Here is a 113158-nt window from a genome sequence, read left to right as displayed (position 1 = left end):
GCATCCATCATCGGTTCGAGTGCACCATGCAGCATCGCTTGGCGGGCGTCGGCCACAGCCTTCGACAAGGCAGCCTCTTCGTCGGAGACGGACAGTGCGCGGTACTCTTTCCAGGCCATCTCAGAGACCGCGAGATAGTTGCGCGCCTTATCGATGAGTGCGGCTCTATCCGATGCTTCCGGGTGCAACAGCACGCGGTCGAGCGTGGTGCGCACTATGGTCAGGTTCAGATTGGACCTGCCGAGCGCGGTCGCGGCAGCCACGTCGTTGGTGTACGCCTGCGCAACTGCCTGGTTGGAACCACGCATGCCGGCGATACCCAGCGCGCCGATCACCGTCAGCAGGAACCCGAGCAATGTGAGTGTGGCGAGAAGACGGAACTTGATGGTGAGTTTCATGCTGAATCCGGTGGAGTGAGATACCGTTGCATTAACGGCATCCAGCCCGAAAAGTGCAGCTCTATCGATGATGATTCGGCTAATGCGCGCTGGAACGCACGGCCGATTCGGTCGCCGTTGCCGACGTGACTGCCGGTTGCGCGGCTGCACCGGGGGTATGCAAGTAAGCCGGGCTCTCGCGATTCAGCACCGCGCGCGCCATGTCCCTGTCGAGTTGCCCCTCCCAGCGAGCGACGACGACGGTCGCAACGCCATTGCCGATCAGGTTCGTCACTGCGCGCGCCTCGTTGAGAAAGCGGTCGACGCCGAGCAGCAGCACGAGGCCTTCCACGGGAATCTTGTGCATCGAGGCTAGCGTCGCGGCCAGTGCAACGAATCCCGCCCCGGCCACGCCGGCAGAGCCCTTCGATGTGAGCAGAAGCACGCCGAGCACGAGAAACTGGTCCCACAGGCTCAGGTGGACGTTCATCGCCTGAGCGATGAACAAGGCCGCCATCGTCAGATAAATCGCCGTTCCATCGGCATTGAACGTGTAGCCGGTGGGCAACACCATGCCGACGACGGGGCGAGGGCAGCCCATCGCCTCCATCTTGATCAGCATCTGCGGCAACACCGCTTCGGTCGACGCAGTGCCGAGCGTAATGAGAATCTCGTCCCTGATGTAGCGGAGAAACTTCCACAGCGATAGCCCGCACAATTTCATCACGAGGCCAAGCACGACGAACACGAAGAAGAACGAAGTCAGATACAGACAAAGCATCAACTCGCCGAACGATGCCAACGTACCAATGCCGTATTTGCCAATGGTGAAGGCCATGCCCCCGAACGCGCCGATCGGAGCAACGTACATCACGATCCGCACGATGCCGAACATGCCTTGAAGGAACATGTCGAGCATGTCGACGAATGGGGCGGCACGGGGTCCGAGCTTTGCCAGCGAGATCGCAAGCAGCACGGAAAAGAAAATGATGGGAAGCATCTCGCCATTGGCGAATGCGCCGACGATGCTATTCGGAACGATGCTCATGAAGAAGTCGAGCATTCCGTGTTGCTGCGCCGCGTGCGTATAGGCCGAAATCGCAGCGGCATCGATTTGCGAGGGATCGATGTTCATTCCGCTGCCAGGTTTGATGACATTCACGACTACCATGCCCGCTATCAGCGCGACCGTCGATGCCAGTTCGAAATACAACAGGGCTTTCACGCCCACCCGCCCGGCCAGGTGGAGGTCGTTCATGCGCGCAATCCCGACCACGACCGACGCGAAAATGATCGGTGCAAGCAGCATCCGGATCAGCTTGATGAACAGGTCGCCCAGCGGCTTCATCTGTGAGGCGATATCGGGGTAGAAGTGGCCCAGCAGGACACCGGCCACGATCCCGATAAGGACCTGAACGTACAGCTTGGAAAGTGCTCTTCCTGCTTTCGATACTGGCATGTCTGTCTCCTGTGCGTGGCGTCTTCAAAGGGAAAAATGCGGCCTTCCCGCGCACGAGCGTGGGAAGGCCGCATTGCGCCGGCTTTGTTCCGTCCTGTTATGAACCATTCGACCGAAAACGTTTGTCGGTGCGGTTGAGGGGCGGGCGTTATTCGGCCAACTTGCGCATCTCGGCAATCAGGTCGGATTTGCCTTCGAAGCCGATGCCGGGCAGCTCCGGCATCGTGATATATCCGTTATCGACGCGAACGCCGTCCGGGAAGCCGCCATATGGCTGGAACAGGTCCGGGTACGATTCGTTGCCACCCAGTCCGAGGCCCGCCGCGATGTTGAGCGACATCTGGTGCCCGCCGTGGGGAATGCAACGGCTCCTCGACCAGCCATGCTGATGCAGCATGTCGAGCGTTCGCAGATATTCGACGAGGCCGTAGCTCAACGCGCAATCGAATTGCAGCCAGTCACGATCGGCGCGCATACCGCCGTAGCGGATCAGGTTGCGGGCATCCTGCATCGAGAACAGGTTTTCGCCGGTTGCCATCGGCTTGTCATAGTAGTTGCGCAGCGTTGCCTGTAACTCGAAATCGAGCGGGTCGCCCGCCTCTTCGTACCAGAACAGGTCGTACTGCGACAGGGCCTTTGCGTACCTGATCGCCGTATCGAGATCGAAGCGGCCATTGGCATCGACCGCGAGCTTCTGGCCGTCCTGCAGCACGCTCAGGATGGAGTCGATGCGCCGTAGGTCTTCGTCGAGCGAGGCGCCGCCGATTTTCTTCTTCACGACCGTGTAGCCCCGGTCGATGTAACTGCGCATTTCATCCTTGAGCTTTTCGTGGTCCTGGCCCGGATAGTAGTAACCACCCGCCGCGTAGACGAAGATCTTGCGGTTGGCCTGACCATTGCCGTACCGGTCCGCGAGGAGCTGGAACAGCGGTTTGCCGGCGATTTTCGCCACCGCGTCCCAGACGGCCATGTCGATCGTGCCGATGGCGACGGACCGCTCACCATGGCCACCGGGCTTCTCGTTGATGAACATCGTCGCCCAGATCTTGTGGGGATCCAGGTTGCCGCCGGCGTCATCGACGAGCGAGGCAGGGTCGGCCTCGAGCAGGCGCGGGACGAAACGCTCGCGCATCAGCTTGCTCTGGCCGTAACGGCCGTTCGAGTTGAAGCCGTAGCCGATCACCGGCTTGCCGTCGCGGATCACGTCCGTCACGACGGCGACAAGACTCAGGGTCATTTTGCTGAAGTCGATATAGGCGTTCCGGATCGGGGAACTGATCGGAACGGTTTTTTCGCGGATTTCAACGATTCTCACGCCACTGTCTCCAGAGATTTGAACAGTTATTGAGCCACCCCGGCTTCAATGTGGTGCCTAGCTTAGTCGCGATAGAGCTTGTTAGAATTCACCTACGTTCACTACATATTTCACTCCAAGTGAGTAATGCTCCCGCCTCCGACTTTGAATTTTTCATTCTCCTTGCAAAACTCAGAAGCATGTCCGGCGCCGCACGGGCGCTGGATCTCAGTCCGCCCGCGGCGACCAAGCGGCTGGGGAGCATCGAGCAGCGGCTCGGCGCGCGTCTGGTCAACCGGACCACGCGTAGCGTCAGCCTGACGCCCGAGGGAGAGACTTATCTGCGCTATGCGTCCCAGATCGTCGGGCAGGTCCGCGAGATGGAGGAGGCCATATCCGGCGCTGGACGCGATCCGCATGGGCCGTTGCGCATCAACGCGACGCTAGGCTTTGGCAGGACGACCATTGCACCGCTCGTCTCTGACTTCGCGAAGCGTTTTCCGAATGTCGAAGTTCAGTTCGAGGTGACAGACCGGCCGGTCGATCTGGTCGAAGGCGCTTTCGACATGGCGATACGATTCGGCGAGCTACCCGACAGTCGCCTGAGCGCGAGGCGCATCATGAGCAATCGCCGTTTTCTTTGCGCATCCCCGAAATATCTGGAACGGTTTGGCACGCCCGAGCGCGTGGAGGATCTGCATCAGCATCGCTGCATCATTCATCGGCAGAACGATGATGCCTATGGCGTGTGGCGCTACATCGTGAACGACCACATCGAGGCGATCAAGGTCAAGGGGGCGCTATCGAGCAATGATGGCGACATTGCCCTTCGGTGGGCGCTCGACGGTCATGGGATTCTGATTCGCTCTGAATGGGATCTGGCCAAGTATGTGCAGAGCGGGCGCCTTAAGCTGGTGCTGCCGAATACCGTGCTCCCGTCGGCGGATCTATTCGTCTATTACCCCAGGCAGCGCAATCAGACGGCGCGGGCGCGAGCCTTCATCGATTTTCTCGTCGATCATTTTCAGGCGCCGTTCACACCGGTCGACGCTACCGTCGAAGTTTCGGAGAGGAAGAAGAGGGCAAAGTGATCGACGAGACGGTCAATCGCGTTCCGACCATTTTTTTCAGCACCTTGAACTTTGCAGTCAACCTAGTTCGAACGAACTCACCCCGAACACACGTTGCACGGGAATCGCCGGCGCGGCGCGAGTGTACATTCGCGCCGTTTCGAACGCGCTAACCATGCCGTTGCGTTCAGCGAGCGCTACGGCAGCGGCGTTGATCTCCGGGACGTCCAACGTGATGACTTCGCCTGCGACGTTCGCGACCAGTCCGTCGAACAGATCGTTGGCAATCTGTGCGTCGTCGGCAAAAAGCGGACCGATCTTGTAGCCGGTTCTGCAACGGCGCAGCACGCCGTATCCTCTTATCCGGGCGTCCCGCACATCCGCGAGAGCCAACGCCTGTGGTTGCGCAATCCAGTCCGCAAGGAACCGGGAACGGCCGGTCGAAAAACATGCGCTGTCGTAGGCGACCAGTTGCGCGAAGGGTACATCCCGCGCGTTCGTCAGATTTGGCGTCGCCGCGGCTCGCACCACACCCTGGAAGCGGATGTTGCGATACGCAAGCTGGAAGCCGGATTTTTTATAGTTCTGCTGCTGTGCAACGACACCGTCCAGGCCAATCGTACGATCGCCCAGATAGCCCATGGCGTGCTGCCAGATGCGCAGACCGAAACCCCTCGAGCGATACGCCGGCTGGACGATATAGAGGCCAATGAAACCGAAGCGCTCATCGTAGGCGACTGCCGAGATGCAGGCCACCGGTTCTGCGCGCCAGGTACCGACGAAAAAGCCATTGGGGTCCGCATTCCTGAAGCATCGCGCGTCGTGCAGGCCTGGGTTCCACCCCTCCGCCGCAGCCCATTCGATCGCCAGATCGACCTCGCTGGATGACATGTTGCGCACAAGGAAATCGCTACGATCATCCATGATGACGTGATTGGCTACAAGGTCTATGCAGGTGTGAAGACGACAGCTCCATGCTCGGCCACTTGCGCGAAGGTCCGAACGAAGCGGTAGGACTGCCCTTCAATGATCAATTGGTTGAGTCCCGACCGGGTGGCCTCCAGAAGCGCGCGGACCACGGTGTTCTGAATGGCCGCGCAGCTTGTCCAGTCGGCGTCTGGCTCGCCAGGATCACCAAGATAGACCTGGCAATTTTCGCGTTGCGAAAGCACTAAAATCAGGCTCTTTCCTTTGTCGAGCGAAAGTTCCAGGTATTTGGAAAGCGTAGCTACCGCCTCTGTCGCTACATCGAGCGGGTCGCGAGAGGAAGAATTCATAAGTGGCCTTTGTGGTCGTGCGTGGCATGAGGGTCGCCGGCAATCCGCGCTGGACCCAAAGGTAACAAAACACAGAACGCGGGGAAGATTATCAGTCCGGCGACTGCCCGGGCGCACTATCCAGAATGCGCAGCTTGTCGTCGATATCGGGAAGCTGACGGCCAGCCGCGCGAAGCTCGTTCACAAGCCGATGCGCAGTTGCACAACACTGCGCAAGCGTCTGATGCAGCCGTGGTTCGCCCCGCAGGCCTGTCACCGCCTTTTCCAGTTCGGAGGGAGGCTCGCTTAGCAGGGCGGGCACGACCTCTTCTGGCGGAATCAGGGACCCGTGGCTCAAAAGCTGAGCGGTCCACTCGCATCCATACAGCAGCGTCCGTCGCTCAGCCCGTTTCGCTTCTTCCTGCTCCAGCGTCGCGAGACTGTGCCGGTTGTTGTGAAGCGAAGCGCGCCAGGTTGTGAGTATGTCGGCGCGCAACGCTGCGATTGCATTGCCGAGGGACGTGCTCTGTCCGCCGACAACGAGCCGGCGTTCCTCGAGCCGGTCGACGTGGTCCCGGTATGCTTCGAGGAAGGGCTGCCAGTTCAACGGCAATTCGGTCGTCTCGGAGAATGAGCGGCCACGCTCATTAAGCTCGCTTCTGATGTCCTGAATGGCCTGAGCATCGGCAAGCCTTGCCTCATAGACGTTGTGAGCGGTCACCATCTGGCGATGAAGCGCGAAAAGCGGATTGTTGTGGCGTCGTTGCAGGTGTCGCTCGGCAGCGCCGGGATGAGCGCTCCATCTCCAGTCGGGCAGCGATTTCGCGTCGAAGTCGACCGCGTCTATCATGGGCCGGAATACCGCCAGCCCTTCCTCCGTTGCATGGCGAAAACAGTCGGCCAGCTTGTAGTCATTGCCTTGCAGGTTGGCGCCTTCGGTTCCCGCATAAGGAGAGTCCGGTGCGAGCCGGAGGAAGGCTGTAGCGAGGAAAAACTCCGTCGGTAGCTCTACGGACAGATCCTCCAGCCTGAAGGTGCGCTGTCGAGCGGACAGGGCCTCGACAGAATGCGCCAGCCGGTTTGCGAGGTCGAGGAGCGAGTCGATCTTGTCACCGGACGACGGTTGCATCGCGTCGGCGAGCAGACACAAGGATTCACGCACCATTTTCGCCGCGATAGTGCCGTGCTTCTCGGCAAAAAGCCACAACCAGAGGGCCAGCTGATATCCCCGGACTCCATTTCGGCCGAGCGTTTCGACATCGGGCGTGAAGGTGATCCCAGGCGCGGCCCAGTTCGCAAACGGTGGCGAGTCGCTGCCCATGTACATATCCAGCAACTGCTTCAACGACTGATGCGTATCGCTCGGCCAGCTTCGCGTCTCGTCGTACCGCTTCTCGGTTTTCCACAGTTTCCAGGCCATCGTGAGCCTCGCAAGAGTGTGCGGGATACGCGTTGGTAAAGATACTTGCACACTCGGTGAGGGGCGTAAACCGGCGGTTGACCTTGTTGACTCGAAGAGCCCGCCGCGGCCCGACGGGTTTTAAAGCGGGTCAAAACGTTAAAGCGCCGCCCAACCCGGACGGCTGCTGACTGATGATGAACGTGCGGTGCGAAGGCGGCAAGTGGCCGGTCGAGGTTTCGCTCACGCGCAGTTAGTACTAGGCTAGAAGCCGGATCGGCGTTTTGCCGCGATCGAGCGAGGTCCACTATGCAATTGTCCGCCGTCAAGGTCGTCAAGCCCGAAGCGACCAACTTCATTCTCGGGCAAAGTCACTTCATCAAATCCGTCGAGGATATTCACGAGGCGATGGTCGGGACGGTGCCCGGCATCAAGTTCGGCCTCGCGTTCTGCGAGGCTTCGGGCAAGCGCCTCGTGCGCCGCTCCGGCACGGACGAAAGCCTCGTCGAGATGGCATGCCAGAACGCAACCAACGTCGGCGCGGGCCATGGCTTCTTCGTGTTTCTGGGCGACGGCTTTTTCCCCGTCAACGTACTGAACACGATCAAGGCTGTGCCCGAGGTCTGCCGCATCTTCTGCGCCACAGCGAATCCCGTCGAAGTGCTGATCGCTGAAACCGATCAGGGCCGCGGCATCGTCGGCGTGATCGATGGTTTTTCGCCGGTCGGCATCGAAAGCGCGGAAGACGTTCAATGGCGCAAGGATCTGTTGCGCACGATAGGGTACAAGCTGTAGCGGCTGCGCTTTCACTCGCTTCTCGCGCGCCGCCGCGCCTGCCGACATCCTATGGAACAACAACGACGCCTGATTCCGGGTACGCTGTGGCGCGCCGTTCTGCGACAGACCGAACATGCACTGAGTTGCGGTGCACTGCAACCGATTCACACGCAACAGTCCGTGATCGGCAGCGGCGGCATCCGCTTTGTCGTGCGTCAGGTGTCGAGCCTGACGCGCAAGGAGCAGCAGCGCGAGCAAGCGCGAAAGCTTCAGACGCAGCAGCGCCCTCACGCGAATCCATTTCTTCCCTACGAGCCCGATCTGTTCGTCGCCGATATCTCCGACACGCATGTCGCGTTGCTGAACAAGTTCAACGTGATCGATCATCATCTGCTGATCGTCACGCGCGAATTCGAACAGCAGCAAGCGCTGCTCGATCTTGCCGATTTCGAAGCGCTGCTGACGTGCATGGCCGAGTTCGACGGCATCGGTTTTTACAACGCGGGCACGCAAGCGGGCGCGAGCCAGCCGCACAAGCATCTGCAGATCGTACCGCTGCCGCTCGGGGAAACCGATCCGCCCGTGCCTATCGAGCCCTTGCTCAGTGCGCGCAAGCGCTTGTCGGGTCTGCCGTTTCGGCATGCGTTCGCACGCTTCGACGCGGATGAATGGCCGCGCGCGGATGCGGCCAAACGGGCGCTTTCCCGTTATCGCGCGCTGCTCGACGCGGCGGGTGTCGGCGCGGTCGAAATCGACCGTGCATCCTGCCACGCGACGCCCTACAACCTGCTCGTCACGCGGCGCTGGATGCTGCTGGTGCCGAGATCGCAAGAGCGTGTCGAAGGGGTCTCGGTGAACGCGCTCGGCTTTGCCGGTGCGCTCTTCGTGCGTGATGCGGCGCAGCGGGAGGTGATCGAAAGGCTCGGTCCGATGACGGTATTGGAACGCGTCGCGCTGCCTGCCAATATATAGCGCCGCGCGACACGATCGAGCGACAGACTCACACGCCGTCCGACTGCAAGTACCTGTGCGCGAAAGCAATCGCCATGCTGCCCTCGCCGACGGCTGACGCGACGCGCTTCACAGGGCTCAGCCTTACATCGCCGCACGCGAACACGCCAGCGACGCTCGATTCAAGCAGGTAAGGATCGCGCTGATGCGACCAGCGTCCCGCCTTGACGACGTCGTCGCCGGTCAGAACATAGCCGCGCACATCGCGCGCGATTTCGGGCGGCAGCCATTCCGTCTGCGCATCCGCTCCGATGAAGACGAATAGACCGCCGCAGTCGTGCCGGCGGACTTCGTCGCTCGTCGAGTCGCGAATGTCGATGGCCGTCAGATGCGTTTCACCGTGCGCGGCGACGACCTCCGAGTGCAACCGCACCGCGACATTGGTCTTGCCCGCAAGCTGTTCGACGAGATAGCGCGACATACCCTTTTCGAGCGAGTCGCCGCGCACGACGAGCGTCACGCTGCGCGCATGATTGGCGAAGTACAACGCGGCCTGGCCGGCCGAATTGCCGCCGCCGATCAGATGGACATCGAGCCCGTGCGTCGCGCTCGCTTCGCTGCGCGCCGCGCCGTAGTAAATACCCTTGCCGATAAAGCGGTCGAAGCCGTCGATTGCAAGCCGCCGCCACGTGACGCCCGTCGCGAGAATGATCGTTCGAGCGTGCACGGCGTCGCCGTCATCGAGATGAATCTGCCGCGCTTGCACATCGATGCGCTCGACCGAGCGCGTCACCAGAATCTCCGCGCCGAGCCGCCGTGCCTGTTGCAGCGCGCGGCTCGCGAGTTCATCGCCGGAAACACCGTTGGGAAAGCCGAGGTAATTTTCGATGCGCGAGGACGTGCCCGCCTGTCCGCCCGGCGCCTCGCGCTCCAGCACCAGCGTGCGCAGACCTTCCGACGCGCCGTACACCGCGGCCGCGAGCCCCGCGGGTCCGCCGCCGATGATCGCGGTGTCGTATCCGGCATGACGCGGCTGGGTCTGAAGGCCGAGCAGTCCTGCCAGTTCGCGTGTCGCGGGTCGGCTCAGCACCGTGCCGTCGACGAGGCGCAAAGCGGGGCATTCGCTTTCCGTCGGACACGTGCCAGGCCAGCGCGCGGCAAGTTCGGGCGCATCCGGCGCCATCCAGTCGGCGCTGATCTGATTGCGGGCGAGGAACTGACGCAGAAGCGTGCACCTATTGTCCCAACGGCTGCCGACGATGGTCACGCGCGCCTTCGGCGGCTCGGCGGAAAGGCTTTGCAGCCCGCCGATGCGTTCGCGCGCCAGCGCGCCCATCTTGAACGCCACGTCCGGCGATGCCGCCGCGAGCGCATAGTATTGCGGCGCATCGACGCGCATCACGCGCGAAGGCTCGGCCGCGCGATACGCGCCAGGAAACGGCGAACTCAGCGCAAGCGGCACTTCGCCGAAGATCGTGCCGGGCAGACGCCAGCCCAAGGTTCGCTCGATGCCGTCGAAAGACTTGATGACTTCCATCTTGCCCGACAGCACGGCGTATAGCGCTCGCTCGCCGCCTTCATGGACGGCGAACTCGCCCGCGCACAAATGCAGGTCGGCGCATATGTGCGCGAGGTCCTCCAGTTCGCTGTCGGGGAGAGTCGAGAACAGCGGCACAGCGCGGATGTCGTCGATCGTCAGCATGGCTTCGTCCTCCGTCCTGTCAGGCAGGTGACGTAACGCACGGTCCACCGGAATTCAGAGGCGTCATGTCCGACGATTGGACTCGCGCAAAGGCATGCGCAGACAACGCGCGAAGTCAGCAACCGCACGGACCCAGTATAGGATTTTCAGGTCGCGATGCTGCACTCACGCGTTGTCAAGGACGGCTTGTTGCCGGTCCACGACGGCCGGTCTGGCGAAGTCTCGGTCCGATCAGCAACCCGTCTGCTTTACGCGCTCGACCGCGAGGCCGAACATCGGTCGCAGCTTCGTGCCGATCACGTTGCCGACAAATGCCGCGACGAGCCACAGCCAGCCGTGCACGCTGCCCGACACGATGCCGCTGAAGTACGCGCCGATATTGCAGCCGTAGGCGAGGCGCGCGCCATAGCCGAGAATCAGTCCGCCGATGATTGCCGCGATCAGCGAGCGCAGCGGCAGACGCCACACCGGCGCGTAGCGGCCGGCGAGCGAAGCGGCAACCATCGCGCCGATCACGATGCCGATGTCCATCACCGACTTCACGTCGTGGCTGATCGGTGCGGCGAGGGCGGCCGCGTTCGGGCCGGTGCTCCACACATGCCAGCTCGCGACGTCGATGCCCATCGCGGAGAACGCTTTGGCGCCCCACAGCGCGAACGCCGACGTAATGCCCCACGGATGGCCCGACAGCGCGAGCGTCACGAAGTTGAGGATCGCGAGCACGACGCCGCCTGCGAGGAGCGGCCACGGGCCATGCAGCCACGGCGATGCGTTCGGTGCGCGATCCACGTCGCTGACGAGACGGCCGTGACGGCGCTTTTCGATCAGCACCGTCAGCGCGGCGATCGCCGCGAACACCGCGAGGTTCAGCGCGATCGCCGGGCCGACGCCGAGCGTCTGCACGAGCGAGATCGGCGGCAGATGCGGCAGCGCGGACCAGAACGGCATATGCGCGGTGCCGACCACCGAGCCGACGATGAACGCGATCAGCGTGACGATCATCCGCGTGCTGCCGCCGCCGACCGTGTACAGCGTGCCGGACGCGCAGCCGCCGCCGAGCTGCATGCCAATGCCGAACATGAACGCGCCGATCAGGACCGACGTGCTGACGGGCGACACTTCGCCGACGACCGGATGACCGAACAACGTGCCGGCGGAAAGCGCTGGGAAGAACAGCAGCACGCCGACCGCGAGCATCAGCATCTGAGCGCGCAGGCCGGCGCCGCGGCCATCGGCGATGAACACGCGCCATGCGGACGTGAAGCCGAACGCGGCGTGATAGAGCGTGATGCCGAGCAGCGCGCCGAGGACATACAGTGCGGCCTGCTTCGCGCTGACGGTCTGCGCGAGATAGATCGCGCCGAGCACGACGAGCGCGAGCGCGACGCCGAGCGGCTTCGGATTGATGTTGACGAGACGGCGCGGTGCGCCGAACGAGGTGGAAAGATCGGACATGATGAGCGGGGCGGACGCGCTTGTCGCGCGAGGGCGGCACGTCGGTGAGATGGCCGTCGCTGCGCGGGAGAAGACCGCGAAAGATCGTCTAGGGAAAGCTCGCGAGTATACCGAAATGTCGCAATGCGCCGCTGCCTGCCAAGGCTTACGCCCTTGAATGGCCAATCCGGGGCGCGCGCCGTGCAGCGAGCCTGGAAGGCCGGCCACACGGGCTTTACGGGAATCGACGCCAGTTAAAGCCGCTCGTTTAATAACCAGCCGTCATAGCGATATTTCAAATTTGCCTTGAAATCGCCATCAACGTCTTCGTCGACTGTTTCCAGCTTCATAAGCGCTGCGGCAACGCAGCCGCAAAAAAGTCGGTGACCCGGCGCACGCGCGCAGGCACGAAACGACGCCGCGGCCAGACGATGCTCACATCACGGGCGTCCCGGAGGAAGTCGTTCAGCACGGTCACGATGTCGGGATCCTTGAGTTCTTCGGCGAGCGAGAGCTTCGCGAAGAGTCCTATTCCCACACCCGCGAGCACGGCCGATCGTATCGTCTCGACGCTGTTCGACGACAGGTTGCCTCGCACGGCGACGCTGAACCGGCCTTGCGGCCCATGAAATGGCCAGTTCGCCGATTCGGTCAGACCGCCGTAGAGCAGGCAATTCTGATGGGCGAGTTCCGCTGGATCTTCGGGTATGCCGTGCTGCTCGAAATAGCGACGCGATCCAACGCAGACCAGCGGGGTGCTCGCGATTCGCTTCACGACCGTATCGGGATCGTTGACCGGGCCTACTCGAATCGCGAGATCGATTCGATCCTCCACCATATCTCGCACGAAATCCGACAACACGAGATCCACCTCGAGACCGGGGTTCAGCGACAACAGCATGGGAATCAGCGGAAGCACATGAAGACGCCCGAACGTCGACGCGGTCGCGATCCGGATAGGGCCCGACACCTGCAGTGAATGGCTGGTGAGCTCGCTGTTAGCCTCATCGATTTCGCCGATCAGCGGCTTGATCCGGTCGTAATAGGTTTGCCCTTGATCGGTCAGTGTCACGCTACGGGTGCTTCGATTGAACAGCACGACGCCCAGGCGCCGCTCCAGCGCGCCCACAGCCTTGCTAATCGCGGATTGCGATGCGGCCATTCTGCGCGCCGCCGCCGAAAATCCGCCCGCTTCGACCACGGCGATAAACGCGTCCAGTTCGTAGAACCGATCCATCCTATTCCGCCCGGAAGTGAATCAACACCGAAATGGCGTCATTGTCGGCGATTTCGGGTCTTCGATCTATTCCGCTACAGAATCGGTCTTATGAAAAACCGGCTGATTATCAATCGTCTGCTCTCCCAATACCATGGGTTCGTGGCTGAACAAATCATCCCCGAAAGGAGAGTCTCCATGAGCTATTCGATCATTGGCTTTGGCGCGGTAGGCCAGGCGCTCGCCCGCGCGTTTGCAAGAAAGGACATCGACGTGACCGTCGCCAGCCGTCGCCCCCCTGAGACGTTGATGCAGCCGGCACGAGCGATCGGCCCGACTGTGGCGCCCGCAACGCTGCGGGATGCGATCACGTCCGACACCATCATTCTGGCCGTACCGTTTTGGGAGCACCGCGAGGTTGCGAAGCAGCTTGCAAGTTGGCAGGGCAAGACGATCATCGACGCGACAAATGCGTTCGGTGTTGCCGTCGAAGACCTGGGAGGCCAGCCGTCCTCGGCCGTCGTCGCCAAAGCGTTTACCGGCGCCAGCTTCGTCAAGGGCTTCAACCATCTGCCGGCAGCCGTTCTGGCTGCTGACCCGAATGTGAAGGGCGGTCGCCGCGTCGTGTTTCTGTCGAGCGACGACGACAGCGCGGTGGTGCCGGTCGCGGCTTTGGCCGAACGGCTTGGTTTCGCGCCGATCTCGCTAGGACCACTCGAGGAGGGCGGTTCGCTCGTTCAGGCGAGGGGGAATAGCTGGGCTCGACTGATCTTTGAGGATCTCGTCAAGTTCAAATAGTGGTTTCGCTTGAAACGCACACAGACAAGGAGTACCGACATGATTGACAAAGTGATCTGGCCGGCCCGATACGACCCGAAACATACGGCGATCTACGCGCTGAACGACATCGACCTCGCCCGTGCGGCGGAGGCCGAGGTTGCGCGCCAGGCTGCATGATCCGGAGGTAACACGATCGAACGGCACGACTACGATCACTGCACGTCATTGCCCAGCATGGTTCGACGACATGCCGGCGCACCGCAATGACACCGGTACTGGGCGCGAATGTCGTCGGTGACCGCGCCGTCCACTGTCAGACCGTAATTGATGAAAAGCTCATCCCCCGGTGCGATCGTGACGAGCGCATGAATGAACACCCGTTCGCCCATCTCGATTGCCTCGCAGTTGGGCGCGCACGCATGGTTCAGAAAGCGGGCGCTGTTGCCACCACGGCTGCCGTCGATCACACGACCATTGGACAGTCCAAACACGAACGTGTGGCCAGCGTCGACTCGCTGACGGGCGGCGGCGCGCCGCCAGCTGGTCACTTCCCCCTTGTACTCGATGACCCGTTCGCCCGCGGCGATCGGCTGCAGCGCGAACAATCCCATGCCGTGCACGGGTGAGCGGCGTGCGCTGATGCGTCGTAATCGCATGGTGTGGTTTCCTTCGCGACCCTCGGTCGTTGCATGTGGTTTATCGGCGATGCGAAGCATATCGCCACGCTGTCAGGCTGGCAACGGTAACGGGCATCACGCCGGTGTCACGAACGGGTCAGGCAAGTGAGCGGCTGGCCGCCGCTGCGCGCTTGCGCAACCAGTTCATGCACGCGAACAGCGCAACGGCGAACACCATCAGCAGGGTGGCCACGGCAAGGATCGACGGGTCGATCTGGTCCCGGATGCCGCTCCACATCTGCCGCGGCACGGTGCGCTGCGCGGGGCCGCCAATGAACAGAATGACGATCACTTCGTCGAACGATGTCGCGAATGCGAACACACTGCCAGTCGCGACGGCGGGCGTGATCAGCGGCAGCGTGACGCGACGAAATGCGACCCACGGCTGCGCGCCCAGACCCGAGGCTGCGCGAAGCAGACTTTGATCGAACGACAGCAGCGAAGCCGTCACGGTGATTACCACGAAGGGCGTACCGAGTGCCGCATGCGCAAGCACGACGCCAACATACGAATTCACCAGCCCGAGCGGCGAAAAGACCAGATAAAAACCTGCCGCGACGACAACGATAGGCACGATCATCGGCGACACGATGATGGGCATGATGATCGAGCGGTAAGGAAACTGCGCGCGGCTCAAGCCGAGCGCGGCAAGCGTGCCGAGAACCGTCGCGATCAGCGTCGACGCCGCGCCGATGCCGATGCTGTTCGCGAACGCGCGTTGCCAGTCGGGCGAACTCAGCGCCTGCGCGTACCAGCGCAGCGAGAAGCCTTGCATCGGGTACGAGAAGAACGAGCCGGAGTTGAACGACAGCGGCACGATCGCGAGGATCGGCGCGACGAGGAAAAAGAAAACGAGCGCGCAATGCACGCGTATTCCCGCGCCCGCGATGCGTTCCGACAGTAGCCGGGTTCGTCCGTCTTTCATCTGGGTCTGCCTGTTGATCAACTATACGAATGAGACACGAATGAGCGCCAGTTCCGCGGCGCATTAACCGAAGCGCAAGCGGTCGATACCAACCAGCCGGTTGAAGATGAAATAGAACACCGCTGTGAATGCGATCAGATAGCACGACAGCGCGCCCGCGAGTCCCCAGTTGAGCCGATCGTTGGTCTGCGACGCGATCAGCTGGCTGATCATCTCGTCGCCGGCACCGCCTAGCAGCGCGGGGGTGATGTAATAACCGAGCGCGAGCACGAACACGAGAAAACATCCCGCGCCGACGCCCGGCAGCGTCTGCGGAACATACACGCGCACGAAGGCCACAGCCGGATGCGCGCCGAGGGATTGCGCCGCGCGCATATACACGGGCGATACACCTTTCATCACCGAAAAGATTGCGAGGATCATGTACGGCAGCAGAATATGTGTCATGCCGATCAACACACCCGTGCGATTGAAAATAAGCGGTAACGGATGATCGATGAGCCCGAAGCGGGACAACGCGCTGTTGATTACACCACCTGGTTGCAGCAGCACATACCACGCGGTGGTACGCACCAGCAGCGAGGTCCAGAACGGTACGATCACGAACAGAATCAGCCGGTTGCTCTGGTTCTGCGGTAGTGTCGCGAGCAGATACGCGACCGGATAGCCCAACACCAGACACAGCAGCGTGACCGTCGCGCTGATCGTGACGGTGCGTTCGAAGGCCGCGCGGTAGACCGCACTGTCTGCCGCGACAGACGTCACCGAACCATCAGGCGCGACTTGCGCATCGACGGCGTTCAGCAAATAGTCGGGTGTGGGCGAGATCGACGCGCGCGTGAGCAGACGCCAGGTTTCCGGCGCGTTCCAGCGTTCGTCCAGATCGATCAGGGCGGGCTTCCATTGCGCGGGCGTTTGCGAACGTATCGCACGCGCCGTCTTGAAGAGCAGGCTGCGGAACTCCGGTTGATAGAAGTTCATGCGCCGCGCGATATTGCCGAGCTGGCCGTGATCGCCGTCATCCTTCAGGTCGTGCGCGAGTGCGGCAAATGCCGGTTCGCCGGGTACGCCCGCACCGTCCCATCCGGCCAGCGCCGCGCTCAACCGCGGCATGCCGGCGTGCACTTCAGGGTTCCGCACGCTGCGCACGAGCAGGCTCGCGATCGGTGCAACGAACGTCACCAGCAGAAAGATCAATAACGGCAAAGCCAGCAGCAGCGCGCGCATCGCGGCCTTGCGGCGCGCAGCGCGAAACGACTCGCGGTTCGCGGCCTGCGGGCCGCGGCCAAAAGGGGCGGTGGATGGCAGCGGCGTGTTCATCGTGCTCGATCTCTCGGGTGACGTTCGTTCGATCTGGCGCTACTGCGTCAGCCAGTTCTGGAACCGCTTGTTGATCGCATCCGCGTTGTCGGCCCAGAACGTCGCGTTGATTTGCAGCGGACGCTTGAAGTTCGCCGGTGCCGTCGGCAGATCGTTCAGACGCGCTTTGTCGATCAGCGCAATGGCGTCCTTGCGCGGCGGCGCATAGGCGATGTACTTCGACAGGTCCGCATAGGCCTGCGGCGTCGAGGCCGACACGATGAACTTCTGCGCCGCGTCGGCATGCTTCGCGCCGTTGACCACGGCCCACCATTCGTAGTCGTACACCTGCGCGTCCCAGACGACCTTGAAGGGCTTCTTGTCCTTGTGCACGGCGTCGTCGATGCGGCCGTTGTACGCCTGCGTCATCACGACCGCGCCGTCGGCGAGGAGCTGCGGCGCCTGCGCACCCGCTTCCCACCAGACGATGCTCGACTTGATCGTGTCGAGCTTCTTGAACGCGCGGTCGACGCCAGCAGGCGTGGAGAGCGTCTTGTACACGTCCTTGGGTGCAACGCCATCGGCGATCAACGCCCATTCCATCGCGACCTTCGGCGACTTGCGCATGCCGCGCTTGCCGGGATACTTGTTGAGGTCGAAGAAATCGTTGATGGTGGTCGGCGCGGATTTCAGCTTGCTGGTGTCGTACGCATAGACGGTGGACCACACCATCGCCGCGACGGCGCAATCGCTGATCGAGCCCGGCAGGAAGTCACTGGTGTTGCCGAGCGCCTTCTTGTCGAACTTCGCGATGAGGCCTTCGTCGCACGCGGTGATCGCGTCGTTGGTTTCGAGGTCGATCAGGTCCCAGGTCGGGTTCTTCGCCTGCTCCATCGCCTGAAGTTTGGCGAGGCCGCCATCGTAGGACTCGGTGGAGAACTGGTTGCCGGTTTTCGCGGTGAACGGTTCGAACCACGCTTTTTTCGCGGCAGCTTCGTACGCACCGCCAAACGTGACGACGGAAATCGTGTCGGCCGCATGAACCGTGGCGGTGGCAGCCACCCCGAGCGCGCACGCCGCGACGGTGGTCCTGAATAACGATCGTGTGGTCTTCATTTCTAGTTGGCTCCTGCGATAAGTGGCGAGGCGGACGAGGGAACGGAAACAGTGGAATAGTCGGCGCCGCCGGACACGGCTGCCGATGGCGGCGCGGCTGCCGCCGCGGGCAGCACCTTGCAGTCGTCGCGTCGCCAGGTCACGGCGGTCTGACGGCCGAGCGCGGGTAGATCATGGTGCTGTGTGTTCGGCACCTTGACGACCATGCTTTCGCCATGGCCGAGCTTCAGATGCACGCGATGATGATCGCCGCAGTACACGAGTTCCTCGACCAGCGCGTGCACGACGTTCATGTTCTGCCGTGTCGCTTCCTGCACAGCATCTGGCGTCGCCGCGATGTGCGCGCGCTCGGGACGAAGCGCCAGCACCGCCGTGTCGCCTGACGCGAGCCCGACGCCCGGGCGTCCGCACACCGTGCTGCCGTCGGCGAGCTGCATCGCAGCCCATTCCCCCCCGTCGGAATTGACGCGACCGGTCAGTCCATTGTTTTCGCCGACGAAATTGGCAACGAACGCATTCGCCGCGTTTTCGTAGAGTTCGGTGGGTGCGGCGGCCTGCTGGATGCGTCCATCGGAAAAGACGGCGACGCGGTCCGACATCGTCAATGCTTCGTTCTGGTCGTGCGTCACGTAGACGATCGTCAGCGACAGTTCGCGATGGAGCCGCATGATTTCGTATTGCATGGTTTCACGCAGACGCTTGTCGAGCGCGCCAAGCGGCTCGTCCATCAGCACCACGCTCGGCTCGAAAACCAGCGCGCGGGCGAGCGCGACGCGCTGCTGCTGGCCACCGGACAGTTGCGACGGACGCCGCGCCGCCAGATGCGATAACTCCACCATGTCGAGCACGCGCATCACCCGCGTTTTCTGTTCGCTCCGGCTCAGCCTGCGCACGGACAGCGGAAACGCGACGTTCTCGGCAATCGTCATGTGCGGGAACAGCGCATAGTTCTGAAACACCATGCCGATATCGCGCCGATGCGGCGGCTTGTCGTCCAGACGCTTGCCGGCGAGGCGAATCTCGCCGCGCGTCGGAGCTTCGAATCCCGCGAGCATCATCAGTGTCGTGGTCTTGCCGGAACCGGACGGACCGAGCAGCGAAACGAATTCACCGTGCGCAACGTCGAGATCGAGTCCCTCGACGACGCTATGTACGCCGTCGTAGGACTTGCTGACGCCTGCGAACGAAATAAATGGTTGGCTTGACATGGGTAACTCGGCAGAGTGTTGGCAGTCCACGTGACGCGGCAAATGACGCGGCAAATCACGTCCCCCCCAGGCGTCCCGCCAGATAGCGGGCGAAGTCGTAATTCGGCCGTTCAAGCGGGCTCAGATGGCCGGGCTTCGCGAGTGGCGCGTGCACGCCGCGAAACACCGCCTCGACGCCGCGCCGGTCCTCGGCGTTCACTTCGTCGAGCAGCGTCTTCAGCGTGGCCATGTAATCGGCGCCTTGCGGATCGTCGACGAATTCCGGTGCGAGACCGCCGCCGAAGCGGATATGCACGCGGCCGACGCCCCGCGGTTGCAGGATCAGATACCAGAAGTAGCCAGGCGTCAGCGTAATCAGATGTGTCGGGTAGATCGCCAGCAACGCGGTGGTACGGCGCCAATGCCCTTGCAGACGCGTATTGGACGGATGCGCATTGCCAATCGGCAGCGATGCTTCCTTGGTGATCCAGTGATAGTTGAACGCAGGCGAACCCGGCGGACATTCCATTTCTTCGAGCTTCGAGTGCGGTCCGACCGTTGCGCGATGCAGCATCGGCAGGTGATAGCTCTCCATGAAATTTTCCGCGAGGATCTTCCAGTTGGTGTCCCACACATGCTCTTCGTGGAAGGTCTCGACGTAGTCGCTCATACCGTACGGCTCGATCAGCTTCGTCAGTTCGGACAGGTGAGATTCCACCGCAGGCGTGTGCTCGTCGAGCGTGACGTAGATCCAGCCTTGCCACGTCTCGCAGCGCAACTCGGGCAGCCTGTATTGCTCCTTGCAAAAGCCCGGCTGCTGATCCATCAGCGGCGCGCCCGCGAGCGAGCCATCGAGCGTGTAGTTCCATGCGTGATAGGGACACACGATCCGGCGCACATTGCCGCGCCCTTCGAGCAGTACCGACATCCGGTGCAGGCAAACATTCGAGAATGCGCGCAACGCACCACTCGCATCACGCAGCACGAACACCGGCTGATCGTCGATTTGTGCGCTCAGGTAGTTGCCGCTCGTGGCGAGGGCGCTCGCGCGGCCCACGCACAACCACTCGTTGTGAAACACATTACGTTGTTCAAGTGCGAGAAACGCCTCCGACGTATAGACCGCAGGCGGCATTGCGTGTGCATCCTCGAACGGACGCTCGCAGTTCTCGCGCAGCGCGCGAACGATGTCGAGCTCAGTGTCCGCCGACTGAAGAATGGCTGCCATGTGCGCCTCCCGTCAGTGTGTACATCCGATGAGCATCAATCTAACAATCCAAATTGCTAGGTAAAATATTGTTTTTGGATGCAGTGCATAGTTTGAGCCTATGTCGTCACGCTTTCCGGGCTGTTAATGGATGTGTAGGCGCCGAATATACGTTTCACAAAATGCCGAGAAGCGTTTGACCACCTCACGCGCCTTGACGGTGCTCGACAGTGCAATGCCGAGCGTTGTCGCATTGACGTTTTCCTTGAAACGTTTAATCACGAAGTCTTCGCCGTCCACTGTCCGGGTCGACTTCAGCGGGAAGTTGAGTATGCTGTAACCCAAGCCGTTGGCGACCATGCCACGCACCACTTCAGGCTGTGACGACCGGAAAGCCGCGGTAGGGCGGCTGCCCACTGCGTCGAACAGCGCGGAAAAGTACTCGCGGCTATGCGGAAGGTCCAGCATCACATAGGGCTCAGGCAGCAGATCGGCCAGCGATACCTTGCGTGCCCGTGCAAGCCGGTGTGTCTTGGGCAGGATGACATACGGCGGCAGCGAAAGCAGCGGGGTAAACGCGATTCCATCGGTGATATCGAGGCTGTAGGTCAGCGCGATATCGAGCGAGCCGTCGTGCAGGCCGCTCAAAAGCGTGTCCTGATGCGCTTCCGTCGTACGAAAGGTGATCGCGGAGTAATCCTGCACGAAGCGGCTGATGATGCCGGGCATCAGCGGCGGGGCCAGCGACACCATGCAGCCCAGCGAGATGGAGCCCGACATCCCGCCGTCGATTTCCGTCGCGGTCAACTGCAATTCCTCGGCGTTCTGAAGCAGATTGCGAGCGTGGCCGAGCAGATCGCGGCCCGGTTGCGTGAGGGACAGGCCGCTGGCGTGATGGCGGATGAACAGTTGGACGCCGAACGATTCCTCCAGATCCGCGAGCGACGTCGAGATGGACGGCTGCGAAATGTGCAGCCGCTTTGCCGCGGCGGTGAACGAAAGCGTCTCGGCCGTGACGACAAAGTACCTGAGCTGACGCAACGAGTAGCGTATCGAGTTGCCGTCCATCAGTTGCTCCATGATCGGTCGAACCGATTGTCGCGCGCTAATTGTCGCTTGCATAGCGAAAAACGATGCAAAGCATTTTTAAAATATAGTTTTTGTTGTCCGCGACGCGGCGTAGATTCTGTCCGACCGCTTTTCAGAAGGAGAAGGCCATGGCGGCTGAAACATTGTCGATCGATACGCTGGTCATAGGCGCGGGTCAGGCTGGCGTGGCAATCAGTGAACACCTGAGCAAACTCGGCGTGCCCCATCTTGTGCTGGAGCGCGACCGCATCGCCGAACGCTGGCGTACATGCCGCTGGGATTCGCTGGTCGCCAATGGTCCCGCCTGGCACGACCGCTTCCCTAATATGGAGTTCGAAGGACTCGATCCCGATGCGTTCGCAGCCAAGGATCAGGTCGCCGATTACTTCGAAGCCTATGCGCGCAAGTTCAATGCGCCGATCCGCACAGGGGTCGAGGTCACGAGCGTCGAGCGTAAGAAGGGCCAGCCAGGATTTACGATCGCAACGTCCGATGGCACGATCGAAGCCAGTCGCGTGGTGGTTGCGACAGGGCCGTTCCAGCGTCCCGTCATTCCCCCCATCGCGCCACAGGACGTCAACCTCACGCAGCTTCATTCGGCCGACTATCGCAACCCGGCGCAACTGCCCGAAGGCGCGGTGCTCGTGGTCGGCGCGGGGTCGTCCGGCGTGCAGATCGCGGATGAACTGCAACGTGCGGGCCGCACGGTTTATCTGTCCGTCGGTGCGCATGACCGTCCGCCGCGCGCTTATCGCGGTCGCGATTTCTGCTGGTGGCTGGGTGTGCTCGGCGAATGGGATAAGGAAGTCGCCGTTCCGGGACGCGAGCACGTGACCATCGCCGTCAGCGGCGCATACGGCGGCCAGACCATCGATTTTCGCAGGCTCGCGCATCGGGGTATGACGCTCGTCGGCACGACGAAATCGTTCGCGAATGGCGTGGCGACCTTCGAACAGGACCTCGCCGCCAATCTGAAGCGTGGCGACGAAAACCTGATGTCACTGCTTGATGCCGCCGACGACTACGTCGAGCGCAACGGCGTCGACCTGCCGGAAGACCCCGACGCACGCTTTATTCCACCCGATCCGGCGTGCGTGACGCATCCGCTGCGGGAACTGGATCTGAGGAAGGCGGAGGTGAGCACGATCATCTGGGCCACTGGCTATGCCGTCGATTTCCGCTGGCTGCACGTGAACGCGTTCAACGATAACGGCAAGCCGCAGCATCAGCGCGGTGTATCGAAGGAGCCCGGCGTGTATTTCCTCGGCTTGCCGTGGCTGTCGCGGCGCGCGTCGTCGTTTATCTGGGGCGTTTGGCACGACGCCAGACACATTGCCGATCACATCGTCACACAGCGAAAATACCTCGCGTATCGCGACGCGTCGCAGCGTCAGCAGGACGCGCGCGCTATGCCTGGCGCGAATACAACCGCGAATGCAAGCGCGAATCCAACCGATACGGCGTGCGACGCATCGCACGCTCCGAAGGCCAAAGAAGTGGGAGTGAACTGATGCCTACGCATACTCGCATCCGCATGTTCAATACGAAGGAGACGTACCCGAACCAGTCGCTCGACAACGATCTTTGCCAGGCGGTTCGCGCGGGCAATACGGTCTATGTGCGCGGCCAGGTCGGTACCGATTTCGACGGCAACCTGATCGGTCTCGGCGATCCACGCGCGCAGGCCGAGCAGGCGATGAAGAACGTCAGGCAGCTTCTCGAAGAAGCGGGCAGCGATCTGTCGCATATCGTCAAGACGACGACTTATATCACCGATCCGCGTTATCGCGAGCCGGTGTACCAGGAAGTCGGCAAGTGGCTGAAGGGCGTATATCCGATTTCGACCGGGCTCTGCGTCAGCGCGCTCGGCCAGCCGCAATGGCTGATGGAAATCGACGTGATCGCCGTGATTCCTGACAACTGGAAGCCCGCTGAGGCGTAAGGAGCCGCTCATGACATTCTCGATCGTCGGACGTTGTGGGAAGACCGGTCAGCTCGGTATCGCGATCAGTTCATCGAGCATTGCGGTCGGTGCGAGGTGTCCGTGGGCGCGCGCTGGCGTCGGTGCGGTGGCGACGCAGAACGTGACGTTGCCCGCGCTCGGGCCGCAGATTCTCGATCTGCTGGACAGCGAACGTATCGCGGCGGATGTGGCGCTCGAACGGGCGCTAGGCGCGAGCGAATGGAGCGAGTACCGGCAGGTGACGGTGGTCGACAGCGAAGGGCGAACCGCGCTTTTCACCGGCAAGGAAGCACTCGGCGTGCATCACGCCGTCGCGGGAAATCAGTGTGTGGCAGCGGGTAATCTGCTCGCCGGCAAGCCGGTGATCGACGCGATGGTGAAAGCGTTCGAGGGCGCACAAGGCGCGCTCGCCGAGCGTCTGCTACACGCGATGCATGCGGCCGTAGAAGCTGGCGGAGAAGCAGGCCCCGTGCATTCGGCGGCTCTGAAGATCGTCGATACGCACGTGTGGCCGGTCGTCGATCTGCGGGTCGATTGGGCGGATGACGATCCGATCGGCAAACTCGACGCGCTATGGCAAGCGTATCGGCCGCAGATGCTGGACTACATCGCGCGCGCGTTGAATCCGACCGCGGCGCCGAGCTACGGCGTGCCCGGCGATCAGTGAGCTGTCGAGCCCCTCGCTCGAACCGTTCAGCGTGGGAAAAACCCGACTCAGGATTTTCTGACGTCTGGATCAGGCATTGCCGTAATCATTTGCAGCCGCTGACGACTGCGCGCTATCGACCGTTGATTCACCATCGCTAACTGTTGCGAAGATCGAAAGGCGACGTGCAAAATGATTGCGGACTTTCTGGACCGACGCAGGCGCTTGCAAGAGATCGATAGAATCTGCCTGCGCCTGTTCGACACGTGGTGCGAGGCGCGCAGCCTGACGCCATTGGCATACCTGCTGTGTTGCTGGCCGTTGCGCGACAGTCATCCTGCCGCGATACGCCGTTTGCAGCAGACGTTGAAGGAACTGCGCCGCTATCATGCGGAAGGATTCGATGCCGGCACGTTCCTGGCGCTAGACCTGCTTGTCGACTGCCTTGACGAACTGACCGATCGTGCAGACATTCCGGTGAAGTTTTCGCTAGTCAACTAGCCGGGCGCAAAGTGCGCGCCGCGACGCGTGCGAATGCGATCGCGGTTGGCAAGTATTCCCGCCATCGCCGTTACATCATTTCCGGTCTCGCCAGCCGGGTTCCATCGGTAAAGCGCGTCAATCGGTACGGCTGTATGTCGATCCCGGTCGCGTCATTCGTCACGATGCGGCTCACTAGCATGCCGGCGCCCGGTCCCAGTCCGAATCCATGGCCGCTGAACCCGGACGCGATCACGAGGCCGGGGGTGCTATGCACGCGTGACATCACCGGCACCAGATCGGGCGTCGTGTCGATCGCGCCCGCCCACGCATCAGCGATCCGCAATCCTGACAGTTCGGGAAACACCGTCGCGACGTTTTTCAGAGCACGGGCCGGCCACTCGGCATCGGGTGCAGGATCGAGAACCCGCGTCAGCTCGAACGGAGAAATGTCGTCGTTACGCCAGTTCGCACTCCCTTCGGGGCCGCCGAAAAAGGGCTGCGCCATCCGGAACTTGAGCTTCTTGTTGATTTTGCTGCGGAACATCTTGCGAAACTTGACCGCGTGCCGCAGGTTCTGTGGCGCGATTTCCATTCGTCCGTAGCCGGGGACCGCGATCGTATAACCGCCGTCGAGCCGCCGCCTCATCGCGAAGTTCGGGCCCGAGAAGCACCCGTCTATCACGGCCGGCGCTTCGGCCGTGCGCAGCGCGGTGCCGATCACGTTGAGCGCCGGCAGATCGATGCCATGATGCCGGCAGAACAGAGCACTCCACGCGCCTCCGGCCAGCACGACGCTGCTCGCGCCGATCAGGCCGCGCTCGGTCCATACACCGGCGACCCGGCCCGCGCTGATGTCGAGTCCGCGAACCGCGCAGGTCTGATGCACGCGCGCGCCGAGTCGTTGCGCGCCTTTTGCAATGGCGGGCGCAGCGATGGACGGCTCCGCGCGTCCATCGGAATGCGACCACACGCCGCCCGCCCACTTCGCCTGGCCATTCGGAACGCGCGCTGCCAGTTCGCGAGCCGACAGCAACTGACTGTCGAAGCCAAGCGCACGCGCCTTGCCGAGCCAGGTTTCCCATTGCGCGACGTCCGCGGACTTCTCGCTTCCGTACAGAATGCCGGTTCGCCGGAAGCCGATGTCTTCGCCGAGTTCGTCGCTCAACTCGCCCCAGCGCGTGAGGCTCTGCATCGCGAGCGGCAACTCGTGCAGGTCGCGGTTCTGCTGGCGCACCCAACCCCAGTTGCGTCCCGACTGTTCCGCGCCAATGATGCCTTTCTCGAGCAGCGCGACCGATACGCCGCGCCGCGCAAGCTCGTAAGCGGTGCTGACGCCGATGATGCCGCCGCCGATCACTGCGACGTCGCAGCGATCGGGGAATCCCTCGCTATTCGAGACTTCGTCGATTCTTAGCATGTTCGAGCAACCGTGGATTGACATGACCGGCGAATGCCGGGTGCCTGTGGCGCAGTCAGAAGATCACGTAGATCTTGCGCAGCGTTTCGTCGATGTTCCAAAGCCCTTCCGTGTTTGCTTCGAAAAACAGCGTGTCGCCGGCGGCGAAGCGGATCGTGTCTTCTCCGTCGGGCGTGAAGGTGCCGCTGCCCTTGATGAAATGCATGACCTCCGCCTGCTTGACGGAACGCCTGTAGGTGCCGGGCGAGCACTCGAACACGCCGGTATCGACCGCTTCATGACCGGCAATCACGTACTGGCGTCCCGATACGCGCGACGGTTCGGTGCCGGGCAGACCGGCGGTTCCCCAATCATCGAGCGCGGTGACGTGCGCCGCTTGCCTGATCTGCTGAACTTTCATGTGGCTTGTTCCTGTTGTCGTGAGCGCAGGTCGATACGTCGTTCGATGCGGCCTAGCCGGACCACGGTGACGCCGGCGCGCAACTGGCGCAGCGAGGGCATCACCAGCATGCAGTCGTCGTACGGAGTCGAGACCGGCTGGCCGTCGGACCATGCGATCACGGTGCCGGCTTTGTCGAAAGTTTCGAGCCCGGTGTAGGGACCCGCGAAGCGGAAATCCATGCTCTTCGCGACGACCGGTTCGGTCACGCGCACGATCAGCATTTCGTCGGGCAGCGGCGCGATCCATCCGGACGGCAGGTCGGCTGCGTCGACGATGCCCGACAGCAACAGAAAACGTGCGGTGCAGTCGCGCGCGACCGTCACCGCGCTGGCTTCCCAGTGCTGGCCGCATTCAATCAACAGCGCATTCTTCGGACTCGCGTCGTCGCCGAAGCCCTCGTAGTCGCGCATCCGGCGGCCTTCGGGATGGCCTTCGTCCTGGATCACGGTGGCGGGCGCGCCGAGCCGCTCGGCCAGTTCGGCGCCTTTGCGCAGCGGGCCCGCAACGATCAGCGGCGCGCTTTTTTCATGCATCGAATGCAAGTCGAGCAGCAGGTCCACCGTGTCGATCACCGGCCGCATCGCGCGCGCACGATCGAGCTCGGACGAGCGCGTCGCAACGTCGTCGAGCTTCGCGGCGGTCCATACGCGGTTGAAGTCCTGATCGACGAAACGCGCTTTGTCGGGTGTCGCCCGGTCGAACCGCGCGTAAGCGGCGACGTTCGCGAACGACAGCGTGAGCTTGCCGCGGCGCGGCCGCAGGGCGCTGCGCAACAACGCGTCGACGGTGATCGCGCCGCACACTTCGTTGCCGTGCGTCAGCGCATTGATCATCACGTGCGGTCCGGGTTGGCCGGAGTCGAACGTGTGCAGGTAAGCAATGCCGGTATTGCCGGCGGCGTGCGCCGAGAGGTCCGGAAATTCGACTTCGATCGGATAGGCTTGCATGTTCACTCCAGTCCTCCCTGACACAGATACTTGATCGACAGATAGTCATCCAGTCCGTACTTCGATCCTTCGCGACCGTAGCCGGATTCCTTCACGCCGCCGAACGGCGCCGCCTCCGAAGCGAGCGCACCTTCGTTGATGCCGACGATGCCCGCTTCCAGCGCGCGCGATACGCGCTCGATACGGCGCATGTTCTCGCTATAGAAATACGACGCCAACCCGAATGGCGTGTCGTTCGCGGCCAGCACCGCTTCCTGCTCGCTGTCGAACGGGAACAGCGGCACGACCGGGCCGAAGGTTTCCTCGCCGCACAATGCCATCGACGCGGTGGCGTTGCCTAGCACCGTGGGCGCGTAGTAGCGCGGCCCCAACTCGGTGAGCCGACGTCCGCCGGTCAGCACGACCGCGCCGTTCTCGAGCGCGTCGTCGACATGACGCGCGATCTTTTCCACCGCCCGTTCGTTGATCATCGGGCCGATCTGCGAAGCCGGATCGCTCGCGGGCCCGACCCGCAGCTCGGCCACTTTCGCGCACAGCAGCGCGGAGAACTGCTCGTAGACGCCGCGTTGCACGTAGACGCGGTTCGGGCACACGCAGGTCTGTCCGCCATTGCGAAATTTCGCAACGAGCAGGCCATTGACTGCTGCATCGAGGTCGGCGTCGTCGAACACGATGAAAGGCGCATTGCCGCCGAGTTCCAGCGACAGCTTCTTCAGCGTGCTCGCCGATTCGCGCGCGAGGTGTTTGCCGACGGGCGTCGAGCCGGTGAACGTGATCTTGCGCACGCGGCTGTCGGCGAGCCATTCACCGACCGTCTTCGCCGCCGCGGCGCGCGAGGCCGAGATCAGGTTCAGCACGCCATGCGGCACGCCCGCCTCGTGCGCCAGCATCGCGAGCGCGATTGCGGTGAGCGGCGTATCTTCCGCGGGTTTCGCGACTACCGTGCAGCCTGCCGCGAGCGCCGGCGCGATCTTGCGCGCGATCATCGCGAGCGGAAAATTCCACGGCGTGATCGCGGCGACGACCCCGATCGGTTCCTTGATCGCGCTCATCCGTTTGCCGCGCTGCTGCTGCGGAATCAGATCGCCGTAGATGCGGGTAGCTTCGTCGGCGAACCACGCGACGTACGACGCGCCATAGCTGACCTCGGCGCGCCCTTCGGCGAGCGGCTTGCCTTGTTCGAGCGAAATCAACGCGCCGAGCGCGTCGCGATTCGCGATGATCAGCGCGTGCCAGCGGTGCAGCACGGCCGCGCGTTCGCTCGCGAGGCTCGCACGCCATGCGGGCAGCGCTTTGGCGGCGGCGTCGGTGGCGGCTCGCGCGTCGCTGGGGCCGCTGTCGGCCACCTCCGCGATCAGCTTGCCGGTTGCCGGATCAGTGACCGCGAACCGGCGGCCGTTCGCAGCTGCGATCCACTTGCCGTCGATGAAGTTGTCCGTGCGGATCAGCGCACGGGCCTGCTGTTCGAGATTCGTGCTCATGTGATGTCTCCAGTGCGGTTGGGGTGCGGGGCAGAGCGCCCGGCACGCGCCGGGCAGTCATGCTATCCGCGCTGCGTGAGCAGTGTCTATTGACGACCCGCGCTGGCGACCCGCGCCGCGATTGCCGCGCCGACTTCCGCGGTCGATGCGCTGCCGCCCAGGTCGCCGGTGCGCGGGCCGTCCTTCAGCACCTGCGTGATCGCGGCGACGATCGTGTCGTGCGCCTCGCGCTCGACACCCGCGCCGTTGCCGAGGAAGTCGAGCATCATCGCGGCCGACCAGATCATCGCGACCGGATTGGCGATGCCCTTGCCGGCGATGTCGGGCGCCGAACCGTGGACCGGCTCGAACAGCGACGGAAAGCGCCGGTCGGGATTCAGGTTGCCTGACGGCGCGATGCCGATCGTCCCCGTGCACGCGGGACCGAGGTCGGAGAGGATGTCGCCGAACAGGTTCGACGCGACCACCACGTCGAAGCGATCGGGGTTCAGCACGAAGCGCGCGCACAGAATGTCGATGTGCTGACGGTCCATCTTCACGTCCGGGTAGCGGGCGGCCATTTCATCGGCGCGCGCATCCCACCACGGCATGCTGATCGCGATACCGTTGCTCTTCGTCGCAACCGTGATCTTCTTCGCGCGGCGCTGCGCGAGATCGAACGCGAACTTCATCACGCGCTCGGTGCCGTGACGGGTGAAGATCGACTGCTGCATCACGACTTCGCGGTCGGTACCCTCGAACATCGTGCCGCCCACCGACGAATACTCGCCTTCGGTGTTTTCGCGCACGATCATGAAGTCGATATCGCCCGGTTTGCGGTTCGCGAGCGGGCAGGGCACGCCTTCGAACAGGCGGGCGGGGCGCAGGTTCACGTACTGGTCGAATTCGCGGCGGAACCTGAGCAGCGACCCCCACAGCGAAATATGGTCGGGCACCTTGTCGGGCCAGCCGACCGCGCCGAACAGAATTGCATCGCAGTCCTGCAACTGCTCCTTCCAGTTGTCGGGCATCATCCGACCGTGTTGCGCATAGTAGTCGCACGACGCCCATTCGATCTGCCGGTAGTCGATGCCGAGGTCGAAGCGCTTGCAGACGGCATCCAGCACGCGCAGGCATTCGGGCATCACTTCGGTGCCGATGCCGTCGCCGGGAATGACGGCAATCCGGTATTTGCGGGTCATACGTTTCTCTCCTTGCGGTAATCGCGCGCTGTCTGCCGACACCGCGGGTTTCGCCAATTGGGGTTGCGTTCGGGTGTCGGGCCGCGCATGGGTATCAGTACCCGCGGGTCCGGTCGATCAGGCCGTTCATGCGCTCGCCCGCGCGATGAAGACGAAGGTTTTCCAGCACCGCATCGACAGCCGATTCGGGCCGCGTCGCGCTCGCGATATGCGGCGTGATGCGCACGCGCGGTTGCGCCCATAGCGGATGGTCCGCGGGCAGCGGCTCGGGGTCGGTGACGTCGAGCACCGCGCTGTGAAGCTGCCCGCCTTGCAGCGCGTCGAGCAGATCGCCGCCGACGAGTTGCGCTCCGCGCCCAACGTGCACCAGCGACGCGCCCCGGGGCAGCGTGTCGAATAGCCGGCGGCACAGCAGCCCGCGCGTCGCGTCTGTCAGCGGCAGCAGGCAGATCAGCACGTCGGTGCGGGCCAGCAACGCATCGAGCCCGGCGTCGCCCGCATAGCAGGCGATACCGTCGATCTCGTGCGGCGAGCGGCTCCAGCCCGCGCACGCAAAGCCGAATAGCCGCAAACGCCGCAGTACCGCCGTGCCGAGCATGCCGAGGCCAAGCACTCCGATCCGACGCGACGCCGCAGCGCGTAGCGGCAGCGGCTGCCATACGCGCGCCTGCTGTTGCAACGCGTAATCGAACAGATCGCGGTGAATCGCCAGCACCGCCTCGGTGACGTACTCGACCATGCCCTCGACGATTCCCGGTTCGAGCATGCGCACCACCGGCAGATGCGCCGGAATCTGCGACAGATCCAGTTGATCGACGCCTGCGCCGACCGAGAACACGACTTCGAGATTCGGCAGCGTGACCGCGAGGTCGCCGGGTTGCCACGCGACCAGATAGCGCACGGCCTCGGTATCGCCGATGTCCGGAAACACGCGGAACGGGATCTCGGGCGCCAGCCGCGCAAACCGCTCGGCCCATAGCGCGCCGCGCACCGGATCGGCTTTGTAGAGGACGGCCATCGCCGTTTATGCCATTGCCTGGTTGATGATGCCGTACGCGCGCCAGGTCGCGTCGGGGGCCGCCTCGCGCGCGTCGGCGCAAGCGTTGCGCACCATCTTTTCGACGGAATCGACGCGCGTCATGCCGACGCTCGTCAGCCAGTCGTGGATGCCGGCATCGCCCGGCACGTCGATCCGCACGAAATCGCCGGCATGCCGCGCGAGCCAGTAAGAGATCAGTGCGCGGGCGCGCAGATCGTCGGATGAGCGTTGCGCGACCACCGGTCCGATCGAGTAGCCGCGTCCGAACGGTCGGAACAGCGAGAAACCGAGCACTTCGCCGGCGCGTTCGAGCACCACGCCTTGCGCGAATTCGAGCAGCGACGGTATCGTCGCGCTGCGGTCGAGGCCGCTCGCACGCGATGCGAGTTCGATCAGCCGGGGCGTGTCCGCGGGCGTCGCCGCACGCAGATGTTCGCCGGGCGGCGGCGCGACGGCGGCCACACTGCCGAGCGTACCCTGATGCTGGGTGAGTCCGCCGCAGGCGACGAAGCCCAGCTTTTCATAAAGCGGCTTGCCGGCGACCGTTGCATGCAGGAAGGTCACGCGGTTGCCGAGTTCTTCGAGCACCAGTTCCATCAGCTTGCGGCCGATGCCGCGTCCCTGTTCGTCCGGCGACACGATCACGAGGCCCAGCGTGCCCCGGTCCGCGCCGAACTTCCAGCACAGCGCGGTGCCGATCACAACACCATTGTCTTCGGCGACGAAGCCGGTGCCGGCGTCGCACATGAAGCGCCAGTCCTCGGCGCGGTGCGGCCAGCGCACCGCAACGGAGAGGCCGTGCGCGGCGGCGATGTCAGCGGACGTGAGACGGCGGTAGCGGGGTGGTTTCTTCATGGTTGGTTCGGACACTGCAAACTCCTGCTGGCGGCGTAATCAGTCTGGACAGTCTAGACTTTCGCATTCCCTGTGCCCGCTTCATAGGACGATCTTTTTGTTATTGGCGCGCACGCATGGTCGCACCCGATTCGCTTCGGCCAGCCACGCGCAGCGCAACGGCGCAGGTATTTTTGTCGTTCACTCCGACGGTGCTATATTCAATATAATGATGAAGATTGCACGACCGTTCATTGTAGCGACGGGCGTGCCTCTTCGCATGCCACGGGCCGTGCCCGGCACGACAACCGCAACGTCATCGACAGGAAACCCATGCAGCGAACACAGATCATCAAGAAGCGCGCGGCCGACCCGGGTCATGGCGACGTCGGCACTCGTCTGCGCGCGCTGCGCGTCGCGCAGGGTCTGTCGATCAACGAGCTGGCGATGCGCGCAGGCGTATCGGTAGGCACGGTCAGCCAGGTCGAGCGCAACAAGGCCAATCCGTCGGTGCGCATTCTCGAGCGCCTGCGCCAGGCGTTGGAGGTTCCGCTCACCGCGCTCCTCGAAGAAGACGACGCGGTCTCGGACCCGATCACCGGCGATTTCGTGCGCAAGGCGGCCGAGAGACCGCTGTTCGAAGTCGGCAAGAACGGCATGCAGAAAGAATTGTTGTCGCCGCACGGCGATCACGATTTGCAGATGATGATCATTATGCTGCCGGCCGGCGCCGGTTCGGAAGAAGTCCTGGTCGGCATCGGCGAGAAGGCGGGATTGGTGCTGGAAGGCACGGTCGTGCTGAATGTCGGCGACCGGCGCTCCGAGCTGCGCGAGGGCGACAGTTTCCAGTTCAAGAGCACGGTGCCGCACAGCGTGCGCAACGAAAGCAGGAAGACCGCGCGCTTGCTATGGATCATGAATACGCAGCCGCCCGTCATTCACCTCTGATCTGTCTATAACGCGAGCCGCGTGTCGTGTTGTCGTGTGTGGCAGGCGGCTCTGTCCTCCCTCTCTTTGCATCGCGTCGTTCTGATGCGTCGTGTCCTGGTCACGCGGACGGCGGCTGACGTCAACGCCTTTCTTTCTCTTTTTTGCCTCTTTCATTTTTGCGCTGCACGAGCGGGTGAACGTGTCGCGTGGCCTCGCTCGTGCGCCACAGCCGCGCGGGCTTGTTGCTTGCGCGCGCCACTGCGGCAGCGCCTGCTGCGCGGCCGGCAATGTATCGCAGCGCACAACGAATTTTTCGCAGAGTTTATTTTTGACCACTAGTATTTCATTCGATGTTCATTAAAATGAACTTCATCCGATGTTCGTTCATTCGCTGGTCGTGATGGGCGAACAGCAGTGCCGAGTGGTGCCCGGAGTCATCGGTGCGTTGGCGCACGCGGCACCACATACTTGAACTTACCGATCAGGCCGGGCATGTCCACTCCGTCACTCGATTTCGATCCTTCAGCCGTGCCGTTGCCGCAGGGGCATTTCATTGGCGGTGCGTACTATTCGGCCGGCGAAGCGCAGCTCGCCGTTCATCGGCCGTCGGATGGCGCGCTGCTTGGCCATGTGCCGGACGCGTCGGACGCTACCGTCGATCACGCGGTGAGCAATGCGTTGGCTGCATGGAGGGCGAGCGGCTGGGGCACGCGTTCTCCGCGCGAACGCGCGAAGGTGCTGAGCCGCTGGGCCGAGCTGATCGATCGCGATGCGGTGAGCCTCGCGCAACTCGAAACGGTCAGCTCGACGCGTCCGGTGACGGAAAGCTACGCGTCCGATGTACCGTTCACCGCCGAGGCAATCCGCTTTTTCGCGGAGCTGGCCGACAAGCTCGGCGGCGATATCGCGGCCACGCGCCGCGATAGTCTCGGTTTTATCGCATCGGAACCGTACGGCGTGATCGGGGCGATCACACCGTGGAATTTCCCGCTGTCGATGTGTTCATGGAAGTGCGGCCCCGCGCTCGCGGCGGGCAACGCGGTCGTGATGAAACCGTCGGAAATGACGCCTTTCTCGACGCTGCGCATCGCGGAACTCGCCATCGAGGCAGGCATGCCGCCCGGTGTCTTCAACGTGGTGAACGGCCGCGGCGCGACGGCTGGCGCCGCGCTGACGCGTCACCCTGGCATTTCCAAAATGAGCTTCACGGGTTCGACCCGCACGGGCGCCGCGATCATGAGCGACGCCGCGATGCACGGCACCAAGCCCGTCACGCTAGAACTCGGCGGCAAGAGCCCGCAACTGGTGTTCGAGCACGTGCGGGACCTCGACCATACGGCGCGCTGCATTGCACGCGGCTTTACGGCCAACGGCGGCCAGGCTTGCGTGGCCGGTACGCGGCTGATCGTGCACGAGCGCATGGCCGAGCCGCTGATCGACGCCATCCAACGGCAACTGCAGCCGATCAAGCCCGGTCCGCTGTGGGACAGTCGCACCGCCTATTCGCCGATCATCAGTGCCGGCCAGGCGCGGCGCATCGAAGCGCTGATCGAGCAAAGCCGCGACAGCGGTGCGGAAGTGATCTTCGGCGGCGGCTTTTTCGAAGGCACCGGTGAAGGCTATTTCCACCGCCCCACACTGCTCGCCAATGTGACCGCCGAGACGCCCGCCGTGCGCGAGGAGCTGTTCGGCCCGGTCCTGACGGTACAGACATTCAAAGACGAGGAAGAGGGCATCGCGCTCGCCGCGCATCCGATCTACGGTCTCGCGGCCGGAGTTCATAGCAGCGACATCGGCCAGGCGCTGCGGGCGATGCGCCGCATCGCGGCGGGCACGATCTGGATCAACCGCTACGGCCGCAGCGGCGACATGATCATTCCGACGGGCGGCTTCGGCCAATCCGGCATCGGCAAGGATCTCGGCCGCGAGGCGATGGTGGCGAGCATGCGGCACAAGAGCGTGCTGATCGATTTCGAAGCGCTGTGAAGTACCGCCTTACACCGGCTTTACGCCAGCATCAACCGCACTGATTCAATCCGAAACTGAACCCGAGCCTGCGAACAGGTTCGCCACGACGACAGGATGTTGACCATGATCGATTTCGAGCCGAAGTACATCACTTTCGACTGCTATGGCACGCTGACCAACTTCCAGATGGGCCTGACCGCGCGCCAGCTTTACGGCGACAAGCTGGACAAAGCGAAGATGGATGAGTTCGTCGAGTTCTTCCGTGGCTATCGCCTCGACGAAGTACTGGGCGCATGGAAACCCTACCGCGACGTGGTCGAGAACTCGGTGCGCCGCACCTGCGAACGCACTGGCGTGCCGTTCGAAGCAGCGACCGCGCAAAAAATCTACGAAGCCGTGCCGAGCTGGGGCCCGCACGCGGACGTGCCGGAAGGGCTGTCGCGACTGGCCTCGAAGTACAAGCTCGTGATCCTGTCGAACGCATCGGACGACCAGATCCACAGCAACGTCGACAAGCTCGGCGCGCCGTTTCACAAGGTCTACACCGCGCAGCAGGCGCAGGCGTACAAGCCGCTGCAAAAAGCCTTCGAGTACATGTTCTCGCAACTGGATTGCAATCCGGAAGACGTGCTGCACGTGTCGTCGAGCTTCCGCTATGACCTGATGACCGCGTACGACATGGGCATCAGGCACAAGGCGTTCGTCAACCGTGGCCACGAGCCGCTGAACCCGTACTACGGCGTCAACGAAGTGTCGGGCATTCCGCAACTGGCGTCGCTGCTCGGCCTCTGATGTGCAGCTCCGGCCTTCTCCCGACATCGCTTCGCGCGCGCCGGTGAGAACGGCGCAACCAACCGACAGGAATGGATCACGATGAAGCTCGACTCCTACTGGCTCGACACCGCGCCGCGCTTTGCCCACGGCGCGGAGAGTCCGCTGCCGCAGCGGGTGGACGTTGCGGTGGTCGGCGGCGGCTTCACCGGATTGTCGGCTGCGTTGGAGCTCGCCAAACGCGGCAGGTCGGTGATCGTGTTCGAGGCGGGCCGGCTCGCGGCGCAGGCATCGGGCCGTAACGGCGGCCATTGCAATACGGGCGTCGCGCAAGACTATGCCGCTCTGTCCGCACGCGTCGGCAGCGAGCGCGCGGCGGAGTTCTACCGCGCGTATGCGGGCGCCGTCGAGACGGTGAAATCGATCATCGCCGACGAGCAGATCGATTGCGATTTGCGCCATTCCGGAAAGATCAAGCTCGCGGCGAAGCCGCACCATTTCGCGTCGCTCGCGAAGTCGTACGAGGTGTTGCGGCGCGAAGTCGATCCCGATGTCGAACTCGTGCCGCCCGAGCAGATTCACAAGGAGATCGCATCGGACGGTTTTTTCGGCGGACTGGTGCAGCGCAACGGCATGCAGATGCACATGGGCAAATTCGGCGTGGGTCTTGGCGAGGCGGCGGCACGCCGCGGCGCGCGGATCTACGAGAACGCGCCTGTGACGGACCTGAAGCCGCTCGGCGGCCACGCGTTCGACGTGCAGTGTCCGCTCGGCACGGTACGCGCCGAGCGAGTGTTGATCGCCACGGGCACGTCGCAGGTCGGTCCGCTGCAATGGTTCCGCCGCCGCATCGCGCCGGTCGGCAGCTTCATCGTCGCGACCGAGCCGCTCGGCAAGGCACACCTCGACACGCTGTTGCCGACGCGCCGCTCGTATGTGACGACGCTGAACATCGGCAACTATTTTCGTGCGACGCCTGACGAGCGTCTGCTGTTCGGCGGCCGCGCGCGCTTTGCGATGTCGAATCCGCGTTCGGACGAGAAAAGCGGGCGGATTCTGCGTGACGCGCTCGCACGTTATTTCCCGGAGCTGGCCGACGTGCGCATCGACTACTGCTGGGGCGGCCTCGTCGACATGACGGCCGACCGCCTGCCGCGCGCAGGCCAGCATGAAGGACTGTTTTATTCGATGGGCTACAGCGGCCACGGTGTGCAGATGTCCGTGCACATGGGCCGACTGATGGCCGACGTGATGTTCGGCGCCGCCTCGCGCAATCCGTGGCGAACGCTCGAATGGCCCGCGATTCCAGGACATTTTGGACGCGCGTGGTTTCTGCCGCTCGTTGGCGCGTATTACAGGTTGCAGGATGTACTGCATTGAATGGATCGACTGACCGCTACTGTCAGATGGCAGGGCAGCGCGCAGATTGAAAAATCACTATTCCCAGAGGAAATCCCCATGTTGCGTTTCATGTTCCAGCCTGCTTCCGCCGTCCGTTTCAACACGGTTCAACGCTTTGCCGCAGGCGCGGGCCTCGCGATGACGATGATGTTGGGCGCCGCCCACGCCGCCGAGACGGCGACGCTCACCGCGGGCTCGCCGCCGTCGAGCGCACCGACCACATTCATGGACGTGAAGACGCAGAAGATCGAAGGTCTGATGCCGGATGTCGTCAAGGAGATCGGCAAGCGCGAGGGCTTTAACGTGTCGTACGGCGCGGTGCCGTTCTCGGCGTTGATCCAGTCGGTGGTATCCGGCAAGATCGACATCATCGTCGCCGGCATGACGCCGACGCCGAAGCGCGCCGAAGTGGTCGATTTCTCGCAGCCGGTGACGGCGTTTGGCGAAGGCATCATCGTGAAGGACACGAACAAGGCCGTCTATCACTCGGTGCAGGACATGAAGGGCATGACGGTCGGCGCGCCGACCGGTACCGACTACGGCGATCAGTTGAAGAAGCTCGGCATCTTCACCGAAGTGAAGATGTATGACAGTCCCGCCGACATGACGCGCGATGTCGCGCTTGGCCGCATCGTCGCGGGCTTCAACGACTATCCGATCCTGAAGGCCCAGGAGGCAGCGGGCGCGATGGCCGGAACGCGGGTCGACGACGCCTACGTGCCGATGGAAAAATTCGACATCGCGATCGCGGTGAAGAAGGGCAACAGCGCGTTGATGGTGAAGATCAACGACGCGCTGACGAAGATGAAGGCCGACGGCACGCTCGACGCGATCCTGAAGAAGTGGCACCTCACGAGCTGACCCGCCTGTCGTGACAAGAGGCGTGCCGCTGCGAGGCGGGACCCGCCCTGCGATGTCCGCCGCCCGGCGGGGCAGCGGACTGAACGAATGCAAAGAGCAACGGAAGGCACGACATGCACTGGCAAGATATAGCCGACTTTGTACCGATTTTGCTGGAAGGCGCGGTGATGAGCATCGTCATCACGCTGGGTTGTCTGCTGTTGAGCACCGTGCTCGGCCTGACCTGGGCGTTGCTGAAGATGTCGCGCTATCCGCTCGTCGTACGCGGGGTGAGCACGATGATCAACGTCGTGCGCGGTCTGCCGATGATCGTGCTGCTGTTCTACATCTACTTCGTGCTGCCGGAAATCCACATCCAGGTGTCGGCGCTGCAAGCTAGCATCATCGGGCTTGGTTTCGGTTATTCGACTTACATCGCGGAGATCTTCCGGGCGGGCATCGAGGCGGTCGATCCGGGCCAGTACGAAGCCGCGCAGTCGATCGGCATGGGGCGCGTGAAGACGATGATACGGGTGATCCTGCCGCAGGCGATCAAGGTCGCGCTGCCACCGTACAGCAACACGCTCGTGATGATGCTGAAGGACTCATCGCTTGCGTCCACCATCACGGTCGCCGAAATGACGCGCGAAGGCCAACTGATCGCGTCGTCGACGTTTCAGAATCTGACGGTATACACACTCGTCGCGCTCGGCTATCTGGCGATGAGCATGCCGTTGATGAGCATGACCCGTACGCTTGAGCGACGTTTCGGTCGGCACAAGGCCAGATAAGTGCGAAGTGAGGATGCGATGATCGAAATCACGAATGTGCACAAGAGTTTTGGCGCCGTACCCGTTCTCAAGGGCATTTCGCTAAACGTCCGCCACGGCGAAGTGGTCTGTCTGATCGGCGCGTCGGGCTCTGGAAAGTCGACCCTGCTGCGCTGCATTAACGCGCTGGAAGCATACGACGAAGGCGAAATTCGCCTGCTCGGCGAGCGCGTCGAACAGCGCGCGCGCCATATCAACCAGTTGCGCTCCCAGGTCGGCATGGTGTTTCAGCGCTTTAACCTGTTTCCGCACCGTACCGCGCTCGAGAACGTGATGGAAGGGCCCGTGCATGTCAAACGCCAGGCGCGCGCGGACGCGCAACGCGAAGCGTCGGAACTGCTCGACAAGGTGGGGCTCGGCCACAAGCTGCACGCCTATCCTCACCAGCTTTCGGGCGGGCAGCAGCAACGGGTGGCGATTGCTCGCTCGCTCGCGATGAAGCCGAAGGCGATGCTGTTCGACGAGCCGACCTCCGCGCTCGATCCCGAACTGGTCGGCGAAGTGCTCGGCGTGATGCGCACCCTTGCACGCGAAGGCATGACGATGCTGGTCGTCACTCACGAAATGGGCTTCGCGCGCGAAGTGGCAGACCGGGTGTGCTTTCTGCACGCTGGACTCATCATCGAGGAGGGCACCGCGCATCAGGTGCTGGGTTCGCCGCGCGAGGTGCGCACCCGCGAATTCCTGCGTCACGTGCTGACCAATCGCAGCGACGCTCACGTGTCACCGGACGGTATCGCGGGAGCCGCGGCATGAACGGCAGATTCGTACGCGTAGGCGAGACGGCTCGCGCCAAAGTCGAGCTGACGATCAACGGCGAGACGGTCCAGGCGCTGGCCGGCGACACGCTGCTCACCGCGATGCTGTGCTCGGTGCGGCAGGTGCGGCAGTCCGAATTCGGTGATGAAAAGCGCGCCGGCTTTTGCCTGATGGGCGCGTGTCAGGATTGCTGGGTATGGACCGCGGACGGCGAGCGGCTGCGCGCCTGCACCACCGTCGTCGAAGCAGGCATGCGCGTCGTCACGACGCAACCGGAGGCGCAATGGGCGAACCTCGCATCGTAATCGTCGGCGCAGGGCCTGCAGGCGTGCGCTGCGCGGAAACCCTGCTGGCGGGCGGCATCCGCCCGATCGTCGTCGATGAAGGCAGACGCGATGGCGGCCAGATCTACCGGCGACAGCCCGAAGGCTTCACGCGGCCGTACGCGAAGCTGTACGGCACCGAAGCCGCGCGCGCGGCAGACCTGCATCGCACCTTCGAACGACTGCGCCCGCAGATCGATTACCGTGCGCAGACGCTGGCGTGGAACGTCGCGCAAGGCAAGCTGCATATCGTGCATGAAGGACACGCTAGCGCGTTGGGCTACGATGCGCTGATCCTGTGCCCCGGCGCGACGGATCGCCTGATGCCGGTCAAAGGCTGGCAGTTCGCCGGCACCTACAGCCTCGGTGCCGCGCAGATCGCGCTGAAGTCGCAGGCCTGCGCGATTGGCCGCCAGGTCGTGTTCATGGGGACCGGCCCATTGCTGTATCTGGTCGCGAACCAGTATGTGCAGGCGGGCGCCAACGTAGCAGCGGTACTCGACACGTCGAAGAGCGGTGCGCGCCTGCGCGCGCTGCCCAAACTGCTGTCGCGCGTCGACGTATTGCGCAAGGGCCGCGCGCTCGTCGCGGCGCTGAAGCGCTCGGGCGTGCGGGTCGAAAACGGCATCGAGCCGCTCGAGATTCTCGGCAATGCGGACGACGGCGTGCTTGGCGTACGCTTTCGCGATGCGCGCGGCAACGTCGCGCAGGTCGATTGCGACGCGGTGGGTCTCGGCTATCACCTGCGTCCGGAGACTCAGCTTGCCGATCTCGCGCGCTGCGCTTTCCGTTTCGATGCGCTGTCGCGGCAATGGGTGCCGCAAATCGATGAACTCGGCCGCAGTACCGAAAAAGGCGTCTATATCGCGGGTGATGGCGCGCGCGTGCTCGGTGCGGACGGCGCGGAGATTGCCGGACGGCTCGCCGCGTATGCCGCGTTGAGCGATCTCGGGCGCGCGGTTCCGGCCACGACGCTCGACACGTTGATGCGCGAACAACGCAAAATGGATCGCTTCCGGCTCGGTCTCGCGCAGGCGTTTGGCTGGCCTGCCGCGCAGGCGGCCCGACTGTCCGACGATACGATCGTGTGCCGGTGCGAAGGCATCACCGCGGGCGAACTGCGCCGCGTGGTGCGCGACGAAGGCGCGCAGGAAGCGAACCGCGCAAAAGCGTTTAGCCGCGTCGGCATGGGACGCTGCCAGGGCCGTTACTGCGGCCATGCGGGCGCGGAGGTGATCGCGGCGGAGGCGCACGTGCCGCTCGAGCAGGTTGGCCGGCTGCGCGGGCAGGCACCCGTGAAGCCGCTCGCCATCGCAACCGTGGAGGAGACCGAATGAACCGCGCACAAGCCGATGTTCTGATCGTGGGCGGCGGCTTCATGGGTGCCTCCGCCGCATTTTTTCTGAGGCAACGGGGCCGCTCGGTGATCCTGCTCGAGCGCCAGCTGGTTGGCCAGCAGGCAAGCGGTACCAACTTCGGCAACGTGCGCCGGCAGGGGCGTCTTCTGCCGCAGTTGCCGCTTGCGAACCGTTCGCGCGAAATCTGGGGGCGTCTGCCCGAACTGATCCAGCACGACGCCGAGTTTCTGATGTCAGGCCATGTCCGCGTCTGCTATCGCGAAGAGCAGGCCGACCAGTTCGAAACGTACGCGAAGGAGGCCGCGCACTACGGTCTCAAGCTCGACCTGCTGCGCGGCGACGCGCTGCGCGCGCGGTTTCCGTTTCTCGGTCCCGAGGTGCTGGCGGGCTCGTATTCGCAAATGGACGGGCACGCGAATCCGCGGCTCGCGGCGCCCGCGTTTGCCCGCGCGGCGACACGGCTCGGCGCGCAGATCGTCGAAAACTGCGATGTCGTGACAGTGGAAAAAGACGGCGCCGAGTTTCGCGCGACGAGCGCCGACGGCCGTACGTTCCATGCCCCCGTGCTGCTGATCACCGCGGGTGCGTGGGGCAATCTGCTATCGGAGCAGTTCGGCGAAGCGGTGCCGATCGCCGTCAACGGTCCGCAAATGGCCGTTACCGAACCCGTGCCGTATGCTATCCAGCCGGTGGTCGGCGTGTCGTCGCCGCGGATCGAGGAGGTGGTGTACTTCCGCCAGGTCGCGCGCGGCAACATCGTGATCGGCGGCTGCGCGCGTGCGCCAGCGTATCTCGACGAACGTCGCGCGAAGGTCCTGCCGCAAAGCACGTTGCTGCAGTTCAGGCAACTGCAGCGCGTCGCGCCGATGCTGCGCAAGCTGAACATCATCCGGGTATGGAGCGGCGTCGAAGGCTATATGCCCGACGACAAGCCGATCATGGGCGCGAGCGGTACGACCAGCGGCCTGTTCTATGCGTTCGGTTTTTGCGGCCATGGGTTCCAGCTGGGTCCGGGCGTTGGCGACACGATGGCCGAACTGATCGACACCGGCGCCACCACCACGCCGCTCGAGCCGTTCGACATCCGCCGCTTCGGGGCCAGTCGCGATGCGACGCCGGCGGCTGCGCCCCCGTCGCGCGTTGCGTGAGCGCAGCGTCGATGCTGAGCCCGAGCCCAGCCTCATCATCATCCGCGCCCGAGTTCGCGGGCGCGAACCGTCATACGACACGCGCGCCGGATCGCGTGAGCCGCGCCGTCCAGCGTGCGGTCAACTTCATCGATGCGTGTTTCGCTGAGCCGATCAGCCTGTCCGAACTGGCGGCCGTCGCGGAGTTGAGCATTTCGAGGTTTGCGGTGCGCTTCAGCGCGGAGATGGGCGTGTCGCCGCAGCAATATGTGAGGCTAGTGCGCGTACGGCACGCGCAGCGCCTGCTGCGGCGCGGCTTGCGTCCGTCGATCGTCGCGGCCGAGGTGGGCTTCTTCGATCAAAGCCATCTGTGCCGGCACTTCAAACGCGTGCTTGGCACGACGCCGGGTGAGTGGCTGAGCGCCAACGGCTGACAGTCACCGGCTGACTGCGGCGACCGCTTCATTGATGCTGTTGCGAGAACAGCGCTTCCAGCGGGTATTCGGATTTCACGAACGGCGTCTTGATGATGACGTAGCTGAAATACTTTTCGATGCCGATGTCGCGCTCCAGCAGTCCTTCGATCACGCTCTGATAGTGATTGACGCTGCGCGTGACGAACTTCAGCAGGTAATCGTATCCGCCGCTCGCCAGATGGCATTCGATGATTTCGTCCACAGGCCGGATCGCCGCCTCGAACTTGGCGAAGTCCTCGCGGCGATGGTCGGCAAGGGTGACCTCGGTGAACACGATCTGCACGTCGCCGAGTTTCTGGAGCTGGATGTGTGCGCCGTAGCCGATGATATAGCCGGCCTTTTCAAGCCTTTTCACGCGAATCAGACAGGGGCTCGGCGAGAGCCCCACAGCGTCCGCAAGCTCGACGTTCGTGATACGGCCTTTTTTCTGCAGTTGCGAAAGAATACGCAGGTCGATCCGGTCCAGCTTCGTGTCGCCGCTTGTCGTCATGTATCGGTCTGCCCGTCGAAGGTTCTGCTTTTCGCTTTATCGCGCTTCGCCTGAGCCAGGCGCCGCGCAGGCCGATGTTATCACGCGCTCAGGCGGCTGCGCGGCTCGCGCCGCGCAACGCGGCGCGCACCTCCGCATGATCGAGCACCTCGTCGAGCGTGCGCCGCAAACGGCTGAAAAGTTGTTCGAACTCCGCTTCGCCGAAGCAAAGCGCAGGTGCGAAACCGAGGATGCTGTCGCCGAATGCGCGGAACACGAGGCGGTTGCTGTAGGCCGCTGCCGCGATCCTGTCCGGCAGCTTCAGCGACGGATCGAAGCGTGCGCGCGAATCCTTGTCGGCGACGAGTTCGAGCGCGCCGAGCAGGCCGCGATGACGCGAGTCGCCGACCAACGGATGATCGAGCAGCGCGTCGAGCCCGGCGGCAAAACGCGGCGCCTGCGCGATACCGTTCGCGAGCAGACCGCCCTCGTGATAAAGGCGCAGCACTTCGAGTCCGATCGCGGCGCTCACCGGATGCGCGGAGTAGGTCTGGCCGTGACCGACGACCGAGGTATCGCGCGCGTCGCCTGCAATGCCCTGGTAGATTTCGTCGGACATCAGCACCGCGCCCATCGGCGCATAACCCGAGGTCAGCCCCTTCGCAACCGTCATCAGATCCGGCTCGACCTGTTCCGCCTCGCATGCGAATAGCGGACCGGTACGACCGAAGCCCGTGATGACTTCGTCGGCGACGAACAGAATGTCGAGACGGCGGCACGCGTCGCGCATCGCCTTGAGCCAGCCGACCGGCGGCACGATCACGCCGCCCGACCCCTGGATCGGCTCGCAGAAGAACGCGGCGACGTTCTGCGCGCCGAGTGACGCCACTTTCGCTTCGAGCGCGGCGACGGACGCGGCGATCAGCGTCTGCGCGTCTTCGCCTTGCGGCTGACGGTACGCATAGGGCGACGGCAGGTGGTGCTGGTGCGGCAGCGGCAGGTCGAAGTTGCGGTGGAACGCGGGCAGCGCGGTGAGCCCCGCGCCGACGCTCGACGAGCCGTGATAGCCGCGCTCGAGCGCGATCATCTGCTTTTTCGCCGGACGCCCCGTCGCGTTGAAGTAATGGGTGATGAAGCGGATCGCCGAGTCGACCGCATCGGAGCCGCCGAGCGTGAAATAGACGTGCCGCAGCGAAGCGGGGGACAGCGCAACCAGTTGTTCGGCCAGCTCGATGGCAGGTTCCGACGAGAAGTGGAAGTAGGTGGTCGCGTAAGGTAGCTTCGTCATCTGCCGCGTCGCCGCTTCGACGATGCTCTGCTGACCGTAACCCACGTTCACGCACCACAGGCCCGCGAACGCGTCGAGCAGCTCGTTGCCGTCGATGTCGCGCAGATACGCGCCGTGTCCGGATTCGAGTACGGTGGTACCCCGCGCTTCGTGCGCGCGGTAGTTGATGACCGGGTGAATCAGATGCTTGCGGTCGGCGTCGATGAGCGATGATTTTGACATGATGGTATTTCCCCGCGGGTTGCGATCAGGTGAGCGTCACCCCCTGATAGTAGCGACAGCCGCATGCAAGCCGTTCCGCCAAAAAAAAGCCCAAAGAGCGTAGGCGCAGCGTTTTTGACCCTACAGACAGCATTTTCTGCCGCACGTGCTTAATAGCGGCGCAAACGGGAATTCAGCCGTACGTTCGCGGCCGCGTGAGACTCGACGAAAGGCGTTGCATCGCGGTTGTTTTTTATCGCGCGCAGTTTTGCCCGCGTCAGGTCAGCGACTGCGTGATCACCGCAAACTGATGCAGCGAGTCGTCGGCGCGCTCGGGCTCGGGCTCGGAAATGGGCTGAGCGGATGCGATCCGCCGCATCCTGACGACCGTGTCCGAACGTGCGAGACCGAGGCCGGTTAGCCAGGTTCGCAGGCCGTGCCCGTGCGGCACGTCGATGCGCACCAGCGCGCCTTCGTTCAGCGCGAGCCAATGGCGGATCAGCGCCTTGGCGTGCACGCCGTCCGGGCTCGTACCGGCGACCACGGGGCCGATCAGGAAACCGCGTCCGAAGCGGCGGAACAGCGAGAAGCCGAGAAGTTCGCCGTCGCGATCGAGCGCGATACCGTCGGCCAGTTCGAGCAGCGGTGGCAGCACGTGGCTGCGGTCGAGACCGCTCGCGCGCGATGCCAGCGCGACCAGTTGCCCGGCATCGCTCGCGCCGAGCGGGCGCAGCCGCTCGTTGGCGGCCAGCGCGACGAGCGGCGGACGGAACGCCGCGCCCTGCATCTGGTCGAGTGCGCCGCAGACCTCGAAGCCGAGCGCGTCGCACAATGGCCGCGCAGCCTCGGTCGCATAGAGCGTGATGTCGCGCTTGCCAAGCTCGTCGAGCGCGTGCGCGAGCAGCGTGCGGCCGATACCCACGCCGCGATGCTCCGGCGCGACGATCAGCATGCCGAGCGTCGCCTGATCCGCGCCGAACTTCCAGCACACCACGGTGCCGATCAGCGCGCCTGCCGTCTCGGCGACGAAACCGATTCCGGTGTGCGCGGAGAACCCCCAGTCTTCACGGCGGTGCGACCAGCCGATCGCGGCGGACAGCCGTTGGGCAGCGGGAAGGTCGTCGGCTGTCAGGCGTCGGTAGGTGAAAAGTGCGTGCGTGGTTGAGTCGGACACGGGGCGCTCCGTGATTAGTCGGCCGTGCCGCGACTGTTGCACGTTGTTCGCCCATTGAATAGCACGAACTTCTCATCGTCGGGCGTGCCGCGCACCGCAGAAGTGCCGCTGCGCCGGGTTCGCGAATCAGGGTCAACGACAGGGGCGGCAAATCATGCTGTTTGGACCACTCAAAACCATGTTTTCGAATGGTCGAATCCACCGATACGCGATCAACGCCATTTTTGGCAGTGCTTAAATCGATTCATGCAGTGCCGCCGCGCCGCGACCAGCACGCGGAGCGCCGTCGAACACCAATGCTGGATATCCCGCGGTCAATCACGAGTGAGGAGCAGTTAGCATGTACGACGACGAAATCAGAACGGGCGGTTTCAACCGCCGCGACATGATGCGTTTGCTGGCCGCCGGCGGCATGCTCGCCACCGGCGCGGGGGGCCTGCTTGCGGGCGCTCGCCCGGCACTCGCGGCAGCCACGCCGAAGAAAGGCGGCAAGATCCGGGTGGCCAACGACGCCTCGTCGACCGCTGACACGCTCGACCCGGCCAAGGGTTCGGCAGGCGCCGATTACATCCGCTTCTTCATGTTTTACAGCAGCCTGACGCAACTCGACGGATCGCTGACGCCGAGGATGAATCTCGCCGAAGCGGTCGACAGCAGCGATGCGAAGGTGTGGGTGATCAAGCTGCGCAAGGGCGTGACCTTCCACGACGGCAAGGCGCTCGCGCCCGCCGATGTCGTCTACTCGCTGATGCGTCACAAGGATCCGGCAACGGCTTCGAAGGTGAAGACGCTGGCCGAGCAGTTCGTAGAGGCAAAGCAGACCGGCCCCAACGAAGTCACGCTCACGCTCGCGTCCGCCAACGCGGACCTGCCCGTGATTCTCGCCACGCCGCAATTCGTGATCGTCAAGGACGGCACGACGGACTTCACGACGGCCGTCGGCACCGGCCCGTACAAGCTGAAGACGTTCAAGCCCGGCGTCTCGACCGTCGGCATCCGCAACGACAGTTTCTGGAAGACCGGCGGCGGCCCTTACCTCGACCAGATCGAGCTGATCGGTATCGGCGATAACGCGGCACGGGTGAACGCGCTGCTGTCCGGCGATGTTCACCTGATCAATTCCGTCGATCCGCGCGCGACGCAGCGCATTGCCGCGACGCCGGGCTATGAGGTGCGCGAGACCAAGTCGGGTCTCTATACCGATCTGATCATGCGCCGCGACAATCCGCTGACCGGCAACCCCGATTTCGTGCAGGCAATGAAGTATCTGTTCGACCGTGACCAGATCCGCACCGCGGTGTTTCGCGATTATGCGGTGATCGGCAACGATCAGCCGATTCCGCCCGGACACCGCTACTTCAATGCGTCGCTGCCGCAGCGCCCGCACGATCCGGACAAGGCGAAGTTCCACTTCCAGAAAGCCGGAGCGATCGGTACGACGCTGCCGCCGATCTATGCGACCACCGACGCGAACGGCTCGGTCGAGATGGGTGTGCTGCTGCAGCAGTCCGCCGCGAAGATCGGCGTGAACCTGAACATCAACCGCGTGCCGGCGGACGGTTACTGGTCGACGCACTGGATGAAGCATCCGCTCGGCTTCGGCAACGTCAATCCGCGTTCGAGCGCCGATGTGCTGTTCACGCAGTTTTTCAAGTCGGACGCGCCGTGGAACGAGTCGGGCTGGAACAACCCGAAGTTCGACCAGTTGCTGGCCGCCGCCCGCTCGGAAACCGACGATGCGAAGCGCAAGCAGATGTACGGCGACATGCAGGTGCTGGTATCGGAGCAGGGCGGCATCGGCATTCCGACCTTCCTGAGCCTGCTCGATGCGAACGACAAGCACCTGCAAGGGCTCCAACCCGTGCCCACCGGCGCGATGATGGGCTTTAACTTCGCCGAGTACGTGTGGTGGAACGCGTAACCCACTGAAGCGCGCGCACGCGCCGGGCGGCCCGCGCCGCTCGCCGCGGGCAGCCGCGACGGCGATGAGCGGCACGGCGCGGCAACGAGCCGTCGTGCCCCCAACCCTCAACCGAGGAGGTCATGCCAATGAACGGGAATATCGCCCAGTTGATCGGCCGGCGTGTCGCCGTCACTGCGCTGACGTTGGTGATCGTCTCGATCATCATTTTCGTGATCACCAACCTGTTGCCCGGCGATGCCGCGCAGGCCGCACTCGGCCAGTCGGCGACGGCCGAAACGGTCGCGGCGCTGCGCCAGCAGTTCGGTCTCGATCAGCCGGCTTACCTGCGGTACTTCCATTGGCTCGTCGGTCTGCTGCACGCGAACTTCGGTGTGTCGCTGTCGAACAATCTTCCGGTCTCCGAACTGATCGAAGGGCGCTTGCCGAAGTCGCTGACCCTCGCGGCGATCACCACCGCGGTGTCGGTACCGATCGCGGTGTCGGCGGGCATTCTCGCGGCAGTCAAACGCGAGTCGCTGATCGACCGTATCGTGAGCCTCGGTACGCTGTCGCTCGTTGCCACACCCGAGTTCCTGATGGCGACGCTCGCGGTGCTGGTGCTGGCCGTCAAGCTGCACTGGCTGTCCGCGCTGTCGTACAGCGGTGACATCGACAACCTTCACGACTTTCTGCGCGCGTATGCGATGCCGGTCGTCACGCTGTGCGCGGTCGTGATTGCGCAGATGGCGCGCATGACGCGCGCCGCGGTGATCGAGCAGCTCAGTTCCTCGTATGTGGAAATGGCGATGCTGAAGGGCGCGAGCCCCGCACGCGTGGTATTGCGCCACGCACTGCCGAATGCGATCGGGCCGATCGCCAACGCGATCGCGCTGAGCTTGTCTTATCTGCTTGGCGGCGTGATTGTCGTCGAGACCATCTTCAACTATCCGGGCCTCGCCAGCCTGATGGTCGACGCGGTCAGCAACCGCGACTTCCCGCTCGTACAGGCCTGTACGCTGCTGTTCTGCCTCGGCTACCTGCTGCTCGTGCTGCTAGCCGACCTGTGCGCCATCATCTCGAACCCGAGGCTGCGGACATGACGATTCTTCGACCTTCTTCCGATTCGTCCCAGCGGCTCGGCGCGCTCGAACCGGTGCAGCGCAACAGCACGTTACCGCAGGGCGCGGAGCCGCCAAGATCGTGGCGCGGCGGAGGCAGCCCGGCGCCTCGGCCGGCGCGCCGTCGCAGCGTCGCGCAACGCATGAATCTGTCGACCGGCGGCTGGATCGGCCTGGCGATGGTGACGAGTGCGCTGTTCGTCGCGGCGTTCGCGCCGTGGATCGCGCCGCACCCGGTCGGCGCGATCGTCACGCCCGACGTATTCGCTGGCTTCAGCGCGAAGCTGCCGCTCGGCTCCGATTACCTTGGCCGCGACATGCTGAGCCGCATCATCTACGGCATGCGCCTGACGGTCGTGCTGGCGCTTGCGGCGGCGCTGCTCGCGGCGCTGACGGGCACGATGCTGGGGCTGCTCGCGGCCGTGGCCGGCCGCCGTCTCGACGAAACCATGAGCCGGCTGCTCGATGCGGTCACGTCGATTCCGTCGAAGATGTTCGCGCTGATGATCGTGGCCGCGTTCGGCTCGTCGCTGCCGTTGCTGATCGGCACGGCGGCCGTCAGCTACATGCCGGGCTCATACCGGATCGCCCGCTCGCTCGCGGTCAATATCGGCACGCTCGAATACGTGCAGGTGGCTCGGGCGCGCGGCGAAAACGCCTTCTACATCGCGTGCTTCGAGATGCTGCCGAACATGCTTCACCCGATGCTCGCCGACACCGGACTGCGTTTCACGTTCGTCGTGCTGCTTCTGAGCAGCCTGAGTTTTCTCGGTCTCGGTGTGCAGCCGCCGTATGCCGATCTCGGTTCGCTGGTGCGCGAGAACATGGCCGGCCTCGGTGACGGCGTGCCCGTGGTGATTCTGCCCGCGATCGCGATCGCGGTGCTCACGGTCGGCGTGAACCTGCTGATCGACGGACTGCCGCATCGGGGCCGCCGCAAGAACATGCCTGACGCCGATGGAGGTCATTGATGAAGGCAGCTCTTTTCAGACGCGCCGATGCGGCCTTGACTGCCGTCCCGGAGACCGCGCCGCTACCGTCGTCCAATCTGGTCGAAGTCCGGGGTCTGCGCGTGGTGGGAAGCCGTCCCGGCGAGCCTGATACGACGATCGTGCATGACATCGACTTCGAGATCGCGCGCGGCGAGGTGCTCGCCTTGATCGGCGAATCGGGCTCGGGCAAGACCACGATCGCGCTGTCGCTGATGGGCCATGCCCGCAGTGGCTGCCACATCGCGGGAGGCGCGATCCGGGTCGCCGACACCGACGTGCTCGGGCTCTCGCCGAAAGCGCTGGAGCGATTGCGTGGCCGCAAGGTCGCCTATATCGCGCAAAGCGCGGCGGCCGCGTTCAATCCGGCGCGCACGATCATGGACCAGGTGATCGAAGGCGCGCTGATTCACGGCACGCTCGGCAAGCGCGCGGCGCAGGCCAAAGCGGTCGAATTGTTTGGCGCGCTCGCGTTGCCGGACCCGCGCACGATCGGCCGGCGCTATCCGCACCAGGTGTCGGGCGGCCAACTGCAGCGGCTGATGGCGGCGATGGCGCTGATCACCGACCCCGCACTCGTGATCCTCGATGAACCGACCACGGCGCTCGACGTCACCACGCAGATCGACGTGCTGCAAGCGTTTCGCGGGGTAATCCGGCAATGCGGGATGACCGCCGTGTACGTGTCCCACGATCTGGCGGTGGTTGCGCAGATGGCGGATCGCATCGTGGTGCTGAGCAACGGTGAAATTCGCGAAACGGGCCGCACCGAGCAGATCCTGCATGCGCCGGCCCATCCTTATACGCAAAGCCTGATTGCTGCGGTGACGCCCGCCGCCCCCGCTGCATCGACCGCGGCCGTGCCGGGCGCATCGCAGTGGGACGCGGCCCCGCTGCTCGAACTGCGCGGCCTGACGGCCGGCTACGGCGGCATGGACGCGAAGGGCTGGCCGCACAAGGTCATTCTGCGCGACGTCGACCTCGCGATCGGCCGTGGCCGGACGGTGGGCGTGATCGGCGAATCGGGTTCGGGCAAAACGACGCTCGCGAAGGTGATCGCGGGGCTCGTGCCGATGGCGCGCGGCAATCTGCTGCTCGACGGTGAGCCGCTCGCCGCCAACCTGAGCCGCCGCAGCCGCGAACAGTTTCGCTGTATCCAGATCGTGTTCCAGAACGCCGACACCGCGCTCAACCCGACGCATTCCGTCGAGCGCACGCTGGCGCGCCCGTTGAAGTTCTATCACGGCATGAAGGGCGAGGCCGCGCGACGCCGCGTCGCCGAACTGCTTGGGCTGGTTCGCCTGCCTGCCGAATTGGCGCAACGGCGTACCGGGGAGCTGTCGGGCGGGCAGAAACAGCGCGTGAATCTCGCGCGGGCGCTGGCCGCCGAACCCAAGTTGATCCTTTGCGACGAAGTCACGTCCGCGCTCGATACGGTGGTCGGCGCGGCCATTCTCGAACTGCTGCGCGATCTGCAGAAAAAGCTCGGCGTGTCGTATCTGTTCATCACGCACGACATCGCCAAGGTGCGTGCGATCAGCGACGACATCGTCGTGCTGTACGCGGGGCACCGCGTCGAGGCGGGCAACCGCGACGCGTTGTCGGCGCCGCCGTACCATCCGTACTCGCATCTGCTGGTGTCGTCCGCGCCGGAACTGCGCGCCGGCTGGCTCGAAGAAGCGGGCGAGCGCTGTCATCAGACGCTGCCGCCGATCGGCGAGCCGGCTCACGAGCCGCAGCTGTGCACGTTTCTCGCGCGATGCCCGCTGCGCGTCGATGGTGTCTGCAATCTCACGCCGCCGGTCGCGCGCACGCTCGCGAGCGGCGCGCAGGTGCTGTGCCATCGCAGCGAAGCGGAACTGGAGCAGTACCAGAACGGGCCGCCCGACGGCGCCACGGCGGCGGGCCGGCTCGCTCAGTCTGTGACGCTGCGAGTCTGATACCGAACTCGCGCTATGCGATGTCTACCGTGTCGTGCTTGCCGGCCATACCGCGATGACGGCATCTGCGCCGCCGAATCCGTGTCGTCGGAGCGGGGCGCCTGACATGGTGGCCCGAAGGGATACGACATGACTGGAGTCTTCGACTACGCCGCCAGCGATACGACAGTGGTGATGTCGCGCGCGATCAGGCGGGCTGTGGCCTTTATCGAAAGTTCGTTCGCGCAGCCGGTCAGTCTTGCGACGCTCGCGGCGACGGCCGGCTTGAGTGTCTCGCGCTTCGCGACGCTGTTCCGCAAAGAGGTTGGCATCTCGCCGCATCGCTACGTGTGTATGGTGCGGATCCGACACGCTAAACGGCTATTGCGCGACGGCGTCCCGCCGTGCGAGGTCGCTGCCGAAGTCGGGTTTTTCGATCAGAGTCACCTTGGCCGACATTTCCGGCGCGCGGTCGGTGTGACGCCGGGGCATTTCGTCGCTACTGCTCGATGAACATGCGCCACTCCGGGAACTGCTCGAAGAAGCTTTCGCTCACATAGACCTGATAGAGGATGGGCGTACTCGTCTTCGACCCGGAACCGGACTCACCGAACATGGAAAGCCCTGGGTCAATGCCGCTGGTGCTCGCCCAGACAGTCAGATCGTCTAGCAGGTCGCCAGCTTCGTCGCACGGCACTCGCAATTTGATGGGCTTCATCGCCATTCCCGTCGATCGTCAACATCATCGGATCAACATCATAATCGAAGCATCCGATAAGTCACACGCCTGCCTACGCCTGTCGCTCGGCCGCTCGCGCGCGGAGCCCACTCAACACAGGCGTCCATTTCCCATATATTGGGGAAAATCCCTGGCTCTTAGAACTGATAATCGGACTTAACAAAGTTAGAATAACTGCTCTAGGCGGCGTAAGACCGTCCGTCCGGCCAACGGCCCGGTGTGGAAACACCGTTCGAATTGCAGTGGCAGCGGCCGCCGTGTCAGCGAGAACCTGAGAGAGATCACGTGAGCACCACTCAAGAGATGCTATTTGCCGTATCTGTTCCGACCACCGTGTCGCAACTGCCCGACCAGTTCGTTGCCGGCCTTTGCGCGCTGATACGGCTGAACGTCGATACGTGCAGTTCCGCGGCCACAAGTGCCGCGCTGCATTGGGAAAGCGTATTGCGCGCCCAGACGCCTGAACAGTTCGTCAGACGTCAGGCCGATGTGATGCCCTGGCTTGCCCTGCAGTTCGCCGGATACACGCGCGGCTGGATGGACATCGCGTCGGAAATGACCAGGCCGCGCCACTCTGGCCGCAATCACGACGACGCGCATGAGCCCCAGGCGGACACCACGCCCGCTCGCATGTCGACCTGCACAACGGGCGTGCCGCTGGAGGTGCAGCCGGATGACGAGTCTGTCGCCGAGCCTCACGTACGGGCAATGGTCCGTGACATTCTCGCGCGCGTCGCCAAGCCGACCCCTGATACGCCGAAACGCCGAAGTCCGCCGCGTGCGCGTCGCTCGTCGACCCGATAGGCGACAACCTTCCACACAACCTGCCGGGTTCGGTTTTCGCGTCCTGCCGATGCAGCCGTGACCGGATCTGGTTTCGCGTTCTTCGTTCCAGCCGGGAGGTAAACGACATGTTGAGCCCGCACGAAGTGGCCACGTTGTTGCTGTTGAAGGATGCGCCTGAACGGATTGATTCGGACCGTGCAGAGCTTGGCGCGCTCCGCGAACTGCAGTTGATAGCGAACGAGCCAGTTGACTCGGGCTTGCGCTTTCCTCGCGTGACGCCGCGTGGCGATGCCGTGTTGCGTGCGCTTGCACGGGTACGTTGACCGGTGCAGGGGCGACGGATTGAGACGACCTGTTCTCGTTGGGCGTGCTGCGTTCGCGGGCGGTCGCGATCCGGGGTGCGTCCCGCTTGTTAGCGGCACGCCTGTCTCCGTGTGCTTGATACTCCACAGAATCGTAGATGAAATCGCCCTTGCGATGGATCGGTGCGATCCTGGCAGCCTTTGTGGTCATCGCGCTGCTTGCCCTGCGGCTGCCTGAGTTCGTCAACCTTACGACGAAGATTGTCACCGGCATCTCGATCGAGCGACCGGACGCGGTCGTTTTCGACTACGTGACGACACCCTCGCACTGGCCCGATTGGCACCCATCGTCGCTATCGGTAACAGGGGCGACCGATCACTCGTTAAGCGTTGGCGAACAGGTTACGGAAGAATTTCGCGTCGCGGGTCGGCGGGGGAGCGTCGTGTGGACGGTGGCGGCGCGGGACCGTCCGCGCAAATGGGTCATTGTCGGCACCATAGATGGCAAGTCCGCCGGCACAGTGAGCTACACGCTGGCGCCCGTAGCATCCGGGACGCGATTCGAGCGTGAGTTCGTGTACCGCGCACCATCACTTTGGTTTGAGGCGGTGAATGTCATATTCGTGCGCGCGCGAATCCAGCAGGAATCAGACGAGGCAGTCGCGCGACTGAAGCAAAGTTTGGAAACGGGTGCCAGGTAGGGCGGCGAGATGCTCCGCACGCAGGCCGTCGCGCGCCCATGCCCACTAACGCATCATCCGATATGCGCGAGCACGATCAGCGTCAGCGTGACGACGATCGCGCCGCCGATGCGCGTGGCGATCTGCGCGAAGGGCATCAGTTGCATCCGGTTCGCCGCCGTCAGGATCGCGACGTCGCCTGTGCCCCCCTGGCCGCTATGGCATGCATTCACGATCGCCGTATCGATAGGGTAGAGCTTGAGCCGGCGCGCAACCAGAAAGCCGGTGCCCATCAGTGTCGTCACGGTCGCGACGATCGTCACGATATTGGCGAACGTGAACGCAGCGATCAACTTGTCCCATGGCGTCATCGCGACGCCGATCGCAAACAGCAGCGGATACGTCACCGCGGTCGAAAAGAACTTATAGACGACGAATGCGCCCTCCTGCAACTGCGGCGAGACCGCGCGCGCCAGCTTGACCAGCACCGCGAGAAACAGCATGGCAACCGGGGCGGGCAGACCGAAAAGATTGCGGCACATCAAGCCGAGCAGGTACAGCGTGATCGCCGTGATGCCGGCCGCCGCGATATGCGTCACGTCGATATGACCGCGAATCTCCTCCTGGACAGGATCCATTTCGTCGCTCTCGCCGGGTTGCAGGCGCCCCTCGCCGGTGAGATGAGGAAAGCGTTTGCCGAGCATGTCGAGCGCGCCGGCCAGAACGATGGCGGTGAGGCTGCCGAGCATCACCGGCGGCAAGACCTGTGCAAACAGCTCGCCCTGCGGCAGATGCATGATTTCGGAATAGCCCACCGACAGCGGAATCGCGCCTTCACCGACACCCCCCGCCATGATCGGCACGACGATATAAAGCAGCGTATGACGCGCGCCAAGCCCGAATGCCGAGCCGACTGCGATTCCGACGATGCATGCGGCCAGCGAGCCCAGCGCGAGCGGTACGAAGATCTTGAGGAAGCCCTTGATCAGCACGCGCCGGTCCATGCTGAGAATACTGCCGACGATGATCGACGCGATGAACAGATAAAGGAAATTGCTCTGCTTCGTGAACTCGGTCGTAAGGCCGAGAATCGGCTTGGGCAACAGGTGATAGTAAGTCAGCGCGGAAGGCACGAACGTCGCGCAGATCGCGGCCGCGCCGATATTGCGCAGAAGCGGCAGGCGCTTACCCAACTCGGCGCAGGTGAACCCGAAGAACGCGAGCACGGCGATCGCCATGGAAATCTCGCCCGGCAGCTTGCCCGTCACCGCGAACCCCGTGATTAGCGCAAGCAGAATGAAATAGACCGGCAACGGGATGATGCCGATCCGGTATTCCATCAGCTTCCACCAGCCTTCGGGCCAGAATCGGGTGGCGTTTTCGGACCGCTGAGCGGGCGCCGCCGATGAGTGCTCCGGCGTAGATGAAGTGGTGGACACAGCATGTCTCCTTGATTGAGCGCGCCGGCAGTGCATGCCGGCCTCGCGTTTCGATACAGTTGAAGTGGGATCCGACGGGTGAACGGCACCGGGATGACAGATCGCATCCGCGTCCCGTACCTCAGTCATCGACGTGCCCTGCGGCAATGGTTTGATACTGCAGGCTGAAAGGCGCCCGCGAGCTTACCCGGGCACTACGCGGTGCCGGATCGAATAACGGATCAACTCGGAATTGTTCGCAATGCAGAGCTTCTGCATCATCCGCGTCTTGTGCGTGCTGAGAGTCTTCGCGCTGAAAATACCGCCGAAGCTTCCCCCCGACCGCTTGCATCTTCAACGCTGAGCCACACCTGTCCGTCGCACCGCGCGCAAATGGCGAGCTTTCTCGCATGTGACGCATCCGGACGAACTACGCGTGCACGGTATCCGCATGCTGCGCACGCGTATGTGTACCGCACTTCAGTGAGTGTTTCCATCAACCTTCTCCTGGCCGCCGCACCCGCCGCTTGGCTCTGTAGCAACGGTAGCGACAGTTGGACCGGCAACCCATGCATCCGATCCTTTGCCTTGCTTGCACTGCGACGTCACACCGCGATTGCACCGATGGTGGGCGCTGAAAGCACGATGGGCACCGCGATCGATGATGGAATTCTAGGAGAGCGCAACCTTCTGAACGCTTTCAGCCACTGCACGTTCCGATGGGGGTTTTCCATGAGAGAACCTGCCGTATTCCACAGTGACCCCGGCACGGACCGCTGTCGTGCTTGCGCGGATAGCGAGGCTCTCTGATGGAAATCCCCTAAATAAAGGTGCTCGCCGTGAAAGCCGAGAGAAGGATTCGCGCTCCCACAATCGCGCCATCGATGCAGACAGGTGGCATTTCGCCGCCGACAATAATGGAGACTCTCGATGCAACCGAAGTTCAGTACGTTTCGTCATATTGCTGTTGCTTCCAGCCTGTTGTTCAGCCTTGCCTCACAGCACGCGTCAGCCGCGGATAGCAGCAAGATCACGATCATGGTGGGCGGCATCACCAAGCTGATCTACCTGCCGGCTCGCCTGACCGAACAGCTCGGGTACTTCAAGGACGAGGGGCTCGACGTTGAACTGCTGTCGCAGCCAGCGGGCGTCGATGCTGAAAATGAACTGCTAGCCGGTGCCGTTCAGGCTGTCGTCGGGTTCTACGACCATACGATCGATCTGCAAACCAAAGGCAAGGACGTCAAGGCAATCGTCGTGTTCGGGCAAGTGCCGGGTGAGGTCGAAATGGTATCGACCAAAGCGGCTGAAACCGTCAAATCGATGGTGGACGTGAAGGGCAAGACGCTTGGTGTGACTGGCCTCGGTTCTTCGACAAGCTTCCTTACGCAATACCTTGCCGGACAGCACGGCATTCAGTCCACTGAATACACGATGCTGCCGGTGGGCGCTGACGCCAGCTTCATCGCGGCGATCAAACAAGGCCGCATCGACGCGGGCATGACGACTGAACCGACCGTCTCGGCCTTGCAGAAGTCCGGCGACGCGAAGGTGCTCGTCGACATGCGTTCGGTCGAAGGCACGAAGGCCGCGCTGGGGGGCACCTATCCGGCGTCGAGTCTCTACGTGCAGGCTGCATGGGCCGATTCGCACAAGGCCGAGGCAACGAAGCTCGCGCATGCATTCGTTCGCACGTTGCAGTTCATCCACACGCATAGCGCTGAAGAAATCGCTGCGAAGATGCCCGATGATTATCAGAAAGACAAGCCGCTCTACGTGAGCGCGCTGAAGGCGTCGCTGCCGATGTACACAGCGGACGGCAAGATGCCGGCCGACGGTCCGACCACGGTGCTCAAGGTGCTGTCGGCGTTCAATCCGTCGGTCAAGGGCAAGCAGGTCGAGTTGGGGAAAACGTATACGAACGAGTTTGTCGGCTCGAAATAGGTCGTTGGTGTCCCGCGGACAGAAGTATTCCGAATAAGTGGTGCAAGCGTCATTGCGTATATCAGTAGAGTCACTGAGTTGTATAAATGACACGGGAAAGGAGCGTGAAGGATTGGGGTGACTAGCATGACGAACATTCGCATACCGAACCGGTTGCCGGGACCTTGAAACGGACGCAACCGTGAGTAGGGAAAACACAATTTCAACGCAGTAGTTTGAGGAGACGATCTTGAAGAAGAAGTATCTTTCGCTGGCTGTCGCGCTCAGCGCACTCGGGGCAGGCGGCGCACACGCGCAGTCGAGCGTTCAGCTTTACGGCCTGATGGACCTGAGCTTCCCGACTTATCGGACGCATGCTGATGCGAACGGCAATCACGTCATCGGCATGGGCAACGACGGCGAGCCCTGGTTCAGCGGCAGCCGCTGGGGCATGCAGGGTGCAGAGGACATCGGCGGTGGTTCCAAGATCATCTTCCGGCTCGAGAGCGAATTCGTCGTGGCCAACGGCCAAATGGAAGATCCGGGTCAGATTTTCGACCGTGACGCATGGGTCGGTATCGAGAACGACACGTTCGGCAAGATTACGGCAGGCTTTCAGAACACCATTGCACGCGATGCAGCGGCGATCTACGGCGACCCGTATGGCAGCGCGAAGCTGAGGTACGAAGAGGGCGGCTGGACGAACTCGAACAACTTCAAGCAGATGATTTTCTACGCGGCCAGCGCGACCGGCACGCGTTATAGCAACGGCGTCGCGTGGAAGAAGCTGTTCAGCAACGGCATCTTCGCGAGTGCGGGCTACGCATTCGGCAACTCGACGAGTTTCGGCTCCAACGCCAACTATCAGGCTGCGCTGGGCTATAACGGCGGCCCGTTCAACGTGTCGGGCTTCTATAGCCACGTGAACCGCGAAGGCAACACGAACCAGTCGTTCTCGGTCGGCGGCAACTATACGTTCGGTATTCTGCGCGCCAATGCAGGGTACTTCCGCTACCTCGGCAATCAGGGCGCGCTGGGTCAGCGTCAGGATAACGCTTGGACGGTGTCGCTCAAGCTGTCGCCGAAAGGTCCGCTCGATTACCAGCTCGGCTATCAGCAGATGCGTGTGAAGAATGCCGCGTACAACACCGACGGCGATATTCCGAACGCGAACATCGGCGCCTTCGATCCGACCTCGGGCTTGCACAACGGTTACAAGGAAACGCTCTACTGGTCCGCGTTTTATCACCTGTCCAAGCGCACTGAAGTGTATCTGGCCGGCGACTATATGAGGCTGCATGGCGGCTACACGGTCGGCACCACGTTCGGCGCGACGAACCAGCTCGAACTGACCACGGGTGTGCGTACCCGATTCTGATCGGGAACACAGCCTCGTTGCGCATCCGTTTCAACGATGTTCTCCAGCTTGCGGCCGCGGACCTTTCCGCGGCCGCTTTTTCTTTTCAGCAGGCGAGGGAGAGGCATGTTCAACAACACGACTATCAGAACCGCGCTCACGGTGACCATCGCCGGCTATACAGCCGCGTTGATGTTCGTGATTGCAATATCCGTCGCTGGTTTAAAGACTACCAACGCGGCGCTCGAAAAGATGTTCAGCGAAGAGACCGTTGCGATGCGCCACATCGCCGCGAGCGGCGAGGCACTGTTGAACGTGCGTGTCGATCTCGGCGCCTACGAAACGCTCGTCGCGCAGGGAAAGCCCACTGATGCGGTGCTCGCGCGCGTCCATGCCGGGCTTGCGGACAGCGATCGCGAACTGGCGGCCTATCTCACGCAGCCTGCGTCGAACGACGACGAGAAGGCGCTGACCGACGCGCTGCGCGCAAAGCGCGAGCAGTTGATGAAACAGGTGCTTCTGCCCGAAGTCGCGGCGCTCGATCAGAACGATTTCATCACGTTCCGGACGACGGAACGCCAGGCGCCCGATGCGATGTTCAGCGACTATAAACGTGCCGAAACTGCGCTGCAGAACCTTCAGATGCAGCACGAGGAAACCCGCTTCAAATCGGCCCAGCAGCATTTTCGTCTGCTGTGCTGGGTGTTCGCCGCAATCGGGCTTGTCGCGCTGGTGCTTGGCCTGTTCACGCGCTTCATGGTGAAAGCATCGATTGTTCGGCCGATCAACGCGGTGATCCAGCACTTCGAACGAATCGCGGCCGGCGACCTCACGGGGCAGATCGCCGGCGTGCGCGCCAACGAAATGGGTCGGCTGATGGGCGCGCTTGCCCGCATGCAGGAGAGTCTCGTTGCCGCAGTCAGTCAGGTTCGTTCCGGCACGGCGGCAATCGCGCAGGGCGTGCGCGAGATCGCGAGCGGTAATGCCGATCTGTCGACGCGCACCGAACAGCAGGCCGCGACGCTGCAGGAGACCGCCGCGAGCATGGAGGAATTGACGGCGACGGTCAGGCAGAACGCCGACAACGCGCGCGAGGCCAACGCGCTCGCCGAAAACGCGTCGCATACCGCTGCGCGTGGCGGCGAAGTGGTCGATCAGGTCATCGACGTCATCGCCGAGATGTCGTCGGGCTCGAACAGGATCGTCGACATCATTGGTGCGATCGAAGGTATTGCTTTTCAGACCAACATACTTGCACTGAATGCGGCCGTGGAAGCAGCGCGCGCCGGCGACGAAGGACGCGGATTCGCCGTGGTGGCGGGTGAAGTGCGTGCGTTGGCGCAGCGCTCGGCGGCTGCGGCGAAGGAGATCAGGGAACTGATCGTCAGTTCGGTGGAGAAGGTCGAGAAGGGATCGGAATTCGCGATTCGCGCCGGTGCGACGATGGCGGAGATCGTGAGTGCTGCGCGCAACGTGACGCGGATCGTGAGCGAAATCAGCGTGGCTTCGGAAGAACAGTCGCGGGGCATCGAGCAGATCAGCCGCGCGGTGACGCACATGGACAAGGCGACCCAGCAGAATGCCGCGCTGGTCGAGCAGGCCGCGGCTGCTGCGGCGTCGCTGGAAGAGCAGGCGGGCGCGCTCGACGGCGCGGTCGCGGTGTTCCGGATGACAGAGCCGCTCGCCTCCGCCAGCCTGCGAACCGGGGAGCGGCCTGAGCCAGTTGCCACACTTTCGCTCGCGTGCGCATGACGGGTCGCACGATCTGGTAGTGCAACCTGTGCGGCAATTTAAAGTCCAACCGGACGAGAGTGATGTGCGTGGAGGTGCAACATGAACACTCGAGCGATGCTGCGCGGCATTGCGACCGGTCTGCTCGCCGGGATGGTGCTCTTTGGCCTGGGCGGTTGCGATGCGTTGAGCGGACCGCCCGCGCCGGAATGGCCGGGTCCACACGCACCGTATCCCTTCCCGGACGATGTTCCGCATCGAACCCAGTGATGACAACCACGCACCAGGCGAGTCATCAGGATTGGCCGTCCCTGTGAGCGGTACAGTGTTCCAACAGAAGCACTACTTTGCATCGCTCGCATCTCAATGCACGAGGCCGAAGAATGCAGTCGCGCCTTCGGCTGGCGTCAGTCCCGCCTTGAAATAGCCTTCGAGCCGGTCAGCAATCGCCGTGTCGAGCGTGAAGGGTGGATACACGTAGCCGACCCTGAACGCATGGTCGTACCAGTCGCTGAGCCACGCGCGCAGTTCAATCACGTACTGCGGCAGTGCGTCCGAAGCATCATCGAGCATGTGCGTCTCCGTCGGCTTGTTGAGCGATCAGGCCGCCTTGCGGTCTATTCCCATCGCCGGACGGTGCTGGCCCGGCGGAAATACGTGCCAGGCGCCGTCGGCATGGCGAAAGAAGAAGAGTGAAAATGACCCGGTCGGCCGGTCGATCTGAATGCATACCCGGCGTGTGCCGCCCGAGCGGGTGCGGTCCAACAGGCGCACGCACACCGCCTGGCCCCGCGTCGAGCCAATCAGTTTTTCGACCTGAGAACGCAGCGATCTGTTGCCCGCCATGACTTTCCCCGCGATGCACGATGACCCTATGCTATGGCGATCCGTGCGCGCGCCCAATCGGCGGCGGCGGAATGTCGTCTCAGGAAGCGCTGATTTCGGCCGTCAGGATTTCCTGAGCCGAAAGCAGCATGAAGAACGGCACACAAGGGTTTTCGCCCAGCGGGGGCTTCTCTCGCGTGGATCGCATTAAGGATTTCCTGACGCGCGAATCAGAATGTCACACCCCAGTTTTCCAGCACTCGCTGAATGCGACCGAAACTCCGCTGGCGGATGATGTGTGGTCGAAACGAAGTGTCAACCCCAATGCAACATGATGGCCTATCTGTCGGAGCGGGAGAACCTCATCGAACAAGTCAACGCGATCTGTCTGCGGCTGTTCGATACCTGGTGCGAGACGCGCAACGTGACATCGCTTGCGTATTTGATGCACTGTTGGCCGTTGATCGACAGCACGCCCAACGCGCTCAGACACCTGGGCGAAACAATGCGCGATTTGCGGCGCCATCACGCGGATCAACTCGACGAACGCGGCTTTCGCACGCTCTGTGAAATGGCGGATCTGATCGACGAGCTGGTCGGGCGTCCGGCGCGCACGGTCCGGCTGGTGCGCGTGGGCGAAGTGCCGGAATAGCGAACGGATAGCGCAGGCAAAAGCAAAGAAAAGCATGCAGGCAGCGCGCAATGGCTGTGAGGCCGGAGCGCGCGGTGTTTCATCGGACGTTTAAAACCCGGTGAGGACGCGGTAGACCGGGGTTTGGCATCGAGTGCAGAATAGGACACCCACAACGTTGGCACTCGCGGGGAGATATGACTGTCGACAGCTTCTACGCATGGAGTAGCGGACTCCGGTACGTGCGGCGCAACGTGGAGCTGCGGCTGCACGCGGCGGTGCCCGTCTTTAGCTGTGCGATCACGCTGATGCTGACGGAACATCGGTCGGCGGCGATCGTGCAACTCGTTGAGCGGTACCTTGAAAGGAACACCGCATCATGAGCCGTCTCGCCGCTCCAGTTGCGCATACGGGAACGATCCTGATCGTCGACGATACGCCGGCAAATGTCGGCGTAGTCGTCGACAGTCTGGAAGCGCGCGGCATTCGCGTGCTGGTGGCGCTCGACGGTATCGAAGCGTTGGAGCGCGCGGCCTTCTCGCAGCCCGACGTGATCCTGCTCGACGTGAAGATGCCGGGCATCGACGGCTTCGAGACCTGTCGGCGACTGAAGCGCGATGAGCGCACGCGCGATATCGCCGTCATTTTCATGACTTCGCTAACGGGCAACGAAGATCGGGTCGAAGGCTTTTCGGCGGGCGGCGTCGATTATGTAACCAAGCCGTTGCGCGTCGACGAGATGTTGGCGCGCGTTGGCGTCCACCTCGAACTACGCGTGATGCACAAGCAGGTTCTCGCGCAAAACCGGCAACTGCTCGCGGAAGTCGCTGTGCGCAAGGAAACGGAGGCCGCGCTCTCGCAAGCGCGCGACGATCTCGAACGGCGTGTCGCGTTGCGCACCGAAGAACTGGAGCGCGCCAACGCGAACCTGCAAGCGCAGATCGACGAGCGGCGGCGCGCGGAGGCGCGCCTGCAGGCAAGCGAGGCACGCTTTCGCGCGATTGTCGAATCGAGTCCGGTGCCACTATGCATCACGTCGATGCCGGACGGACGCATCCTGTACACGAACGAGCCGCTGCGGGAACTGTTCGGCATGAAAGAAGGCATGTCGGCCAATATCGCGGATTTCTACGCCGACCCAGGCGAGCGCGAAGACCTGATCCAACATCTGAGGACGGAACGCAGCCTGCGTAATCTGGAGGTGCAGTTCCGGCGCGCCGACGGCACGCAGTTCTGGGCGATGGCGACGGCGCGCGTGGCGACCTACGACGACTCACCCGCGATATACGTGGGCCTGAACGACATCACGCAGCGCAAGCAGATGGAACAGGAACTCGTCGAATCGCGCGAGCAGCAGCGTGAGCTGTCCGCGTACATGGAGGCGATCCGCGAAGATGAGAGAAAGCGGATCGCGATGGAGATTCACGACGAACTGGGCCAGTTGCTGACTGCGCTGAAGATGGACGTGTCGCTGCTGAAGATGCGCATCGCGGACGACCCGGAAGCGATAAAAAAAGCCGACGACATGCGCGAACTGGTCGAAGCCACGATCTCGATGGTGCGCAATGTCGCGAGCCACTTGCGACCGGCCGCGCTCAACTTCGGTATCGTGTCGGCGCTGGAATGGCTCGTCGATGAATTCAACCGGCGCAATGCCATTACCTGCAAGTTGCGCATCGAAGGCGGTGAACCCGCTCTGTCGGACGCACATGCGACGGCCGTGTTCCGCATCGTGCAGGCGTCGCTGACCAACGTCGCGCGCCACGCCGAGGCCACGCGCGTGGAAGTGATGCTGACCTCGACGGCGGCGAAGCTCGAACTGCACGTGCGCGACGACGGGCGCGGCTTCGATCTGCAGACGGCTCGCCGCGACTATTCGTACGGCTTGCTCGGCATGAACGAGCGGGCGCGGACGATCGGCGGATCGCTTTCGATCGACAGTGCGCCGGGCGCGGGCACCACGGTTTCGATCAACATTCCGCTCGATGGGGGACCTCGAACATGATCAGGGTACTCATTGCCGACGATCATGCGATCGTCCGTGGCGGACTCCGGCAGATCATCGCAACCACGAGCGATATCATCGTCGCGGCCGAAGCGGCACAAGGATCGGAAGTGCTCGACAAGCTGCGCTCGTGCGCCGTCGATCTGCTGCTGCTCGACATGACGATGCCCGGCATCAGCGGCGTCGACCTGATCCGGCGTGTGCGGGCCGAGCAGCCCTCGCTGCCCGTGCTCGTGCTGAGCATTCACGACGAGGCCCAGGTCGCGTCGCGCGCTCTGCGCGCGGGTGCAACCGGCTATCTGACCAAGGACAGCGACCCCGAAGTGCTGCTCGCCGCGATCCGCAAGCTGATGGACGGCGGCCGCTTCATCGATCCGAAGCTGGTCGATGCGATGGTCTTCGAAACACCGCGCGGCGACCTGTCGCCGCATGAAGTGCTGTCGGACCGCGAATTTCAGGTGTTGCAAATGCTCGCGGCGGGTAAGAGCATCAACGAAATCGCCGATACATGTGCGCTCAGCGCGAAAACGATCAGTACGCACAAGATGCGGCTGATGCAGAAACTCGGGCTTTCAAACAATGCGGAGATGATCCGCTACGCGATCCGGCACGGATTGATCACCGAGTAGAACGAGACTTGCCCGCTGCGATGCGGGACGGAATCCGGTATCAGGAGCATTCCGTGGGTTCGGCTTCCCCGGCTCGAATCATCGAGTTCGGCTCGAGTCCAGATATTGCTCGACGAAGTTGAGGACCGCCTTGGACCGATAACCCTTCGCCAGCCGGCAAAGGTGGTCTGCGAAAGGACGATAGCGTTCGTCAAGCTCGGTCACATGTGTGGCGTATTGCACGATGGCACGCATGTCGCCGAGTCGCGCCAGGTGGTGCAGCGCTTCCATCTCCTGCGGCGGCGGCGCGATCAAGGTCCCGGTAAAAGGAGCGGTAGCGGTTGCAGCCGTTTGGCCCGGCCTTGCAGTTGGGGCTTCGTCGCTCCACTCGACATTCAGCAGAGCCGCGACCTGTGTCAATAGCGCACTGAGGTCGATCGGTTTGGCGAGAAAGGCATTCGCCCCCGCCGCCAGGCTTTGCGCGGCATCGGTCCCCGACGCGCGCGCGGAGACGGCGACGATCGGCAGCTCCCGGAACTCCGGCATCTGACGCAGGCGACGCGTGGCTTCGAGCCCGTCCATCCCGGGCATCACGACATCCATCAGGACCAGCGCAGGATGCAGGGCTCTGGTCTTCTCCAGAGCTTCCGATCCGCTCGCGGCCTGGGCGATGACGAATCCGAGCGGGCCAAGCATATCGACCATCAACGCACGGTTCTCCGCCACGTCATCCACGATCAGCACGGTCTTGCGCGGCCCCTTGTAGCCGCTGACGAGCCGTTCGGACGCGGCGACAGCCGCGGGAGGCGCCACTACCTGGACGTTCAGTTCAAACGAGAAGACGCTGCCGGTATCGCGGCGGCTCTCGACACGGATCTCGCCGCCCATCAGGCGCACGAGTTGCCGGCTGATAGCGAGGCCGAGCCCCGTGCCGCCCAACCGGTGGCGGGCGTCGCTCACTTGCTCGAAAGGCCTGAAGATCGCCTCCAGGCGCACTTCGTCTATGCCGATGCCGGTGTCCTGGACTTCGAAACGGAGCCGCGCGGGCGGCATGAATCCGACGCTAAGACGCACGCTGCCCTGGTCGGTAAATCTGATTGCATTGGAGAGCAGGTTGAGCAGCACCTGGCGCAGCCGTATTTCGTCCACCAGCACACCCGCGGGCAGATCGGGCGCCATCTCGCAAGCGAAGGCGAGGCCCTTCTCCGTTGCCTTCACCCGAATCGTCTCGGCGATGAAGTAGATGAAGCGTTCGAGCGAAACGTCGGACAGATTGAGCTCCATTCTTCCGGCCTCGATTTTGGCCATATCGAGGATATCGTCGATCAGCGTAAGCAGATGTTCGCCGCTGCGCTGGATTACCGTGAGCCCGTCGATCTGGCGTTGATCGAGGCTCTTGTCGCGTCTGAGGATTTGTGCGTAACCGAGAATCCCGTTGAGCGGCGTGCGCAGTTCGTGGCTCATGTGCGCGAGAAAGTCACTCTTTGCCTGGTTGGCCGCATCGGCATGGTCCTTGGCAACGGCCAGTTCCACCGTTCGTTCACAGATCATGTCTTCGAGGTGCTCGCGATAGCGCCGCAATTCCTCTTCCGCACGCTTTTGCTCCGTGATGTCGCGTGAGATCCCGAGCAGGTACTGCGGCTCGCCGCGCATATCGAAGATCGGGATCTTCATCGTGTGCACCACGCGCAGTCCATCGCGCGTATGAACCCGCTCCTCCGGCACATCGACCATCTGTCGCGACTCCAGCACGGCTCGATCGTTCAGCGCGAAGAATTCAGCCTCATCCACGGGAAACAGGTCGTGAACGGATCGGCCGATGAGTTCCTCCCGCCGGTAGCCGAGCAGTTGTTCCGCAGCCTTGTTGAAGCGCACGAACTGCAGGGTCGACGCCTCCTTGACGAAGACCGTGTCCGGGATGTTTTCGACGATGTTGTTCAGAAAGTTCTCGCTCTCCCTGACGGCCTCTTCCGCGTGCTGGCGTTCGGCGATCTCGGCCGCCTGGCCCGCCAGTGCCGTGCTGAGTTCAGCCGTGCGCTGCGCGACGCGCGCCTCGAGTCCGGTGTTGAGCTCCTTCAGTGCGTCCTCGGCCTGGCGGCGCCGGCGCCGGTCTTCGAGAAACTGCTCGACCGCGCGCGCCATGTCGGCAATCTCGTCGCCGCCTTGCACGGGGACCCCTGCTTGTGTACTTCCGGCATCGCCATGCCGCAGGAAGTGGCTAACCCGGCGCAGCCGCGTCACGACATGGCGCCCCAGGAATTCGCGGGCAATCAGCCAGGCGAGCAGCAGGCTCACCCCGACTCCGACGCTCACCCATCTGCGGGTGCGATCTGCCTGATCGGCCAGACGCTGGACTGCTTCGCGGTAGTCGCGCGTCAAATAGTCCGACTGCTGATGAGACGCGACGGCGAGGCCGTCGGCCGCGCGGCGCAGATCGCCGTCGAGGCTGGCCAACGACACGCCTGGCCGTTGCGCGGACGCCGGCCCAGTTCGGGCGTCGAGCGCGGTCTCGCGCACCTGCGCCTCGATGTTGACGATGTTGCGAAAGCGCTGGCTCGACCGATATAGCGCCAGCGCGTCGACACCTGGGTCGTCGCTTGCGGTCGCGGAGGCCAGGCGGTCCACCAGGCTGTCGAACGACGCCAGCTGTTCAAGCACATGCCGATGCGTTTCGCGCACGGCCTCGACCGTATCGTCACGCGACAACTGCAACGCGAGGCGTTCGATCGTCAGCGTGCGCTGCGCCAGATCCTGCGCATCCGCGAGGCGCGCCAGCCGCTCTCCGGCCAACTGGCGGATCGAGTGTGCCGAACCGGCCAATGAGTAAATCGTCGTGGCACCGACCAGGACCACCAGCGCGGCCAAGCACGAAACCACGAGCGCGAACTGCGCGGTGAGCGACTGTGGGAGCGGGAGTTTCACGGGCGTTGCCAGATCCGACGGTAGATGTCGCGATAGTCGTTGTCAGGATCGTAGAGTAGACGATTGCCGCCGTCCCGGGCAATGTTGTCCGCGGTCACCAGATGCACCGGGCTCGCGTAACGCGTGACGCTTTCCCCGGCGAAAAGTCTGTTCATTTCGTCGACCAGCTGCCATCCGTGCAGATTCAGGGGGTCAGCCACGGTGCCCGTCTGGAACGTGCCCGTGCGGATGCGCAGGAAGGCAGACTCGCTGCCGTCGCCGGCCGACAGCATGATCATTGCATCGTTTGGCATTCCCGCCTGGGTCAGCACGGGGACGGCGTAGTCAAAGTAGATGTCGTTGATCGCCAGCGCACAGGTCCAGCGCGGGCCGTAACGCGCGAGCAGGGCGCGTGTCGCGCCAGGCATCAGTTCCTGGCTGTGTGAAATGGGCATGTCGCGCACTTCAAGCAAGGTGCAGCCGCTGCATGTGCGCACGATGGCAGCCATCATATCGGCCTTGTCCCGTGCAATCCGGAAACTGCTATCGGTGAAGATGACGACGCCCGCATGCCCGCCGGACTGCACGATGGCCGCCAGTGCGGTCACGCGCGCGACCTCGAGCGGGTCCGTCGACACGTTCATCGCGACGGGCGTACCTGGCACGGGTCCGGGCTGGGTCGCGACATGCCAGCCGACGATCGGAGTGCTTCGCTCGGCAAACGGCCGCAGCCCCGGCAGCAGCACGCGTGCATCGCCGCCGGCGATGATCAGACCGTCGGGGCTGCTTGCCAGCGCATTCGCAAGCATCTTCAGCCGCAGGTCTGCCGCGCCGCCGGAGTCGAATATCTTCACGCTCCAGCCCATGACTCTGGCCGCCTCCAGTACACCGTCAACCACACCGAGGATGCCACCGTTGCGCAAATCCTCGGCGACGACGGCGATGCGTTTGCCTGGTTTCGCGGGTGGGCCGTTGCGCGGCCCACTCCAGGGTGCGGCGGGTCGCGTAGCGGCGTCGACCACTCGCTTCGCCTGGGCAAGGAAGTCCTTCCCGTCGACCGGGGCTGCGGGCGCGGGGGCAGGCGACACACTCTGCATCGTGGCGACCGACAGCACACACCCGCATGCCAATGCCAGAAGGAAGCCCCTCATGCTGTTCCCCATGGGCTCCATTGACGTCGATTGGTGATCATTGAAGGACGTACCGAAGCGGCGCTCACGGAGGAGCTCGTGAACAGGATATTACACCCCGATGCTCGCGTGTCATCGGTCACGCACCGGCGCAGACGACCGAAGCACCGGGAACGGAGCCGGGTTGCGAACCGCCTTCAAGTTTCATCCGATAATCGTTGCTCTATCAGTGATGTAGCTCTCGTATGTTCATGCGGTACCTTGTCCGCCTAGCTGACCATGAAGCCGCCGTCCGCAGCGATGATCTGACCGGTGACATAGCTTGCGGCAGGGCTTGCGAGAAAGAATACGCTCTGGGCAACCTCGATCGGGGCGGCCATTCGTCCCATCGGAATCCGTTCTGCGCCGACGATCGGCCCTCGAATCTTGAATGTCGCGCTGATGGTCTTGCCGCCCTCGCTGGCCATGCCGCCTGGAAGGATTGAATTGACGCGGATTCCGTCGGCCGCGAACTCGCTGGCCAGTGATCGCGTGATGCTGTCCACGCCGGCCTTCGCGGCGTCGTAATGGGCGTTGACGCCCCACAGCGTGGGTCGAAGCGCGCCAACGGAGGAGATGTTGACGATCGAGCCGCCGCCGCCCTTCGCCTTCATGCGCGTGATAGCCTCGCGGCAACACAGGAACGTGCCCCGCAGCGTGACGTCCTGCATCTGGTCCCATTGTTCGACGGACATTTCAAAGAATTCGGCCTTCGAACGGTGCGCCGCGTTGTTGATCAGAATGTCGACACCGCCAAACTTCGCATCTACGGCCGCGAATAGCGCCTTGACGGACGCTTCGTCGGCCACGTCGACTTTGCATGGCATCGCAATGCCGCCGTCCGCATCGACATCCGACGCTGTTGCAGACGCGGCATCGAGGTTCAAGTCGGCAATCACGACCTTGGCGCCGGCCTCGGCGAGCAGTCGCGCAGTCTCGCGGCCGAGACCTTGCGCAGAGCCGGTAACTATGGCGGTCTTGCCCGTGAGATTGAACATTTGCGCGAGGCGCACGCCGATCTGGGTTTCACTAAACATGGAATGCTCCGTTTTGCGTGTCGAGGAAGGTCGCGCTGTTCGGTTCGCTTAAGTCTTGCCGCTGCGGCCCAATCGTTTGTAGTTCATCGGCATTCACCAGACAGTGAAGATGATCGGGTGCGGACGTCTTCAGCTAATCAGAAATCCGCCGTCGAGCGTAATCGATTGGCCCGTCATATAGCGGCCTGATGGCCCTGCGAGGTACAGCACCGCGGCCGCAATATCGGCGGGATCGCCCCATCCGAGCGGCAGACGTCGCTCCGCATCCGTACCGGGTCCCGTGAGCTTTCCGGTTTTCAGGCGAGCCTGCATATCCGGATGAAATCGAACCTTGCCGGGCACTGCACCGGGAAGCACGCAGTTGACGAGAATCTGGTCGCGGGCGTAGTCCAGCGCTGCGGAGCGCACCAAACCCGCTACGCCGGCTCGCGCGGCACCGTAGGCGCCATTGCCATTCAGTACGGCATGCGTGGCTCCCATGGTGGTCACGTTCACGATGCGTCCACCCCGGCCTGCGGCGAGCATGTGCCTGATCGCTTCTCGCATGCAAAAGAACACAGACTTCAGGTCGATCGCCATCACTTCGTCCCAGGCGGCTTCGGAGAACTCCGTAAGCGGCCCGTTATTGGTCATGGCCGCGCAATTGACCACGATGTCCGGGCTACCCCAGGCTGCGCTGACCTGATTGAACAACGCAATCACGGAGGCTTCGCGTTCCACGTCTGCCTCGATAGCGATTGCTTCGCCGCCCGCCGAAACTATCTTGTCGACGACCGATTGCCTGTGCGCTGCGCTGTGATCGGCGACTACGACCCGTGCACCAGCCTCGGCCAGCACAGGGGCGATATCGATGCTGGAATTGCACCCCTTGTCAGTCACGACAGCGATTTTTCCGCCGATGCCGAATAGCCGCTCTAGCAAGGATGTGGTCATCGAGTTGTCTCCAGGGAGCTATGTGTCGTCGTTTTTTAGGAATTCTAGCGACAACGTCCGACGCGCAATGGTTACCGTAGGGAACAATTAGAGTGAGCTGGTTTCACTAATCCCGCGCGCTAACGAACGGCAGGAATGGAGCGACGCAGCGCCGTGCTAGCGGGCCTAATCGGAACGGGTGAGCGAAAATACGCACGCCGTTCCAAAAACGCAACGATAATACCAGCCGGGATTTCCCTCGTTGCGGGTCTTCAGACGTGCCGCGCAACATGCGCGTGGAGAACGTCGGCCCGGCAATGATGATGTCGGCGCGAACGCCCATACAACTCACAGGAGGCGTCAAGATGAGTGTCGCGAAAAGAAGCCCCGCCGAGATGGAAACGCACCGACCGCAGCCAGATACCGGCACGCTTCCTTTGCAGGTTGAGGACATCACCCCTTCGTGGCTGACGTCGGCGTTCGCGCGCAGCCATGAAGGGGTAGCCGTCGAATCACTGGCCATCGGCGAGGTGATGTACGGCACGGCTACCAAAGTCAGGGTGCGTCTTGCTTACAACGCAACAGGGCGCGAGCTTGGCTTGCCGGAGTCGCTGATCGTCAAGGGCGGTTTCGTTCCCGAGTATCGGAACTTGAACGCCTACATCTACGAATACGAGGCGAAGTTCTTCAAGGAAGTCCATCCCTGCTTGCGTGCAAATGTGCCTGCCTGCTTCTACGCGGAGACCGAAAGTCGAAGCGGGCAGTCGATCGTGATCCTCGAGGATCTACGTTCACGGGAGGTGGGGTTCTGTCGCGTGCAGCGGACGCTGACGTTTGCGCAGGCGGCGGCAAACCTGGACGCGCAAGCGCGGTGGCACGCGCAGTTCTGGCAATCGCCTGCGCTCGAAAGCGATGGCGAACTGGCGTGGCTCGCGTCGCAAGACCCGCTGCCCGATGGCGAGTCCGGCACCTATCATTGGGGCCAGTTGAAACCCGAGGTGTTCGCCAGCTATACCCAGTTGCCGCGCGGGGCGGCCGTGCCTAAGCGGTTTCACGATCGTGACTGGATGGAGCGGGCGCTCCTCGATCTGCGCGCTTTCGACCGCATCGGGCCGATGACGTTTCTCCATGGCGATGTTCACCTCGGAAACCTGTATTTCGACCGCGACGGCACGCCCGGCTTTCTCGACTGGCAGTCATATCGACGCGGACCGTGGGCTCATGACGTCACGTACTTCCTGATATCGGCTCTGGATATCGCGGATCGGCCGAGATGGGAGCGTGCGTTGCTCGAATACTATCTTGAGCGGCTCGCCTTTCACGGCGTCAACAACCCGCCGTCATTTGAAAGCGCGCTAGATGCCTACCGGCGCCATATCGTCTATGGGCTGTTCTTCTGGCTCGTGAATCCAGTGGAGTGGCAGGTGGAAGTCAACAATTGTGCAGTTGCGCCAAGGTTCGCAATGGCGGCACTCGATCACGAGGTTCATGACCTGATGGGTCGATAACCCACCAGGCGTCGAGCGACACGCACTTGACGCCGCCATCTCCGCAGGAGTACAGTTTTACGATCGATATTCAAGAATGTGAATGCCGGGAATAATGTAGGAGGCAAAGCATGTCGGAAATGGTCGCTCGACGCAGCACAACCTGGCCCCGCGTGTATGCGTGGGCAGTGCTCGGTGCGCTGTTCGCTTTTGCACAAATCCGCGCCTACGTCGCATGGATTCGTTCGGAGGACTTCCGCCCCGTCGAGATGGGCGCGGATCCGCTACCGGAATCCGTGAAGGCGACGATCGACCATTACCAGTGGGTCAGCGTGCTGATCCTGATTCCCGTAGCGATCTGGTATGTGTACGGAATCGTCAAAAGTCGCCGCATCGACGCGGTGCGTTTGATGATGATCGGCTGGCTCTCGGCATATTGGCTTGATCCGTGGCTGGACTTTCTTCGCCCGATGTTCACCTATAACGCCTATGCATTGAACTACGGCTGCTGGTGTCGCTTCATTCCATTCTGGCAATCGTCCCATGCTCGCATCGCTGAGCCTATCCTGATCGACGCGCCAAGCTACTTCTATACCTTTACAGGCACCGCCGTAGTGGCGTTGTGGGCGATGCGCGCGGTCCGTAAGCGTTGGCCTCGCGCGGGCAACGTGCGACTCGCACTCGCTGGTTTTGCCGCCATCTGGATGACAATGGGGTTGCTCGACATCGCGGCCAGCCGCTTCATGGGCTTCGACGCGTGGCCGGGTGCGTTCCAGCGTGTCTCCTTCTGGGGCGGTCATTACTACCAGTTTCCGGTCTATGAGTTCCTGCTGTTTCCGTCTGTTTTCGTGGCGTCGGCTTTCCTTCTGCTGAACGTCGACGAAGACGGATATACGGCCATCGAGCGAGGTGTCGATCGGGTCGGTTGCCATCCAGCGGTGCGCACGGCGCTTCGGGTGCTGGCTTTCATCGCGTTTTGCAACATACTGAATCTGGCCTACACGACCGCGATGGGTGTGCACGCGGTGTACGCCGATCCGTGGCCGGCGGATATGCCGAGCTGGCTTGCTAACAACGGTTAGGTAGGCGCACAGTGCCCGCCATCGTCGAACGCCACAGCGGATAACCGATGACGCATTGCAAGCCGCATCGCTTCGCCGACGTCGAGTATCGTGTAGAAGACGAAATCGCTATCGTCACGATGAGCCATCCGCCGGTCAACGGATTAGGTCTAGGCATCCGTCGCGGACTCGTCGCTGCGTTTGAAGCGGCCCGGCGCGATGCGCGGGTTCGCGCGATCGTACTCAATGGCAGTGGACGCGGCTTTTCCGCGGGAGGTGATATCCGCGAGTTCGGCACTTCCGCTGCCACAGCTTCGCCAGCGTTGTCGCTGCACGTTCATCCGGTGATCGAGGCGAGCGACAAGCCGGTTGTAGCCGCTATCCACGGGTTTGCCATCGGCGGTGGTCTGGAAACCGCGTTGGTGTGTCACTTCCGGGTGGTCGCGGACAATGCGCAGATCGGTCTGCCTGAACGCAAGCTCGGCGTGATCCCTTTGTCCGGCACGCAGCGCTTGCCGCGTGTGCTGGGCTTCGCAAAGTCGATCGAATTCATTCTTGGTGCTCAAATCGTGCGCGCGGGAACCTTCCGGGGCACCGCGTTATTTGACCGGATCGTCAATGGCGATGAGCAGGAAATGTCGCGCCTTGCGATCGAGCTTGCGCGAGAGAAGATAGGCGGTACATCGTTGCCATTGATTCGCCGGTTGCCATTGCCTGATCGCGATCCGGTTTCCATTGTCGCTGAAGCGCGCTCACGCCTCAGTTGTAGCGATGCAATAGAAAGCCAGTGTCTGAATGCGATCGCCGCCGCAGCCGAGTCGCCCGATTTCGATGCCGGCATGGCCGCGGCGCGTGCGATCTACGATCGGCTCGTTTCGTCCGAACAGGTGTTGAGGCAACGAGATCGGTTTTTCAAGTCGCGCCGGGACAGCTCCGCTCGGTAAGCACCAGCCGATTTGCCACTACGCGGAAAGTTGCTTGCGCAGATCGCCTTTTCGCACCTTTCCCGAAGGCGTGCGCGGCAGCTCTGCAACGATGCAAAGTTGCTCGGGCGTCTTTTGCTTCGCCACGCCCGCGGCGGCAAAGTGGGTCTGGACTGCGCTCAGGTCGAGCGACGTGCGTTCGTGCAAGACGACGACCGCACAGACTCTTTCGCCATATCGTGCGTCTGGCTGCGCCACGACGGCGACATCGCGCACGGCCGGGTGAGTGGCAAGTACTCGCTCTACTTCGAGCGACGATATATTTTCTCCTCCGCGAATCACGATGTCCTTCTTTCGATCCGTGATGGTCAGGCAGCCGTTTTCGTCGAGACGGCCGATATCGCCGGTCCGGAACCATCCGTCGTGAGTGAACGCGGCCGCATTGAGCGCCGGGTCGGTGTAGCCGACAAACAGCTCCGGTCCCTTGAGCAGAATCTCGCCGTCGCGTCCGGCAGGCAGGTCGCTGTCCAACTCGTCGACAACGCGCACCTGCGAGCCGGGTTGAATGCGGCCGTCCGTGCAGGCCCGGATGTCAAAAGGCGAATCGACCCAGCCGACACTCACTGTCGAATGCTCGGTCAGTCCGTACGCGCGGGTTCCCGCGAATCCGGCCCGATCGGCCATGGCGACGTGCTCCGGCGTGACACCCGTACCGCCCAGACCGTAACAAGCGAGGGACGCCAGGCTGCGCCCGTCGCGGCGGGCGGCTTCGAGGAGCCCCTGCAGATGAAACGGTGTGCCACCCGAAAGGCGCACGCGATACTCGTCGACCAGTCGCGCGGCAAGCGAGGCGTCCCATCGGTCCATGAACACCATCTCGGTGCCTGTAATGAATGGACGCAACAGAAAATTGAAGCCTGCAATATGGCCAGCAGGGAAGGGCGTCAGATACGGCCCTGGCCCATCGATGAACGGAATCTGCCACTCCGCGCCTACTGTGCGATGAGAGTGCTGCACGCCTTTGGGCGACGTTGTCGTTCCTGACGTGTACAGCAGCAGGCAGATGTCTTCCGACGTTGGCGGGTCAGCAGGGCGGTGTTCATGCGTTGTCGCGGCGAGTCGTTGCAGCGCGCCAAACGTGATGCCGTTCGAGGGCGCCCGATCGCCAACGACGATAACGCGCTCGAGGTCGGGCGTGTCGCGGAGCGCGGCGACACGCTCCAGGTAGTCGGTTCGGGACCAGAAATCGGGCACGCACAGAACGCGGGCGCGGGATTGTCGAAGGATGAAGCCGACTTCGGCGGGACCGTAGATGTGTACGATCGGCACGAGTACCGCACCGATCTCCAGTGCAGCCAGATACAGAAGCGCAGTCTCGCGCTGTGTGGGAAGTTGTATCGCGATCACATCGCCTCGACGCAGACCGATGGCTGTGAGTGCCTTGCCAATCTCTTTCGCGTCGTGCAGCAGGGACTCGGTCGTGCAAGTGTAGGCACCGCCCTGGGTATGAAAATGGAGTGGCGTCGCTCCGTGCTTTTCGACGGCGCGCGCAATCAGGGCCGCGAGAGGCAAACCGCTCGACCACGGCGCAGTTTTCGATTCGCGCAGATTGGAATTCATGCTAACAAGGCTCGCAAGAGGCTCACCAGCGCGAGTGGCTGGTCAAGCATCATGTGATGGCCTGCGCGTGGCATCGTGATCGGACCCTTCGCGCCGGGAATCGCAGCTACGATGCGGCGCGCGCGATCGGCGCTGACCACGCTGCTGCACTCGGCGTGAACGTAGCTGACGGGAACCGCGATGCGGCTCAGCAGGTCTTCTTCGCCTTCGACCGGCTGGAGATTCCGCAACTTCGGGTCAAAGCGCCATACCCAGCCGTCTGCGGTTTGACGAAGTGATGTCTGCGCGAGATGCTCGAGCAGCCACGGCTCGCAATCTTGTTCCGGGATGAGTCGAAAGCGACTGACCGCAGTATGCCAGTCCGGATAGGGACGGGGCGGCGGGCGTCGTTCCACTACGGGCAAGGTTTCGCCGCGTAGCATGAAATACGAATCGAGCACGACTGCATGCGAGAGACGGTCGGAAAAGGTCGCGCACGCCTGGAGCAGACGCGATCCGCCGAAACTGTGGCCCACCGCGACGCACGGTCCAGAGCCGATTGCATCCACGACAGCGACGAGGTCGCGCACGAAAACGTCGGCGCTGTATTCCCGCCTGTACGCGCTGTCGCCCATGCCGCTGAAATCCAGAGCAAAGACGCGAAAGCGATCGGTGAAGAAGGGTGCAATGAAGTCCCACCAGTGCGTGTGCCCGAGAAAACCGTGTGTGAAGACGAGTGGCGGCTTACCGGTGTCTGCGGCGTTCCACGAGACATAGTGGACAGTCACCCCGCCGCCTTCGGTGAAGTGAGATCGACGCGGCTCGGCCAGGGCATGGTCGAACCATGAAGGGACACGGTCATTCATTGCGGATTTTCCATTGCCTGAGGCTTGCACACGCGGTCCACAGACCAGCTATGCGAGTACGATGTGCTGTCGATTCGCGTCGATCCAGTCCAGCATCGGGGTGAGCTGAACACCACGTTCGGAAAGCGAATCGATATCGACGCGATAACCGACCGCGTTGATCCATTCCTGTGCATTCACCCATCCGGTTGAGAGCCCCTTTGCTCGGGCTTCATCTGGTGACACGTGCGAAACGTTGATCTGTGCGCCCAGAACATTGTTCAGGCGATGCGCAACTTCAGACATCGTGAGCTTTTCCGACGCCAGCGGCACTGTCTCACCGTGCCACCGTTGCGGATCGCTTAGCGCGCTGGCCGCGAGCGCGCCCACGTCGTCGGCGGCAATCCAGTCGAGTCGTGCGTCGGATAGCAACGCGCTGAGCAGCAAGCCTTCGCGCAGGTGCGGAAACATCGCGCCCGCTTTCGGCTCAGCGAGATTGTCCATCATGAATGCCGGTTGCAAGACCGTCCACGATTCGAAACCCGCGGCGCGAACGGCCTCTTCCACGTCCCATTTGTCCGTCCAGTATTTTCGGTTCCAACGTTTCTCGCTCCAGCCAGGAAACGTCTCATGATTGCCGGCCTGCGCCACGGAGGTGTGAACGAACTGCGGGACCTCCGCGTTGCGCGCTGCGTTGACGAGCGCAAAACCCTGGCGGCGTTCCCTGTCGCTGCGATCAAAATCAGGCAGGAGAACGGAGAAGACGGAACCGACGCCCTCCATCGCTTTTGCGAGCAAGTGGCGGTCGTCCAGATCTCCCCGTAGCGCCTGCGCATCCATTTCGACGAGTGCCCGCGCAACCGGCGAGTCTGGATTTCGTGTCAGGAAGCGTACATTGCGTCCAGCCGCAAGAAGATGGCGAGCCGCGGCGCCTCCTTGTGCGCCAGTGGCGCCGATGACGAGTACCGCGCCGGATGAATCGATCATGACTTGTCCCGAGGTCGAACGTTAGACGTTGGCCAGGCGTGTCACGCTTGGGCAGCTTGCGCGTGATGCTGCTAACCCGGTGACAGTCATTGCAGGCGCGCGGCCTCGTGCCCAGCCAGCATTCGTTCCGATATTAGCACGATGTTCAGAAAACCGCGAGCAGCGGATTCGGTGATCGATGCTCCGGAATTGCCACGCCAGAGAGCAAGGCGAATGGCGCGAGGCGCAAAGACGAAGCTTCGTCTTTGCGCCTGACACGACGATCAATGCTGCGGGCGCAGCGTTTGAACGAGGCCGCCTTCATGCGCCACGATCACCTCGGATCCCGGCTGATAAACCCCGGCAATTTCGTCTCCGCGCAGGCGGTTGCCCTGGAGGCCGCGCAGATAACTCGTGTCGTCGAGTCGCAACACATGTTCACCCTGCGCGTCGCGCACGACGATCTGGTCCGATGCGATCGACGTTAGCGTGCCCACATAGGGCAAGCGGGGCTCAAACGGGAAACTTCCGCCGTGCGGCAGGATGCGCGTGTCGAGTGACAGACGAAAACGGTCCGAATGATTGCTGAGACCAGAGTGCGGCGTGCGTCGGCTCATCAACAGGACGTCGCCCAAGCGGTAGTTGGTGCGGCGCCATGCGTCTTCTGGCACGCTCGCGAGATCGATGGGGACGATTTTGTCGCCGTCCTTCCTGTGCAGGCACGCAAGCTTATGCAATCCTTCGGCCACGGCCAGTCCGCCGACTTGCGCATCGATATCACTCAGCGGAATCCAGCAGATGATGAAATCGAGGCGGTCGCTGTAGATCGCATCTTCATGAATGAAGTCGAAGCGGGTGCGGCTTTTGTCGATAGCGGGCGGCGACGTGCGGTATTCGGTGAAAGGTACCCAATAAAGCGGTACGCCGAAGAGCCGCTGAAAGAATGCACGAACTGCGGGGTCTGCCATCACGGTGCGTGCCGCACGCTGCTCGTTCATCGCCTTCACGGGAAAAAAGCTGAAATTTTCGCGGTCTTTGCCAGTCCATCGCACGTCCCGGTCGTTGCGGTCCACGAAGCCGTTGCGGTCGAGGTGATCGACTAGCAGACCGCGCATGCGCTCCAGCGGCTCGTGGTCGAGAACGTCGCGAAAGAACAGATAGCCGTCTTCGTTCCAGCGTTCTTGCAGCGCGGCGTGATCGTCGAGCAGATCGTTGGAAACGTTGAAGTCGCGCATCGTCGGCACGATATCCACGCTTGGTGTGCTCATCAATTGTCTCCTTTAGTCGCAGGGCGCTCTGATGTCGGCTCACAGCAACCCGCGTTCTTCCGAAGTGCGGGTCGTGGTGTCGATGCCAAGTTCCCGCAGCGTCTCCAAAACGGCCGTGGTAGCGGAGGCGACGGCCGGGAAGCCTGCATACGGAAGCGCCTGAATCAGCACCCCTTCGAGTTCGCGTGCGCTCAGACCGTTGCGCACGGCAATGCGGACGTGGTTCTTCAGTTCGAGCGTCTGCCGGCTGGCGATGAGAATGCCCAGCGTGACGAGGCTGCGCTGCTTGCGCTCGAGTTTGTCGTCGCCCCATACATCGGCGAACGCGTAGTTGATGGCAAGGCGTGAAATGTCGGAACCGAAGCCGGTGGACTCGCTTGCGGCACGTAAGCCCGCTGCCTTGTCTTCACCCATGATTTCGCCGAATACCTTTAAGCCATAGGCAAGTTTTTCTTCGAGGCTCTTCATTTGTGTCTCCTGTTTAACCGCGGCGGCGCGGCTATTGATAGCGGATGCGACTCCGTGTTCCCGCCGTTGTTGTCGCCGGCGATACCGACGATGATGCGTGCTAAGATCGCGGCGAAAGAGGATCAAAATCTGCATATTGGGGGATCGAAATTCGCAAGCCCACCGCCCCGACCGAGCCAGTGAAGGACGTTGCCGCGCTCGTGCTGCCAGGCAGTTATCTGTCGAGCGTCGGCGCGCTGGTAGACGGATTCGCGCTGATTGCACGACAGATATTCACCCAGTTCGCACCCCCGTACCGGCACACGATGAAGACCCAGGTACGCCTTCTGGGCGCCGACGGAAACAGCCTGGAGTTCGCCGGCGGGCGAAGGATGGAGAGTGACGGGAACCTGCTCGGCGATACGGAGTACCGCATCGTTTATGTACCGGCTTTCGCCGTGGCCAGTGAAGAGGCGCTTGCAACGCTGCTCGACCACGCCGGGCCCGTGACGGAGTGGTTGCGCTGGCAGCGTGCGCGGGGAGCGGTGTTGGCCGCGAGCGGCACGGGAGGAGCGCTGCTCGCGCAGGCGGGGCTGCTCGACGGCGGCGCAGCGGCGGTCCCGCGAGTGCTCAGAAGCCTGTTCCGGTCGCGCTTCCCAAAGGTGCGCGTGGACACTGGCTCCACGATCGCCGAGCACGACGGCGTGCACACTTGCAGCGTGCCCGCAAGCGAGTGGCAACTCGTGGCCCGCCTCGTCGATCGTGCAATATCTCCGCATACCGCCCAATGGCTCGCATCGACGACAGGAACGGACGGCGAGCGCGAGGAAGGCCGCCTGACGAGCGACGATCCGCTCGTGAGCAGCGCGCAATTCTGGCTCGCTCAGCGCTTCGCTCAGGACTTCAAGATCAGCGCGCTGGCGGACCTCCTCGCCGTCAGTCACGCCACGTTGCTGCGGCGCTTTACACGAAGCCTGGGCATGACGCCACGTGCCTATGCGAGCTCACTGCGCATCGAGTCTGCAAAGCGAATGTTGCGTAACACGCAGATATCCATCGAGCAGATCGCCGTGATGGTCGGCTATTCGGACGTGCGCGCATTTCGCAACATCTTTCACAAGTACGTTTCGACGAGTCCTTCTGCGTATCGGCGGCGCGGCACGGATCGCGAATGAAAGCGGCCAACGTTCAGGCCGAATATTTGTCGAGTTCCGCTTTGCCGATATCGGTTGTCCGAAAGCGTTCAAGGAGATAGTCCACGAAAACCCTGACTTTCGCGGGCAGATACTGGCGGTGCGGATAGTGCACGTAAATGCGTGGCCCCACACCGTCCGCCTCGTCTGCGCGCACCCTGTATTCGGGAAGGACGATCCTGAGTGCTCCGGAATGCAGATACGGCAGCACCACAGGCACCGAGGACGGCGTGATGCCGGCACCGCTGATCGCGGCGATGAGGCTGACATTCGGCTGACCCGCCACGGTGAGGCGGCCGCGGGGATGATGGATGAACGTTTTTTCCCTGCGCGCGGCGCCTTTTCGTGTGCTTCCGGGCAAGCGTTCGATATGAAGCGCTGCGAGTCCAAAAGGCATCCGGATGCCGACGAAGTCATGTTCCGCCAGTTCATCCGGTGATTGCGGCACGCCCTTGCGTTCGAGGTAGTCCCGGCTCGCGACCAGTACGATAGGGTAGCCACACAGCGGACGGCAGACATGGTTGGTCCCGCGTCCCCGCGCGTGCTGGATGCTGACGTCGACACCGTCATTGACCAGGCTTGGCGCAGTTTCGTCGTAGTTGATGTCGATTTCGACGAGTGGATAGCGATGAAGAAACTCCGCGATCACCGGAGTCAGACAATGCCTTCCGAACGTGGGCGTCACCGAAACTTTGATCAATCCCTCAGGATGCTCGGGGCTGCGCCGCACATCCGCGACGGCTTCGTTCAGTTGACTCAACAACGGCGCCACGCGTTGAAAGAACTGCCGCCCTTCGCTCGTGAGACTGAGCTTGCGGGTGGTCCGGTTGAAAAGACGCACGCCCAGCTCACGCTCCAGCGCGGCAATGCTCTTGCTGATGGCAGGCGGTGTGACCTGGAGCCGGGTGGCTGCGGCGATGAAGCTGCCGCAACGGACGGCCTGAACGAAAGGCTGCAGGTTTCGGATTTCGGGCATCGTCAATTAATGAAAAAAATTACATCAATCGACGTAATCGAGATTTGTCATGTTGTCGAACCCGAAGTTCTCTTGCCCCATACCTGTTCCAGCTCATCCGAGCCGCCTCGGTCATTGTTCGTATTGTAGAACGGCATTCTAAAGCGTATGTTGAACGGTGTTGGACGTCAAGATAGTGCGCACCCGATATGGCCAGGGTTCGTCCGCAGTGCACCGCAGCGGGACAAAGGCGATATGCTGGCGGCACCCGATATCAAAGCCATATCACGTCATGGAATTGCGGCATCTCAGACACTTCGTCGCGGTTGCGGAGACCCAGCACTTTGGCCGTGCGGCTGCGCGCCTGGGCATGGCGCAGCCGCCGCTCAGCCAGTCGATCATGCGGCTGGAGGAGCAGCTTGGTATCAAGCTGCTCGAACGTACACCGCGAGGCGTTTCGCTCACACCCGCCGGAGCCGCGTTGCTCGCGGAAGCGAAGCCGCTGATCGCGCAAGCGGAGCTGGCCGAGCGGCGCGTGCGGCAAGCCGCCGACGAACTGGCGAGCCTGAGCGTAGCGTTCGTGCCGATGTGTGCGCTGCGAATCATGCCGCTAGCCATCCAGGGGCTTCGCAAGCAATGGCCGGGCGTTGACGTCCGGTTGATCGAGCGCGGCAGTGCTTTGACCGTCGCCAGCGTGAAAAACGGCAGCATCGACCTGGGCGTGGTAGTCACCAGCTCGGCGGATGTCTCCGGTTTGGAAAGCGTGGTCATCGAGCGTCTGCGTGTGGTGGCCGCGGTTCCGGCGAAGTGGCCCGTCGCGGCGCAGCCTTCAATTCGTATCGCGGATCTCGCGCGATACCCGCTCATCATGTTCCCTCAGCAGATGTCGCAGCCGCTGTTCGCTGCGTTCGAGACAGCGCGCCGCGAGGCGGGGCTGTCGCCGCGGGTGACCCAGCAAGCGCGCCATCCATACACGATGCTCAACCTCGTGTCTCATGAACTGGGCATCGGTCTGATGCTGGACTCGGCGCGATACCTGCCCGTCGAGGGTGTCGCCTTCGTCGACATCGAGGATGTTCCGGCTTCAGGCGAAACTGAGGTGTCGCTGGTGTGGGAGGATAGGCCTCACAAGCCCTACCACCGTTCGATGCTCGACATCATGCGCGATATCGCGTCGCCGGCGGCGGGGTGATACGCAATCGCACTGCTCCACAGCTTCGTCCATGCTGCTCCTTTCGTCATCTGCTTGTCGTTCACCTTGACACGCCAAAGTGACGTGTTTATCTTTGCGAATGACGTTCAGAAAACAACCCGCTCGCGCGGCGAGCCAAAGGAGGAGCAATGAGCACCAATGTGGCGAGTCTTTTCAATCTCGATCAGAAAGTGGCGGTGGTAACCGGGGCAGGCTCAGGCATCGGTCGCGAGACGGCTTTGCTGCTGGCGTCGGCGGGCGCAGCGGTGGTCGCGGCGGACCTGAATGAGGAAGCGGCGCAGCAGACGGCCAAACAAATCGAAACTGCGTCTGGCAAGGCTATCGCGGTCAAAGTGGACATCGGCGATGAATCGTCGATTCTTGCGATGTACGAAACGGTGCAGGCCAAACTTGGGCGCCTCGACATTCTCGTGAACAACGCGGGCATCTATCCGAAGACGCAATTCGTCGAGACGTCGGCGGAAAAGTGGGACAAGGTTCTCGGCATCAACTTGCGCGGCACCTTCCTCTGCATGCGCGAAGCGATCAAGCGAATGCAAGGTGCCAAAAACGGCGGATCCATTATCAATATTTCGTCGGTGGCTTCGCTACAGCCGGTGATTTTCGACAACGGTGACTACGGCGCATCGAAGGCGGGTGTTAACAACCTCACCAAGGTGGCAGCTCTCGAATTCGCAGCAGACGGAATTCGCGTGAACGCAGTGCTGCCAGGCGGCGTGGCAACCGAGGGCGCGGCCGCATCGACGAAGGTTCATCAGGCCCACGGGCCGATCACCCAACCTGGCCGAATGCCGCTCGGCCGCATCGGCGTCGCCTCCGATATCGCCAGGGCAGTGTTGTTTTTCGCGTCGCCGGCATCGGACTATGTCACCGGTCAGCTTCTCGCTGTCGACGGCGGCTTCCAGGTCTCCTGATTGCTCGTCTACGTGTCACTTTCGAATCGCTAAGCTGCGTCGAGAACGCGGCTTAGCGCTGCCATTCCCTTTCCTCGATTGATTGCCGACCCGTTCGCACACACGTCCATGTGCGTAGCGGGCGCTCGCGCATGTGCATCGGTCTATTGCGTTGTCGGGTAGTGAAAACACCGACGTCATTAATTGAACGACCTGTTGCATAACCATATTCCATGGCCTAGGATGTCCATCAAGAGGCGCCATGCAAGCGCCCGAGAGGCATAGGCCTGATCGGAGACATGCGATGTACTTTCTCGACAGCGATTTACGTGGTCCTCTTGCGGACTATACGTACGACTATCGTCGCCAGCGCGCTGAAAAGCGCGCTCCGTCGTCGGACGAATCGGCTCGCGCAAAACCATCGAATTGGGCCGCGCGCGTGTTGGGCACGATGGCGCCTCGTATTCTGGGCAAGCTGCGGACGGAGGGCCGGGCGCGATGAAAACGCTGACTCGCGAGAGCGCTCGAGAAGCGCGTAGGGTATGGCTCCCGCTCATTTTGCTGTCGATTTCGGCGGCGGCGGTCTGGCTGCTGCAACGCGATCTGCGCATGGAAGAGCTAGGCCGGTCGGCACTCTTCGACGTCGTGATGATGTTTGCCGTGCTTGGAGCGACGGCATTGGCGGGCATCGTCGGATGTGCGATTGCGAGCCGTGCGCGAGCGCAGGAAGCCGATTTGTCGACAGGCGAGGGTTACTGCTTCATTGGCGCCGTGATCGGTGCGGTCGTCTTTTTTGTCGCCATGACTATCTAACGGTAGAAACCATGAACGAAGAGTTGAGCACGCGCGTCGAAGCACTGTTGGATAAGCAGGACATACTCGAATGCGTGCACCGCTATTGCCGCGGCGTCGATCGCATGGACCGGGAATTGACGCTGTCGGCGTATCATCCGGACGCAATCGACGACCACGGCGCATTCGTCGGGAATGCAGAGGAATTCGTCGACTGGGCCTTTGCGTACCATACCGAGCATCAGTTGTCGCACCACCATATGGTGTTCAATCATAGCGTCGAATTGCGGGGCGACGAGGCGCACGGCGAGACGTACTGGCTCTTCTTCGGAGAAAATCGCGTCAAGCCGGACACGCTAGCGGTGGGGCGCTATATCGACCGCTTCGAAAAGCGTGATGGCGTATGGGCGATTGCCGCCCGTGTCTGCGTCTCCGAAGCGATCAACGAACTGACCCCTGCGGAAGTGCCCTCTGCGTGGCGCGAAATCCTGATGGGCAACGGCGTCAGTGCACGAAATCGTGAAGACGTCTCTTACGAACGGCCTTTAAAGACGCGCCAACCCAGCGAGGTTTAAAGCCGTACGCAAGCCCGCAACGGCGCTTGCCACGGATACCAGCATCGATTTGCCATCAGAGCCAACGTCGGCAGGAAGCCGACGTTGGCTTTCAGCTATTGGGTAGTGGCGCAATCGTGCTGTGACCGACAATCGACAGAAACTCGCGGCGGGTGGAGGGATCGTCACGGAATGCGCCCAGCATTCGACTCGTCACCAGCGATGCGCCGGGCTTATGCACGCCTCGCGTACTCATGCACTGATGCGCGGCTTCGAGAATGACAGCGACTCCCTTCGGCTGCAGCACGGTGTTCAGCGCATCGGCGATCTGAACGGTCATCTTCTCCTGAATCTGCAGGCGCTTGGCATAGACATCGACGAGGCGCGCGAGTTTGGAGATGCCGACCACGCGATGCTCGGGCAAGTAGGCAACGTGCGCACGTCCGATGATGGGCACCATATGGTGTTCGCAGTAGCTCTCGAAACGGATGTCCTTTAGTACCACCATCTCATCGTAGCCATCCACTTCGGAAAACGTGGTGGCGAGAATCTGCATCGGATTGGAGTCATAGCCCGAGAAGAACTCGCGGTACGCGCGCGCGACCCGTGCAGGAGTTTGAATGAGACCTTCCCTTTCGGGATTGTCACCGGCCCATCGGATCAGCGTACGCACGGCTTGTTCCGCCTGGTCCCGGGTGGGGCGAATCGACGCTTCCTCAGCGCCAATCTGATTGTCTCGCTTGTTCATCAACTCTCCTGATCATTCATGCCTCGTGCAATCGCATCGGCGTCCGCGAGTGCGGCACACGAGTGTCGGCGATGTGGAGGAAGTGTATATAATTGCACGATGTTCGTAAATACAAACGACCGGCGCGAACCTTACACGCGACGTTCGAGCACTGCGGGGCGAAAAATCAGGTTGCACTTACACAGGGATCAGCACATGAAAACACGCATTACACAGCTGCTTGGGATTCGATACCCCATTGTTCAAGGAGGCATGATGTGGGTGGGTCGCGCTGAACTTGCCGCCGCCGTCTCGAACGCCGGTGCGCTCGGCACCATCACCGCTCTGACGCAGCCCACGCCCGAGGCGCTGCGCAACGAGATCGCTCGGGTTCGCTCAATGACGGATCAGCCGTTCGCCGTCAACCTGACCATTCTGCCGACGATCAAGCCAGTGCCGTACGACGAGTACGTGCAAGCGGTCGTGGAGAACGGTGTGAAAATCGTCGAGACGGCGGGACGCAATCCCGAGCCGTATATGCCCGCATTCAAGGCTGCGGGAATCAAGGTCATCCACAAGTGCACGTCGGTGCGTCACGCGCTGAAAGCGGAGGCGTTGGGCTGCGACGCCGTGAGCGTGGACGGATTCGAGTGCGCCGGACATCCGGGCGAGGACGACGTGCCCAATCTGATCCTGTTGCCGGCCGCGGCCGCGAAACTGCGTATTCCGATGCTGGCTTCAGGCGGCATTGCCGATGCGCGCGGCATGGTCGCCGCGCTCGCGCTCGGCGCGGATGGGATCAATATGGGTACGCGTTTCATGGCGACGCGGGAGGCGCCGATTCACGAGAACGTCAAGCGCAGGCTCGTAGAGCATGACGAGCGCAATACAGCGTTGATCTTCCGCACGCTGAAGAACACGTCGCGTATCTTCAGGAATTCGGTAGCGGAGCAGGTGTTGGAACTCGAACAAAAAGAGGGTGTGACGTTTGCGGATCTCAAGCCGCTGGTGAGCGGTGAGCGCGGTAAGCGAGTGTACGAGACGGGTGACACCGAAGACGGAACGTTTCCGGCTGGCCTCGCAATCGGGCTTATCGAGGATATTCCCACCTGCGCGGAACTCGTGAGTCGGATGGTCGCCGAGGCGCGCGCACTCATTCATGGCCGGCTGGCCGCGCTAGTAGAAGAGAGCTGAGTCCGCAAAAAGACGACCGTCGAGCAAGGCTGCCCGCGCCCACGGTTTTAGCGAGCGTGGCAGCCGATGCATGCGTTTCGATCGCAATCAAGCCTGCGAAGTCGGACGACGTTGTTCGTCGAGTCGTTCGAGGTGCGCCAGCAGCGACCGGGATGCCGCTGGCCAGAGCCTTTCGGGAACATCGGTATAAGCAAGACGCAGCCAGTCGTCGATCGAACCGGTCGGCAGTGCCTTTACCGCGCCGGCGATCTTCGCTTCCCGGGCGAGACGGTGTGCCTTGAGGCGGGCGATCTGGTCATGCGCTCGGTCCAGCACGTACCCATGTGCGGGCAGAATGAAGTCGATCTCACGTTCGGCGCAGATCGCGTCCAACCGGTCGAGTGACGTAAGGTACGCCGTCATGTTGCCGTCGGGAGGATCGATGATGGTCGTGCTGCCATTCAGAATGTGATCGCCGCTGAATAGCAGTCCGTCTTCCAGAAGGACCAGGCACACGTGGTTGCTTGCGTGCCCCGGTGTCGAGACGACGAGCAATCGATGCGTGTCACCGTCATGCGCAAGTGTCAGCACATCGCCATCGAGCAATTCGCGGTCCGGAACGAAGTGATGGCTTGCCCTGTCGGCAGGCCCGGACGACCGACCGAGGACGGGCGGCTTGTGCGGACACATAAACTGCAGTGGCCTCGCCCCGGGTGCGTGGTCCACGTGGGAGTGCGTGCAGACGATCATTCGAATATCGCCGCCCGTAGCTGCGAAGATGCGTTGAAGATGCGCCTGGTCGTCCGGTCCAGGATCGATCACGATGAAGCCGGTCGCCACCGTGCCAACGATGTAGCTATTCGTGCCTGGGCCCGTCATCAAGCCGCTGTTGCTGGCGGTCAACCGCATCACGTTTCCCAGAAGCGGGGCGGTTTCCGTCGATCGCCAATCCAGAGAGTGGAGCACCTGACCGTCGGGGCACACGAGACGCAGTTCCCCGTATGAGGGGTCACCTTCCATACAGCGCACGACACTGCCTGAGCTCAACCCACCGCGCGGACAACTGCTCCACAGCGACCTTTCAGACCTGCACGCCGTGAGCAGTGCTTCAACCGAGTTGAACGAGCGAAGGCGTTCGAGCGTTCGCACGGTCGGGAAGATCATCGTGAAGTCGCCCGAGGCGTGGCGCGCCAGTGCCTCGTCGGGACGGACCCACACGGGTTCGAACTGCTCGGCGCCGTCCGCGACAGCGGTTTGACCGACGGGCATGCGCGCCACGAAAAACTGCACGTCAAAGCGCCGCGGCAGATCGCGATCGGTGATCCAATGCGCAAACGGATAGACACGATCCGCGGCGAGTGTGAGGCCGTGCTGTGAGCAATGGTCTTCGATCGCTGTTGCCCGGTCTAGCCTCGCAATATCGTGGCCGTCGACGAAACCGCCGTCGTGTCGCCATGCCAGCAGCACGCCGAGCTCTTCGAATGTTTCCCGAATGGCGGCCACGGCCTGAACCGCTTGCGTATCGTCTTGCGTGGGGCGCCGTCGTACGCCGCCGGCGATTCGTCCATCGGACGGGTCGATTGCGCCACCAGGAAAGACGAACGCGCCCGGCGCGAAGCTCGCTTGCGCCGAACGTCGTGTCATCAGCACTTCAATGGTGCGCGAACCCTCGTATTGCGCGTCGCGTAGCAACAGCATCGTCGCAGCGGGGCGTGGTGCCACCGGCTGCCGTTGCGGGTGGAGTCGTTGTTCGGGGCGTACCACGGTTGTCCCTCTGGTTGAATGGATAACGCTGTGCGAAGCCCTAAATGCGCTCGAAGATGGCCGCGATGCCTTGACCTCCGCCGATGCACATGGTCACGAGCGCATAGCGCCCACCGCAACGATGCAACTCGTGAATGGCCTTGACCGCAATGACGGCGCCGGTTGCGCCGATCGGATGACCGAGCGAGATGCCCGATCCGTTCGGGTTGACCTTTGCGCTGTCGAATTCCAGCTCCTTCGCCACGGCGCAAGCTTGAGCGGCGAACGCCTCGTTCGCTTCGATCACATCGAGATCCGCGACGGTCAAACCCGCGCGCTGCAGCGCCTTGCGTGTCGCAGGTACCGGGCCGATGCCCATGTATAGCGGATCGACGCCCGCGTGAGCCCACGAAACGAGTCGCGCAAGCGGACGAAGGTCTCGTTGTTCGGCGGTGCGACGGGCCATCAGCAGGACTGCAGCCGCGCCGTCGTTGAGTCCCGACGCATTGCCGGCCGTGACCGTACCGTCTTTCTGGAACGCTGGGCGCAATTTGGCGAGATCGGCGATGGTCGTGCCCGACCGCACATGCTCATCGGTGTCAAAAACCGTTTCGCCCTTTTTCGTGCGCAGCGCTACGGGCACGATCTGCTCGCGGAAGTTGCCGTCATGAATAGCTTGCGCAGCGCGCCGGTGCGATTCGACGGCGAGCAGGTCCTGGTCGTCGCGCGAAATGCCGTACTTCTTTGCGACGTTCTCCGCGGTTACGCCCATATGGCAAGCGCTGAACGGATCGGTCAACGCGCCGGCCATCATGTCGATCAGGCGGATGTCGCCCATGCGCGAACCCCAACGCGCGCCGCTCGCAACGTATGCCGCGCGCGACATGCTTTCTGCACCCGCGCCGATCGCAATTTCCGTGTCGCCGAGCGCGATAGCTTGTGCAGCGGAGATGATTGCCTGGAGGCCGGAGCCGCATAGCCTGTTGAGCGTCAGTGCCGGTGCGTCCGCGCTGACACCGCCTTCCATCGCGGCGACGCGCGCGAGATACATGTCGCGAGGCTCCGTATGAATCACGTTGCCAAACACCACGTGGCCCACCTCTTCACCCGGCAGATTCGAACGCTCGAGCAGCGCGCGAACGACCGTTGCGCCTAGCGTCGTGGGCGGAATGCTCGATAGCGCGCCACCGAAGTCTCCAATAGCGGTGCGAACGGCAGCGGTGACGACAACCTCTTCCGACATGATGGCTCCTTGGTTCCGGTAATCGGTTACGATCCGGTGTCATGTTTAACAATACGAATAGCGTTCAGAAAGTAGCGCATTTTGTGTTTTCTGTCCACGTCGTTGTGCGATGCGCAAAGCTGCAATCGCGCCGGACATTGCGCACGTCATTCGCGGCAGATTGCGTACGTGCTATCAGGCCTTTCTTGTGGGTGACAACGGATAGACGTGGCTGGGATTTCGCGTTATTCTGGTTCAGCAAGATGATCGACGTTCAATTATTGGTTGAACTTGGCCCGCAACATTTCCTGGTATCGGAAGGCGATGCGAGCGCTCGCGGGACATGACTTGCCAGATAACAACAGGACGACTCAGATGGATGCAGGTACGGCTTCGCACGATGCCCTGATGGATGTGCCGTTTCGCCCGATTCGCGTCGGCAGCATGGACGCCATCGTCGAGCGAAGGCCAGACGGAAGCGTGGTGTATGAACTGAAGGAACCGCTCGAACCGTATCCCGTCCGCTTGACGGAGCGGCTCGAACACTGGGCGAGCGTCACGCCCGAGCGCGCGTTGCTTGCGCGGCGGACGCCGGACGGCAAGTCATGGGAATCTCTGACCTACCGCCAGGCGTTCGACGGTGCGCGTGCGCTGGGGCAGGTGCTGCTCGATCGAGGATTGTCGCCGTCTCGTCCGTTGATGATTCTCTCGGATCGAAGCTTTGAACACGCGCTCTTCGCGCTCGCCGCATTGCACGTCGGGATTCCCTATATTCCGGTGACGCCCGCGTATTCGCTGTTATCGCAGGACTTTTCGAAGCTCAAGCAACTCGCGGCGGTATGCACGCCCGGCCTCGTCTTCGCGGAGGACGGCGCGCAGTATGGCCGCGCATTGCGTGAGGTGTTCGGCGACGTGGAATGTGTCGTCGTCGGTCCGTTGCCGGAGGGGCGTGGCGGATCGCGCGTCGCGGAGTGGCTGAAGACGCCGGTTACAGCCGACGTCGACGAGGCGTTCAAGGCGGTCGGCCCGGATACGGTGGGCAAGATCATGTTTACTTCGGGAACGACAGGCGCACCGAAAGGCGTGATCTACCCGCAGCGCATGTTGTGCAGCAATCGACAGCAAGTCGCCCAGGTGTTCGCGTTTCTTCAGGACGGGCCATCGGACCTCGTCGACTGGCTGCCGTGGCATCACACTTTTGGCGGCACGCATAACTTCGGCATGGTGCTGTACGGCGGGGGGACTTACTACCTGGACCCAGGCAAGCCAACGCCGGAAGAAATTGGCCCGACAGTGCAGGCATTGCGTGAAATCGCACCGGCGGTCTACCTCAATACGCCGCAAGGGTTGGCCTCGCTCATTCCGCATCTGCAGGCGGACAAGGCGCTGCGCGAGAAATTCTTCAGCAAACTTGCGCTCATCTACTACGGCGGCGCAAGCCTGCCGAAATACATCTGGGCTCAACTCGACGAGCTCGCGGTGCGTACCATCGGCCAGCGTGTGCTCATCATGTCGGGCATCGGCAGCACGGAAGCGGGCCCAACGCCCTTATCGGCGGCCTGGGATCCGCGACGGGAAGCGATTGCGGGATTGCCCGTGCCCGGCGTCAAAGTGAAGGTGGCGCCGGTCGGCGCGAAGCTGGAAATCCGCTTCCTCGGCGACTGTGTGACGCCCGGCTACTGGAAAGATCCCGAGCGCACCGCCGCCGCGTTCGACGAGGAAGGCTATTTCTGCTCCGGTGACGCAGCAACGTTCATCGACCCGCAGCGCCTCGAACTTGGACTGCGCTTCGACGGACGGATCGCGGAAAATTTCAAGCTGTCCTCGGGTACCTGGGTCAACGTCGCCGAGTTGCGACTGTACGCGCTGAACGTGTTGGGCCCGTATGCGCGGGACATCGTGATTGCGGGGCACGACCGCGACTACCTGACCGCGCTCGTGTTCCCTGACATCGAAGCGTGCCGTGCGCTTTGCGACGACCTTCACGATCCGATGCCGGACGCCGACCAGATCATCAACAGCCGCGGCGTGCGCGCGTTCTTCCAGACCGGACTCGACCGGCTCGCCGCGCGGCCTGGCGGCAGCTCTACGCGCATTGCGCGCATCGTGCTCGAAAGCGAGCAGCCGACGCTCGATAACGGCGAATTGAGTGCAAAGAGCGCGATCAGCCAACGCAATGTGCTCGAGCGACGGCGCGGTGTCGTGGACGAGCTTTATTGCATGCCCCCCACGCCGCGCACACTGGTCGGCAACGCTGGCGCAGCAGCCGGTGCAGATCGAGGCGCGCGCCGCGGTTCAACGTACTGAAAACGCTGGAAGCTAAACAATGGATTTTCGCGTAGATCCCGCGGACATCGTGTTCCGCAAAGAGGTTCGTGCGTACCTCAACGAGCATTTGCCGGCCGACCTGGCCTTTCGCGGGCAGCAGGGCTTTCTGGCAGGTGACGACGATTCACAGCGCTGGACTCGCATCTTGCACGAAACGCGCGGGTGGTCAGTGCCGCATTGGCCGGTTGCTGACGGCGGCACGGGGTGGACCGCGATGCAGCGTTACATCTTCGAGGAAGAGTGCTATCTGGCCGGCGCACCGATACAGAATCAGGCGGGCGTGTCGCTCGTCGGACCCGTGATTTGCGAGTTTGGCAACGAAGAGCAGAAGCGGCGCTTTCTTCCCCCTATTCAGCGTGGTGAAGTGTTCTGGGTACAGGGTTTTTCAGAGCCGGGCTCGGGTTCCGATCTTGCATCGCTACGTACGACGGCGGTTCGCTATGGAGACCACTACATCGTCAATGGACAGAAGATCTGGACCAGCTTCGGCGCCTACGGTCAATGGAATTTCGTGCTGGTCCGCACGGATAGCGAAGCGAAGCCACAAAAGGGCATTTCCTTCCTGCTGCTCGACATGTCGTCGCCGGGCGTTACCGTACGGCCGATCGCGTCGCTCGATGGCTGCCATCACCTGGCGGAAGTCTTCTACGACAACGTGCGTGTGCCCGCTGAAAACCTGATCGGCGAGGTCAACAAGGGGTGGGGATACACCAAGTTTCTGCTCTTTAACGAGCGGGCATTTCTTGGCGCTGAAGCGCCTGCCCTCAAGCGCTATCTGCGCAAGATCCGGCACTACGCTTCGCGCGAACACGTGGCCGGCAAGCCATTGATCCAGGATCCGACGTTTGCGGCGCGCTTCGCGCAGTACGAATTGGAGGTTCGCGCGATCGACATGGCGGTGCAGGAAGTCCTGCATCAAGGGATAGACGAGCGCAGTGGCGGTATGGCGATCGGATCCATGCTCAAGGTGCGCGGATCCGAACTCCATCAGAAGCTCACAGAGATGCTGCTGGAGGTGATCGGCGATTACGGCGCCGTGTTCTACCCCGATCCGAATGAAGAGCGAGAGCTGTGCGGGGCCCGGTTCATCGGACCTGAATACGCGCCAGGCCTGGCGGCAGAAGTCTTCTATCGGCGGGCTTGCTCGATCTATGGCGGGACGGCCGAAATTCAGCGAAACATCATCGCCAAAGCACTGTTCGATCTTTGACACCATATTGAGTCACGAACGGTCTTCGGTCCCCGAGACGTGGGGATCGCATCAATTGCCGGCATAAAGAGGGTGCAGCATGGACTTTGAGTTGAGCGACGAACAGCGGATGTTGCAGGAAAGCGCGCAACGCTTCTTGCAAAAGAGTTATACGTTCGAACATCGTCGCAATCTTGCTTCGCAAGGAGGCGGATTTTCGCGCGAGACGTGGCGCATGTTCGGCGAAATGGGATGGCTCGGTGTCGCGGTGCCGGATGAATTGGGCGGGCTCGGTTTCTCGTCGATCGAAAGCGCCATCGTGGCCGAGCAGATCGGGCGCGCGCTGGTGCTGGAGCCATACGTGATGTGTGGTGTGTTTCCCGCGTCGCTTGTCACGCACTGCGGGCGAGACGGGCAGCGCGAGGCCATACTTGGCGAGATCGTTTCCGGCGAGACTGTCTATGCGGTCGCGCAAAGTGAACGTGAAGCGCGGGGTCAGGTGCACTACGTGACTGCAACCGCGAAGAAGACAGACGACGGGGCGTGGCGGCTGGACGGCCATAAGACGCTCGTGGTTGGAGCGCCCGTTGCAGACCGTCTGCTCGTCGTCGCTCGCGCGGCGGGCGCCGCCGATGCCACGGACGGCATCGGGGTTTTCGTCGTCGATCCGAAGCAGGCAGGCGTGACGCTGAAGACTTGCGCGTTGCTCGACGGCACGCCATCTGCCGACTTGCTGCTCGATGGTGTGATCGTCGCAGAATCGAATGTTCTGGGTGAGGCTGGGCGAGCGTTCGAAGGACTGCAGGCCGCCGTCGACGAAGCGGTCGTTGCGATCTGTGCTGAACTGGTGGGCGATATGGAAGACGCTATCGAGCTCGCGTCGGAATACTTGAAAACGCGCAAACAGTTCGGCGTGGCGATTGGCAGCTTCCAGGCGCTGCAACACCGGATGGCCGACATGGCGATCGAAGCGATGCAGGCGCGCGCGACACTGCACCGCGCGTTGCTCTCCATCAGCGAGGACAGGGAGAACCGGAGCGTGGAAATCTCGGGCTGCAAGGCACAGACCACGCGTAGCGCGAAGTTCGTCACGCAGCAGGGTATCCAGTTGCACGGTGGCTACGGCATCACGGATGAATACAAGGTGGGCCATCACTATCGCCGTCATCTGGTGCTCGACGCATTGTTCGGCAACACGGACTACCACCTGAATCGCTACGCACGCCAGATTCAGCACGAGGCATTGGCCGCGGCGGCGTGAACCCTTTCGAGGCATTGCCATGAACGCGAAAGCAACCGATCTGCTCGGCGTGCGGAGTGACGGAGCGGTTCTCACGTTGACACTGAACCGGCCCGCGGCCCGCAACGCACTGAACCTCGCATTGACAGAAGCGCTGGTCGACGCATTGCATCGTTTCGAAGCGGACCAAAGCCTGCGCGTCCTTATCGTGACGGGCGCCGATCCGGCCTTTTGTGCTGGGCTCGACCTGAATGATTTTTCCGCGCCCGATGCGCCGCGCACGCGGGTCGCGGACATGATCGATATGTGGCCGCGCATCACCAAGCCGGTAATCGCGGCGGTCAACGGCGCTGCCGTTACAGGCGGGCTGGAACTTGCAATGGGGTGCGATTTCATCATCGCGTCCGAGCGCGCGCGCTTTGCCGACACGCACACGAAAATCGGTGCGCTCGCGGGGGGCGGTATGACCGCGAGGTTGCCGTATATCGTGGGTCAGCGGTGGGCGAAGCAGTTCAGCTTGACGAGCGATCCGATTGACGCGGCCACGGCGTTGCGCATTGGCCTCGCGAACGAGGTGGTCAGCCACGATCAACTGATGGAGCGGGCAGCGTCACTCGCGAAGACGATTGCGAGCCGCCGCCCCGATCTCGTCGCGACGGTCAAGCGGGTGATCGATCAGGGTGCGCTAGCTTCGCTGGAAGAGGCGTTGCGGATCGAGAAGGCGGCATTGGCGCAAAGAAAGCAAAGCGGCGGCATGGCATGGCAGGTGGGGAAATAATCGCTTGCCTGACCGAAATCAACGGCTTGCTGTGTCGTGGCCGCTCTACACCGGTCTGCTGCGAGCGAAAGAACTGATCGCGTCGGCGTTCAGCGCCCAGCAGAAACGCAAGCAAGCCTGATCCTGCCCGGTGAACCCTGCTTTCATCGGCAAGCCTCCTTTTCTGCGGAGTACGTATGCGCTCATCGCTTTTTGACCTCACGGACAAGGTCGCAATCGTCACCGGATCGAGTCGCGGCATCGGCTATGCCAGTGCGCTCGGCATGGCGGAACACGGCGCCAGAGTCGTCGTTTCCGGCCGTAACGCCGACGCCTGCGAAACTGCCGCGCAAGCCATCAACGAAAAGATCGGAACACGGGTGGCCTTGCCGTTCGCCTGCAACATCGGCCGTAAAGCGGAATTGCAAGGTCTCGTGGCTGCGGCGAACGGCGAGTGGGGCAGGGTCGACATCGTGATGGCCAATGCCGCGATTCACCCGTGGATAGGCTCGGTACTCGACCTGCAAGACGAAACGTTCAACAAGTTCATGCAGGTCAACGTGCAGAGCAATATCTGGCTCGCGCAGATGACCATGCCCGGCATGACCGAGCGTGGCTATGGGCGCTTTATTTCGGTGGCATCCGTGGTCGGCCTGTTCGGCGATGCCGTGACGGGAACCTACGGTCTCACCAAAGCCGCCGACATGCAGCTCGTGAGAAACCTCGCGATGGAATTTGCGGCAAAGGGCGTCACCGCCAATTGCATCGCGCCTGGCACCTTCAAGACCGAGATGGCGCGATCGCAATGGGAGGACCAGGCGATGGTCGAATGGTACCGTGGTCGCAATCCATCACAGCGCTTCGGCGAGGTCGACGAGATCGCTGGGCTAGCCGTGATGCTCGCATCGCGTTCGGGCGGCTATATCAACGGCCAGACGATCGCGGTGGATGGCGGCCACACGATCTCGTTTCGCTGACCCGCAGGAGGGACGGACATCGTGCGCCTCCAGATGTTCAGGACGCGAATCACCGATCTGCTCGGCATTCGTCACCCGATACTTTGCGGCGGTCTTGGGCCGCGCGTGTCCGACGCACGGTATGTCGCCGCAGTCGTCAACGCAGGCGGCATGGGCTTTATCGTCGGCGCGGGCTTTCCCGATTCCGATGAATTCCGCAGCGAGTTGCGCACCTGTCGTGAACTCACCGGTGCAAAGAACTTCGGCGTCAATCTCTACATATCGCGGCAAGCGGGCGGAGTGGAGCGAGTCAAGCAACAGATCCGCATTCTGATCGAAGAGAACGTTGCCTGCGTGGAGACCGCCGGTGCGAGCCCCGAAGCGGTCGTGCCGTTGCTCAAGGAGGCGGGCATCAAAGTTTTGCACAAGGTGCCCGCTGTGCGCTATGCACATACGGCGGTGCGGATGGGGGTCGACGGTGTGATCGTCGTCGGCAATGAGTGCGGCGGCCATCCAGGCATCTACCAGATCGGTAGCATCGTGCAGGCCGCGCAGGCGCCGCGCGAAATCGGCTTACCGGTTGTGATCGGCGGCGGCATCGGCACCGGGCGGCAGCTTGCGGGCGTGCTGGCGATGGGCGCCGACGCGATCATCATGGGTACGCGCATGATGGTCGCCGAGGAGTTGTGGATTCATCCTGAAGTCAAGGCGAAGGTGGTGGCGGGCGACGGCAGCGAAAGCGTCGTGGTCAAGTCTGCGATTCGCGATCATCACCGCGTGCTGCGCAACGAGAGCGCCGAGGCGGTCATGGAACTCGATCGCGCGCAGGTGAGGGAGTTCGAGCGGTTCCGTCCTCACGTGATGGGCGCACTCGCGCACCAGGCTTACGTGACTGGCGACACGCGCAAGGGCATGATCGACTATGGTCATGCTGCGGTTTTTGCCGACGCGGTCAGGAAGGTCGAGACAATTTTCGACGAGATGATCGACGACGCGGTGGCGGCGTCGAACCGGTTGAGCAAACTGACGACGTAGACGGCTGGCACGGCCACGGTTCAAGCTCGGTGATCGTTGAAGCGGGCAGGCTAGCGCAGCGCGGCCGCTACGCTAGCCACGTCCTGATACCCGCGATGTAGTCGGCCATTTGCCTGCGAGCCTGCTCTTTATCGCGGGCAATGATCGCGCGCGCGATCTCGCGATGGTATTCCTTGATCCTCGCCACGACGCGGTCGCGGTCCGTTCGGTTTCGCCGATGAAACGTGGAATGCGCAACGGCAAGTTGCAGGACGATGCCGTCGAAGAGACGCAGTGCGGGATCGCCGCAAAGTTCAGCGAGCAGGAAATGAAATCGCAGCAACTCATCGGCGCCGGCACGGCCGTCGAGTTGCGCCTCGGCCTGGACCTGCTTTTGCACGTGTCTCTCACCTTCTTGGTCGAGCCGTTCGATGACGAGATCCAGCACGGCCAGTTCGAACGTGCGGCGCGTCGCGAGAATATCGCGCGGCGCGATGCCCGCATACTCCAGATAGACGCTGACTGCCTGCATCGTCGCGCTCAAGTCCGGCTGGGCGACGATCACGCCGCCTCCGGTGCCGCGCTGCACCCTCACGATCGAGTGGTGCTCGAGCAAGCGGATCGCTCCGCGCAACGCAGCGCGACTTACTCCATGGACCTCCATCAATTCCTGCTCGGAGCCGAGCGGTAGTCCTGCCGGCCATCCCAGATCGATGATGTGCTTCAGCAGCGCCATGAAGAGCGTCTGCGCGCGTGTGATCGGTGCGCCGGTCGCATTGCGCTTGCGGCGCGGCTCGTCAGTTTGGGGCAGCGCAGGCGTCATCGCGGCCAGCATCGAGAGCCACTGCTGGCGCGGGGCCTGGCCAGGATGTCTGTTGTCGCGCAGCTTTTCGCGGCGTTGCGCGGCGAACTGGCTGAAGAGGGCGACGTCGGCCGCCGGGACGACCAGTGTCAGGCTCACCATGCCTTCGGCCTTCTTGCGGGTGCGATAAGCGGCGACGCGTTCGGCAGGCGACTTTGGCATGTCCGAGTTCAGTGTTAAACGCGAACATCGTTCAATATATCGCACACGATCGTTACGTGTAACGAAGCTTTCGTGCGCGAACGCAGCGCGCGTACGCGCAAAGGGCGACGCCGAAGCTGAGCGTCGCCCCGCCGGCATTTCCGCCGGTCACTTCACGTACTTTCGAAACTCAGGCTTGCGCTTTTCGCGGAAAGCATTGCCACCTTCCTTCGATTCGTCCGTGTCGTAGTACATCGCAAGCGCCTGCATCGCGAACGCGCCGATGCCGCGGATGTTCTCGGTATCGATATTGAACGAGCGCTTGGCGAGCGCAATAGCGGTGGGGCTCATCTGCAGAATCTCGTCGCACCACTTCTTCGTTTCGGCGTCGAGTTGCTCCGCGGGCACGACGGCGTTGATGAGACCCCAGTCGAGCGCCTGTTTCGCACTGTATTTGCGGCACAGGTACCAGATTTCCCGCGCGCGCTTCTCACCGACGATGCGCGCGAGGTAGGCGGTGCCGAAGCCCGGATCGACCGACCCGACTTTCGGGCCGACCTGACCGAACACCGCGGTCTCGGAAGCGATGGCGAGATCGCAGAGCGTCACCAGCACGTTGCCGCCGCCGATTGCATAGCCGTTCACGCGTGCGATCACGGGCTTCGGAATGTCGCGGATGATGCTTTGCAGTTCCTCGATCGGCAGACCGACGGTGCCGCGCCCGTTGTAGCCGTCGCCGGACTGGTCGCCGCCCGTGCAGAACGCCTTGTCGCCGGCGCCCGTGAGCACCACCACGCCGATATCCTTGTTCCATCCCGCGAGGCCGAAGGCCTTGATGAGCTCCTCCACGGTGTTGGCGCTGAATGCGTTGTACACCTTCGGGCGATTGATGGTGATCGTCGCGACCCCGTCCGCCTCCTGATAGCTGATGTCCTCGAATTCCATGTCGTATTCCAATGTTGTTGGTTGATTGCGTTCGCGGTGCCGTTTATCCAGCCATCGTCAGACCGCCCGACACGCTGATGACCTGACCGCTGATGAACGCGGCGTCGTCACTCGCGAGAAAGGCCACCACCCCCGGGATGTCGCCAGGTTCGCCCATGCGGCCGAACGGCACGGCCTTCACGAGGGCGGCCTTGATGCGCTCGCCTTTCTCGCCCTGCGCGAGGTTGTCGAGAAGCGGGGTCGCGGTCGGGCCGGGGCAAACGACGTTGACGGGAATCATCTGGCGGGCCATTTCGCGTGCCATCGTCTTCGTGAAGGCGATGAGTCCGCCTTTGCAGAACGAGTACACCGCTTCCATCGAGGAGCCCACGCGTCCCGCATCCGACGAGATGTTGACGACGCGGCCACGGCCACGTTCGGCCATCCGTCGCAGCACGGCATGGTGCATGTTCAGCGGTCCGTACAGATTGATCGCCACCACCTTGTCCCAGAACGGTTTTTCGGTTTGCAGGAAGAACGCACCCATGTCCCAGCCGGCGTTGTTCACGAGAACCTCGATCGGTCCCAGTTCTTCCTCGACTCTCGCCACCGCGGCGTGCACACCTTCGTGATCCGTGATGTCGACGCGGTAGGCGCGCGCCTTGCCGCCCGCCGCCTCGATTTCCGCCGCGACACGCGCGGCGCCTTCTTCGTTCAGGTCGAACAGCGCGACGATCGAACCTTCGTCGCCGAATCGTCTGCTGATGGCGCTTCCGATCCCACCTGCCGCGCCAGTGACGACGACGACCTTCTCCTTGAGCCCCTTCATTGATTCCCTCCGTGATGTGCGAGGCGCTGTCGCGCCAGTTAATCCTTGCTCAGCGCTTCCGATACGGCTTCGCCCCTTCCTGTGGCCCGCGCGAGGAGCGCGCTCGCTTCGTCCGCGCTATAACCCGCTTCGACGAGAATCTCGATGCTGTGCTCGCCGAGATTCGGCGGCAGATAGCGAACGTTGCCGGGCGACTCGGAGAAGTGCACCGGTATCGAGGTCATGACCATGTCGCCTTCGGTCGGGTGCTCGAAGCGCTGGAAGAACCCGGTCTCCTTGATGTACGTGTCGTGCATCAGGTCTTTCAGGTCGCGCACGGGACCGTGCGGCACGTCCGCCGAGGCGAAGATCCCATTCCATTCCGCAGTCGTCTTGTTGCGGATGGCGTCGCCGACGATGCGATAAAGCTCGCTGATATTGCGCATACGCTCGGCCATGTGGCAAAAGCGCGGGTCGTCGAGCAGATGCGCCGCATCGATTGCGCACAGCACGCGGCGCCATTGCTCGTTATTCACGGCGAGCAGGCAGATATGCCCGTCTTTTGTCGCGTAGGGCCGGCGGTGCGGCGAAAACATGCGCGGATAGCCGAGGCCGGTTCCGTCATTGGAGCCCAGCGCACCTTCCCAAAGATGCTCGAAAAGATTGAATTGCAGCATCGTTTCGAACATCGGCACATGGACGAGCTGGCCGACACCGGTCCGCTCGCGGTGATAGAGCGCCATGCCGATCGACGACGCCAGCACATAGCCGCAGAACTTGTCGACGATCACGGTGGGGAAGTATCGCGGCGAGCCGTCCGCGTCGCGGTTCATCGCGGCAATGCCGGTTTCACCCTGAATCACGTCGTCGAAAGCGGGGCGGTCCTTGTAGGGTCCGTCGATTCGATAGCCGGCACCCGACGCATACACGATGCGTGGGTTGCGCGCCCGCACGGTTTCATAGTCGATGCCGAGGCGCTCGGCGGCACTCGGGCGCATGCTGTGCACGATGACGTCGGCGGTCTCGACGAGCTTGAGCAGCGCTTCGCGGCATTCGGCCTGCTTCAGGTTCAGGATCACGCTGCGCTTGTTGCGGTTCATGATCGTATAGAACACTGCCATGTCGGGATTGCGGCCAGGGCCATTCTTGCGGTTCTGGTCGCCTTCGGGCGGTTCGATCTTGATGACGTCCGCGCCCATGTCGCCGAGCAGCTGCGTGGCGACCGGACCGAGCACGTTGATGGTCAGGTCGATCACGCGGACACCGGCTAACGGGCCGGTCGCCGGTTCGAGGGGTTGTTGGGGATTTTCCATGCTCAGGCCTTGTACTCCTTGCCTTTAACGAGCCTGAGCGGCGTATACACCATCACTTCCGTGCCGTCCTGCTTGATCACGCGGTTGCGGGTGCGCACCAGCCCAAGTCCGGGGCGCCCCTTGCTAGGCCTGCATTCGATCACCTCGCATTCCACGTGAATCGTGTCGCCCACATAGGTCGGGCCTTTGATGTCGAGTTCCATGTTCAGGAACGCGAAGCCGACGCCCTGCATGGTGGCCTGCGTGAGCAGCCCTTCCATCAGCGTGAAGACCAGCGCGCCCGGCGCGACGCGCCCCTTGATGGCCGACTGCTCGCGAAGAAACTCGGTGTTGGTGAACAGAACTTCCAGCATGCCGGTCACCGAAACGAAATTCACGACATCCGTTTCGGTCACCGTGCGGCCCACGGTCTTGAACTTGCGTCCAACGGGCAGGTCCTCCCAGTGAATTCCCAGACCAACCGTTTCGATTTCTTCCATTGCCTGTCCTCTGTCGTTGTCGGCTCGGCTGGTAGCTGAGCTGTCGTTGTCAGTTCTTCTTGATGCGGCCTAGCACGCTGTCCGCGACGATGTTGCGTTGAATCTGGTTGGTGCCTTCGATGATCTGCACCACCTTCGCGTCGCGGAAATAACGGTTGATCGGATACTCGTTGGAGATGCCCGCGGCACCGAATAGCTGCACGGCGTCGGTCGCGACTTTCATCGCGACATCCGATGCGAACATCTTCGCCATCGCCGCCATTGGGGCGAGTTCACGGCCGCTAACGCCAGCATCGACGAGCGACGCCGTGCGATAGACGAGTTGGCGCGCGGCTTCGGTCTGGGTCACCATGTCGGCGATCATCCAGCGCACGCCCTGGAAGTTGCTGATGCTCTGGCCGAATGCAACGCGGTCCTGAATGAATTTGACGGTGTGATCGATCGCGCCCTGTGCAATGCCAACCGCGCGTGCGGCCACGATGGGACGGCTCGTGTTGAGCGCCTCCATGGCCACCTTGAACCCCCGGCCGCCTTCCGGCCCGAGACGGTCTTCCGCGCGGATGAAGGCATCGTCGAAATAAAGGGGGCACGACGCCACGCCGCGCGCGCCCATCTTGTCTTCTTCGTTGCCGATCGTCAGACCCGGCGTGTTGCGATCGACGATGAAAAGATTGATCCCCAGCGCCTGTCCTTCCTCGTCGAGCGTCCTGGCGGCGACGAGAATGAAGTCGGCGATATGCGAATTCGTGCACCAGATCTTCGAGCCGTTGAGCACATAGCCGCCGTTCTTGCGACGCGCTGTCGTGCGAATGCCCGAGACGTCGGAGCCGCTTTGAGCCTCGGTAATGGACAGCGCACCGCGCAACTCACCGGAGGCGAGACCCGGCAGCAGACGAGCCTTCTGCTCTTCGGTGCCGCCTTCGAGAATCGCTCCGAAGGGCGTCCATTGCACGACCAGCAGATAGCCCGTGTTGTAGCAAACCCGCCCGAACTCCTCGACCGCGATGCAGGCCGACATCACGCTGCCGGCGCCGCCATACGCTTCAGGAAACGGCAACGTGAAGAGGCCAAGCTCCTTGAGCAGTGCGTACATGTCGTGCGGATACCCGGCCGTACGGTCGATCTCGTCGGCCCGCGGCGCCACGCGCTCCCTTGCGACGCGACGGATGAGGTCGCGGATCTGAAGCTGGTCGTCTGTTAGTTCGTATGTCACTTCGAGCTCTCTTGCTAACGGTTTTTCCGGGCCGGCCCCCGGATTCGTTTCCGGAGTAGGGATACGCCGCCCCCGCCGACCACTCCCTGATCACATCCGAAGTCTTCAAGTTTATGAACAATGTTCGATAAATTAAACGAAGGGCCAGGTGGTCGTCAAGCGCTGAAACCGGCTCACGCGGGTTTGTCCGAGGTGCGCCGGGAATTTGGTCGGGATGTAGTTGCAGCCTTGCGCGGCGGGGCATGGCAGGGCTTTTCCGCCGTTGACAGCGCGCTCCCTGTGCGTTTAATATTTGGAACAGTGTTCGGTTATTTGTTCCATTTTGGCCCGACAGAGCGGCTCGATTCGGCGCGAGCCCATGGCAAAACGATTTGGAGGAGCGGGAATGGACTTTCTTTGTCCTGAAGTCGATTATCAGAAATTCCTGGCCGAGGGCCGCTTGATGATCCAGCGTAGCCGCGGCAGCGGCCGCTATGTGTTCTACCCGCGGGTGGCTGAGCCGGTTACCGGGATGCGCGACCTGGAGTGGGTCGAAGCCTGCGGGAAGGGTACGGTTTATTCCACTACCGTGGTTCGCCAGAAATCGCCCACGCCCAGCTACAACGTCGCAGTGATCGATCTGGAAGAAGGTGTGCGTATGCTGAGTTGTGTGGAGGGCATCGAGCCGGAGGCCGTGAGCATTGGCATGCCCGTGCAGGCGAAGATCGTGTACCGAGGGGATGCGGCATTGCTTGTGTTCGAACCGGCCTGACGCCCGCTAACCCGCAGCCGGCCGTCAACAGCCGGTCACACCGATGAAAGGTAGATCGTATGGAATTCAACTTGCGCGGGCGTACCGCACTGGTGGCAGGCGCCACCTATGGGATGGGGGAAGCACCAGGCTTGTCGTCGCTGGACCTTGCCGCGCGCGCGTCCGTTGACGCGCTCGCCCAGGTGGGACTGACGCCCGGCGATGTAGACGGCCTTTTCGTGTGCACGCCGGACGACATGCTGTCGGGTCTCACCTTTGCGGAATACCTCGGTATTAACCCGAAGTTCACCGACAACAACCGAAGCGGCGGATCGGCGTTCGAAATCTACGCGCACACGGCGGCCATGGCGTTGTGTACGGGACAGATCGACGTCGCGTTGATTGCATATGGGAGCAATCAGCGCAGCGCGGCGGGCAAGCTGGTGCAGTCGTCGCGTCCTTCGCCGTGGGAGAGCCCGTATAAGCCGATGAATCCGGTGTCGTCGTATGCGCTTGCGGCGGCGCGTCATATGCATCAGTACGGCACGAAGCGTGAGCATCTGGCCGAGGTGGCCGTCGCCGCGCGCAAGTGGGCGCAACTGAATCCGGATGCGTATATGCGCACGCCGATGTCGATCGACGACGTGATGGGCGCGCGCCTCGTGTCGGACCCGCTTTCCGTGCGCGATTGCTGCCTGGTGACGGATGGCGCGGCAGCGATCGTCATGGTGCGCGCCGACCGGGCGCGTGATCTCACCGACCAGCCGGTGTATCTGCTCGGCGCGGCTTCGGCCACTTCGCACCGCGAAATCGCGAGCATGCCGGATCTCACGGTGACTGCCGCGGCGGAATCGGGCAGGCGTGCGTATCAAATGGCGGGCGTGAAGGCGAACGATATCGATGTCGCGATGCTGTACGACGCCTTCACGATCAACACCATTCTGTTTCTCGAAGACCTCGGCTTTTGCCCTAAAGGCGAAGGGGGCCACTTCGTTTCAGACGGCGGCATCGCGCCGGGCGGCCGGCTCGCGGTCAACACGAACGGCGGCGGTTTGTCGTGCGTCCACCCCGGCATGTATGGGCTGTTCCTGATGGAAGAATCGATGCGGCAATTGACGGGCCGCGCTGGTGAGCGCCAGATACCCGGTGCGAAGCTGGCGATCGCGCACGGTAACGGTGGTGTGCTCTCGAGCCAGGCCACGGTGATTCTCGGGACGCAGGAAACCCTGTAAAGACACGCTGTAAGACACGCTGCCCGCCAGGGTCACTGTCAACAGCTTTGCATTGCATCGGAGTAAGCGCTAAAGCGCTAACTCTGATCGACAGGAGACGGACAGATGAGCGAAGAGACCAGCGACGATGCGGCAGAGATCGTACAGGTCCGGCAAGACGGTGCAATCGCGATCGTCACATTGAACTATCCCCAACGGCGAAACGCGTTTTCGCTAAAGATGCGTGAGACGTTGTACGCGCAGCTTTACCGCCTGATGCATCACGAGGAAGCCTGCCGTGCGATCGTACTGACCGGCGCGGGCAATACGTTTTGCGCGGGTGGGGACATCTCGGAGATGCAGACGCGCAAGGTGCTCGAATATCGACAGCGCAATGAACTGCCGCTCGATATTTTCAGACTGATGGTCGAAGGCCCGAAAGCGATCGTCGCCGCCGTCGAAGGGTTTGCGTTTGGCGCGGGTCTGTCGCTCGCCGCTGCTTGCGATTATGTCGTCACATCATCGGCCGCGCGCTATGCGAGCGCGTTCGTCAAGGTCGGGCTGCTGCCCGATACGGGGCTTTATTGGTCGTTGTCGCAGCGCGTGGGCGGCGGCCTTGCACGCGAGCTCATGCTGAGTGCCCGGGAGTTCAACGGCGTCGAAGCGGGCGAGACCGGTTTTGCCAATCAGGTCGTCGAGCCCGGCGAGGCGCTGAACGCAGCCTCGAAGGTGGCGCAACAGTACGCGGAACTGCCCTCGGTGGCCACTGCGCACCTGAAGGCCGCGCTCGCGACGGGCATCCGTACGCTCGACGACGCGATCGAAGCGGAAGTCAACCTGCAGCCCATCCTGCGCCGCAGCCGCGAACACCAGGAGGCCGTGGGCGCCTTCATGGAAAGGCGCAAGCCGGTGTTCGTGGCCGACTGAAGGAAGCCAACATGAGCGAAAAAGAAACGGCGGCAAACGATGCGACGTCGCTGATCGAGGTGACCCGCGAGGGACCGGTCGCGATCGTGACGCTAAACAATCCCCGACGCCGCAACGCGATGGGACGTCAGATGCGTCAGTTGTTGCGCGACACGATGCATCGGCTGATGGTCGACGATCCGGACTCGCGAGCAATCGTCCTGACGGGCGCGGGCGAGCACTTTTGCGCCGGCGCCGACATCTCCGAGATGACGAAGCGCACGATCCTGCAAAGCCGCGAGATTCTGGCGGAGTCGTGCGTGGTAGTGCGTGAAATGCTGGCGGGACCCAAGCCGGTCGTGGCGGCTGTGGAAGGCGTGGCGTTCGGCGCCGGGCTGTCGCTCGCGGTCGCGACCGACTATGTGGTGGCTGCATCGAATGCACGCTTTTGCGCGGCGTTTCTGCGCGTCGGCCTGATTCCGGACACCGGTATTCTGTGGACGCTTCCGAAGCGCATCGGCATGGCTCGCGCGAGGGAGATGCTGTCGCTCGCCACTGAAATCGACGGAGACAAGGCCGGCACGTTTCACCTTGCTAACGAAGTCGTCGGGCCGGGCACTGCGCGCGCAAAGGCAATCGAAGTTGCGCGCGGTCTTGCCGACTTGCCGCCGCTCGGCGTGGCGCTGCTGAAGGACGCGCTGACCAACGCCGCGACGACCATGGAAGGCGCGCTGCGAGCCGAGATCGACTATCAGCCGATCCTTCGTCAGTCGAAAGACCATCAGGCTGCCTGCAAGGCGTTTATGGAAAAGACCAAACCGGTCTTCACGGGCGAGTGAGCGCGGGGAGCAATGCGATGAGTAGCGAGCAGAAGGAACAGGCCGCGGGCGCCGACGAGATCGTGCAGGTGCGCCGTCAAGGCGACGTGAGCATTGTCACGATGAACTATCCCGAGCGCCGCAACGCGTTCTCCATGAGGATGCGCGTTGCGCTGACCGAGGTCTTGCACCGGCTGATGCACGACGATCCGCAAACGCGCGCCATTGTTCTGACCGGCGCGGGCGGCCATTTTTGCGCGGGCGGTGACCTGTCCGAAATGCACGCGAGCACTGCGCAGTTGCTGGCGCTTCGTGAGCGTATCGCGGTGGGCGTGCGTCTCTTCAAGCTGATTTATACGGGCACGAAGCCGGTCGTCGCGGCGGTGGAGGGCACGTGCTATGGAGCGGGGCTGTCGCTGGCTGCTGCATGCGATGTCGTGGTCGGTGCCGATACGGCGAAGTACTCATGTGCGTTCGGCAAGGTCGGACTGCTTCCCGACACTGGAATTCTATGGACGCTGCCGCAAAAGGTCGGCGGCAGCAAGGCGCGTGAGTTGATGCTGAAAGGCGATGTCATCGACGCGGCCGCGGCGCGCCGCATCGGCCTGGTCAGCGAGGTGGTCGCGAGCGGCGGCGCGCTCGATGCGGCGATCGTGGCCGCGGCGCGCTTCGCGAGCTATCCGCCAGTGACGCTGGCGCTCCTGAAGGCGAGCCTCGTCAATGCGGGCAATTCGATCGAAGACGCATGCCGCCTCGAAACTGACCTCAATCCGCTGACCCGTCAAACGAGCGACCACGCGGAGGCGGTGACGGCCTTCCTGGAAAAACGCAAGCCGGTTTTCACGGGTGCCTGACGCTGCCATTCTCCGTTGCTGTCTCTACTGGAAGTTCAACGCCTATGTTTACCCCTGACCTGCTGAAGAACAAGCGAATCCTCATCACCGGGGGAGGCACTGGCCTTGGCAAGAGTATCGGCCTGCGCTACCTCGAACTGGGCGCCGATCTCGTCATCTGCGGTCGCCGCAAGGAAGTGCTGGACGCGACGGCCGACGAGTTTCGCGGCGTCGTGGCTGGCGCGCGTGTGACGACGGTGCAGGCGGACGTGCGCAGCGCCGAGTCCGTCGACTCGATGATGGAGACGATCTGGCGGGATGGTCCGCTCGACGTATTGCTGAACAACGCGGCGGCCAATTTCATCGCGCGCACCGAAAGCCTGTCGGCGCGCGCGGTGGATGCGGTGCTCGACATCGTGCTGCACGGCAGCTTCTATTGCACGATCGCGGCGGGCAAGCGCTGGATCGACGCGGGTCACCCGGGCAACGTGATCAGTACCGTATCGACGCCCACGATGACCGGCTCGGCCTTTACCGTGCCGTCCGCCGCGGCGAAGGCCGGTGTTCTCGCCATGACCCGCAGCCTGGCGGTCGAGTGGGGCCCGAAGGGCATTCGCCTGAACGCGGTGGCGCCCGGACTGTTCCCGACGCCGGGCGCATGGGAGCAGTTGTACCCGCCGGGCTCGCAGGTCGAGCCGCAGGAGCGTTCGGTGCCGCTGAGGCGCTTCGGCGATCACGCGGAACTCGCCAATCTCTACGCTTATCTGGCGTCCAATGGCTCCGGCTATATCACCGGCGACCTGATCGTGATCGACGGCGGCCGCTGGATGCAGGGGGTTGGCGGCCCGGCTTTCCGCGCGATGCAGGACTGGACCGACGAGCAATGGGACGCGATGCGCGCCCACGCTCGCAAGGGTTGAACCATGGGTCCGCTTGCAGGAGTTCGAATCATCGAGCTGGCCGGCATCGGCCCGGGGCCCATGGCGGCGATGCTGCTCGCCGATCTGGGTGCGACGGTGTTGCGCATCGAGCGTCGCCAGCCGGTCAAGCTCGGTATCGAGCGTCCGCTGCGCTACAACCTGTTGCTGCGCAACCGAAAGACGATTGCGCTCGACCTGAAAGACCCAGCGGCCGTCGAACTCGTGCTCACGCTGGTGGAGCGCGCCGATGCGCTGATAGAAGGTTTCCGGCCCGGCGTGACCGAGCGACTTGGGCTGGGCCCGCAGGCCTGCCTCGAACGCAATTCGCAGCTTGCTTACGGGCGCATCACAGGATGGGGCCAGCAGGGTCCGCTCGCGCAGTACGCCGGGCATGACCTGAACTACATCGCGATCACCGGCGTCCTCAACGCAATTGGCCGCCGCGATCAGCCGCCGTCGATACCGCTGAATCTGATCGGCGACTATGCGGGCGGTTCGCTGTATCTTGCAATGGGGCTCCTGTCGGCGATCCTGCACGCGCGTAACGGCGGCGCGGGACAGATCGTGGATGCCGCGATCGTCGACGGCACGGCCAACCTTGCAACCACGTTCTTCGGCATGCAGGCTGCCGGAATCTGGCGTGACGGGCGCGGGACGAATATCACGGATTCGGGATCGCATTTCTACGACGTTTATGAATGCGCAGACGGCAAGTGGATCACGGTCGGTCCCATCGAGGACAAGTTCTATCTCGAACTGCTCCGCCTGCTCGACATCGATCCGCAAACGCTGGGTACGCAGCTCGACGCAAGCAACTGGCCCGCCGCGCGCGCACTGTTCGCGCTGAAATTCAAGCACCGCACACGCGAACAATGGACCACGTTGCTCGCGCACACGGACGCGTGCTTCGCGCCGGTTCTGTCGTGGACCGAGGCACCCGAGCATGCGCATCTGAAGGCGCGCGGCACGTTCATCGAAGTGGACGGCATCGTGCAGCCCGCGCCGGCGCCGCGCTTCTCCGCCACCGTGCCCGCGAAGCCGACGGCGCCAGAGGCGCCCGACGCGAGCACGATCGATGCCGCGCTGGCGGCATGGCTCGAACCGGGCCGCGTAGGCGAGTTGAAAGAAGCGGGAACGCTGGCCTGAGCCGCACCCGGCAGGCGACCCATAAGGACCAAACGAGACACTCATGGATCTGCGATATACCGACGAAGAGCTGGCGTTCCGCAATGAGGTCAGAGCCTTCTTCAAGGAAGCGCTGCCGGCCGACATTCGACGCAAGGCCACCTTGGGGCAGCGCTATTCGGCGGCCGACCTGCGCCGCTGGCAACGCATTCTCTACGAGCGCGGCTGGGCGACGCCAGCGTGGGACAAGGCGTGGGGCGGGACGGGCTGGAGCGCGGTGCAGCAATACATCTTCAAGGAAGAGCTGCACATGGCCCCGGCGCCCGAGACGCTGTCATTCAACGTGAACATGATCGGTCCGGTTTTGATCGCGTTCGGCGGCGAACAGCAGAAGCGCCATTTCCTTCCTCGTATCGCGAGCCTCGAATACTGGTTCTGCCAGGGATTCTCCGAGCCCGGCGCCGGTTCGGACCTGGCCGCGCTGCGGACCCAGGCGGTGCGCGACGGGGACCACTACGTGATCAACGGCCAGAAGCTCTGGACTTCGACGGCGCATCACGCGGACTGGATGTTCTGTCTCGTGCGCACGGATTCGAGCGGCAAGAAACAGCAGGGCATCACGTACCTGCTGATCGACATGAAGACACCGGGCCTGACCGTGCGCCCGATCATCACGATCGACGGCCACCATGAAACCAACGAGGTGTTCTTCGACAACGTGCGCGTGCCGGTTGCGAATCGCATTGGCGAGGAAAGCAAGGGTTGGGACTACGCGAAGTATCTGCTCGGCAACGAGCGCAGCGGGATTGCGCGCGTGGGCGTGTCGAAGATGCGCGTGCGTCACGCGAAGGACCTGGCGAAGCGCGTGCCCTGTGGCGACGGTGTGCTATGGGATGACCCGCGTTTTCGCGAACGTGTCGCGGCCGTCGAGGTGGAACTGAAGGCTTTGGAGATGACGCAGATGCGCGTAATCGCCGAGAGCAGCGCGCAGCAGAGCCACGTACCCGACCCGAAGACTTCGATTCTGAAGATCAAGGGTTCGGAGCTGCAGCAACTCGCAGCTGAATTGCTCCTCGAGGTGGCAGGGCCGGATGCTCTACCGCTCGATCTCCACTTCCTGCGTGGACTTGCCGATCCGGTTCGCGAACCCGAATGGGCGCTCACAGTCGCGCCGAATCACTACTTCGCGCGTCATGTTTCGATTGTGGGCGGCTCCAACGAGATTCAGAAGAACATTCTCGCCAAGTCCGTACTCGGACTTTGAGGGACGGGCGAACAGCGGAGAACCATCAGATATGGACTTTGATTTCACCGATGAACAACGCATGCTCAAGGACAGCGTCGAGCGGCTCGTCAAAGACGAGTACGGGTTCGAACAGCGCGCGAAGTATCTCGCTGAGCCGGACGGTTTCAGCCGCGAGCTTTGGGCGCGTTACGCCGACATGGGTTTGTTGGGCCTTTCGTTTGACGAGGAGTACGGCGGCAGCAACTGCGGCCCTGTCGAAACGATGATCGTGATGGAGGCGTTGGGCCGCGCTCTCGCGGTCGAACCCTATCTGGCGACGGTCGTGCTGGGCGGCGGCTTGGTGCGGCTTGGCGGCAACGCGGCGCAACGCGCGGCGATTCTGCCGCGGATTGCGCAAGGCGAGTTGCAGATGGCGTTCGCGCACAGCGAGGCGCAGGCGCGGTACGACCTCGCGGACGTTGCGACCACCGCACGGCGCGAAGCCACCGGCTGGGTGCTCGACGGCGCCAAGCGCGTTGTGCTCCACGGCGGCAGCGCCGATGTTCTGGTGGTGTCGGCGCGCGTGTCCGGCGGCAGGCGCGAGCGTGACGGCATCGGGCTGTTCGTGGTCAGGGCCGACGCGCAGGGCGTGACGCGCCACTCGTATCCGACGCAAGACCGGCTGCATGCGGCCGACGTCGAGTTGTCGGGGGTGCGCGTTCCAGACAGCGACGTTCTGGGCGTGGCGGGCGCTGCGTTGCCGCTGATCGAAACGGTCGTTGCGCACGCGATCGCGGCAGTGAGCGCGGAAGCCGTGGGCGCGATGGCCGCCGCGCACGAGGAAACCGTGGAGTACCTGAAGGTCCGCAAGCAATTCGGGGTGCCTATCGGATCATTCCAGGCGCTCCAGCATCGTGCAGTCGACATGCTCGTCATGGTGGAGCAGGCGCGCAGCATGGCGCTCTTCGCGACCATGATGAGCGAGGAGCCGGACGCGGCGGAACGCGATCGCAGTATGTCGGCGGCGAAAGTGCAGATCGGACGCTCGGGCCGCTTCGTGGGTCAGCAAGGCGTGCAACTGCACGGCGGCATCGGGATGACTGAAGAGTGCAGGATTGGCCACTACCTGAGACGCCTGAGCGTGATCGACATCCAGTTCGGTTCGACCGAACATCATCTGACCCAGCTCGCCAATGCCGGCGGACTGATCGGTGCAGCAGCGTGAGCCGCGCGTCCAGTCAAGAAAACGGAAACCATTCATGAGCCGAATTTCCCCACCCGATCAATATCAGGAACTGCGCGACGCCTTGCGTGACCTCTCGAAGGCGTACCCCGACGAGTACTGGCGCCGCATCGATCACGAGCGTGTCTATCCCGAGGCGTTTGTGGACGCGCTGACGAAGGCCGGCTGGATGGCCGCGCTGATCCCTCAGGAGTATGGCGGTTCAGGTCTCGGCTTGACCGAGGCGTCCGTGATCATGGAGGAGATCAACCGCAACGGCGGCAACTCCGGGTTCTGTCACGGTCAAATGTACAACATGAATACGCTCTTGCGTAACGGCTCGGAAGCACAAAAGCGCAAGTACCTTCCGAAGATCGCTTGCGGCGAACTGCGCCTGCAGTCGATGGGCGTGACGGAGCCGACCACGGGAACGGACACCACGAAGCTTAAGACCACCGCCGTGAAGAAAGACGGCCGCTACGTGGTCAATGGCCAGAAAGTATGGATTTCGCGCGTGCAGCATTCGGACATGATGATCCTGCTCGCACGCACCACGCCGTTGTCGGACGTGAAGAAAAAGTCGGACGGGCTGTCGTGCTTTCTCGTGGACCTGCATCAGGCCATCGGCAATGGGCTGACCGTGCGGCCGATTCCGAACATGGTCAATCACGAGACGAACGAACTGTTCTTCGACAATCTGGAGATTCCCGAAGAGAACCTGATCGGCGAGGAAGGCAAGGGCTTCAAGTACATCCTCGACGGACTGAACGCCGAGCGCGCACTGATCGCGGCCGAGTGCATCGGCGACGGCTACTGGTTCGTCGAGCGCGCGTCGAAGTACGCCAGCGAGCGTATCGTGTTCGACCGGCCCATCGGCATGAACCAGGGCATCCAGTTCCCGATCGCCGAGGCCTACATCGACGTGCGCGCGGCGGATCTGATGCGCTACAAGGCCTGCGAACTGTTCGACAATCATCAGCCGTGCGGCGCGGAAGCGAACATGGCGAAGCATCTCGCGGCCACGGCTTCGTGGAAAGCGGCGAATGCCTGTCTGCAGACCCATGGCGGCTTCGGTTTCGCCTGCGAATACGATGTCGAGCGCAAGTTCCGCGAAACCCGGCTCTATCAGGTGGCGCCGATTTCGACGAACCTGATTCTGTCCTACGTCGCCGAGCACGTGCTCGACCTGCCGCGTTCATTCTGAGCTTTGGAGGGATCTGATGCGCTTCGAGACCATTCTGTACGACGTCAAGGACCGTGTAGCGACGATCACGCTGAACCGTCCGGAACACATGAACACCTGGAACGACCAGGTGGCGACCGAAGTGTACGAGGCGATGCAGGCGGCGGGCTCGGACCATGGCGTG

At 62.8% G+C, this 113158-nt stretch carries 113 protein-coding genes (2 of these 113 only partly in view); 63 read left to right on the top strand and 50 right to left on the bottom strand.

Annotated elements, in window-relative coordinates; all coding sequences use genetic code 11:
• From F6X42_RS08110 to F6X42_RS08100, 3 genes are all read right to left on the bottom strand, one after another.
• Nucleotides 1-398, bottom strand: the 5' end (the start) of a protein-coding gene (locus tag F6X42_RS08110) for a methyl-accepting chemotaxis protein (RefSeq protein WP_187633691.1). The gene continues 1156 nt to the left of window position 1, outside the view; 398 of the gene's 1554 nt are visible here — the first part of the coding sequence; its start codon is at nt 396-398; the stop codon falls past the left edge of the window.
• Nucleotides 399-477: 79 nt separating this feature from the next.
• Nucleotides 478-1836 carry a dicarboxylate/amino acid:cation symporter gene (locus tag F6X42_RS08105; protein WP_187633690.1) on the bottom strand — a complete coding sequence of 453 codons (1359 nt, stop codon included), beginning with the start codon at nt 1834-1836 and terminating at the stop codon, nt 478-480.
• A 148-nt stretch (nt 1837-1984) separates the two neighbouring features.
• Nucleotides 1985-3151 carry a mandelate racemase/muconate lactonizing enzyme family protein gene (locus F6X42_RS08100; RefSeq protein ID WP_187633689.1) on the bottom strand — a complete coding sequence of 389 codons (1167 nt, stop codon included), beginning with the start codon at nt 3149-3151 and terminating at the stop codon, nt 1985-1987.
• Between the two features lie 179 nt (nt 3152-3330).
• On the opposite strand from F6X42_RS08100, the gene F6X42_RS08095 reads away from it, so the two are divergent.
• Nucleotides 3331-4221, top strand: a complete 891-nt coding sequence (locus F6X42_RS08095) for a LysR family transcriptional regulator (RefSeq protein ID WP_222945521.1) — start codon at nt 3331-3333, stop codon at nt 4219-4221.
• A gap of 57 nt (nt 4222-4278) precedes the next feature.
• Here F6X42_RS08095 and F6X42_RS08090 read toward each other — a convergent pair whose 3' ends face one another.
• The 3 genes from F6X42_RS08090 to F6X42_RS08080 all read right to left on the bottom strand — a co-directional run bounded on the left by F6X42_RS08090 (nt 4279) and on the right by F6X42_RS08080 (nt 6876).
• Complete coding sequence (locus tag F6X42_RS08090; protein ID WP_187633688.1) at nt 4279-5124, bottom strand: GNAT family N-acetyltransferase; 846 nt, start codon at nt 5122-5124, stop codon at nt 4279-4281.
• Between the two features lie 23 nt (nt 5125-5147).
• A complete protein-coding gene (locus F6X42_RS08085) occupies nt 5148-5477 on the bottom strand; it encodes a hypothetical protein (protein ID WP_187633687.1) in 330 nt (109 codons plus the stop codon).
• Between the two features lie 91 nt (nt 5478-5568).
• A complete protein-coding gene (locus F6X42_RS08080) occupies nt 5569-6876 on the bottom strand; it encodes a tryptophan leader peptide (RefSeq protein WP_187633686.1) in 1308 nt (435 codons plus the stop codon).
• Nucleotides 6877-7164: 288 nt separating this feature from the next.
• Here F6X42_RS08080 and F6X42_RS08075 point away from each other — a divergent pair, with 288 nt between their 5' ends.
• Nucleotides 7165-7650, top strand: a complete 486-nt coding sequence (locus F6X42_RS08075; RefSeq protein ID WP_187633685.1) for an adenosine-specific kinase — start codon at nt 7165-7167, stop codon at nt 7648-7650.
• Nucleotides 7651-7701: 51 nt separating this feature from the next.
• The gene (locus F6X42_RS08070; RefSeq protein ID WP_187633684.1) at nt 7702-8604 is read left to right on the top strand and encodes an ATP adenylyltransferase family protein; all 903 of its coding nucleotides are present in this window, start codon (nt 7702-7704) and stop codon (nt 8602-8604) included.
• A 28-nt stretch (nt 8605-8632) separates the two neighbouring features.
• On the opposite strand, the gene F6X42_RS08065 is transcribed toward F6X42_RS08070, so the two are convergent.
• From F6X42_RS08065 to F6X42_RS08055, 3 genes are all read right to left on the bottom strand, one after another.
• A complete protein-coding gene (locus F6X42_RS08065) occupies nt 8633-10285 on the bottom strand; it encodes an FAD-dependent oxidoreductase (RefSeq protein ID WP_187633683.1) in 1653 nt (550 codons plus the stop codon).
• A gap of 231 nt (nt 10286-10516) precedes the next feature.
• On the bottom strand, nt 10517-11740 hold the full coding sequence (locus F6X42_RS08060) for a YeeE/YedE family protein (protein ID WP_187633682.1): 1224 nt from the start codon (nt 11738-11740) through the stop codon (nt 10517-10519).
• A gap of 325 nt (nt 11741-12065) precedes the next feature.
• Nucleotides 12066-12956: a LysR family transcriptional regulator gene (locus F6X42_RS08055; RefSeq protein WP_187633681.1), complete on the bottom strand. Its 891-nt coding sequence runs from the start codon at nt 12954-12956 to the stop codon at nt 12066-12068.
• Nucleotides 12957-13133: 177 nt separating this feature from the next.
• Between F6X42_RS08055 and F6X42_RS08050 the strand changes: the two genes are divergently transcribed.
• Nucleotides 13134-13733 carry an NADPH-dependent F420 reductase gene (locus tag F6X42_RS08050; protein ID WP_187633765.1) on the top strand — a complete coding sequence of 200 codons (600 nt, stop codon included), beginning with the start codon at nt 13134-13136 and terminating at the stop codon, nt 13731-13733.
• A gap of 194 nt (nt 13734-13927) precedes the next feature.
• Here the strand turns inward: F6X42_RS08050 and F6X42_RS08040 are convergent, their stop codons facing one another.
• From F6X42_RS08040 to F6X42_RS08010, 7 genes are all read right to left on the bottom strand, one after another.
• The gene (locus F6X42_RS08040; RefSeq protein ID WP_187633764.1) at nt 13928-14371 is read right to left on the bottom strand and encodes an SET domain-containing protein; all 444 of its coding nucleotides are present in this window, start codon (nt 14369-14371) and stop codon (nt 13928-13930) included.
• A 118-nt stretch (nt 14372-14489) separates the two neighbouring features.
• Entirely contained in the window at nt 14490-15317 is an 828-nt protein-coding gene (locus tag F6X42_RS08035; RefSeq protein ID WP_187633680.1) for an ABC transporter permease, read from the bottom strand.
• A 63-nt stretch (nt 15318-15380) separates the two neighbouring features.
• Nucleotides 15381-16637: an ABC transporter permease gene (locus F6X42_RS08030; RefSeq protein WP_187633679.1), complete on the bottom strand. Its 1257-nt coding sequence runs from the start codon at nt 16635-16637 to the stop codon at nt 15381-15383.
• 39 nt (nt 16638-16676) lie between these two features.
• The gene (locus F6X42_RS08025) at nt 16677-17732 is read right to left on the bottom strand and encodes an ABC transporter substrate-binding protein (RefSeq protein WP_187633678.1); all 1056 of its coding nucleotides are present in this window, start codon (nt 17730-17732) and stop codon (nt 16677-16679) included.
• A gap of 2 nt (nt 17733-17734) precedes the next feature.
• A complete protein-coding gene (locus F6X42_RS08020) occupies nt 17735-18940 on the bottom strand; it encodes an ABC transporter ATP-binding protein (protein ID WP_187633677.1) in 1206 nt (401 codons plus the stop codon).
• 55 nt (nt 18941-18995) lie between these two features.
• Nucleotides 18996-20147: an SRPBCC family protein gene (locus tag F6X42_RS08015; protein ID WP_187633676.1), complete on the bottom strand. Its 1152-nt coding sequence runs from the start codon at nt 20145-20147 to the stop codon at nt 18996-18998.
• A 123-nt stretch (nt 20148-20270) separates the two neighbouring features.
• Nucleotides 20271-21194: a LysR family transcriptional regulator gene (locus F6X42_RS08010; RefSeq protein WP_187633675.1), complete on the bottom strand. Its 924-nt coding sequence runs from the start codon at nt 21192-21194 to the stop codon at nt 20271-20273.
• A gap of 149 nt (nt 21195-21343) precedes the next feature.
• On the opposite strand from F6X42_RS08010, the gene F6X42_RS08005 reads away from it, so the two are divergent.
• The 4 genes from F6X42_RS08005 (at nt 21344) to F6X42_RS07990 (ending at nt 24325) form a co-directional block, all read left to right on the top strand.
• Nucleotides 21344-22726, top strand: a complete 1383-nt coding sequence (locus F6X42_RS08005; protein ID WP_187633674.1) for a flavin-containing monooxygenase — start codon at nt 21344-21346, stop codon at nt 22724-22726.
• Nucleotides 22726-23157, top strand: a complete 432-nt coding sequence (locus tag F6X42_RS08000; RefSeq protein WP_187633673.1) for a RidA family protein — start codon at nt 22726-22728, stop codon at nt 23155-23157. The genes F6X42_RS08005 and F6X42_RS08000 overlap by 1 nt, the downstream gene beginning before the upstream one ends.
• A 10-nt stretch (nt 23158-23167) precedes the next feature.
• On the top strand, nt 23168-23845 hold the full coding sequence (locus tag F6X42_RS07995) for a DUF1028 domain-containing protein (protein ID WP_187633672.1): 678 nt from the start codon (nt 23168-23170) through the stop codon (nt 23843-23845).
• Nucleotides 23846-24016: 171 nt separating this feature from the next.
• Nucleotides 24017-24325, top strand: a complete 309-nt coding sequence (locus F6X42_RS07990; RefSeq protein ID WP_187633671.1) for a hypothetical protein — start codon at nt 24017-24019, stop codon at nt 24323-24325.
• A gap of 70 nt (nt 24326-24395) precedes the next feature.
• On the opposite strand, the gene F6X42_RS07985 is transcribed toward F6X42_RS07990, so the two are convergent.
• The 7 genes from F6X42_RS07985 to F6X42_RS07955 all read right to left on the bottom strand — a co-directional run bounded on the left by F6X42_RS07985 (nt 24396) and on the right by F6X42_RS07955 (nt 31669).
• On the bottom strand, nt 24396-25724 hold the full coding sequence (locus F6X42_RS07985) for an NAD(P)/FAD-dependent oxidoreductase (protein WP_187633670.1): 1329 nt from the start codon (nt 25722-25724) through the stop codon (nt 24396-24398).
• A gap of 55 nt (nt 25725-25779) precedes the next feature.
• A complete protein-coding gene (locus tag F6X42_RS07980) occupies nt 25780-26124 on the bottom strand; it encodes a cupin domain-containing protein (protein WP_187633669.1) in 345 nt (114 codons plus the stop codon).
• Nucleotides 26121-27113, bottom strand: coding sequence for a M14 family metallopeptidase (locus F6X42_RS07975; protein ID WP_187633668.1), 993 nt, complete (start codon nt 27111-27113; stop codon nt 26121-26123). Before F6X42_RS07975 ends, F6X42_RS07980 begins: the two co-directional genes overlap by 4 nt.
• A 2-nt stretch (nt 27114-27115) precedes the next feature.
• Nucleotides 27116-28594: an NAD-dependent succinate-semialdehyde dehydrogenase gene (locus F6X42_RS07970; RefSeq protein ID WP_187633667.1), complete on the bottom strand. Its 1479-nt coding sequence runs from the start codon at nt 28592-28594 to the stop codon at nt 27116-27118.
• 86 nt (nt 28595-28680) lie between these two features.
• A complete protein-coding gene (locus tag F6X42_RS07965) occupies nt 28681-29775 on the bottom strand; it encodes a tartrate dehydrogenase (protein ID WP_187633666.1) in 1095 nt (364 codons plus the stop codon).
• Nucleotides 29776-29869: 94 nt separating this feature from the next.
• On the bottom strand, nt 29870-30793 hold the full coding sequence (locus tag F6X42_RS07960; protein WP_187633665.1) for a 2-hydroxyacid dehydrogenase: 924 nt from the start codon (nt 30791-30793) through the stop codon (nt 29870-29872).
• A 6-nt stretch (nt 30794-30799) separates the two neighbouring features.
• A complete protein-coding gene (locus tag F6X42_RS07955) occupies nt 30800-31669 on the bottom strand; it encodes a GNAT family N-acetyltransferase (protein ID WP_222945511.1) in 870 nt (289 codons plus the stop codon).
• 312 nt (nt 31670-31981) lie between these two features.
• Between F6X42_RS07955 and F6X42_RS07950 the strand changes: the two genes are divergently transcribed.
• The 11 genes from F6X42_RS07950 (at nt 31982) to F6X42_RS07900 (ending at nt 42389) form a co-directional block, all read left to right on the top strand.
• Nucleotides 31982-32596: a helix-turn-helix domain-containing protein gene (locus F6X42_RS07950; RefSeq protein WP_187633663.1), complete on the top strand. Its 615-nt coding sequence runs from the start codon at nt 31982-31984 to the stop codon at nt 32594-32596.
• A 474-nt stretch (nt 32597-33070) separates the two neighbouring features.
• Nucleotides 33071-34564: an aldehyde dehydrogenase family protein gene (locus F6X42_RS07945; RefSeq protein ID WP_187633662.1), complete on the top strand. Its 1494-nt coding sequence runs from the start codon at nt 33071-33073 to the stop codon at nt 34562-34564.
• 105 nt (nt 34565-34669) lie between these two features.
• Nucleotides 34670-35338, top strand: coding sequence for a haloacid dehalogenase type II (locus F6X42_RS07940; RefSeq protein ID WP_187633661.1), 669 nt, complete (start codon nt 34670-34672; stop codon nt 35336-35338).
• An 81-nt stretch (nt 35339-35419) separates the two neighbouring features.
• The gene (locus F6X42_RS07935; protein WP_187633660.1) at nt 35420-36697 is read left to right on the top strand and encodes an NAD(P)/FAD-dependent oxidoreductase; all 1278 of its coding nucleotides are present in this window, start codon (nt 35420-35422) and stop codon (nt 36695-36697) included.
• A 78-nt stretch (nt 36698-36775) separates the two neighbouring features.
• Entirely contained in the window at nt 36776-37579 is an 804-nt protein-coding gene (locus F6X42_RS07930; RefSeq protein WP_187633659.1) for an ABC transporter substrate-binding protein, read from the top strand.
• 113 nt (nt 37580-37692) lie between these two features.
• Nucleotides 37693-38349 (top strand): amino acid ABC transporter permease, encoded by a 657-nt coding sequence (locus F6X42_RS07925; RefSeq protein WP_187633658.1) that lies wholly within the window; start codon nt 37693-37695, stop codon nt 38347-38349.
• Nucleotides 38350-38367: 18 nt separating this feature from the next.
• Nucleotides 38368-39144 carry an amino acid ABC transporter ATP-binding protein gene (locus tag F6X42_RS07920; protein WP_187633657.1) on the top strand — a complete coding sequence of 259 codons (777 nt, stop codon included), beginning with the start codon at nt 38368-38370 and terminating at the stop codon, nt 39142-39144.
• Nucleotides 39141-39452 (top strand): (2Fe-2S)-binding protein, encoded by a 312-nt coding sequence (locus F6X42_RS07915; RefSeq protein WP_187633656.1) that lies wholly within the window; start codon nt 39141-39143, stop codon nt 39450-39452. The genes F6X42_RS07920 and F6X42_RS07915 overlap by 4 nt, the downstream gene beginning before the upstream one ends.
• Entirely contained in the window at nt 39431-40807 is a 1377-nt protein-coding gene (locus F6X42_RS07910) for an FAD/NAD(P)-dependent oxidoreductase (RefSeq protein ID WP_187633655.1), read from the top strand. The genes F6X42_RS07915 and F6X42_RS07910 overlap by 22 nt, the downstream gene beginning before the upstream one ends.
• Nucleotides 40804-41976, top strand: coding sequence for an NAD(P)/FAD-dependent oxidoreductase (locus F6X42_RS07905; RefSeq protein ID WP_187633654.1), 1173 nt, complete (start codon nt 40804-40806; stop codon nt 41974-41976). Before F6X42_RS07910 ends, F6X42_RS07905 begins: the two co-directional genes overlap by 4 nt.
• Before the next feature lie 11 nt (nt 41977-41987).
• Nucleotides 41988-42389, top strand: a complete 402-nt coding sequence (locus F6X42_RS07900; RefSeq protein ID WP_187633763.1) for a helix-turn-helix domain-containing protein — start codon at nt 41988-41990, stop codon at nt 42387-42389.
• Between the two features lie 28 nt (nt 42390-42417).
• On the opposite strand, the gene F6X42_RS07895 is transcribed toward F6X42_RS07900, so the two are convergent.
• From F6X42_RS07895 to F6X42_RS07885, 3 genes are all read right to left on the bottom strand, one after another.
• Nucleotides 42418-42921 carry an Lrp/AsnC family transcriptional regulator gene (locus tag F6X42_RS07895; protein ID WP_187633653.1) on the bottom strand — a complete coding sequence of 168 codons (504 nt, stop codon included), beginning with the start codon at nt 42919-42921 and terminating at the stop codon, nt 42418-42420.
• A gap of 88 nt (nt 42922-43009) precedes the next feature.
• A complete protein-coding gene (locus F6X42_RS07890) occupies nt 43010-44410 on the bottom strand; it encodes an aspartate aminotransferase family protein (RefSeq protein ID WP_187633652.1) in 1401 nt (466 codons plus the stop codon).
• A 256-nt stretch (nt 44411-44666) separates the two neighbouring features.
• Complete coding sequence (locus F6X42_RS07885) at nt 44667-45563, bottom strand: GNAT family N-acetyltransferase (RefSeq protein ID WP_187633651.1); 897 nt, start codon at nt 45561-45563, stop codon at nt 44667-44669.
• Between the two features lie 340 nt (nt 45564-45903).
• Here F6X42_RS07885 and F6X42_RS07880 point away from each other — a divergent pair, with 340 nt between their 5' ends.
• The 5 genes from F6X42_RS07880 (at nt 45904) to F6X42_RS07860 (ending at nt 52005) form a co-directional block, all read left to right on the top strand.
• Nucleotides 45904-47484 carry an ABC transporter substrate-binding protein gene (locus tag F6X42_RS07880; RefSeq protein ID WP_187633650.1) on the top strand — a complete coding sequence of 527 codons (1581 nt, stop codon included), beginning with the start codon at nt 45904-45906 and terminating at the stop codon, nt 47482-47484.
• A gap of 128 nt (nt 47485-47612) precedes the next feature.
• Nucleotides 47613-48566, top strand: coding sequence for an ABC transporter permease (locus F6X42_RS07875; RefSeq protein ID WP_187633649.1), 954 nt, complete (start codon nt 47613-47615; stop codon nt 48564-48566).
• Nucleotides 48563-49555, top strand: a complete 993-nt coding sequence (locus tag F6X42_RS07870; RefSeq protein ID WP_187633648.1) for an ABC transporter permease — start codon at nt 48563-48565, stop codon at nt 49553-49555. The genes F6X42_RS07875 and F6X42_RS07870 overlap by 4 nt, the downstream gene beginning before the upstream one ends.
• Nucleotides 49555-51513 carry an ABC transporter ATP-binding protein gene (locus tag F6X42_RS07865; protein ID WP_246530011.1) on the top strand — a complete coding sequence of 653 codons (1959 nt, stop codon included), beginning with the start codon at nt 49555-49557 and terminating at the stop codon, nt 51511-51513. Before F6X42_RS07870 ends, F6X42_RS07865 begins: the two co-directional genes overlap by 1 nt.
• A gap of 129 nt (nt 51514-51642) precedes the next feature.
• Complete coding sequence (locus F6X42_RS07860) at nt 51643-52005, top strand: helix-turn-helix domain-containing protein (RefSeq protein WP_187633647.1); 363 nt, start codon at nt 51643-51645, stop codon at nt 52003-52005.
• Here F6X42_RS07860 and F6X42_RS07855 read toward each other — a convergent pair.
• Nucleotides 51992-52210 carry a hypothetical protein gene (locus tag F6X42_RS07855; protein WP_187633646.1) on the bottom strand — a complete coding sequence of 73 codons (219 nt, stop codon included), beginning with the start codon at nt 52208-52210 and terminating at the stop codon, nt 51992-51994. The two genes, F6X42_RS07860 and F6X42_RS07855, sit on opposite strands and share 14 nt — an antisense overlap.
• A 306-nt stretch (nt 52211-52516) precedes the next feature.
• Between F6X42_RS07855 and F6X42_RS07850 the strand changes: the two genes are divergently transcribed.
• From F6X42_RS07850 to F6X42_RS07840, 3 genes are all read left to right on the top strand, one after another.
• Nucleotides 52517-53035, top strand: coding sequence for a phasin family protein (locus tag F6X42_RS07850; protein ID WP_312892550.1), 519 nt, complete (start codon nt 52517-52519; stop codon nt 53033-53035).
• A 107-nt stretch (nt 53036-53142) separates the two neighbouring features.
• Nucleotides 53143-53340 carry a hypothetical protein gene (locus tag F6X42_RS07845; RefSeq protein ID WP_187633645.1) on the top strand — a complete coding sequence of 66 codons (198 nt, stop codon included), beginning with the start codon at nt 53143-53145 and terminating at the stop codon, nt 53338-53340.
• Between the two features lie 137 nt (nt 53341-53477).
• Complete coding sequence (locus F6X42_RS07840; protein WP_187633644.1) at nt 53478-54020, top strand: SRPBCC family protein; 543 nt, start codon at nt 53478-53480, stop codon at nt 54018-54020.
• 53 nt (nt 54021-54073) lie between these two features.
• Here the strand turns inward: F6X42_RS07840 and F6X42_RS07835 are convergent, their stop codons facing one another.
• Together F6X42_RS07835 and F6X42_RS07830 are read right to left on the bottom strand one after the other, a co-directional pair.
• Nucleotides 54074-55438 carry a 2-hydroxycarboxylate transporter family protein gene (locus tag F6X42_RS07835; protein ID WP_187633643.1) on the bottom strand — a complete coding sequence of 455 codons (1365 nt, stop codon included), beginning with the start codon at nt 55436-55438 and terminating at the stop codon, nt 54074-54076.
• Between the two features lie 183 nt (nt 55439-55621).
• A complete protein-coding gene (locus F6X42_RS07830) occupies nt 55622-55738 on the bottom strand; it encodes a LuxR C-terminal-related transcriptional regulator (RefSeq protein WP_187633760.1) in 117 nt (38 codons plus the stop codon).
• A 609-nt stretch (nt 55739-56347) separates the two neighbouring features.
• Here F6X42_RS07830 and F6X42_RS07825 point away from each other — a divergent pair.
• The 4 genes from F6X42_RS07825 (at nt 56348) to F6X42_RS07810 (ending at nt 60698) form a co-directional block, all read left to right on the top strand.
• A complete protein-coding gene (locus tag F6X42_RS07825; protein ID WP_187633642.1) occupies nt 56348-57361 on the top strand; it encodes an ABC transporter substrate-binding protein in 1014 nt (337 codons plus the stop codon).
• A 229-nt stretch (nt 57362-57590) separates the two neighbouring features.
• Complete coding sequence (locus F6X42_RS07820; protein ID WP_187633641.1) at nt 57591-58718, top strand: porin; 1128 nt, start codon at nt 57591-57593, stop codon at nt 58716-58718.
• Between the two features lie 105 nt (nt 58719-58823).
• Nucleotides 58824-60449 (top strand): methyl-accepting chemotaxis protein, encoded by a 1626-nt coding sequence (locus tag F6X42_RS07815; protein ID WP_187633640.1) that lies wholly within the window; start codon nt 58824-58826, stop codon nt 60447-60449.
• 81 nt (nt 60450-60530) lie between these two features.
• Entirely contained in the window at nt 60531-60698 is a 168-nt protein-coding gene (locus tag F6X42_RS07810; RefSeq protein WP_187633639.1) for a hypothetical protein, read from the top strand.
• A 93-nt stretch (nt 60699-60791) separates the two neighbouring features.
• On the opposite strand, the gene F6X42_RS07805 is transcribed toward F6X42_RS07810, so the two are convergent.
• Both F6X42_RS07805 and F6X42_RS07800 read right to left on the bottom strand, forming a co-directional pair.
• Complete coding sequence (locus F6X42_RS07805; protein ID WP_187633638.1) at nt 60792-61001, bottom strand: hypothetical protein; 210 nt, start codon at nt 60999-61001, stop codon at nt 60792-60794.
• Nucleotides 61002-61028: 27 nt separating this feature from the next.
• Nucleotides 61029-61274 (bottom strand): hypothetical protein, encoded by a 246-nt coding sequence (locus tag F6X42_RS07800; RefSeq protein WP_187633637.1) that lies wholly within the window; start codon nt 61272-61274, stop codon nt 61029-61031.
• Between the two features lie 128 nt (nt 61275-61402).
• On the opposite strand from F6X42_RS07800, the gene F6X42_RS07795 reads away from it, so the two are divergent.
• The 5 genes from F6X42_RS07795 (at nt 61403) to F6X42_RS07775 (ending at nt 64518) form a co-directional block, all read left to right on the top strand.
• The gene (locus tag F6X42_RS07795; protein ID WP_187633636.1) at nt 61403-61588 is read left to right on the top strand and encodes a hypothetical protein; all 186 of its coding nucleotides are present in this window, start codon (nt 61403-61405) and stop codon (nt 61586-61588) included.
• Nucleotides 61585-61905 (top strand): hypothetical protein, encoded by a 321-nt coding sequence (locus F6X42_RS07790; protein WP_187633635.1) that lies wholly within the window; start codon nt 61585-61587, stop codon nt 61903-61905. The genes F6X42_RS07795 and F6X42_RS07790 overlap by 4 nt, the downstream gene beginning before the upstream one ends.
• A gap of 176 nt (nt 61906-62081) precedes the next feature.
• A complete protein-coding gene (locus F6X42_RS07785) occupies nt 62082-62267 on the top strand; it encodes a hypothetical protein (RefSeq protein ID WP_187633634.1) in 186 nt (61 codons plus the stop codon).
• Nucleotides 62264-63889 carry a response regulator gene (locus tag F6X42_RS07780; RefSeq protein ID WP_187633633.1) on the top strand — a complete coding sequence of 542 codons (1626 nt, stop codon included), beginning with the start codon at nt 62264-62266 and terminating at the stop codon, nt 63887-63889. Before F6X42_RS07785 ends, F6X42_RS07780 begins: the two co-directional genes overlap by 4 nt.
• Entirely contained in the window at nt 63886-64518 is a 633-nt protein-coding gene (locus tag F6X42_RS07775) for a response regulator (RefSeq protein ID WP_187633632.1), read from the top strand. The genes F6X42_RS07780 and F6X42_RS07775 overlap by 4 nt, the downstream gene beginning before the upstream one ends.
• A 78-nt stretch (nt 64519-64596) precedes the next feature.
• On the opposite strand, the gene F6X42_RS07770 is transcribed toward F6X42_RS07775, so the two are convergent.
• The 4 genes from F6X42_RS07770 to F6X42_RS07755 all read right to left on the bottom strand — a co-directional run bounded on the left by F6X42_RS07770 (nt 64597) and on the right by F6X42_RS07755 (nt 70537).
• The gene (locus F6X42_RS07770) at nt 64597-67419 is read right to left on the bottom strand and encodes an ATP-binding protein (RefSeq protein ID WP_187633631.1); all 2823 of its coding nucleotides are present in this window, start codon (nt 67417-67419) and stop codon (nt 64597-64599) included.
• Nucleotides 67416-68549 carry a substrate-binding domain-containing protein gene (locus tag F6X42_RS07765; RefSeq protein WP_187633630.1) on the bottom strand — a complete coding sequence of 378 codons (1134 nt, stop codon included), beginning with the start codon at nt 68547-68549 and terminating at the stop codon, nt 67416-67418. The genes F6X42_RS07770 and F6X42_RS07765 overlap by 4 nt, the downstream gene beginning before the upstream one ends.
• A 248-nt stretch (nt 68550-68797) precedes the next feature.
• Nucleotides 68798-69604 (bottom strand): SDR family NAD(P)-dependent oxidoreductase, encoded by an 807-nt coding sequence (locus F6X42_RS07760; RefSeq protein WP_187633629.1) that lies wholly within the window; start codon nt 69602-69604, stop codon nt 68798-68800.
• A gap of 129 nt (nt 69605-69733) precedes the next feature.
• On the bottom strand, nt 69734-70537 hold the full coding sequence (locus tag F6X42_RS07755) for an SDR family NAD(P)-dependent oxidoreductase (RefSeq protein ID WP_187633628.1): 804 nt from the start codon (nt 70535-70537) through the stop codon (nt 69734-69736).
• A 344-nt stretch (nt 70538-70881) separates the two neighbouring features.
• Between F6X42_RS07755 and F6X42_RS07750 the strand changes: the two genes are divergently transcribed.
• The 3 genes from F6X42_RS07750 to F6X42_RS07740 all read left to right on the top strand — a co-directional run bounded on the left by F6X42_RS07750 (nt 70882) and on the right by F6X42_RS07740 (nt 74008).
• Entirely contained in the window at nt 70882-72024 is a 1143-nt protein-coding gene (locus tag F6X42_RS07750; protein ID WP_222945510.1) for a phosphotransferase, read from the top strand.
• A gap of 110 nt (nt 72025-72134) precedes the next feature.
• Nucleotides 72135-73085, top strand: a complete 951-nt coding sequence (locus F6X42_RS07745; RefSeq protein WP_187633627.1) for a spirocyclase AveC family protein — start codon at nt 72135-72137, stop codon at nt 73083-73085.
• Between the two features lie 47 nt (nt 73086-73132).
• Nucleotides 73133-74008 carry an enoyl-CoA hydratase-related protein gene (locus tag F6X42_RS07740; protein WP_187633626.1) on the top strand — a complete coding sequence of 292 codons (876 nt, stop codon included), beginning with the start codon at nt 73133-73135 and terminating at the stop codon, nt 74006-74008.
• Between the two features lie 18 nt (nt 74009-74026).
• Here F6X42_RS07740 and F6X42_RS07735 read toward each other — a convergent pair whose 3' ends face one another.
• The 5 genes from F6X42_RS07735 to F6X42_RS07715 form a co-directional block, all read right to left on the bottom strand.
• A complete protein-coding gene (locus F6X42_RS07735; protein ID WP_187633625.1) occupies nt 74027-75607 on the bottom strand; it encodes an AMP-binding protein in 1581 nt (526 codons plus the stop codon).
• On the bottom strand, nt 75604-76452 hold the full coding sequence (locus tag F6X42_RS07730; RefSeq protein ID WP_187633624.1) for an alpha/beta fold hydrolase: 849 nt from the start codon (nt 76450-76452) through the stop codon (nt 75604-75606). The genes F6X42_RS07735 and F6X42_RS07730 overlap by 4 nt, the downstream gene beginning before the upstream one ends.
• A gap of 48 nt (nt 76453-76500) precedes the next feature.
• The gene (locus tag F6X42_RS07725; RefSeq protein ID WP_187633623.1) at nt 76501-77418 is read right to left on the bottom strand and encodes an NmrA family NAD(P)-binding protein; all 918 of its coding nucleotides are present in this window, start codon (nt 77416-77418) and stop codon (nt 76501-76503) included.
• A gap of 263 nt (nt 77419-77681) precedes the next feature.
• Complete coding sequence (locus F6X42_RS07720) at nt 77682-78665, bottom strand: phytanoyl-CoA dioxygenase family protein (protein WP_187633622.1); 984 nt, start codon at nt 78663-78665, stop codon at nt 77682-77684.
• A 39-nt stretch (nt 78666-78704) separates the two neighbouring features.
• Nucleotides 78705-79133: a carboxymuconolactone decarboxylase family protein gene (locus F6X42_RS07715; protein WP_008917662.1), complete on the bottom strand. Its 429-nt coding sequence runs from the start codon at nt 79131-79133 to the stop codon at nt 78705-78707.
• Between the two features lie 179 nt (nt 79134-79312).
• On the opposite strand from F6X42_RS07715, the gene F6X42_RS07710 reads away from it, so the two are divergent.
• The gene (locus F6X42_RS07710) at nt 79313-80287 is read left to right on the top strand and encodes a GlxA family transcriptional regulator (protein ID WP_312892546.1); all 975 of its coding nucleotides are present in this window, start codon (nt 79313-79315) and stop codon (nt 80285-80287) included.
• Between the two features lie 13 nt (nt 80288-80300).
• On the opposite strand, the gene F6X42_RS07705 is transcribed toward F6X42_RS07710, so the two are convergent.
• The gene (locus F6X42_RS07705) at nt 80301-81281 is read right to left on the bottom strand and encodes a LysR family transcriptional regulator (RefSeq protein WP_187633621.1); all 981 of its coding nucleotides are present in this window, start codon (nt 81279-81281) and stop codon (nt 80301-80303) included.
• Between the two features lie 271 nt (nt 81282-81552).
• On the opposite strand from F6X42_RS07705, the gene F6X42_RS07700 reads away from it, so the two are divergent.
• From F6X42_RS07700 to F6X42_RS07680, 5 genes are all read left to right on the top strand, one after another.
• A complete protein-coding gene (locus tag F6X42_RS07700) occupies nt 81553-82452 on the top strand; it encodes a LysR family transcriptional regulator (RefSeq protein WP_187633620.1) in 900 nt (299 codons plus the stop codon).
• A 149-nt stretch (nt 82453-82601) separates the two neighbouring features.
• Entirely contained in the window at nt 82602-83387 is a 786-nt protein-coding gene (locus tag F6X42_RS07695) for an SDR family NAD(P)-dependent oxidoreductase (protein ID WP_187633619.1), read from the top strand.
• Nucleotides 83388-83670: 283 nt separating this feature from the next.
• Nucleotides 83671-83868 (top strand): hypothetical protein, encoded by a 198-nt coding sequence (locus tag F6X42_RS07690; protein WP_187633618.1) that lies wholly within the window; start codon nt 83671-83673, stop codon nt 83866-83868.
• Nucleotides 83869-83975: 107 nt separating this feature from the next.
• Nucleotides 83976-84179 (top strand): hypothetical protein, encoded by a 204-nt coding sequence (locus F6X42_RS43880; protein WP_246530009.1) that lies wholly within the window; start codon nt 83976-83978, stop codon nt 84177-84179.
• Nucleotides 84180-84190: 11 nt separating this feature from the next.
• The gene (locus F6X42_RS07680) at nt 84191-84733 is read left to right on the top strand and encodes a nuclear transport factor 2 family protein (RefSeq protein ID WP_187633616.1); all 543 of its coding nucleotides are present in this window, start codon (nt 84191-84193) and stop codon (nt 84731-84733) included.
• 91 nt (nt 84734-84824) lie between these two features.
• Here F6X42_RS07680 and folE read toward each other — a convergent pair whose 3' ends face one another.
• The gene (gene folE / locus F6X42_RS07675) at nt 84825-85460 is read right to left on the bottom strand and encodes a GTP cyclohydrolase I FolE (RefSeq protein ID WP_187633615.1); all 636 of its coding nucleotides are present in this window, start codon (nt 85458-85460) and stop codon (nt 84825-84827) included.
• Between the two features lie 195 nt (nt 85461-85655).
• Here folE and F6X42_RS07670 point away from each other — a divergent pair, with 195 nt between their 5' ends.
• Nucleotides 85656-86633: an NAD(P)H-dependent flavin oxidoreductase gene (locus F6X42_RS07670; RefSeq protein WP_187633614.1), complete on the top strand. Its 978-nt coding sequence runs from the start codon at nt 85656-85658 to the stop codon at nt 86631-86633.
• Between the two features lie 87 nt (nt 86634-86720).
• Here the strand turns inward: F6X42_RS07670 and F6X42_RS07665 are convergent, their stop codons facing one another.
• Both F6X42_RS07665 and bktB read right to left on the bottom strand, forming a co-directional pair.
• On the bottom strand, nt 86721-88376 hold the full coding sequence (locus F6X42_RS07665; RefSeq protein ID WP_187633613.1) for an MBL fold metallo-hydrolase: 1656 nt from the start codon (nt 88374-88376) through the stop codon (nt 86721-86723).
• 40 nt (nt 88377-88416) lie between these two features.
• The gene (bktB, locus tag F6X42_RS07660) at nt 88417-89598 is read right to left on the bottom strand and encodes a beta-ketothiolase BktB (protein WP_187633612.1); all 1182 of its coding nucleotides are present in this window, start codon (nt 89596-89598) and stop codon (nt 88417-88419) included.
• Nucleotides 89599-89952: 354 nt separating this feature from the next.
• Here bktB and F6X42_RS07655 point away from each other — a divergent pair, with 354 nt between their 5' ends.
• The 6 genes from F6X42_RS07655 (at nt 89953) to F6X42_RS07630 (ending at nt 97082) form a co-directional block, all read left to right on the top strand.
• Nucleotides 89953-91884 (top strand): AMP-binding protein, encoded by a 1932-nt coding sequence (locus tag F6X42_RS07655; protein WP_246530008.1) that lies wholly within the window; start codon nt 89953-89955, stop codon nt 91882-91884.
• 19 nt (nt 91885-91903) lie between these two features.
• Nucleotides 91904-93115, top strand: a complete 1212-nt coding sequence (locus tag F6X42_RS07650; protein ID WP_187633611.1) for an acyl-CoA dehydrogenase family protein — start codon at nt 91904-91906, stop codon at nt 93113-93115.
• A 79-nt stretch (nt 93116-93194) separates the two neighbouring features.
• Nucleotides 93195-94355 carry an acyl-CoA dehydrogenase family protein gene (locus tag F6X42_RS07645; RefSeq protein WP_187633610.1) on the top strand — a complete coding sequence of 387 codons (1161 nt, stop codon included), beginning with the start codon at nt 93195-93197 and terminating at the stop codon, nt 94353-94355.
• A 19-nt stretch (nt 94356-94374) separates the two neighbouring features.
• A complete protein-coding gene (locus tag F6X42_RS07640; RefSeq protein ID WP_187633609.1) occupies nt 94375-95112 on the top strand; it encodes an enoyl-CoA hydratase in 738 nt (245 codons plus the stop codon).
• A 176-nt stretch (nt 95113-95288) separates the two neighbouring features.
• Nucleotides 95289-96068 (top strand): SDR family NAD(P)-dependent oxidoreductase, encoded by a 780-nt coding sequence (locus tag F6X42_RS07635; RefSeq protein ID WP_187633608.1) that lies wholly within the window; start codon nt 95289-95291, stop codon nt 96066-96068.
• A 21-nt stretch (nt 96069-96089) separates the two neighbouring features.
• Complete coding sequence (locus F6X42_RS07630) at nt 96090-97082, top strand: NAD(P)H-dependent flavin oxidoreductase (RefSeq protein ID WP_187633607.1); 993 nt, start codon at nt 96090-96092, stop codon at nt 97080-97082.
• 67 nt (nt 97083-97149) lie between these two features.
• Here the strand turns inward: F6X42_RS07630 and F6X42_RS07625 are convergent, their stop codons facing one another.
• The 6 genes from F6X42_RS07625 to F6X42_RS07600 all read right to left on the bottom strand — a co-directional run bounded on the left by F6X42_RS07625 (nt 97150) and on the right by F6X42_RS07600 (nt 102801).
• Nucleotides 97150-98085 (bottom strand): FadR/GntR family transcriptional regulator, encoded by a 936-nt coding sequence (locus F6X42_RS07625; RefSeq protein ID WP_187633606.1) that lies wholly within the window; start codon nt 98083-98085, stop codon nt 97150-97152.
• Nucleotides 98086-98232: 147 nt separating this feature from the next.
• Nucleotides 98233-99009, bottom strand: a complete 777-nt coding sequence (locus F6X42_RS07620) for an enoyl-CoA hydratase-related protein (protein WP_187633605.1) — start codon at nt 99007-99009, stop codon at nt 98233-98235.
• Nucleotides 99010-99052: 43 nt separating this feature from the next.
• Complete coding sequence (locus tag F6X42_RS07615) at nt 99053-99817, bottom strand: glucose 1-dehydrogenase (protein WP_187633604.1); 765 nt, start codon at nt 99815-99817, stop codon at nt 99053-99055.
• Between the two features lie 38 nt (nt 99818-99855).
• The gene (locus F6X42_RS07610; protein WP_187633603.1) at nt 99856-101109 is read right to left on the bottom strand and encodes a CaiB/BaiF CoA transferase family protein; all 1254 of its coding nucleotides are present in this window, start codon (nt 101107-101109) and stop codon (nt 99856-99858) included.
• A 2-nt stretch (nt 101110-101111) separates the two neighbouring features.
• Nucleotides 101112-101588: a MaoC family dehydratase gene (locus tag F6X42_RS07605; protein WP_090870024.1), complete on the bottom strand. Its 477-nt coding sequence runs from the start codon at nt 101586-101588 to the stop codon at nt 101112-101114.
• A gap of 49 nt (nt 101589-101637) precedes the next feature.
• Nucleotides 101638-102801 carry an acyl-CoA dehydrogenase family protein gene (locus tag F6X42_RS07600; RefSeq protein WP_187633602.1) on the bottom strand — a complete coding sequence of 388 codons (1164 nt, stop codon included), beginning with the start codon at nt 102799-102801 and terminating at the stop codon, nt 101638-101640.
• 385 nt (nt 102802-103186) lie between these two features.
• Between F6X42_RS07600 and F6X42_RS07595 the strand changes: the two genes are divergently transcribed.
• The 11 genes from F6X42_RS07595 to F6X42_RS07545 all read left to right on the top strand — a co-directional run.
• On the top strand, nt 103187-103552 hold the full coding sequence (locus F6X42_RS07595; RefSeq protein WP_187633601.1) for a Zn-ribbon domain-containing OB-fold protein: 366 nt from the start codon (nt 103187-103189) through the stop codon (nt 103550-103552).
• Nucleotides 103553-103611: 59 nt separating this feature from the next.
• Nucleotides 103612-104763 carry a thiolase family protein gene (locus F6X42_RS07590; RefSeq protein ID WP_187633600.1) on the top strand — a complete coding sequence of 384 codons (1152 nt, stop codon included), beginning with the start codon at nt 103612-103614 and terminating at the stop codon, nt 104761-104763.
• 105 nt (nt 104764-104868) lie between these two features.
• Nucleotides 104869-105669, top strand: a complete 801-nt coding sequence (locus F6X42_RS07585; protein ID WP_187633599.1) for an enoyl-CoA hydratase/isomerase family protein — start codon at nt 104869-104871, stop codon at nt 105667-105669.
• A gap of 11 nt (nt 105670-105680) precedes the next feature.
• Entirely contained in the window at nt 105681-106487 is an 807-nt protein-coding gene (locus tag F6X42_RS07580; protein WP_187633598.1) for an enoyl-CoA hydratase/isomerase family protein, read from the top strand.
• Nucleotides 106488-106504: 17 nt separating this feature from the next.
• Nucleotides 106505-107320 carry an enoyl-CoA hydratase/isomerase family protein gene (locus F6X42_RS07575; protein WP_187633597.1) on the top strand — a complete coding sequence of 272 codons (816 nt, stop codon included), beginning with the start codon at nt 106505-106507 and terminating at the stop codon, nt 107318-107320.
• 44 nt (nt 107321-107364) lie between these two features.
• Nucleotides 107365-108219, top strand: coding sequence for an SDR family oxidoreductase (locus F6X42_RS07570; protein ID WP_187633596.1), 855 nt, complete (start codon nt 107365-107367; stop codon nt 108217-108219).
• Between the two features lie 3 nt (nt 108220-108222).
• Nucleotides 108223-109365: a CaiB/BaiF CoA transferase family protein gene (locus tag F6X42_RS07565; RefSeq protein ID WP_187633595.1), complete on the top strand. Its 1143-nt coding sequence runs from the start codon at nt 108223-108225 to the stop codon at nt 109363-109365.
• A 43-nt stretch (nt 109366-109408) separates the two neighbouring features.
• Complete coding sequence (locus F6X42_RS07560) at nt 109409-110608, top strand: acyl-CoA dehydrogenase family protein (RefSeq protein WP_187633594.1); 1200 nt, start codon at nt 109409-109411, stop codon at nt 110606-110608.
• A gap of 31 nt (nt 110609-110639) precedes the next feature.
• Nucleotides 110640-111794, top strand: a complete 1155-nt coding sequence (locus F6X42_RS07555; RefSeq protein WP_187633593.1) for an acyl-CoA dehydrogenase family protein — start codon at nt 110640-110642, stop codon at nt 111792-111794.
• Nucleotides 111795-111828: 34 nt separating this feature from the next.
• Entirely contained in the window at nt 111829-112995 is a 1167-nt protein-coding gene (locus F6X42_RS07550) for an acyl-CoA dehydrogenase family protein (protein ID WP_187633592.1), read from the top strand.
• A 16-nt stretch (nt 112996-113011) separates the two neighbouring features.
• Nucleotides 113012-113158: the 5' end (the start) of an enoyl-CoA hydratase gene (locus tag F6X42_RS07545; protein WP_187633591.1), read on the top strand. It continues 660 nt past the right edge of the window; only the first 147 of its 807 coding nucleotides appear in the window; the start codon lies at nt 113012-113014; its stop codon lies off the right edge, out of view.

Origin of the sequence: Paraburkholderia podalyriae (assembly GCF_014397785.1) — a bacterium.
In the GTDB taxonomy this organism is placed as follows: Bacteria; Pseudomonadota; Gammaproteobacteria; order Burkholderiales; family Burkholderiaceae; genus Paraburkholderia; species Paraburkholderia podalyriae.
This window is presented reverse-complemented; position numbering and strand designations above follow the sequence as displayed.

Bases quoted from the DNA above. Each gene is read 5' to 3' on its own strand.
- F6X42_RS08095 (WP_222945521.1), top strand. From the start codon at position 3,331: ATGTCCGGCGCCGCACGGGCGCTGGATCTCAGTCCGCCCGCGGCGACC.
- F6X42_RS07925 (WP_187633658.1), top strand. From the start codon at position 37,693: ATGCACTGGCAAGATATAGCCGACTTTGTACCGATTTTGCTGGAAGGC.
- F6X42_RS07975 (WP_187633668.1), bottom strand. From the start codon at position 27,113: ATGCAAGCCTATCCGATCGAAGTCGAATTTCCGGACCTCTCGGCGCAC.
- F6X42_RS07995 (WP_187633672.1), top strand. From the start codon at position 23,168: ATGACATTCTCGATCGTCGGACGTTGTGGGAAGACCGGTCAGCTCGGT.
- F6X42_RS07910 (WP_187633655.1), top strand. From the start codon at position 39,431: ATGGGCGAACCTCGCATCGTAATCGTCGGCGCAGGGCCTGCAGGCGTG.
- F6X42_RS08080 (WP_187633686.1), bottom strand. From the start codon at position 6,876: ATGGCCTGGAAACTGTGGAAAACCGAGAAGCGGTACGACGAGACGCGA.
- F6X42_RS08040 (WP_187633764.1), bottom strand. From the start codon at position 14,371: ATGCGATTACGACGCATCAGCGCACGCCGCTCACCCGTGCACGGCATG.
- F6X42_RS07780 (WP_187633633.1), top strand. From the start codon at position 62,264: ATGAGCCGTCTCGCCGCTCCAGTTGCGCATACGGGAACGATCCTGATC.
- F6X42_RS07565 (WP_187633595.1), top strand. From the start codon at position 108,223: ATGGGTCCGCTTGCAGGAGTTCGAATCATCGAGCTGGCCGGCATCGGC.
- F6X42_RS07550 (WP_187633592.1), top strand. From the start codon at position 111,829: ATGAGCCGAATTTCCCCACCCGATCAATATCAGGAACTGCGCGACGCC.
- F6X42_RS07965 (WP_187633666.1), bottom strand. From the start codon at position 29,775: ATGACCCGCAAATACCGGATTGCCGTCATTCCCGGCGACGGCATCGGC.
- F6X42_RS07745 (WP_187633627.1), top strand. From the start codon at position 72,135: ATGTCGGAAATGGTCGCTCGACGCAGCACAACCTGGCCCCGCGTGTAT.
- F6X42_RS07840 (WP_187633644.1), top strand. From the start codon at position 53,478: ATGAAATCGCCCTTGCGATGGATCGGTGCGATCCTGGCAGCCTTTGTG.
- F6X42_RS07960 (WP_187633665.1), bottom strand. From the start codon at position 30,793: ATGGCCGTCCTCTACAAAGCCGATCCGGTGCGCGGCGCGCTATGGGCC.
- F6X42_RS08090 (WP_187633688.1), bottom strand. From the start codon at position 5,124: ATGGATGATCGTAGCGATTTCCTTGTGCGCAACATGTCATCCAGCGAG.
- F6X42_RS07645 (WP_187633610.1), top strand. From the start codon at position 93,195: ATGGACTTTGAGTTGAGCGACGAACAGCGGATGTTGCAGGAAAGCGCG.
- F6X42_RS07940 (WP_187633661.1), top strand. From the start codon at position 34,670: ATGATCGATTTCGAGCCGAAGTACATCACTTTCGACTGCTATGGCACG.
- F6X42_RS07680 (WP_187633616.1), top strand. From the start codon at position 84,191: ATGAACGAAGAGTTGAGCACGCGCGTCGAAGCACTGTTGGATAAGCAG.
- F6X42_RS08025 (WP_187633678.1), bottom strand. From the start codon at position 17,732: ATGAAGACCACACGATCGTTATTCAGGACCACCGTCGCGGCGTGCGCG.
- F6X42_RS08105 (WP_187633690.1), bottom strand. From the start codon at position 1,836: ATGCCAGTATCGAAAGCAGGAAGAGCACTTTCCAAGCTGTACGTTCAG.
- F6X42_RS07990 (WP_187633671.1), top strand. From the start codon at position 24,017: ATGATTGCGGACTTTCTGGACCGACGCAGGCGCTTGCAAGAGATCGAT.
- F6X42_RS43880 (WP_246530009.1), top strand. From the start codon at position 83,976: ATGGAAGAGCTAGGCCGGTCGGCACTCTTCGACGTCGTGATGATGTTT.
- F6X42_RS07755 (WP_187633628.1), bottom strand. From the start codon at position 70,537: ATGACCACATCCTTGCTAGAGCGGCTATTCGGCATCGGCGGAAAAATC.
- F6X42_RS08005 (WP_187633674.1), top strand. From the start codon at position 21,344: ATGGCGGCTGAAACATTGTCGATCGATACGCTGGTCATAGGCGCGGGT.
- F6X42_RS07980 (WP_187633669.1), bottom strand. From the start codon at position 26,124: ATGAAAGTTCAGCAGATCAGGCAAGCGGCGCACGTCACCGCGCTCGAT.
- F6X42_RS07705 (WP_187633621.1), bottom strand. From the start codon at position 81,281: ATGCCCGAAATCCGAAACCTGCAGCCTTTCGTTCAGGCCGTCCGTTGC.
- F6X42_RS07605 (WP_090870024.1), bottom strand. From the start codon at position 101,588: ATGGAAGAAATCGAAACGGTTGGTCTGGGAATTCACTGGGAGGACCTG.
- F6X42_RS08070 (WP_187633684.1), top strand. From the start codon at position 7,702: ATGGAACAACAACGACGCCTGATTCCGGGTACGCTGTGGCGCGCCGTT.
- F6X42_RS07625 (WP_187633606.1), bottom strand. From the start codon at position 98,085: ATGCCAAAGTCGCCTGCCGAACGCGTCGCCGCTTATCGCACCCGCAAG.
- F6X42_RS07635 (WP_187633608.1), top strand. From the start codon at position 95,289: ATGCGCTCATCGCTTTTTGACCTCACGGACAAGGTCGCAATCGTCACC.
- F6X42_RS08060 (WP_187633682.1), bottom strand. From the start codon at position 11,740: ATGTCCGATCTTTCCACCTCGTTCGGCGCACCGCGCCGTCTCGTCAAC.
- F6X42_RS07905 (WP_187633654.1), top strand. From the start codon at position 40,804: ATGAACCGCGCACAAGCCGATGTTCTGATCGTGGGCGGCGGCTTCATG.
- F6X42_RS07595 (WP_187633601.1), top strand. From the start codon at position 103,187: ATGGACTTTCTTTGTCCTGAAGTCGATTATCAGAAATTCCTGGCCGAG.
- F6X42_RS07580 (WP_187633598.1), top strand. From the start codon at position 105,681: ATGAGCGAAAAAGAAACGGCGGCAAACGATGCGACGTCGCTGATCGAG.
- F6X42_RS08055 (WP_187633681.1), bottom strand. From the start codon at position 12,956: ATGGATCGGTTCTACGAACTGGACGCGTTTATCGCCGTGGTCGAAGCG.
- F6X42_RS07970 (WP_187633667.1), bottom strand. From the start codon at position 28,594: ATGAGCACGAATCTCGAACAGCAGGCCCGTGCGCTGATCCGCACGGAC.
- F6X42_RS07760 (WP_187633629.1), bottom strand. From the start codon at position 69,604: ATGTTTAGTGAAACCCAGATCGGCGTGCGCCTCGCGCAAATGTTCAAT.
- F6X42_RS07730 (WP_187633624.1), bottom strand. From the start codon at position 76,452: ATGAATGACCGTGTCCCTTCATGGTTCGACCATGCCCTGGCCGAGCCG.
- F6X42_RS07750 (WP_222945510.1), top strand. From the start codon at position 70,882: ATGAGTGTCGCGAAAAGAAGCCCCGCCGAGATGGAAACGCACCGACCG.
- F6X42_RS08035 (WP_187633680.1), bottom strand. From the start codon at position 15,317: ATGAAAGACGGACGAACCCGGCTACTGTCGGAACGCATCGCGGGCGCG.
- F6X42_RS07935 (WP_187633660.1), top strand. From the start codon at position 35,420: ATGAAGCTCGACTCCTACTGGCTCGACACCGCGCCGCGCTTTGCCCAC.
- F6X42_RS08015 (WP_187633676.1), bottom strand. From the start codon at position 20,147: ATGGCAGCCATTCTTCAGTCGGCGGACACTGAGCTCGACATCGTTCGC.
- F6X42_RS07900 (WP_187633763.1), top strand. From the start codon at position 41,988: ATGCTGAGCCCGAGCCCAGCCTCATCATCATCCGCGCCCGAGTTCGCG.
- F6X42_RS07590 (WP_187633600.1), top strand. From the start codon at position 103,612: ATGGAATTCAACTTGCGCGGGCGTACCGCACTGGTGGCAGGCGCCACC.
- F6X42_RS08075 (WP_187633685.1), top strand. From the start codon at position 7,165: ATGCAATTGTCCGCCGTCAAGGTCGTCAAGCCCGAAGCGACCAACTTC.
- F6X42_RS07810 (WP_187633639.1), top strand. From the start codon at position 60,531: ATGAACACTCGAGCGATGCTGCGCGGCATTGCGACCGGTCTGCTCGCC.
- F6X42_RS07655 (WP_246530008.1), top strand. From the start codon at position 89,953: ATGGATGCAGGTACGGCTTCGCACGATGCCCTGATGGATGTGCCGTTT.
- F6X42_RS07860 (WP_187633647.1), top strand. From the start codon at position 51,643: ATGACTGGAGTCTTCGACTACGCCGCCAGCGATACGACAGTGGTGATG.
- F6X42_RS07805 (WP_187633638.1), bottom strand. From the start codon at position 61,001: ATGCTCGATGATGCTTCGGACGCACTGCCGCAGTACGTGATTGAACTG.
- F6X42_RS07870 (WP_187633648.1), top strand. From the start codon at position 48,563: ATGACGATTCTTCGACCTTCTTCCGATTCGTCCCAGCGGCTCGGCGCG.
- F6X42_RS07800 (WP_187633637.1), bottom strand. From the start codon at position 61,274: ATGGCGGGCAACAGATCGCTGCGTTCTCAGGTCGAAAAACTGATTGGC.
- F6X42_RS08050 (WP_187633765.1), top strand. From the start codon at position 13,134: ATGAGCTATTCGATCATTGGCTTTGGCGCGGTAGGCCAGGCGCTCGCC.
- F6X42_RS07785 (WP_187633634.1), top strand. From the start codon at position 62,082: ATGACTGTCGACAGCTTCTACGCATGGAGTAGCGGACTCCGGTACGTG.
- F6X42_RS07715 (WP_008917662.1), bottom strand. From the start codon at position 79,133: ATGAAGAGCCTCGAAGAAAAACTTGCCTATGGCTTAAAGGTATTCGGC.
- F6X42_RS08000 (WP_187633673.1), top strand. From the start codon at position 22,726: ATGCCTACGCATACTCGCATCCGCATGTTCAATACGAAGGAGACGTAC.
- F6X42_RS07845 (WP_187633645.1), top strand. From the start codon at position 53,143: ATGTTGAGCCCGCACGAAGTGGCCACGTTGTTGCTGTTGAAGGATGCG.
- F6X42_RS07930 (WP_187633659.1), top strand. From the start codon at position 36,776: ATGTTGCGTTTCATGTTCCAGCCTGCTTCCGCCGTCCGTTTCAACACG.
- F6X42_RS07985 (WP_187633670.1), bottom strand. From the start codon at position 25,724: ATGCTAAGAATCGACGAAGTCTCGAATAGCGAGGGATTCCCCGATCGC.
- F6X42_RS07575 (WP_187633597.1), top strand. From the start codon at position 106,505: ATGAGTAGCGAGCAGAAGGAACAGGCCGCGGGCGCCGACGAGATCGTG.
- F6X42_RS07890 (WP_187633652.1), bottom strand. From the start codon at position 44,410: ATGTCAAAATCATCGCTCATCGACGCCGACCGCAAGCATCTGATTCAC.
- F6X42_RS07865 (WP_246530011.1), top strand. From the start codon at position 49,555: ATGAAGGCAGCTCTTTTCAGACGCGCCGATGCGGCCTTGACTGCCGTC.
- F6X42_RS07610 (WP_187633603.1), bottom strand. From the start codon at position 101,109: ATGGAAAATCCCCAACAACCCCTCGAACCGGCGACCGGCCCGTTAGCC.
- F6X42_RS08030 (WP_187633679.1), bottom strand. From the start codon at position 16,637: ATGAACACGCCGCTGCCATCCACCGCCCCTTTTGGCCGCGGCCCGCAG.
- F6X42_RS07555 (WP_187633593.1), top strand. From the start codon at position 110,640: ATGGACTTTGATTTCACCGATGAACAACGCATGCTCAAGGACAGCGTC.
- F6X42_RS07915 (WP_187633656.1), top strand. From the start codon at position 39,141: ATGAACGGCAGATTCGTACGCGTAGGCGAGACGGCTCGCGCCAAAGTC.
- F6X42_RS08020 (WP_187633677.1), bottom strand. From the start codon at position 18,940: ATGTCAAGCCAACCATTTATTTCGTTCGCAGGCGTCAGCAAGTCCTAC.
- F6X42_RS07615 (WP_187633604.1), bottom strand. From the start codon at position 99,817: ATGAAGGGGCTCAAGGAGAAGGTCGTCGTCGTCACTGGCGCGGCAGGT.
- F6X42_RS07650 (WP_187633611.1), top strand. From the start codon at position 91,904: ATGGATTTTCGCGTAGATCCCGCGGACATCGTGTTCCGCAAAGAGGTT.
- F6X42_RS08065 (WP_187633683.1), bottom strand. From the start codon at position 10,285: ATGCTGACGATCGACGACATCCGCGCTGTGCCGCTGTTCTCGACTCTC.
- F6X42_RS07740 (WP_187633626.1), top strand. From the start codon at position 73,133: ATGACGCATTGCAAGCCGCATCGCTTCGCCGACGTCGAGTATCGTGTA.
- F6X42_RS07775 (WP_187633632.1), top strand. From the start codon at position 63,886: ATGATCAGGGTACTCATTGCCGACGATCATGCGATCGTCCGTGGCGGA.
- F6X42_RS07855 (WP_187633646.1), bottom strand. From the start codon at position 52,210: ATGAAGCCCATCAAATTGCGAGTGCCGTGCGACGAAGCTGGCGACCTG.
- F6X42_RS07720 (WP_187633622.1), bottom strand. From the start codon at position 78,665: ATGAGCACACCAAGCGTGGATATCGTGCCGACGATGCGCGACTTCAAC.
- F6X42_RS07725 (WP_187633623.1), bottom strand. From the start codon at position 77,418: ATGATCGATTCATCCGGCGCGGTACTCGTCATCGGCGCCACTGGCGCA.
- bktB (WP_187633612.1), bottom strand. From the start codon at position 89,598: ATGTCGGAAGAGGTTGTCGTCACCGCTGCCGTTCGCACCGCTATTGGA.
- folE (WP_187633615.1), bottom strand. From the start codon at position 85,460: ATGAACAAGCGAGACAATCAGATTGGCGCTGAGGAAGCGTCGATTCGC.
- F6X42_RS07735 (WP_187633625.1), bottom strand. From the start codon at position 75,607: ATGAATTCCAATCTGCGCGAATCGAAAACTGCGCCGTGGTCGAGCGGT.
- F6X42_RS07950 (WP_187633663.1), top strand. From the start codon at position 31,982: ATGCAGCGAACACAGATCATCAAGAAGCGCGCGGCCGACCCGGGTCAT.
- F6X42_RS07670 (WP_187633614.1), top strand. From the start codon at position 85,656: ATGAAAACACGCATTACACAGCTGCTTGGGATTCGATACCCCATTGTT.
- F6X42_RS07875 (WP_187633649.1), top strand. From the start codon at position 47,613: ATGAACGGGAATATCGCCCAGTTGATCGGCCGGCGTGTCGCCGTCACT.
- F6X42_RS07795 (WP_187633636.1), top strand. From the start codon at position 61,403: ATGAAGAACGGCACACAAGGGTTTTCGCCCAGCGGGGGCTTCTCTCGC.
- F6X42_RS07880 (WP_187633650.1), top strand. From the start codon at position 45,904: ATGTACGACGACGAAATCAGAACGGGCGGTTTCAACCGCCGCGACATG.
- F6X42_RS07640 (WP_187633609.1), top strand. From the start codon at position 94,375: ATGAACGCGAAAGCAACCGATCTGCTCGGCGTGCGGAGTGACGGAGCG.
- F6X42_RS07825 (WP_187633642.1), top strand. From the start codon at position 56,348: ATGCAACCGAAGTTCAGTACGTTTCGTCATATTGCTGTTGCTTCCAGC.
- F6X42_RS08085 (WP_187633687.1), bottom strand. From the start codon at position 5,477: ATGAATTCTTCCTCTCGCGACCCGCTCGATGTAGCGACAGAGGCGGTA.
- F6X42_RS07700 (WP_187633620.1), top strand. From the start codon at position 81,553: ATGGAATTGCGGCATCTCAGACACTTCGTCGCGGTTGCGGAGACCCAG.
- F6X42_RS07945 (WP_187633662.1), top strand. From the start codon at position 33,071: ATGTCCACTCCGTCACTCGATTTCGATCCTTCAGCCGTGCCGTTGCCG.
- F6X42_RS07695 (WP_187633619.1), top strand. From the start codon at position 82,602: ATGAGCACCAATGTGGCGAGTCTTTTCAATCTCGATCAGAAAGTGGCG.
- F6X42_RS07560 (WP_187633594.1), top strand. From the start codon at position 109,409: ATGGATCTGCGATATACCGACGAAGAGCTGGCGTTCCGCAATGAGGTC.
- F6X42_RS08010 (WP_187633675.1), bottom strand. From the start codon at position 21,194: ATGGACGGCAACTCGATACGCTACTCGTTGCGTCAGCTCAGGTACTTT.
- F6X42_RS07790 (WP_187633635.1), top strand. From the start codon at position 61,585: ATGATGGCCTATCTGTCGGAGCGGGAGAACCTCATCGAACAAGTCAAC.
- F6X42_RS07815 (WP_187633640.1), top strand. From the start codon at position 58,824: ATGTTCAACAACACGACTATCAGAACCGCGCTCACGGTGACCATCGCC.
- F6X42_RS07920 (WP_187633657.1), top strand. From the start codon at position 38,368: ATGATCGAAATCACGAATGTGCACAAGAGTTTTGGCGCCGTACCCGTT.
- F6X42_RS07765 (WP_187633630.1), bottom strand. From the start codon at position 68,549: ATGAGGGGCTTCCTTCTGGCATTGGCATGCGGGTGTGTGCTGTCGGTC.
- F6X42_RS07690 (WP_187633618.1), top strand. From the start codon at position 83,671: ATGTACTTTCTCGACAGCGATTTACGTGGTCCTCTTGCGGACTATACG.
- F6X42_RS07585 (WP_187633599.1), top strand. From the start codon at position 104,869: ATGAGCGAAGAGACCAGCGACGATGCGGCAGAGATCGTACAGGTCCGG.
- F6X42_RS07955 (WP_222945511.1), bottom strand. From the start codon at position 31,669: ATGAAGAAACCACCCCGCTACCGCCGTCTCACGTCCGCTGACATCGCC.
- F6X42_RS07620 (WP_187633605.1), bottom strand. From the start codon at position 99,009: ATGGAATTCGAGGACATCAGCTATCAGGAGGCGGACGGGGTCGCGACG.
- F6X42_RS07570 (WP_187633596.1), top strand. From the start codon at position 107,365: ATGTTTACCCCTGACCTGCTGAAGAACAAGCGAATCCTCATCACCGGG.
- F6X42_RS07895 (WP_187633653.1), bottom strand. From the start codon at position 42,921: ATGACGACAAGCGGCGACACGAAGCTGGACCGGATCGACCTGCGTATT.